The 115343-nt window shown below is 40.1% G+C and carries 104 protein-coding genes, 3 pseudogenes, 2 riboswitches and 2 other annotated features (1 of these 111 running past the window's edge); of the genes and pseudogenes, 69 read left to right on the top strand and 38 right to left on the bottom strand.

Annotated features, from left to right (window positions below; all coding sequences use genetic code 11):
- Positions 1-49: 49 nt before the first annotated feature.
- Entirely contained in the window at positions 50-607 is a 558-nt protein-coding gene (locus tag ACO1D1_RS10705) for a helix-turn-helix domain-containing protein (protein ID WP_423335922.1), read from the top strand.
- Positions 508-1434, top strand: coding sequence for an IS3 family transposase (locus ACO1D1_RS10710; RefSeq protein ID WP_423336007.1), 927 nt, complete (start codon positions 508-510; stop codon positions 1432-1434). Before ACO1D1_RS10705 ends, ACO1D1_RS10710 begins: the two co-directional genes overlap by 100 nt.
- Positions 1435-1515: 81 nt before the next feature.
- Here the strand turns inward: ACO1D1_RS10710 and ACO1D1_RS10715 are convergent, their stop codons facing one another.
- Positions 1516-2961, bottom strand: coding sequence for a DEAD/DEAH box helicase (locus ACO1D1_RS10715; RefSeq protein ID WP_423335923.1), 1446 nt, complete (start codon positions 2959-2961; stop codon positions 1516-1518).
- Positions 2962-3093: 132 nt separating this feature from the next.
- Positions 3094-3279: a hypothetical protein gene (locus ACO1D1_RS10720; protein WP_149868598.1), complete on the bottom strand. Its 186-nt coding sequence runs from the start codon at positions 3277-3279 to the stop codon at positions 3094-3096.
- 116 nt (positions 3280-3395) lie between these two features.
- Here ACO1D1_RS10720 and ACO1D1_RS10725 point away from each other — a divergent pair, with 116 nt between their 5' ends.
- Positions 3396-4214, top strand: a complete 819-nt coding sequence (locus tag ACO1D1_RS10725; RefSeq protein WP_423335924.1) for a VOC family protein — start codon at positions 3396-3398, stop codon at positions 4212-4214.
- Between the two features lie 51 nt (positions 4215-4265).
- On the opposite strand, the gene ACO1D1_RS10730 is transcribed toward ACO1D1_RS10725, so the two are convergent.
- The 4 genes from ACO1D1_RS10730 to ACO1D1_RS10745 form a co-directional block, all read right to left on the bottom strand.
- Positions 4266-5474 (bottom strand): MFS transporter, encoded by a 1209-nt coding sequence (locus tag ACO1D1_RS10730; protein ID WP_423335925.1) that lies wholly within the window; start codon positions 5472-5474, stop codon positions 4266-4268.
- A gap of 12 nt (positions 5475-5486) precedes the next feature.
- The gene (locus ACO1D1_RS10735; RefSeq protein WP_423336008.1) at positions 5487-5906 is read right to left on the bottom strand and encodes a MarR family winged helix-turn-helix transcriptional regulator; all 420 of its coding nucleotides are present in this window, start codon (positions 5904-5906) and stop codon (positions 5487-5489) included.
- A 382-nt stretch (positions 5907-6288) separates the two neighbouring features.
- Positions 6289-6879 (bottom strand): guanylate kinase, encoded by a 591-nt coding sequence (locus ACO1D1_RS10740; RefSeq protein ID WP_423335926.1) that lies wholly within the window; start codon positions 6877-6879, stop codon positions 6289-6291.
- 160 nt (positions 6880-7039) lie between these two features.
- Complete coding sequence (locus tag ACO1D1_RS10745; RefSeq protein WP_423335927.1) at positions 7040-9544, bottom strand: NEW3 domain-containing protein; 2505 nt, start codon at positions 9542-9544, stop codon at positions 7040-7042.
- A 344-nt stretch (positions 9545-9888) separates the two neighbouring features.
- Between ACO1D1_RS10745 and ACO1D1_RS10750 the strand changes: the two genes are divergently transcribed.
- The 6 genes from ACO1D1_RS10750 to ACO1D1_RS10775 all read left to right on the top strand — a co-directional run bounded on the left by ACO1D1_RS10750 (position 9889) and on the right by ACO1D1_RS10775 (position 17962).
- Positions 9889-11085, top strand: coding sequence for an ROK family transcriptional regulator (locus tag ACO1D1_RS10750; RefSeq protein WP_423335928.1), 1197 nt, complete (start codon positions 9889-9891; stop codon positions 11083-11085).
- A 15-nt stretch (positions 11086-11100) separates the two neighbouring features.
- Positions 11101-12204, top strand: coding sequence for an extracellular solute-binding protein (locus ACO1D1_RS10755; RefSeq protein WP_149868605.1), 1104 nt, complete (start codon positions 11101-11103; stop codon positions 12202-12204).
- Between the two features lie 13 nt (positions 12205-12217).
- Positions 12218-13321 carry an ABC transporter ATP-binding protein gene (locus ACO1D1_RS10760; RefSeq protein ID WP_423335929.1) on the top strand — a complete coding sequence of 368 codons (1104 nt, stop codon included), beginning with the start codon at positions 12218-12220 and terminating at the stop codon, positions 13319-13321.
- Positions 13318-15009 carry an ABC transporter permease gene (locus ACO1D1_RS10765; RefSeq protein ID WP_149868607.1) on the top strand — a complete coding sequence of 564 codons (1692 nt, stop codon included), beginning with the start codon at positions 13318-13320 and terminating at the stop codon, positions 15007-15009. Before ACO1D1_RS10760 ends, ACO1D1_RS10765 begins: the two co-directional genes overlap by 4 nt.
- Before the next feature lie 73 nt (positions 15010-15082).
- Positions 15083-16573 carry an argininosuccinate lyase gene (gene argH / locus ACO1D1_RS10770; RefSeq protein ID WP_423336009.1) on the top strand — a complete coding sequence of 497 codons (1491 nt, stop codon included), beginning with the start codon at positions 15083-15085 and terminating at the stop codon, positions 16571-16573.
- A 423-nt stretch (positions 16574-16996) separates the two neighbouring features.
- Positions 16997-17962, top strand: coding sequence for a quinone oxidoreductase family protein (locus ACO1D1_RS10775; protein WP_423335930.1), 966 nt, complete (start codon positions 16997-16999; stop codon positions 17960-17962).
- 65 nt (positions 17963-18027) lie between these two features.
- Here ACO1D1_RS10775 and ACO1D1_RS10780 read toward each other — a convergent pair whose 3' ends face one another.
- Together ACO1D1_RS10780 and ACO1D1_RS10785 are read right to left on the bottom strand one after the other, a co-directional pair.
- A complete protein-coding gene (locus ACO1D1_RS10780; protein ID WP_223820881.1) occupies positions 18028-18309 on the bottom strand; it encodes a YggT family protein in 282 nt (93 codons plus the stop codon).
- A 124-nt stretch (positions 18310-18433) separates the two neighbouring features.
- Entirely contained in the window at positions 18434-18880 is a 447-nt protein-coding gene (locus ACO1D1_RS10785) for an Rrf2 family transcriptional regulator (protein WP_423335931.1), read from the bottom strand.
- Positions 18881-19106: 226 nt separating this feature from the next.
- On the opposite strand from ACO1D1_RS10785, the gene ACO1D1_RS10790 reads away from it, so the two are divergent.
- Positions 19107-19748 (top strand): NAD(P)-dependent oxidoreductase, encoded by a 642-nt coding sequence (locus ACO1D1_RS10790; RefSeq protein WP_423335932.1) that lies wholly within the window; start codon positions 19107-19109, stop codon positions 19746-19748.
- A 227-nt stretch (positions 19749-19975) separates the two neighbouring features.
- On the opposite strand, the gene ACO1D1_RS10795 is transcribed toward ACO1D1_RS10790, so the two are convergent.
- Positions 19976-21058, bottom strand: coding sequence for a branched-chain amino acid aminotransferase (locus ACO1D1_RS10795; RefSeq protein WP_423335933.1), 1083 nt, complete (start codon positions 21056-21058; stop codon positions 19976-19978).
- A gap of 201 nt (positions 21059-21259) precedes the next feature.
- On the bottom strand, positions 21260-23296 hold the full coding sequence (locus ACO1D1_RS10800; RefSeq protein ID WP_423335934.1) for a Na+/H+ antiporter: 2037 nt from the start codon (positions 23294-23296) through the stop codon (positions 21260-21262).
- A 253-nt stretch (positions 23297-23549) separates the two neighbouring features.
- On the opposite strand from ACO1D1_RS10800, the gene ACO1D1_RS10805 reads away from it, so the two are divergent.
- Entirely contained in the window at positions 23550-24011 is a 462-nt protein-coding gene (locus ACO1D1_RS10805) for a DinB family protein (protein WP_423336010.1), read from the top strand.
- 156 nt (positions 24012-24167) lie between these two features.
- Here the strand turns inward: ACO1D1_RS10805 and ACO1D1_RS10810 are convergent, their stop codons facing one another.
- Positions 24168-25097 carry an SDR family oxidoreductase gene (locus ACO1D1_RS10810; RefSeq protein WP_423335935.1) on the bottom strand — a complete coding sequence of 310 codons (930 nt, stop codon included), beginning with the start codon at positions 25095-25097 and terminating at the stop codon, positions 24168-24170.
- A 402-nt stretch (positions 25098-25499) separates the two neighbouring features.
- Positions 25500-25722: a binding site (T-box leader), on the top strand.
- A 59-nt stretch (positions 25723-25781) separates the two neighbouring features.
- Here ACO1D1_RS10810 and ACO1D1_RS10815 point away from each other — a divergent pair.
- The gene (locus tag ACO1D1_RS10815; protein WP_423336011.1) at positions 25782-27122 is read left to right on the top strand and encodes a sodium-dependent transporter; all 1341 of its coding nucleotides are present in this window, start codon (positions 25782-25784) and stop codon (positions 27120-27122) included.
- Positions 27123-27231: 109 nt separating this feature from the next.
- Here ACO1D1_RS10815 and ACO1D1_RS10820 read toward each other — a convergent pair whose 3' ends face one another.
- A complete protein-coding gene (locus ACO1D1_RS10820; protein ID WP_423335936.1) occupies positions 27232-28023 on the bottom strand; it encodes a GNAT family N-acetyltransferase in 792 nt (263 codons plus the stop codon).
- 230 nt (positions 28024-28253) lie between these two features.
- Between ACO1D1_RS10820 and ACO1D1_RS10825 the strand changes: the two genes are divergently transcribed.
- The 4 genes from ACO1D1_RS10825 (at position 28254) to ACO1D1_RS10840 (ending at position 31052) form a co-directional block, all read left to right on the top strand.
- Entirely contained in the window at positions 28254-28988 is a 735-nt protein-coding gene (locus ACO1D1_RS10825) for an SDR family NAD(P)-dependent oxidoreductase (protein WP_149868615.1), read from the top strand.
- 96 nt (positions 28989-29084) lie between these two features.
- Complete coding sequence (locus ACO1D1_RS10830; protein WP_149868616.1) at positions 29085-29495, top strand: MarR family winged helix-turn-helix transcriptional regulator; 411 nt, start codon at positions 29085-29087, stop codon at positions 29493-29495.
- 183 nt (positions 29496-29678) lie between these two features.
- Positions 29679-30602: a cation diffusion facilitator family transporter gene (locus tag ACO1D1_RS10835; RefSeq protein WP_423335937.1), complete on the top strand. Its 924-nt coding sequence runs from the start codon at positions 29679-29681 to the stop codon at positions 30600-30602.
- Between the two features lie 60 nt (positions 30603-30662).
- Positions 30663-31052 (top strand): hypothetical protein, encoded by a 390-nt coding sequence (locus ACO1D1_RS10840; protein WP_423335938.1) that lies wholly within the window; start codon positions 30663-30665, stop codon positions 31050-31052.
- A 41-nt stretch (positions 31053-31093) separates the two neighbouring features.
- Here the strand turns inward: ACO1D1_RS10840 and ACO1D1_RS10845 are convergent, their stop codons facing one another.
- Together ACO1D1_RS10845 and nhaC are read right to left on the bottom strand one after the other, a co-directional pair.
- Positions 31094-31960, bottom strand: a complete 867-nt coding sequence (locus ACO1D1_RS10845) for an MBL fold metallo-hydrolase (protein ID WP_423335939.1) — start codon at positions 31958-31960, stop codon at positions 31094-31096.
- On the bottom strand, positions 31957-33378 hold the full coding sequence (nhaC, locus tag ACO1D1_RS10850) for a Na+/H+ antiporter NhaC (RefSeq protein ID WP_423335940.1): 1422 nt from the start codon (positions 33376-33378) through the stop codon (positions 31957-31959). The genes ACO1D1_RS10845 and nhaC overlap by 4 nt, the downstream gene beginning before the upstream one ends.
- Positions 33379-33431: 53 nt before the next feature.
- Positions 33432-33625, bottom strand: a binding site (T-box leader).
- 175 nt (positions 33626-33800) lie between these two features.
- A riboswitch (SAM riboswitch) is annotated at positions 33801-33898 on the top strand.
- Positions 33899-34059: 161 nt separating this feature from the next.
- On the opposite strand from nhaC, the gene ACO1D1_RS10855 reads away from it, so the two are divergent.
- The 5 genes from ACO1D1_RS10855 to ACO1D1_RS10875 all read left to right on the top strand — a co-directional run bounded on the left by ACO1D1_RS10855 (position 34060) and on the right by ACO1D1_RS10875 (position 42644).
- Positions 34060-34824, top strand: coding sequence for an SDR family NAD(P)-dependent oxidoreductase (locus tag ACO1D1_RS10855; RefSeq protein ID WP_423335941.1), 765 nt, complete (start codon positions 34060-34062; stop codon positions 34822-34824).
- 132 nt (positions 34825-34956) lie between these two features.
- A complete protein-coding gene (locus ACO1D1_RS10860) occupies positions 34957-36306 on the top strand; it encodes a Na+/H+ antiporter NhaC family protein (RefSeq protein ID WP_423335942.1) in 1350 nt (449 codons plus the stop codon).
- Between the two features lie 64 nt (positions 36307-36370).
- Positions 36371-36841 (top strand): S-ribosylhomocysteine lyase, encoded by a 471-nt coding sequence (locus ACO1D1_RS10865; protein ID WP_149868623.1) that lies wholly within the window; start codon positions 36371-36373, stop codon positions 36839-36841.
- A gap of 374 nt (positions 36842-37215) precedes the next feature.
- Entirely contained in the window at positions 37216-41892 is a 4677-nt protein-coding gene (locus ACO1D1_RS10870; protein WP_423335943.1) for a beta-N-acetylglucosaminidase domain-containing protein, read from the top strand.
- Between the two features lie 113 nt (positions 41893-42005).
- Complete coding sequence (locus ACO1D1_RS10875; RefSeq protein ID WP_423335944.1) at positions 42006-42644, top strand: hypothetical protein; 639 nt, start codon at positions 42006-42008, stop codon at positions 42642-42644.
- A gap of 119 nt (positions 42645-42763) precedes the next feature.
- On the opposite strand, the gene ACO1D1_RS10880 is transcribed toward ACO1D1_RS10875, so the two are convergent.
- The 3 genes from ACO1D1_RS10880 to ACO1D1_RS10890 form a co-directional block, all read right to left on the bottom strand.
- Entirely contained in the window at positions 42764-43702 is a 939-nt protein-coding gene (locus tag ACO1D1_RS10880; RefSeq protein ID WP_423335945.1) for an SDR family NAD(P)-dependent oxidoreductase, read from the bottom strand.
- 557 nt (positions 43703-44259) lie between these two features.
- Positions 44260-45675, bottom strand: coding sequence for a LysM peptidoglycan-binding domain-containing protein (locus ACO1D1_RS10885; protein ID WP_149868627.1), 1416 nt, complete (start codon positions 45673-45675; stop codon positions 44260-44262).
- A 158-nt stretch (positions 45676-45833) separates the two neighbouring features.
- The gene (locus ACO1D1_RS10890; RefSeq protein ID WP_149868628.1) at positions 45834-46466 is read right to left on the bottom strand and encodes a histidine phosphatase family protein; all 633 of its coding nucleotides are present in this window, start codon (positions 46464-46466) and stop codon (positions 45834-45836) included.
- Positions 46467-46756: 290 nt separating this feature from the next.
- Between ACO1D1_RS10890 and pruA the strand changes: the two genes are divergently transcribed.
- From pruA to ACO1D1_RS10945, 11 genes are all read left to right on the top strand, one after another.
- The gene (gene pruA / locus ACO1D1_RS10895) at positions 46757-48301 is read left to right on the top strand and encodes an L-glutamate gamma-semialdehyde dehydrogenase (protein ID WP_423335946.1); all 1545 of its coding nucleotides are present in this window, start codon (positions 46757-46759) and stop codon (positions 48299-48301) included.
- Between the two features lie 75 nt (positions 48302-48376).
- Entirely contained in the window at positions 48377-49579 is a 1203-nt protein-coding gene (locus ACO1D1_RS10900; RefSeq protein WP_411675473.1) for an ornithine--oxo-acid transaminase, read from the top strand.
- Between the two features lie 61 nt (positions 49580-49640).
- Complete coding sequence (locus tag ACO1D1_RS10905; protein ID WP_423336012.1) at positions 49641-50906, top strand: Glu/Leu/Phe/Val family dehydrogenase; 1266 nt, start codon at positions 49641-49643, stop codon at positions 50904-50906.
- A gap of 117 nt (positions 50907-51023) precedes the next feature.
- Entirely contained in the window at positions 51024-51278 is a 255-nt protein-coding gene (locus ACO1D1_RS10910; protein ID WP_423335947.1) for a biotin/lipoyl-binding protein, read from the top strand.
- 140 nt (positions 51279-51418) lie between these two features.
- On the top strand, positions 51419-52783 hold the full coding sequence (locus ACO1D1_RS10915; protein ID WP_423335948.1) for a sigma-54 interaction domain-containing protein: 1365 nt from the start codon (positions 51419-51421) through the stop codon (positions 52781-52783).
- Between the two features lie 361 nt (positions 52784-53144).
- Positions 53145-54476: a branched-chain amino acid transport system II carrier protein gene (gene brnQ / locus ACO1D1_RS10920; protein WP_423335949.1), complete on the top strand. Its 1332-nt coding sequence runs from the start codon at positions 53145-53147 to the stop codon at positions 54474-54476.
- A gap of 51 nt (positions 54477-54527) precedes the next feature.
- Complete coding sequence (locus tag ACO1D1_RS10925; RefSeq protein ID WP_149868634.1) at positions 54528-56159, top strand: amidohydrolase; 1632 nt, start codon at positions 54528-54530, stop codon at positions 56157-56159.
- A gap of 885 nt (positions 56160-57044) precedes the next feature.
- Positions 57045-57776 carry a hypothetical protein gene (locus tag ACO1D1_RS10930; protein ID WP_423335950.1) on the top strand — a complete coding sequence of 244 codons (732 nt, stop codon included), beginning with the start codon at positions 57045-57047 and terminating at the stop codon, positions 57774-57776.
- A gap of 380 nt (positions 57777-58156) precedes the next feature.
- Positions 58157-58612, top strand: a complete 456-nt coding sequence (locus ACO1D1_RS10935; RefSeq protein WP_423335951.1) for an NUDIX hydrolase — start codon at positions 58157-58159, stop codon at positions 58610-58612.
- Positions 58613-58631: 19 nt separating this feature from the next.
- Positions 58632-59873 (top strand): beta-ketoacyl-ACP synthase II, encoded by a 1242-nt coding sequence (gene fabF, locus ACO1D1_RS10940; protein ID WP_423335952.1) that lies wholly within the window; start codon positions 58632-58634, stop codon positions 59871-59873.
- 72 nt (positions 59874-59945) lie between these two features.
- Positions 59946-60023: riboswitch (ZMP/ZTP riboswitch) on the top strand.
- 101 nt (positions 60024-60124) lie between these two features.
- A complete protein-coding gene (locus ACO1D1_RS10945) occupies positions 60125-61324 on the top strand; it encodes a phosphoglycerate dehydrogenase (RefSeq protein WP_423335953.1) in 1200 nt (399 codons plus the stop codon).
- Between the two features lie 47 nt (positions 61325-61371).
- On the opposite strand, the gene ACO1D1_RS10950 is transcribed toward ACO1D1_RS10945, so the two are convergent.
- The 4 genes from ACO1D1_RS10950 to ACO1D1_RS10965 form a co-directional block, all read right to left on the bottom strand.
- A complete protein-coding gene (locus ACO1D1_RS10950) occupies positions 61372-61959 on the bottom strand; it encodes a 5' nucleotidase, NT5C type (protein ID WP_423335954.1) in 588 nt (195 codons plus the stop codon).
- A gap of 92 nt (positions 61960-62051) precedes the next feature.
- Positions 62052-63140, bottom strand: coding sequence for a bifunctional diaminohydroxyphosphoribosylaminopyrimidine deaminase/5-amino-6-(5-phosphoribosylamino)uracil reductase RibD (gene ribD, locus ACO1D1_RS10955; RefSeq protein ID WP_423335955.1), 1089 nt, complete (start codon positions 63138-63140; stop codon positions 62052-62054).
- Between the two features lie 81 nt (positions 63141-63221).
- Positions 63222-63953, bottom strand: a complete 732-nt coding sequence (locus ACO1D1_RS10960; protein ID WP_423335956.1) for a GTP cyclohydrolase II — start codon at positions 63951-63953, stop codon at positions 63222-63224.
- A gap of 50 nt (positions 63954-64003) precedes the next feature.
- Entirely contained in the window at positions 64004-65104 is a 1101-nt protein-coding gene (locus ACO1D1_RS10965; protein ID WP_423335957.1) for an FAD-dependent monooxygenase, read from the bottom strand.
- Positions 65105-65296: 192 nt separating this feature from the next.
- On the opposite strand from ACO1D1_RS10965, the gene ACO1D1_RS10970 reads away from it, so the two are divergent.
- Together ACO1D1_RS10970 and ACO1D1_RS10975 are read left to right on the top strand one after the other, a co-directional pair.
- Entirely contained in the window at positions 65297-65620 is a 324-nt protein-coding gene (locus tag ACO1D1_RS10970) for a winged helix-turn-helix transcriptional regulator (RefSeq protein WP_423335958.1), read from the top strand.
- A 49-nt stretch (positions 65621-65669) separates the two neighbouring features.
- The gene (locus ACO1D1_RS10975) at positions 65670-66116 is read left to right on the top strand and encodes a YaiI/YqxD family protein (protein ID WP_149868645.1); all 447 of its coding nucleotides are present in this window, start codon (positions 65670-65672) and stop codon (positions 66114-66116) included.
- Positions 66117-66227: 111 nt separating this feature from the next.
- On the opposite strand, the gene ACO1D1_RS10980 is transcribed toward ACO1D1_RS10975, so the two are convergent.
- The 5 genes from ACO1D1_RS10980 to ACO1D1_RS11000 form a co-directional block, all read right to left on the bottom strand.
- Entirely contained in the window at positions 66228-66404 is a 177-nt protein-coding gene (locus tag ACO1D1_RS10980; protein ID WP_190284806.1) for an SE1832 family protein, read from the bottom strand.
- A gap of 16 nt (positions 66405-66420) precedes the next feature.
- Positions 66421-67869 carry a L,D-transpeptidase family protein gene (locus ACO1D1_RS10985; RefSeq protein ID WP_423335959.1) on the bottom strand — a complete coding sequence of 483 codons (1449 nt, stop codon included), beginning with the start codon at positions 67867-67869 and terminating at the stop codon, positions 66421-66423.
- A 355-nt stretch (positions 67870-68224) separates the two neighbouring features.
- Positions 68225-68476, bottom strand: a complete 252-nt coding sequence (locus ACO1D1_RS10990; protein WP_423335960.1) for a DUF2535 family protein — start codon at positions 68474-68476, stop codon at positions 68225-68227.
- A gap of 161 nt (positions 68477-68637) precedes the next feature.
- Positions 68638-69765 (bottom strand): carboxynorspermidine decarboxylase, encoded by a 1128-nt coding sequence (gene nspC, locus ACO1D1_RS10995; RefSeq protein WP_423335961.1) that lies wholly within the window; start codon positions 69763-69765, stop codon positions 68638-68640.
- Between the two features lies 1 nt (position 69766).
- The gene (locus ACO1D1_RS11000) at positions 69767-71005 is read right to left on the bottom strand and encodes a saccharopine dehydrogenase family protein (RefSeq protein WP_423335962.1); all 1239 of its coding nucleotides are present in this window, start codon (positions 71003-71005) and stop codon (positions 69767-69769) included.
- A gap of 732 nt (positions 71006-71737) precedes the next feature.
- On the opposite strand from ACO1D1_RS11000, the gene ACO1D1_RS11005 reads away from it, so the two are divergent.
- Positions 71738-72079 carry a zinc ribbon domain-containing protein YjdM gene (locus ACO1D1_RS11005; RefSeq protein ID WP_149868650.1) on the top strand — a complete coding sequence of 114 codons (342 nt, stop codon included), beginning with the start codon at positions 71738-71740 and terminating at the stop codon, positions 72077-72079.
- A 380-nt stretch (positions 72080-72459) separates the two neighbouring features.
- On the opposite strand, the gene ACO1D1_RS11010 is transcribed toward ACO1D1_RS11005, so the two are convergent.
- Positions 72460-72900 (bottom strand): YtoQ family protein, encoded by a 441-nt coding sequence (locus ACO1D1_RS11010; RefSeq protein ID WP_423336013.1) that lies wholly within the window; start codon positions 72898-72900, stop codon positions 72460-72462.
- 208 nt (positions 72901-73108) lie between these two features.
- Between ACO1D1_RS11010 and ACO1D1_RS11015 the strand changes: the two genes are divergently transcribed.
- From ACO1D1_RS11015 to ACO1D1_RS11035, 5 genes are all read left to right on the top strand, one after another.
- The gene (locus ACO1D1_RS11015) at positions 73109-73537 is read left to right on the top strand and encodes a DUF1801 domain-containing protein (protein ID WP_423335963.1); all 429 of its coding nucleotides are present in this window, start codon (positions 73109-73111) and stop codon (positions 73535-73537) included.
- A 394-nt stretch (positions 73538-73931) separates the two neighbouring features.
- Entirely contained in the window at positions 73932-74666 is a 735-nt protein-coding gene (locus ACO1D1_RS11020) for a CAP domain-containing protein (protein ID WP_423335964.1), read from the top strand.
- Between the two features lie 134 nt (positions 74667-74800).
- Positions 74801-75796: a zinc-dependent alcohol dehydrogenase family protein gene (locus tag ACO1D1_RS11025; protein WP_423335965.1), complete on the top strand. Its 996-nt coding sequence runs from the start codon at positions 74801-74803 to the stop codon at positions 75794-75796.
- A 161-nt stretch (positions 75797-75957) separates the two neighbouring features.
- Positions 75958-76095, top strand: a complete 138-nt coding sequence (locus ACO1D1_RS11030) for a hypothetical protein (RefSeq protein ID WP_423335966.1) — start codon at positions 75958-75960, stop codon at positions 76093-76095.
- Positions 76076-76858 carry an ABC transporter substrate-binding protein gene (locus ACO1D1_RS11035; RefSeq protein ID WP_423335967.1) on the top strand — a complete coding sequence of 261 codons (783 nt, stop codon included), beginning with the start codon at positions 76076-76078 and terminating at the stop codon, positions 76856-76858. Before ACO1D1_RS11030 ends, ACO1D1_RS11035 begins: the two co-directional genes overlap by 20 nt.
- 71 nt (positions 76859-76929) lie before the next feature.
- Here the strand turns inward: ACO1D1_RS11035 and ACO1D1_RS11040 are convergent, their stop codons facing one another.
- A complete protein-coding gene (locus ACO1D1_RS11040) occupies positions 76930-77499 on the bottom strand; it encodes a TetR/AcrR family transcriptional regulator (RefSeq protein WP_423335968.1) in 570 nt (189 codons plus the stop codon).
- Between the two features lie 208 nt (positions 77500-77707).
- Here ACO1D1_RS11040 and ACO1D1_RS11045 point away from each other — a divergent pair, with 208 nt between their 5' ends.
- From ACO1D1_RS11045 to ACO1D1_RS11120, 16 genes are all read left to right on the top strand, one after another.
- Entirely contained in the window at positions 77708-78616 is a 909-nt protein-coding gene (locus ACO1D1_RS11045; RefSeq protein ID WP_423336014.1) for a DsbA family protein, read from the top strand.
- A gap of 195 nt (positions 78617-78811) precedes the next feature.
- Positions 78812-79636: a M55 family metallopeptidase gene (locus ACO1D1_RS11050; RefSeq protein ID WP_423335969.1), complete on the top strand. Its 825-nt coding sequence runs from the start codon at positions 78812-78814 to the stop codon at positions 79634-79636.
- Between the two features lie 13 nt (positions 79637-79649).
- Entirely contained in the window at positions 79650-80582 is a 933-nt protein-coding gene (locus ACO1D1_RS11055) for an ABC transporter permease (protein WP_149868658.1), read from the top strand.
- Positions 80582-81535, top strand: a complete 954-nt coding sequence (locus tag ACO1D1_RS11060; RefSeq protein ID WP_423335970.1) for an ABC transporter permease — start codon at positions 80582-80584, stop codon at positions 81533-81535. Before ACO1D1_RS11055 ends, ACO1D1_RS11060 begins: the two co-directional genes overlap by 1 nt.
- 4 nt (positions 81536-81539) lie before the next feature.
- Positions 81540-82538: an ABC transporter ATP-binding protein gene (locus tag ACO1D1_RS11065; protein ID WP_423335971.1), complete on the top strand. Its 999-nt coding sequence runs from the start codon at positions 81540-81542 to the stop codon at positions 82536-82538.
- A gap of 25 nt (positions 82539-82563) precedes the next feature.
- Positions 82564-84198 carry a peptide ABC transporter substrate-binding protein gene (locus ACO1D1_RS11070; protein WP_423335972.1) on the top strand — a complete coding sequence of 545 codons (1635 nt, stop codon included), beginning with the start codon at positions 82564-82566 and terminating at the stop codon, positions 84196-84198.
- 303 nt (positions 84199-84501) lie between these two features.
- Positions 84502-85425, top strand: a complete 924-nt coding sequence (locus tag ACO1D1_RS11075) for a S66 peptidase family protein (RefSeq protein WP_423335973.1) — start codon at positions 84502-84504, stop codon at positions 85423-85425.
- A 14-nt stretch (positions 85426-85439) separates the two neighbouring features.
- Entirely contained in the window at positions 85440-86540 is a 1101-nt protein-coding gene (locus ACO1D1_RS11080) for a dipeptide epimerase (protein WP_423335974.1), read from the top strand.
- Positions 86533-87432, top strand: a complete 900-nt coding sequence (locus ACO1D1_RS11085) for an NlpC/P60 family protein (protein ID WP_423335975.1) — start codon at positions 86533-86535, stop codon at positions 87430-87432. The genes ACO1D1_RS11080 and ACO1D1_RS11085 overlap by 8 nt, the downstream gene beginning before the upstream one ends.
- Positions 87433-87447: 15 nt before the next feature.
- Complete coding sequence (locus ACO1D1_RS11090; RefSeq protein WP_423335976.1) at positions 87448-88452, top strand: ABC transporter ATP-binding protein; 1005 nt, start codon at positions 87448-87450, stop codon at positions 88450-88452.
- Between the two features lie 3 nt (positions 88453-88455).
- Positions 88456-89232, top strand: coding sequence for a serine hydrolase (locus tag ACO1D1_RS11095; RefSeq protein ID WP_423335977.1), 777 nt, complete (start codon positions 88456-88458; stop codon positions 89230-89232).
- Between the two features lie 551 nt (positions 89233-89783).
- Positions 89784-90632 carry a lysophospholipase gene (locus tag ACO1D1_RS11100; RefSeq protein WP_423335978.1) on the top strand — a complete coding sequence of 283 codons (849 nt, stop codon included), beginning with the start codon at positions 89784-89786 and terminating at the stop codon, positions 90630-90632.
- 227 nt (positions 90633-90859) lie between these two features.
- Positions 90860-91231, top strand: coding sequence for a DUF2089 domain-containing protein (locus ACO1D1_RS11105; protein WP_423335979.1), 372 nt, complete (start codon positions 90860-90862; stop codon positions 91229-91231).
- A complete protein-coding gene (locus tag ACO1D1_RS11110; RefSeq protein WP_423335980.1) occupies positions 91232-91621 on the top strand; it encodes an SHOCT-like domain-containing protein in 390 nt (129 codons plus the stop codon). It begins immediately after the preceding gene.
- Between the two features lie 3 nt (positions 91622-91624).
- A complete protein-coding gene (locus ACO1D1_RS11115; protein WP_423335981.1) occupies positions 91625-91894 on the top strand; it encodes a hypothetical protein in 270 nt (89 codons plus the stop codon).
- 123 nt (positions 91895-92017) lie between these two features.
- Positions 92018-92209 carry a hypothetical protein gene (locus ACO1D1_RS11120; RefSeq protein ID WP_149868671.1) on the top strand — a complete coding sequence of 64 codons (192 nt, stop codon included), beginning with the start codon at positions 92018-92020 and terminating at the stop codon, positions 92207-92209.
- A gap of 72 nt (positions 92210-92281) precedes the next feature.
- Here ACO1D1_RS11120 and ACO1D1_RS11125 read toward each other — a convergent pair whose 3' ends face one another.
- The 3 genes from ACO1D1_RS11125 to ACO1D1_RS11135 form a co-directional block, all read right to left on the bottom strand.
- Entirely contained in the window at positions 92282-92734 is a 453-nt protein-coding gene (locus ACO1D1_RS11125) for a staygreen family protein (RefSeq protein WP_423335982.1), read from the bottom strand.
- A gap of 67 nt (positions 92735-92801) precedes the next feature.
- On the bottom strand, positions 92802-93530 hold the full coding sequence (locus ACO1D1_RS11130) for an ABC transporter ATP-binding protein (RefSeq protein WP_423335983.1): 729 nt from the start codon (positions 93528-93530) through the stop codon (positions 92802-92804).
- Positions 93531-93533: 3 nt separating this feature from the next.
- Entirely contained in the window at positions 93534-94601 is a 1068-nt protein-coding gene (locus ACO1D1_RS11135) for an ABC transporter permease (protein ID WP_423336015.1), read from the bottom strand.
- A gap of 249 nt (positions 94602-94850) precedes the next feature.
- On the opposite strand from ACO1D1_RS11135, the gene ACO1D1_RS11140 reads away from it, so the two are divergent.
- Positions 94851-95753 (top strand): MerR family transcriptional regulator, encoded by a 903-nt coding sequence (locus tag ACO1D1_RS11140; protein WP_423335984.1) that lies wholly within the window; start codon positions 94851-94853, stop codon positions 95751-95753.
- A 122-nt stretch (positions 95754-95875) separates the two neighbouring features.
- On the opposite strand, the gene ACO1D1_RS11145 is transcribed toward ACO1D1_RS11140, so the two are convergent.
- Positions 95876-97102, bottom strand: a complete 1227-nt coding sequence (locus ACO1D1_RS11145) for an MFS transporter (RefSeq protein ID WP_423335985.1) — start codon at positions 97100-97102, stop codon at positions 95876-95878.
- A gap of 81 nt (positions 97103-97183) precedes the next feature.
- On the opposite strand from ACO1D1_RS11145, the pseudogene yeiL reads away from it, so the two are divergent.
- Positions 97184-97856, top strand: a pseudogene (yeiL, locus tag ACO1D1_RS11150) (transcriptional regulator YeiL).
- Positions 97857-97951: 95 nt separating this feature from the next.
- Positions 97952-99229, top strand: a complete 1278-nt coding sequence (locus tag ACO1D1_RS11155) for an MFS transporter (RefSeq protein ID WP_423335986.1) — start codon at positions 97952-97954, stop codon at positions 99227-99229.
- A 69-nt stretch (positions 99230-99298) separates the two neighbouring features.
- Here ACO1D1_RS11155 and ACO1D1_RS11160 read toward each other — a convergent pair whose 3' ends face one another.
- Positions 99299-100084 carry a nucleotidyltransferase domain-containing protein gene (locus tag ACO1D1_RS11160; RefSeq protein ID WP_423335987.1) on the bottom strand — a complete coding sequence of 262 codons (786 nt, stop codon included), beginning with the start codon at positions 100082-100084 and terminating at the stop codon, positions 99299-99301.
- 443 nt (positions 100085-100527) lie between these two features.
- Between ACO1D1_RS11160 and ACO1D1_RS11165 the strand changes: the two genes are divergently transcribed.
- Positions 100528-101034: a PTS sugar transporter subunit IIA gene (locus ACO1D1_RS11165; protein WP_423335988.1), complete on the top strand. Its 507-nt coding sequence runs from the start codon at positions 100528-100530 to the stop codon at positions 101032-101034.
- Between the two features lie 307 nt (positions 101035-101341).
- Here ACO1D1_RS11165 and ACO1D1_RS11170 read toward each other — a convergent pair whose 3' ends face one another.
- Both ACO1D1_RS11170 and ACO1D1_RS11175 read right to left on the bottom strand, forming a co-directional pair.
- Complete coding sequence (locus tag ACO1D1_RS11170) at positions 101342-101902, bottom strand: hypothetical protein (RefSeq protein WP_423335989.1); 561 nt, start codon at positions 101900-101902, stop codon at positions 101342-101344.
- An 86-nt stretch (positions 101903-101988) separates the two neighbouring features.
- Positions 101989-102180, bottom strand: a complete 192-nt coding sequence (locus ACO1D1_RS11175) for a hypothetical protein (RefSeq protein WP_423335990.1) — start codon at positions 102178-102180, stop codon at positions 101989-101991.
- Between the two features lie 723 nt (positions 102181-102903).
- On the opposite strand from ACO1D1_RS11175, the gene ACO1D1_RS11180 reads away from it, so the two are divergent.
- Positions 102904-103386: a nucleoside deaminase gene (locus tag ACO1D1_RS11180; RefSeq protein WP_423335991.1), complete on the top strand. Its 483-nt coding sequence runs from the start codon at positions 102904-102906 to the stop codon at positions 103384-103386.
- A gap of 431 nt (positions 103387-103817) precedes the next feature.
- On the opposite strand, the gene ACO1D1_RS11185 is transcribed toward ACO1D1_RS11180, so the two are convergent.
- From ACO1D1_RS11185 to ACO1D1_RS11195, 3 genes and pseudogenes are all read right to left on the bottom strand, one after another.
- A complete protein-coding gene (locus ACO1D1_RS11185) occupies positions 103818-104066 on the bottom strand; it encodes a DUF2164 domain-containing protein (protein WP_423335992.1) in 249 nt (82 codons plus the stop codon).
- Positions 104067-104370: 304 nt separating this feature from the next.
- A complete protein-coding gene (locus ACO1D1_RS11190) occupies positions 104371-106713 on the bottom strand; it encodes a glycerophosphodiester phosphodiesterase family protein (RefSeq protein WP_423335993.1) in 2343 nt (780 codons plus the stop codon).
- 373 nt (positions 106714-107086) lie between these two features.
- A pseudogene (locus tag ACO1D1_RS11195) lies at positions 107087-107618 on the bottom strand (IS3 family transposase); the annotation flags it as partial.
- Between the two features lie 152 nt (positions 107619-107770).
- Here ACO1D1_RS11195 and ACO1D1_RS11200 point away from each other — a divergent pair.
- The 8 genes and pseudogenes from ACO1D1_RS11200 to ACO1D1_RS11235 all read left to right on the top strand — a co-directional run.
- A complete protein-coding gene (locus tag ACO1D1_RS11200; protein ID WP_423335994.1) occupies positions 107771-108295 on the top strand; it encodes a type 1 glutamine amidotransferase domain-containing protein in 525 nt (174 codons plus the stop codon).
- 184 nt (positions 108296-108479) lie between these two features.
- Positions 108480-109019, top strand: a complete 540-nt coding sequence (locus tag ACO1D1_RS11205) for a CueP family metal-binding protein (RefSeq protein WP_423335995.1) — start codon at positions 108480-108482, stop codon at positions 109017-109019.
- Positions 109020-109369: 350 nt separating this feature from the next.
- Complete coding sequence (locus ACO1D1_RS11210; protein ID WP_423335996.1) at positions 109370-109867, top strand: DoxX family membrane protein; 498 nt, start codon at positions 109370-109372, stop codon at positions 109865-109867.
- A gap of 343 nt (positions 109868-110210) precedes the next feature.
- Positions 110211-111062 (top strand): lysostaphin resistance A-like protein, encoded by an 852-nt coding sequence (locus tag ACO1D1_RS11215; RefSeq protein ID WP_423335997.1) that lies wholly within the window; start codon positions 110211-110213, stop codon positions 111060-111062.
- Positions 111063-111091: 29 nt separating this feature from the next.
- Positions 111092-111445, top strand: a pseudogene (locus ACO1D1_RS11220) (Crp/Fnr family transcriptional regulator); the annotation flags it as partial.
- Positions 111446-112199: 754 nt separating this feature from the next.
- A complete protein-coding gene (locus ACO1D1_RS11225) occupies positions 112200-113504 on the top strand; it encodes a DUF2399 domain-containing protein (RefSeq protein ID WP_423335998.1) in 1305 nt (434 codons plus the stop codon).
- A complete protein-coding gene (locus tag ACO1D1_RS11230; RefSeq protein ID WP_223820884.1) occupies positions 113480-114904 on the top strand; it encodes a hypothetical protein in 1425 nt (474 codons plus the stop codon). Before ACO1D1_RS11225 ends, ACO1D1_RS11230 begins: the two co-directional genes overlap by 25 nt.
- A protein-coding gene (locus ACO1D1_RS11235; protein ID WP_149872584.1) for a hypothetical protein crosses the window boundary here: on the top strand, positions 114888-115343 show its 5' portion. It continues 225 nt past the right edge of the window; 456 of the gene's 681 nt are visible here — the first part of the coding sequence; the start codon lies at positions 114888-114890; the stop codon falls past the right edge of the window. The genes ACO1D1_RS11230 and ACO1D1_RS11235 overlap by 17 nt, the downstream gene beginning before the upstream one ends.

The raw sequence follows: 115343 nt of genomic DNA on the forward strand, positions 1-115343 counted from the left end.
GGTGCACCCCGAAAGTTAGAGTGAAATCTAACCTTTGGGGTGTTTCTTTATGACAAAATATGGTGGGAAATTCAAGTTAATGTTAGTAAGAGAGTATAAAGAGGGTAAATTGGGATACAACCCTTTAGCTGAAAAATATGGTATGAAAAGCAGCGCTCAACTTAAGAGATGGGTTAAAATTTACGAGAAATTCGGGGCTGAAGGGTTAATGAGGAAGAAGCATAAGGAAACTTATTCTGTTCAATTCAAGCTTGATGTATTAAGCTTTATGAAGAGAACAGGTTCTTCTGAAGTACAAACAGCCCTCCAATTTGGGTTAACTAACCCTCCTTTGATAGGTTCATGGAAGAAAGCTTTTCATGAGGGGGGTGTTGAAGGCCTGAATAAAATTAAAGGACGGCCTTCTATGTCTGATAAAGCAAAGAACAAAAAGAGCACGGAACCAAAAGAAATGACCTATGAACAAAAGTTGGAAAGAGAAAACGAACTCCTACGTTTAGAGGTAGAATACTTAAAAAAGTTACGAGCTTTTCAGATGGATCCGAAGGGCTATCTCGAAAAGCACAAGCAGCGTTATCATTCGAACTCAAAGAAACCTTCAAACTAAAAGATGTTATAAAAATAGTTGGTATTCCAGAATCCTCCTACCATTATCATATTAAAAACATGAAGAAGGAGAATCCAGACCAGGGTTTGGAGGATATTATACAATCCATTTTCGAAGAGCATAACGGAAATTATGGTTATCGTCGTATTCGTTTAGAATTGAAAAATCGTGGAATTAAAGCGAATCATAAGAAGGTTCAACGCATCATGAATAAGCGTGGGCTCAAGGGAGATAAGTTCAGATTAAGATCACGGAGGTACAGCTCTTACAAAGGATCGACGGGAACTGTTGCCAAGAACCATATCAATCGCCGCTTTCATACAAATGTGTGTCATCAAAAATTAACGACAGATATTACGGAATTCAAGTGTTCAGACAGTGTAAAACTATATCTAAGTCCAATTATGGATATGTTTAATGGGGAAATACTATCGTACGGGATTAGTATGCGCCCAACCTTAGAATTAGCCTTCAAACCTCTCAAGGAGGCTCTAGAAATTGTAAAAGATTCAAAGTTTAGAACAACTGTACATTCTGATCAAGGGTGGCATTATCAACATAAAAAATGGGTAAAAACACTCCAAGAAAACAAGGTGTTCCAGAGTATGTCGCGAAAAGGCAATTGTTTAGATAATTCTCCCATGGAGAACTTTTTCGGATTACTGAAACAAGAAATGTATTATGGGGAAGCACTATGCTCTTTTGAGGAATTAAAAAAGAGAATTGAAGAATATATCAATTATTATAATACCAAGCGCATAAAGCAAAAATTGGCAGGCATGAGTCCGGTTCAATACCGTATTCATACCAGCCAATTAGCTGCTTAATATAAAACTCTAACTTTTCGGGGTCACATCATAATTGCATTGGGTGTCAGGCACCTTTTCTACCAGGGCGCTTGCGCTTTTCTATTTTATTGCTATGCTGACTTTTAGTCGCTTTCCTTTGATTGTGGCCTTCTCCATGGCTTGTAGCACTAATGAGCCCTTTCCATTTAGAATATCCACATAGGATAAATGGTCTTGGATCGTAATAATGCCGATATCCTCAGCTGTTACTCCCGGAATTTTCGCGATGGTCCCAACAAAATCGACCGCACGAATCTTCTTCTTTTTGCCGCCGCTGAAATGGAGTTTCATGATATCTTGGTTGATGCGGGCCGTTTTATTATTTCTGACTACTCGGCGGCCGCTGACTTTTTCTTCGAAAGCAGCTTTTCCTGCAGCAACTTCCTGTGATTTTGGGGCCTCTACTGAAGGAATCTCAAAGCCAATATATCTTTCAATTGCTTTAACAAATTTTTCTTCATAAGGTGTAGCAAACGTAATGGCCTTTCCTTTATTTCCAGCTCGTCCGGTTCGGCCTGTGCGGTGGACATAGCTTTCTTTTTCCATCGGTACGTCATAGTTAATCACAAGTGTCACGTTATCAATGTCAATCCCCCGTGCAGCAACATCGGTGGCCACCAAGTATCGGAAATTCCCCATTTTGAATCCGTCCATCACGGCAAACCGATCTTGTTGTTCTAACCCTCCATGAAGTCTTTCACATGAATAGTTGGATGCGTCCAATTCAGCGTATACCGTTTCAACGTGTTCTTTCGTCTTGCAAAAAATTAGACAGCTGTCAGGGTTTTCAACGATAGTAACATCTTTAAGCACAGAAAGCTTCTCTTCATCTTTTACATCGATTAATCGATGTTCAATTGTATCCGTAGTAATCCCAGTTGCTTCAATCTCAATATGAAAGGGCTCTTTCATATACTTATAGCAGAGACTTTCAACATCTTTCGGCAATGTAGCGGAAAAGACCATAGTGACTCTGTTGGATGGAAGTTCTTTTATGATTGATTCTACTTCATCGATAAAACCCATATTCAGCATTTCATCCGCTTCGTCGATTACAAGATACTGAACCTGACCTAAATCTAGCGTTCCTCTATCGATATGGTCAATGACACGCCCTGGTGTCCCCACGACTACATGGGTTTTTTGCTTCAGTTCTTCCTTTTGCTTCGAAAAAGGTTCTTTCCCATAAACGGCCATTGCTTTAATTCGTTTAAACCTGCCAATATTCGTCATATCCTCGCGTACTTGAACCGCAAGCTCCCTAGTAGGAGTGAGAATTAAGGCCTGTGGCTTTTTTTCTTCCCATTCTATCATTTCGCATATAGGAATCCCAAAGGCTGCTGTCTTGCCGCTCCCAGTTTGGGATTTTACAATAAGATCGTTCTTTTTCAACGCTGAAGGGATCACTTCCCGTTGAACCTCTGTAGGCGCTTCGTATTTTAACACCGAAAGCGCTCTTGTGATTTCATTGCTTAAAGGGTATTCTCCAAAACTTCTTTCACTCATGTAGGAACCTCATTTTTTTTATATTATTATTCGACTTATCTATAGGATTTCTCTTAAAGAAATATCATATGCAAAAGCGGAGTAGGATTCATTATACAGGAAATCCGTATCAATATGTGAAAGCAACCAGAACTATAGCCTCACAATTTGTTTTTCCTTTTCAACTTCTATGGCTGAAACAATATAGGCAAACCCATTCATAAAAAAGTACATAACATTGGATTGAATCCGTTCACTTTCGCCTAGATAAGTATTTATAATAATGATGACAGAATACAAAATAACAAAAAATAATGCGATTTTATTAAAAACGGCCATTGAAGAACAACCCCTTTGTATAGAATGCTTATTGTAATCATATTTACTTCAAGCCGGTCTTATGCAAATTGTCCGGAAATCTTCATGCAGTCGATAGTAAAGAAAGGAGTCTTAACATGTCATTTTCCTTTGATCATTTGGTCTTTTTTTCTAAAAACCCTGACGAGGCCATTCCTCTTTTAAAGCAAAGAGGAATCCACGCTTTCAATGGCGGTCGTCATGAATTTTGGGGTACATACAATACCCTGTCCTATTTTGATTTAAGTTATATTGAATTTTTAGGAATTGAAAATTTACTGGTGGCGGAAAAACAGGAAAAGAACCGTCTGGTTACGCATATTGTGGAGCAACTTGAAGGGCAGAAGCAGGAGGGGCCTGCTAGGATTGCCATTCGTACAGATCATATAGATGAGCTGGCTGTAAAGCTTAAAGAAGCAGGATTTACCGTTTATGGCCCGCTTCCCGGTGAACGGATGCGAGCGGATGGACAAGTGATAAAATGGTCGCTGCTTTTCCCGGAGGCTGCGGAGAACGAGCTGGAACTGCCATTTTTCATTCAATGGGAAAAATCAGACGAAGAGAGACTCTTAGAATTTGAGGAACTGGGATTGGTCGGGTCACATCCCGCGGGAAATCTGCAGTTTGAGAGTGTCTGCTTTGTTGTTCATAACTTGGAGCAAACTTTATCCACATGGGGAAGATTATTGGATCTTAAACAGGGAGAAGAATTTGTAGATGCCTCGATTAATGCGAGGTGCAGGAAACTAGAATTGGCTGGAACGAAGCTGTTGTTTTGTACACCACTTGGCGAGGGAATTGCCGCAACGGTGTTACAAGAAAAAGGGGAAACCCCTTTCTTAGTAAACCTGACCGGGAAAGGGCAAAGCAAAATTTTTGAAATGATGAATGGATTTTGGAGATTCAATCAGTTTTAGAAGGAAAAATGGCGAACCAGTGAAAAAAACTGTTCGTCATTTTTCAAATAGTTAAACCGCATTTGAAGGATTGATTTTCGCTTTTGCAGTATGTTCCTTCTTACCATGTAAAAAGTAGTAGAGCACGGAAGATACCAGTGCAACAAGGCCGAGAATGACATATAGTTTACTGTAGCCCGTTACTGGGATAATGAATCCAAGTAAATAGGGTCCAAAACCAAGTCCTGCGTCAAGGAAAATAAAAAAGGTTGAAGTGGCTAATCCCATAAGATGCGGAGGTGTTAATTTAACCGCAACGGCCTGGGTACTGGACTGGATATTACCAAATCCAAGGCCAATTAGGGCGCCGGCAATAAGCAATGTAATGCCTGTGTCTACCGAACTTAGTATTATCATACCGGCTGCTAAGATAATAAGGGCCGGATACATAACATAGTTGGCACCTTTCACATCCATCAAGCGGCCTGTGAATGGGCGTGAAAGTAAAACGGCAATTGAATACACAAGGAAGAAAAAGCTAGCAGTGCCAACTAGATTAATTTCAATTGCATAGAAATTAATATAAGAGAGAACACTTGAATAACAAAAGGCGATTACAAGAGTGACAATGGCAATTGGCAGTGCCTTTGGCTCAATAAAGTGTGAAAGCTTGAAGCCCTTATTTTCAGTTGCTTGTACCTTTCCATCTAATACTGGCACATATACAAAAATCGAGGTTATAAAGCTGATAACGCCTAAGGCAACTGAGAAAATAAAAATTGATTGGAAATCCGCATGTTGAGTCATATAAAGGCCGATGAACGGACCAATTGCGGTAGAAAGTGCGGCACTCATGCTAAAGTAGCCGATTCCTTCGGCTTTTCGGGTTGCCGGAATAATTTGGGCTGCGATGGTTCCCGTGGCTGTCCCAACCATTCCGGCTGCAATACCGTGCAATAATCGGGTAATAAGCAGAACACTAATATTTATATTTAATAAATATAATAGGGTTGTTAAAATAAAAAACACTAGACCAATGTATAACGTTTTCTTGCGGCCAAGCGACTCTATAAAGCGTCCGGTAAAAAGCCTTCCGATTAATGACCCGATGATAAAGATTCCTGTAACAAGTCCAGCCTGGCTTGTAGAAGCATGGAATTGATCAACAGCATACTTGCCAATAATCACGATTAATAAATAAAAGATGATAGTTACTAAAAAGTTAATCGTGGATACGATGATAAAATCCTTTGTCCATAATTTAGGTCTGAATTGATTCATTTTCATATCCCCTTATCTTGTCATGTTCTTCTGTATTTTTCCCATAATCCGGATGGCTTCGTTTTGTTCATCCTCCGAGACTCCTTTAAGAATTTCCTGTTCGAATTGGTCAATTGTCACACGGACATCTTTATACACATGCCTTCCCATTTCTGAAAGCTGCATTCTTTTTTCACGTTTGTCTTTTCCAGGAACATGCTCTACATATCCTAGCTCTTCCAAGCGATTAATCGTTCTGGTAACGGTCGGTTTCTCGACATTCATATAATGGGATAGCTCCACAAGCGTAGCCGTTCCGATATTTGCTAAGTAGTACATAATGGTCCACTGTGCCCTGTATAGCTGATGTTCAGCGAGATGGATATTCAGCCTATTTTCAAAGGGCCTGTAGAGCATCAATAATTGGTGAAAGAATTTTTGTGAAGACTTAATTGCAAACACCTCTTTTTTCAAAAATAGTTACCGTTGGTAATAGTTAGCTAAGGTAACTAATATAATATAACATATTTGAACATCATATGTCCATTACATGATGAAAAAGGCTCAAACACTAATAAGCTAAAAAAACAATCGTTTAAATAAAAAGTACGAAAAAAGGCGAACAGTGATTGCCACTGTCCGCCTATACTTATTATAAAAGTATAAATTTCAACTTTGAGAATTGTCTAGCTCCAGCGCCCTAGCGGCAAATGTCCTTCGCTCTCCGCCCTACGATAAGTCAACATCGAATCGCCTCAGGCTCTTCGTGTTTCCTTTATCTCAGTTGGAGCGCTCCAGGCCATACGCCGCTGACCAGGGCGCTTTCGCTTTTCTCTCAATAATCCGTTACTGTAAGGTCTCTGTCTAAAAAGGTTTCGATTAATTCGCTGACTTGGTATGCGACCTGCGGAGAATCAAAGTTTTCAAACGCATGTTCACAGCTGTTTTTATAGCCCATGATTTCATCGTAATGGGACAAATGGCGCTCAATTACCGCATCATCATCTTGCCGGTCTTTCTGCCTTTGAATAACTGTGTCCCGATTGGCATAAACGAAAATACGGACAACTCCATCCCCATACATTGTTTTTAGCTTTTCGGTTCCTTCGGGATTGAGAGTCAGATAAACGTAATCATGGTTTTGGAAGGCTTCAACGATGTCCTGCTCACGAATGCCATAATGAATGCCGTCAATTTCGACGCTTTCAAGAAACTCCTGATTTGCTTGCAGTTGCTTGAAGGCTTCTTCCGTAACAAAGTGGTAATCTTCACCATCTTTTTCATAATGCCGGGGGGAACGAGTAGTGTAAGAGAGTACGGTTTCCATATCAAACGCGGTAGCAACCATTTTCGCTATCGTTTTTCTTCCAGAGCCATAGGGACCTGTGTAAACGAAGATTTTTTCTTTCCCTTTGATTTGATACATAGGGGGCCTCCTTTTAGTTTTTTATACCCCTTTTATCTGCGGAGACGTTGACTGGAAGTGAAGGGGATCTATTATCATTATATCAAAACAACATCCTAATAATCTATTATTAGAAAGAAAACAGTCCCTGCGGTAAAAATCGAGGGACTGTCTGTTTCAATTAGTTACTGGCACCATAGCTAATTAGGTTTGTGAAAATGCGGTAGCCGCCTGGAACTTGACCTTGGATTTGACGATAGAAAACAAGGTTTGTATATAGGTACGTTCCTTGGCCGTATTTAGCCATGAGGATCCCGCCATCGAATGGGTCTTCACCTGGGTCATTCATTCTTACAAATGTTTCGTAATGGTTATCCCAATCCATTGGATAGTATAATCCTCTTTCTTGGATCCAATGATCCCAATCACTATCGGTAATCTTATTCGGATAGTTGAAAAGAGGGGAGTCAGGCTGCAATACCGTTACTTTTGCGTTCTCATCTGTAACCCGCCATTTGATGGATGGATTTCCAATTGTTAATGGATACGGAGCTGTCGTATCTTTGTTCCAGCCATCACCCGGCTTATGGTATTGAACGACTAAGTGCCCGCCATTATAAACATATTCTTTAAGACGTTCGTTATTGGCGATTAAGTCAGCCCGTGAAAGGTAGGCACGAATTCCAACAACAATGCTATCGTATTGACTTAAATCAGCTGTTTTCAAATCAGCCTCCGTCAGTTTTGTTACATTTAGTCCAGCGTTATTGAGATAGTCTGCGACTTTATCAAATCCACTTTCCACATAACCAATTTTTAGACTATCATTGTTTAAAAGTTCAAAGGCCACACCATTCACCTGTGCAGGATACTCGTAATAGAAAGTACCAATATGGTCATAATTGATGGTTTGAACAGTTGAATTAAAGGTTTTGCCATTAACCGCGGCTTCCGCAGCAATTTTAAAATCACCCGCTTTAATATCCTTCGGTGGTGCTAAGGTAAAGTCGATAGACTTTTCTTCCAATTGGCTGCTGAATGTCACCTCTGCATTACTTGGGGAGACCTTCCAGCCCTCCGGAGCCTTTAAAGCAACAGATGATTGAGCCGCACCGTCACGGTAGTTTTTCACCTTTACCGTAACAGGGATGGCTTCCTGAATATCTGCCGTATTCACGACAATATCTTCAGGGGATAAGGTAAGACCAACATCCGGAAGAACAGCGATTGTACCGTTTAGATCTTTGATTTGGCTTGTTTTTGTTCCAGTGGATTCATAGGTGACAGCTGCTTGAATGGCCGGTGTTTTGTAGGCATGGTAATACTCGGCATCCTCCGGAACGACTACTTGATAGGAAATTTGTTTAGATTCTCCCGGTGCCAAATGAGTTGTTTTATTCTTTGAGGTAATATTCCAGCCTTCTGGAACCAATAAATCAGCACTGACATTGTGCAGTTTTTGTTTTCCGTTATTTTTAAGGGTTACAGTTACATTTGTTGTTTGCCCTTTTGTCAGGATGTTGAATTCCGAAGAGGCGCTGACATCCAGTTGTGAAGCTGTAAAGCTTGCTGTTTGCAGCTGTTCTTCTTTTATGGAAAGTTTATGAAGCAAATCATTTTTTAACGCTGCGGAAAGCTTGGATTGCTTTGTTTTGTTCTGTAAGTTGCGCACTTCTTTTAATGTGCTCTGTGACTGCTCAAATACCTGCTCCTTGCTTGGATAGGCAGAAACAATCGAGTCTAATTTGCCTTGAAGCTTTGTAAAGTGAACTTTTAGATCATTTTCAGTTTTCGGAAGCTGCTGTGACCACTCCTTAAAATTGTAAGGAACACCAGCGAAAAGTTCGGCATTGTCTCCAACAGTGCTATAAAGTAATTCTAGATTGATCTGTCTCGGTGCGACAGGGATGTTATTGCCCATTCCCTGGCTTTTATGCATAAAGCGGGACTGCTCGCCTAACTGTGGATAAGACATTTGGTAAATGGGATCAAACATCCCAATTTCAATAGACGTTTCTGTCTGTTCCTTTGATTCTGCAGGTAAATACAGTTTTTTCACCTGCCAGACAGATAAGCCCTCTTTTAACTGTTCAGGGAAAATAGCTGGGTCTGCTGCATCTTTAAAGGCGCGTTCAGACAGGATCTCCATTGCACGGTGATGACCGTGCTGGGAATCTACATTTCGAAATGAAGGCATAACAATATCCGGCTGATACGTACGGATAAAGCGGATAAGCCGTTCGTATGTTAAGTCCTCGCCCCATTGTGCTAATGTATCTTCAGGGCTTTTGGAAAAACCAAAATCATAGATGGCATCAGATGTGGTTTCACTAAGATGGAAGGCTTTAACGCCAGTAATCTTAGCCGCTTCAATCATTTCTCTCGAGCGGATGATGCCCAAACCATTTCCTAATTCATCACCAATTTCATTTTGACCGCCTTCCCCGCGGTTACCGATTAGACTTGATGTTTTAACACCGAGCCCCCTGGATAAATAGGCAAGAAAATCACTTCGTTCATCATCAGGATGTGCACCGGTATTTAGAAACGTAACCGTCGTTTCTAGAGGTTTGACAGCATTCCAGAGATCAACATCGGGCTCCTGTGCCTTTGCAGCATTTCCGCTAAATGGCAGCAGTGAAACAACTAATAAAGTGGAAAGTAATCCAAGAAAGAACTTTTTCACCTTTGTAACCCCTTTCAATTTTTAGTATAAATTCTAACTTACACCCTCCTTTTGACAATAGTTGTTAATAGGTTAGTTAAATTACTTAACTAACGGGAGAAATCTCCTACACTTAATAATTAACACCTGGAGCGAGAAAAGTAAATACTCTCCATATTCAGAAAATTAAAACAGTTATTTAGTCCTATAGGCAATGGCAGTGTAGTTATATTAGACTAGAAGTAGATAATGTGCTAAAAGTCGAATTATTAAAAAAATATGTTGTAAACGGTTTCTTTTTGGGTTATATTTTAGTTAATTATTAAAACTAACTAACTCAACAAAATGATTAAGGCCGTGATGCAATGAGTACCAACGAGAACAAAGTTCAAAACAAAAAAAGAATATTGCAATGTATTTTGGAACATGCCCCAATCTCAAGGTCAGAAATTGCTGGGAAAATGAAAATTAGTAAACCGACTGTTTCATTCTTAGTCGATGAACTGATCCAGGAAAAGTGGGTGTTTGAAAAAGGAATTGGCGAATCCACCTCACAAGGAGGCAGAAGACCGATTCATTTGTATTTTAATGAAAAAGCAGCTTATATCATCGGTACAGATATCGGTGGTACAAAAGTAAAAATCATCATCAGCGATTTAAATGGAAATATCGTCGCTGCAAGCAGTTTTCAAACGGAGCAGTACGTACACACTGGTTTATTGAAGAAAGTGGGAAAAGAAATTAGTGTGATGATCCAAAAGAATGACATTGATCCGCAAAAGATTTTGGGAATGGGCGCAGGAGTTCCTGGAATAACAGAAACGACCGGAATCGTCGTCGAAGCGCCAAGCTTAAATTGGATCCGGTACCCTTTCATCAAAGAAGCTGCACGATATTTGTCCTTTCCAATTTATGTGGATAACGATGTCAATGTGGCTGCGCTTGGAGAGCAATGGCTTGGGAATGCCAAACACAAGGAAAATGTATTGTTCATTGCTATTGGCACTGGCATTGGGAGTGGAATTATTATTCATAATCAGCTCTATCGAGGATCCTCCAATGCCGCGGGTGAAATGGGGTATATGGTAACGGATAAAAACGATATGAAAAATGAATTTCAGCCAATTTTTCACCGCTACGGTTTTTTAGAGAGTGTCGCGGGCGGGAAAGCGATTGGTGACAAACTCACAAGAGTAGTACAGCAGCATCCTGACCATCCCTTATACGATCAAGCTAAATCAGGAGAACTGACAGGTGAAATAGCGTTTGTACTGGCAAAAAAAGGAGACAAAATTGCCCTTAAAGTAATAGATGAGGCGATTGAGCATATAGCCTATGGAATTATTAATGCCGCTAGTTTATTAAATCCTGAGGTTATTATTTTGGGAGGTGGTGTGTTAAAGTCATCTGAATTCATCTTACCTAAACTGCGTGAAATTGTGGATCACTATCTTCCTAGTTCAGTAGAATTGAAAGTTTCACAGTTAGGAGAGAATGCAGGTGTATTGGGAGCCGTTTCATTATTTTTACGGGAACATGAAAGCATCATTAACTTTTCTTAAAGAGGGGGACTTTTTGTGAAAAATAAGAAAAAAGTATCGATTATTACCGCATTAACGTTATCCGCATCCCTATTGCTTGCCGCTTGTGGCGGGGATGCTGAAAAAACTTCTAACACACCTTCAAAGAAACCGGCCGACAAGAAAGACGAAGCAAAACTTGAAGAGAAAATTGTCGTTTATTCACCACACGGAAAAGACATCCTTTCTAAATTCGAACAACAATTTGAAGCGAAATACAATGTAGATGTTGAATGGCTCGACATGGGTTCACAAGAGGTGCTTGACCGGATTCGCTCTGAAAAAAATAATCCGCAGGCAGATGTTTGGTGGGGGGCACCTTCCGTAAACTTTGACCAAGCAAAGGACGAGGGCCTTTTAGCACCGTATAAGCCATCCTATGCAGATAGTTTGGACGCAGGCTTCCACGATGCTGACTGGAATTGGTCCGGAACAAGTCAAACACCTGAAGTCATCATGTATAACAGCAAAGAGGTTAAAAAGGAAGATGCGCCTAAGGATTGGGATGAATTATTGGATGCGAAATGGAAGGATAAAATCATTATCCGATACCCGCTGGCATCTGGAACAATGAGAACCATCTTCTCCGCGATGATTTACCGTGATTTCAAAGACTCTAATGATCCAGCAAAAGGGTATGATTGGTTGAAAAAGCTGGACGCAAATACAAAGGAATATTCTGCTAACCCTGAAATGATGTACAACAAAGTCGCTAAAGGCGAAGGCGTCATCTCTGTCTGGGCCATGCCGGATGTGGTTATGTTGAAGGAAAACAAGAATTATCCATTTGAATTTATTGTTCCAAAAAGCGGAACGCCAGTCTTGACTGAAGGAATTGCTGTTGTAAAGGATGCGCCGCATCCAAAAGCTGCCGAAGCATTCTATGAATTTGTCAACACACCTGAAGCCGCTAAATTGTTGGCAGAGGAATTTTACCGAATCCCAACTAGAACAGACGTGAAAGACCTTCCTGCGTGGATTACCGAAACGGAAATTAAAAAGATGGATATCGACTGGAAAGTCTTCCAAAAAGAAAGCGACGGCTGGATGAAGTATTGGGATGAAAACATCAAGAGTGGTGCAAAAGAAATCAAACAATAGGAAGTGTTAGGTAATGGCGTCGATAAAAATTGATCATGTCCAAAAAGCGTTTGGAAAAGTAATCGCAGTTGATCATTTAGACTTGGAAATCAAGGATGGAGAGTTCTTTACTTTCCTCGGTCCGAGCGGTTGTGGGAAAACGACGACCCTCAGGATGATTGCCGGCTTTTACTATCCGACAAAAGGCATTATTCGTTTTGGCGATAAAGATATGACGCGTGTACCTCCTGAAAAAAGAAATACGGGCATGGTTTTTCAAAACTATGCCCTTTTTCCTCATATGACGGTGTTTGAAAATGTAGCTTTTGGTTTAAGAGTAAGAAAAATCTCTGCAAATGAACTGAAAACACGGGTACAGGACGTACTGCGTAAAGTAAGGCTCGAGAAATATTCCGATCGTCAAGTGAGTCAGTTAAGTGGAGGACAGCAGCAGCGTGTCGCCCTTGCAAGGGCATTGGTAATTGAACCTGAAATTCTTCTCCTTGATGAGCCGCTCAGCAATCTGGATGCCAAGCTCCGGGATGAAATGAGAAGCGAAATCTTAAGACTGCAAAAAGAGTATAAAATCACGACTATTTATGTCACCCATGACCAGGCAGAGGCTTTATCGATGAGTGATCGAATTGCTGTTTTTAATTTCGGGGTATGCCACCAAGTGGGGACACCTTCTGAAATTTATAATCAGCCGGCAAATGATTTTGTGGCCAGTTTTATCGGTGAAATCAACCTTTTACCAGTTAAAATTGACCGGGTAGAGCAAGATCATGTAGTAGTATCAGCCCAAGTTGGCTCTGGGTCAAAACAATTGGCTGTACATAATCATCCGTATAATGTAAATCCAGATACGAAAGGTGACCTGTCCTTATCGATTCGACCAGAGGCGATTAAGATTGTTGAACAGCAGACAGAGGGAACCAATATACTAAAAGGAATAATTGAGAAAGTGGAGTTTTTTGGTTCAGTCATCAACCTGAGTGTGAATGTAGACGGCCTCCTTCTGCAAGTGAATCTATTAAACAATCGGTCTCATCAACTTACATCTGGAGCGGATGTGTGGGTCCAATTGCCGAAGGATCAAATCCGGGTGATTCCGGTCATCAGCGGTGATGCCTCATGATAAAAAATCGTGATACCAGGTTTACTATACTGTTGCTGATTCCGGTTCTCTTAGTATTAGTTGCCTATGTTCTCTATCCCTCATTACGGACATTTTTCGAGAGTTTACAAACAAAAAGCGGCCTATCGTTTGCCAACTATCAGGACTTTTTTAGCCAGGAATCAAAAACCAATCTCGAAGCGTTGTGGAATTCCGTTTATATTTCCATATTAAGTGTGCTTGTGAGTGCGCTGATTGGTATTCCGCTTGCCTTTATTTTTAATCGGTATGATTTTCCGGGAAGAGGATTTTTCTCTTCAGCTGCCATCATGCCAATTGTCCTCCCATCATTGGTCGGTGTCATGGCCTTTATGTTTTTGTATGGGGAAACAGGCTTAATTCCCAACGCGATCAAGGATTTATTCGGCCTGGAGAAAGTGCCCTTTAAAATTGGCGGGGTGTCGGGGATTTTAATTGTCCACGCTTATACGATGTATGTCTATTTCTACATGACTGTCTCGTCAGCGATAAACAAAATCGACCCGAGTCTGGAAGAAGCGGCTTTTAATTTAGGTGCCAGCCGTTTTAACGTGTTTTGGAAGGTGACGTTTCCATTATTGACTCCTGCGATTGTTGCGGCCTCATTGCTCGTATTTATGATTTCCATGGCATCGTTTAGTGCGCCGTTCTTATTAGCGGGAGGGTATCGTGTCCTAAGTCTGCAAATCTATTTTTCAAAATTAAATGGGGATATGGAGGTTGCTGCCACACAATCTGTCATTCTATCCATTGTTTCGATTGCCTTCTTATTATTTATGCGCTGGTATCAAAACAGGAAGGATTACCGAATGGCCTCAAAAGGGATTGGTGCCCATCGCAGTGAGGTGAAAAATCCGGTAATGAAATGGATCATGGTTTTGATCGGCATCATTGGCGTGATCATCTTGCTGCTGCCGCACTTCACAATCCTGCTCCTTTCGTTAGTACCGGACGGAACCTGGACGTGGCAAACCTATCCATCGGTGTTTAATTTTGAAAACTACCGATTATTGCTGCAGGATCCAAACATCTTTAAACCACTAAAAAACAGTTTAATTCTAGCGTTTATTGCGACTGCTGGAAACCTGGTGTTTGGTGTATTGACATCCTATCTTCTTGTAAAACGGAAATTTATCGGCAAGAATTTTGTCGATGTATTGGTGATGATTCCATGGGCGCTGCCTGCAACTGTTATCGGGATGAATCTAATCTTTGCTTTTAATGAGCCAAATATTTTTTCATTCGGGAACATTCTCGTCGGTACGTTCTGGATTTTGCCGCTCGCCTATTTTGTGCGTCACATTCCATTAGTTGTGAGGTCAACCAACGCGGTACTCGAGCAATTGGATGATTCCATCGAGGAAGCTTCTCGAAATCTCGGGGCACGCTGGTTTTATACCTTTAGGAGGGTCATTCTTCCGATTATTATGCCGGGTGTCCTCTCGGGAACCTTACTGGCGTTCGTTGAGTCTGTCGGAGAATTCCCAACATCCGTATTGTTGTACACGATTTCCAATCGACCGATCTCGATTGAAATCATGAACCAGCTCAGGATGTTTAACATGGGTCAGGCTGCCGCCTACGGAATGATTCAGATTGCTTTAATTGCGCTTGTTCTGTTTATTTCAAATAAGTTTTTCGGGGTCAAAGCCGAACAATCATTGTCTTAAAATATAACCTCAATCGGTGGCGATGTTTTTCTTCCGCCGCCGATTGTTAGTTAAATCAATCGGAGATGAAAAGATGAGTAAGCTAGAGGAATTTATTAAAACGGAAGGAACGGCTTTTCCAGGCAAAACCTATGTGGAAGAGCTGTTAATGCCGGTATTTAATGATCAGCGCGATTTCCTATTTCATGTCATGTTTGATATTCACCGTGCCCATGTCATCATGCTTGAAGAACAAAACATTATTAAAACCGATGAAGCAAGAGAGATGTTAAAGGGCATTAATAAAGTGGCCAAAACCGATATTAGTCAAATATCGTATCAGCCACAGTTTGAAGATTTATTTTTCATGATGGAGGCCAAAATCGGCGAAGAAATTGGTGCGGAACTAGCGGGGAAAATTCATATTGGCCGGAGCCGGAACGATATGGGTGTGGCCATGTACCGCTTGGTTCTAAGAGAGCATCTGTTGAAATTGCTGCAAAGTGCTTATTGTTTAAGCGATGCCTTGCTCGAGCAGGCGGACCAGCATACCGAAACGTATATTACCGGTTATACCCATACCCAGCCGGCACAACCTACGACGCTGGGACATTATTTACTGGCGATTTATGATGTCTTGCAGCGGGACATTAAACGTTTATGGTCAGCATATGAAACGGTCAACCAGTCATCACTTGGTGCGGCGGCCTTGACCACTACAGGTTTCCCAATTTGCCGTACACGGACGTGTGAGCTGTTAGGTTTTGATAAAATTGTTGAAAATTCCTATGATTCGATTGGCGGAGCGGATTACTTATTGGAAACATCGTCTGCCTTGATGACCTGCATGGTGAACACTGGAAGATGGATTCAGGACTTCTTGCAGCATGTGACAAGAGAGTTTGGTTCCTTTTATGTCGCCGACCCTTATGTCCAGGTCAGTAGTATCATGCCGCAGAAGCGCAATCCGGTATCGATTGAGCATTCTCGCTCGATTGCCAGCAGTGCTTATGGCGATGCTCTGGCCGCGATGAATATGATTCATAATACGCCATTTGGCGATATTGTCGATACGGAGGATGATTTGCAGCCACACTTATATCGCGCCTTTACCAATGCCAATCGCGTCATGAAATTAATGTATGCCGTGATTACCACTCTAAAGGTCAACGCCGAGCATACGAAGAAAATGGCGCATAAATCAAGCATAACGATAACCGAATTGGCTGATACGCTGGCAAGGGATTATAACATTTCTTTTAGAAAAGCACATTCCGTTGCAAGCTTTATTTCGAAAAAAACAATCAGTGCCCGGAAAGAATTATATGAGTGGAAGATTGACGAAATTAACGAAATGATAAGCGGCTTCGTTGATGTCGCATTGACAGAACAGGAATGGAAAAAAATCATTTCGCCGGAATACTTCGTAGAAATCAGGAGCATCCAAGGAGGCCCGAGTCCAAAAGAAGTCGTTCGGATGATCGGCGAGAGAAAGCAGAAGCTGGGCATTCAGACGAAAGATTATGAAGAACTTGTTGAAAAATTAACAGCTTTGCGGAATAGATTAGTAGGGTATACTATTTGATTTTCCTAAATAGTCATTTCATATAAAAGCTCAACCCCGATGTAGTGAAGAAGGCTACGTAGGGGTTTTGAGCTTTTTTAAACTTAAATCCCGATGTAGAAGAAGGCTACGTAGGGGTTTTGAGCTTTTTTAAACTTAAACCCCGATGTAGAAGAGGTCTACGTAGGGGTTTTAAGATTTTTAAAACTTAAACCCCGATGTAGAAGAGGTCTACGTAGGGGTTTTGAGATTTTTTAAACTCACCCCCCGATGTAGAAGAAGGCTACGTAGTGGTTTCAAGAAATTTTAAGCTCAAACCCCAATTTAGAAACGGTCTACGACGCACTTTCCCCCAATTACGACCTATTTTGTATTTGCATTTCCTATCACAATCGTATTTAATTTAACCATATTAAAAAATTCATTTAAGATGGGGTCATATTTATGAAAGCACTTGTGTTTAATACATTTGGCGGGCCGGAAGTACTGAAATATCAGGATATTGCCGATCCAGTAATTGGACCGGATGAAATATTGGTAAGAATGAAAGCAATTGGCTTGAATTTTGCTGATATTTATAGAAGAAAAGGAAACTATCATCTTACAGGCAAGCCGCCTTATATCTTAGGATATGAAGGAGCCGGAATGGTTGAAGAGATAGGAGTAAATGTCCAAGGGATAAGTGTTGGAGACCGGATGGCCTTTGCCGATGTACCATTTGCAAATGCTGAATTGGTCGCCGTTCCAATGGAAAAAGCTATTCCTGTTCCCGATACCATCTCATTTGCTGAAGCTGCATCTGTCTTGCTGCAAGGTCTAACGGCGCATTATTTAACGCAGGATAGTTATACAGTGAAAAAGGACGATAGGGTGTTGGTCCACGCAGCAGCCGGCGGTGTCGGGCAGCTCCTCGTTCAAATGGTTAAACTGTTAGGCGGCAGGGTAATCGGATTAACTTCCTCAACGGAAAAGGCGGCCGCCGCGAAGAAAGCCGGTGCCGATCTCGTTTTTCTGTACAAGGATAATTGGAAGGAAGAAGTACTCGAGGAAACCGACGGCATAGGTGTAGATGTGGTATACGAATCAGTTGGCTCCACGCTGCAAGACAGTTTTGCGGCTACATGTATCGGAGGAACAGTTGTATTCTTTGGAATGTCAGGAGGGGATCCGGCTCCTGTTGACCCAAGAATGTTAATGGATACGTCTAAAACGTTGACAGGGGGGGATTTATGGAATGTACTCACTTCTCATAAAGAGCGGGTGAGGCGTTCCGCTGAGTTATTTCGTTGGATGGAAGAGGGCAAAGTAAAAATATCCGAGCCGACAGTTTTTGCCTTAAGAGATGGTCAGGAAGCACATCGTTTGCTAGAAAGCCGTAAGAGTACAGGGAAAATTCTATTAGTCCCTTAAAAATGAAATAATGATACCAATAAAAGTAATGGCGAACCGTGACTGGCACGGTTCGCCATTGCTTCTTATACCCCAATCACATTCAATGATTGGCGGAGACCTTCAAGCGCGAAACTACTTAAAAATCGATACGCAAATAATGCGATGATTGGCGAAAAGTCAATGGGCCCTAGTGGCGGGATGAATTTCCTAAATAATTTCAAATAAGGTTCGACTAGCTTGTACACCCATTCACCAACTGTTGATGTTTGAAATCTTGGAAACCAGGAGCCAAAAATGGAGATTAAAATCAACCAATAATAAGCCTCAAATGCATATTGTCCAATCTGAAAAATGGTAGAACCCAATTAAATCACCTGTCTATTATCATTTTTTAATATTTTGCCAAACAAACATATATAACATATACGAATATGTCCTAATAAGGTTTCAACAATAACATAATTTTATGTGAAAAAGAATACAAATGCTTTAACAATCTGCTTTGCTTTGGTTTTCTTTTTTTAAAATGTCCTTTACAACTTCCTCAATGGTTACACTCCCAAGTGATTTTTCCATGGCAAGCTGTGCTTCGGAAAAGAGCGGGCTAATGGTATCTTGAATGTTTCTCCCAACCAGACAGGCTGGATTCGGTTTATCGTGCAAGCCAAATAACTCTTTTTCTTGAACAACGTTAACAGCTTTATAAACATCAAGTAATGTAATTTCTGATAAGTCCCTCGCTAGTTCAGCCCCGGCAATCCCAGGGCGGACGCTGACCAAACCGGCATTTTTCAGCATCCCCATGATCTTTCTAATCACAACAGGGTTTGTATTGACACTTTTGGCAATGTATTCTGAGGAACTCACGCCACCCTTATTAATCTCCAATAGCGAAAGTATATGAATTCCGACGGAAAACCGGCTGCTGATGGACAATGAATTCACCTTCCTTCATTTAAAATTCCTAACATTATTATAAGTATAAACGATGGATAATAAATAAGTACATCCAAGTATAGATCCTGGCCGAAATTGTTAAATTAACATTGTTAAAAAAATTCCACAGCAAGATTATTGACAAAGATATCAGTTGTAACTTATATTATTACATGTAATCAAAATGGTTACAACATAAAAAGTTGTCATATATGGAGGGGTTAATTTGAAAATTGCAGTTATAGGTGCTAGCGGGAAAGCTGGAAATCTTATTCTTAAAGAAGCGGTTGATAGAGGTCACGAAGTTACAGCGATTGTACGAAGTTCGGCAAAGCTTCAAAATCAACAAGCTGCGGTACTGGAGAAAGACGTATTTGACTTAAAAGCAGAAGATGTGAAAGCTTTCGATGTGGTCGTCAATGCGTTTGGTGCGGCACCTGGCCAAGAACATTTACATGTGGATGCCGGCAGAGTGCTGATCGAGGCGATGAAAGGGGCACCACAAACGAGATTAATTGTTGTTGGCGGGGCTGGCAGTTTGTTTGCCGATGAAGCTAAAACGATTCGTGTCATGGAAACTCCTGATTTTCCGGCGGAATATTATCCAACTGCATCAAATCAAGGGAAAAATCTTGAGGACCTACAAAAAACGACTGATATTCAATGGACTTTTATTAGCCCGGCTGCATTCTTTAATCCTGAAGGCAAAAGAACGGGTGCCTATCAAACGGGTAAGGATCATATTATGGTCAATGCCCAAGGTCAAAGCTATGTGAGCTATGCCGACTTTGCTATCGCTGTCATTGATGAAATTGAAAATCCACAGCATATTAATGAACGATTTACACTTGTTTCGGAAGCTGAATAATAAGAAAAGCGGAAGCGCCCTGGTCAGCGGCGTATGGCCTGGAGCGCTCCAACTGAGATAAAGGAAACACGAAGAGCCGGAGGCGAATCGATGTTGACTTATCGTAGGGCGGAGAGCGAAGGACACTAGCCGTTAGGGCGCTGGAGCTAGACATTTCTCAAAGTCGAAACTAATAAATTCTAATATAAAATGAAAAAAGATCCAGTTTTCACTGGATCTTTTCCATATTAAACCCCAACCGGAGCTACTTTAACGAGCCAATTAAATGGATCTTCTTTTTTACCAAGCTGTATCGCGGTCATTTCATCATAGATACGTTGTGACAACTGGCCGATTTGATTATCATTGATGGTAATGGAACGATCCTTCAAGGTTAATTCGCCAACTGGTGAAATAACGGCGGCTGTTCCTGCACCGAAAACTTCTTCCAATTCGCCACGCTCGTGTGCGGCAAAAACCTCTTCGATTGAAATTTTCACTTCACGTACAGGGATATTCCAATATTTTAGAAGTTGAATAACCGAATCACGTGTTACTCCCGGTAAAATGCTGCCATTTAAACGCGGTGTGACGACTTCGCCATTCATTTTGAAGAAAATATTCATACTTCCGACTTCTTCGACATACTTATTCTCTTTTGCATCCAGCCATAGAATTTGAGCATAGCCACCCGCATCTGCCTTTTCTTGTGCTTTCATGCTGGCAGCATAATTGCCGGCGGTCTTCACATGACCGACTCCGCCAATGACTGCTCGAACGAATTGCTCTTCAACATAGATTTTAACCGGGCTTAATTGGTCACCATAATAGGCACCGGACGGCGAAAGAATGATAAGCAATTTATATTGACTGGCAGGGCGGACACCTAAATAAGGCTCCGTTGAGAAAATAAACGGGCGAATATAAAGAGATGTTCCTTCCCCTTCAGGAATCCAATCTTTTTCTGTGAAAATTAATTGTTTCAAGGCACCTAATAAAAATTCCTCATCGATTGGTGGAATGCACATTCTTTCACAGGAGTCATTGAAGCGTTTCATGTTTTTTTCGGGACGGAACAGCTGAATTGTACCATCAGCTCCCTTATAAGCCTTTAATCCTTCAAAAATGGCTTGTCCATAGTGAAAAACCATTGCGGATGGTTCAATAGTTAACGGTGCATAAGGAACAATTCGTGGGTCATGCCAGCCGATATCGCCATGGTAATCCATTTCAAACATGTAATCGCTGAAATATTTTCCAAAACCAAGTGAAGCTGTATCGGGCTTTTCCTTTAAGTATTCTCTTTGAATAAAAGCAATTTCTTGATTCATGATTACACCCCATATTATTTTCTATTTTTATTCTTAAGATTACGCTTTATTTTGTGAAAACTCAAGTTAAAATGGTGAAGTTTTTGAAATATTCATTATTTTGGTATAGGTAAATATAGTAATCATATCCAAAGGGGTGAAAAATAGGAACTGTACCCAAAAAGCCGATTCTTCGACATAGAAGAATCGGCCAAAAATCATTCAATGTGCATGGACGCTCTTTTCTTCCATCCAATACGCTTCCCTGATATTAATCTGTTTACGAATTTTTCGGATGATATCAATTGTGACTTCACCCTCTTCGTACAGGTTCTGAATTTCATCCCGTTCTGCTTGAAAAGCTTTCGCACGCAGTTCTCTTTGGATTTCGATATACTGACTAGAATCGGAGCCTTTTTTTGCAAGCTTAAATTTCATTATCATTTCATTGTATTCGCCCATAATGACCAGATAGAGATGTTCATTTTCAAGTGTCATATGTTCCTTTAAAAAATGGATAGCAGCCCTGGCCATATTGACTTTAAGCTTTATGAGCTTTTTCGCCTTTTCATGGCGATTGTTAAGCCTTTCTTGATTTTTCGGCACAAATGACTGAACAAGCTTGTGTACACCTCTTTTTATTAACGACCAAAAGAACAATCTCCTATATTGCATCCGGTTTGTTACAGCAAGCCTCATCCGGTGAATATGTTCTTCAGTTAAATAAATGGTTTCCCGGTCTACCTTTTCCGCTTTTTTCAATTTTTCAACGTATTCGGCTTCCGCATCAAGTGCCTTCATGCGGATTTCCGTTTCAGCTAACTTCAATTGCTCCGTGTTTTCATTCCCTGCATTGATCAGGCGATTTCGGATTTGATTATATGTCGTAATAACGGACACTGCCGCCTCATGATTGTCATCATTCATTAATTCTCGGATGGAACGGATGGCCGCATCAATAGTTTGGAACAAAGCAGATCGTTCCATTTCCTTTCTTAGTTCTTCCGTGTTTTCTTTTTCCGTCCTTGCAAGAATTGGCAAGAAGATGCTCGCGGCAACCAGCGTAACCAAAATAACACCCGCTGCAATAAAAATAATCAACGCGCGGTCTGGAAATGGGCTTCCATCCGCTAGTACATACGGAATTGTAAAGGCACCGGCCAGGGTAACAGCCCCTCTGACACCGGAAATCGTAATGATGCCAACGTCTTTTATCGAAAGATTTGTCAGCTGTTTAATAAGCGGCAATCCCAAGAGCCAAGCACCGCAAATCCATAAGAAGCGAAGAAGCAATAAGGCAGCCGTAATGATGAGAATATACTTGCTTACTTCCCAATTATTAAACAGCGGATTTTTAAAAATCTCATTCATAACACTTGGGATTTGCAACCCTAACAGGACAAAGACCAATCCGTTTAAAATGTAAATGAGGACCGTCCATGTACTTTGGGACACCACCTGCAGCTGCATTGCAGGCGATTGATCACGATCCCGGTAAATCGTATGAACGATACCCGCTGCGACTACTGATAGAATACCGGAAAGGTGAAAATGCTCAATAATGTAAAAAATCACAAAAGGCGTGAGGAGTTGGATGAGCATGTGGATCATAACGTCCTCCATGCCCAGCCGGCGAATAAACATTTTTAAGCGAATAATAAGGACGGCGAGGGCCGCACCTCCGGCTAAGCCGCCAATGGCAATGACAAGGAAGCTCCAGCTTGCCTCTGCAAACGAAAAGACCCCGGTCACAGTTGCGGCGACCGCAAATTTAAACGCCACTAAACCGGAGGCATCGTTCATCAGACCTTCCCCTTCAAGCAAGTGCATAATTGGTTTCGGAATCTTCACCCTGCTTGAGATGGCACCTACTGCGACAACATCTGTTGGAGAAAGAATGGCTGCTAACGCAAATGCAGCCGGCAAAGGGATTGTCGGTATAAGCCAATAGATCAAGTATCCGATGGCAAATACAGTGACAAACACAAGCCCAAGTGCAAGTAATAAAATCGGTTTTCGCAGTTTCCATAATGCCTGCCGTGAAACATGTTTGCCATCATGAAATAATAAGGGGGCAATGAACAGAACGAAGAACAATTCCGGTTCCATCGGGATATGAATGCCTAGCGGAAGCGAAGCCAGCAAAACTCCGAGTGCGATTTGAATAAGCGGCACCGGTATGTATGGTAAAAAATGATTGATGAAACTGGACAATCCGATAATGCTGAGAAGTAATAATATCAGCAAAAAAAATTCCATGGCGTGTCTCCTCTCATATGTATATTGTGTATTCGCTGTATTTTTTTACACCCTATTAAGGGTATTTTCCTTTATTATAATATCAAAACTTTTGCCTGAATTCGTGGAAGGGATTTTTCATGGGAGAAAAGAATACATAGGATAGATTGATTTTATTAAAACAGGGGTGGAAAGTTTGACTGCAGAAAATCAAACACTATATGTAATTGATCAAAAGGATAATCTGGGTTTGGAATTTAGCAAGCTAGTGTCGATGATGAATTATGTGCGGGTGACGACGGTAGAGGAAGTAAAGGATTTAACGGTCGAGGAGTTAGACTTTTTATATGATGGGGATGCCAATTCAGTTGGTATGCTGCTAGCTCATATGGCAGCTGTCGAAAAAGCATATCAGATCGAAACGTTCGAGAATCGGGATTTTACGGAGGAAAAACTTGAGCGGTTAACCCCTGGATTGGAATTAGGCAGCGCTGGTCGGAAACAGTTTAAAGGAAATTCAATCGAGTTTTATCTTCGGGAGTTATCGGCAGTCAGGAACACGACCATTGAGAAATTCAAAACACTCCCCGACGAGTGGTTATTTGAACAAACGCCGTTCTGGTGGAATCGACCGGCAAACAATTACTTCAAATGGTTTCACGTGTTTGAGGATGAGCTAAGCCATAGAGGCCAAATCCGAATTATCAAGAAGATGATGAATAAGAAGAAAAAGTGAGCTTTCCAAGAGAAAGCCCGTGTACCTTTGGAAGTAGAAGCGAGTATGTATAAAACCAATTAATCAAAAATGAAAAGAGCCGCTATTACCATCCAATTTGTTAGTAGCGGCTTAATAATTTTATAAAATAGGCCGTGTCGCTTTCTCAAGCCGTTATTAAGATGTCATCACTTGACCGCCGTTCACATGAAGTGTTTGTCCGGTCACAAAACGAGAATCATCGGAGGCAAGATAAACAAAGGTTGGAGCGACTTCAAAGGGCTGACCTTGACGTTTCATTGGATTGTCTGCCAATGCTACCTGATCGCTAGAGAAACTTGCAGGAATTAAAGGAGTCCAAATACGGCCTGGTGCAATGGCATTTACTCTGATCCCTTTGTCAATCAAGTTGTGTGCTAATGCACGGGTGAAGCTAACGTTTGCTCCTTTTGTTGCCGAGTAATCCATCAATTGGTCATTTCCATAATAGGCCACAACGGATGCCGTATTAATGATGGAGCTGCCTGCTTTTAAGTAGGGAAGGGCTGCGCGAGTTGTGTAAAAATGTGAATATATGTTAATTTTAAATGTCTCATCGAACTGTTCATCCGTAATATCAAGCAGGCTTAATTGCTGGAACTGGATGCCGACATGGTTGCAAAGCACATTAAGTTTACCAAAGGTTTGGACGGTTTTTTCGACAATCTCAACACATTGCTCCTTTTGCCTCAGATCACCAGGTAATAATAAACAGCGCTGACCGATTTCTTCAATTCTTGTCTTTGTTCGATTGGCATCCTCGTGTTCATCTAAATAGGCAATGGCCACATCGGCCCCTTCTTTCGCAAAGGCAATCGCCGCAGCCGCGCCCATTCCACTATCACCGCCAGTAATAAGCGCAACTTTTCCGGATAATTTTCCGCTTCCTTTATAATTCGGGTTCTCAATAATCGGTCTTGGTACCATTAATTTTTCCACACCGGGCTGACGAAGCTGCCTTTGCTCCGGAACTGTAATCGGAATGTCTTCATAACGAGTGATCTTTCCGTAATGGGGGTACATTGGATAATTTTGATTAGCCGGCTTCTCATGCTGATCGTGTGCCATGAATATCCTCCTAGAAAAAGCATTTTCCAGTTACATTATGTTATCTGGGCGGACCGGGTGCTTGTTGGAGTGGAAAAAAGTATGATTGGTACGGGCTCAATAAGGTTCAATGTGGAATATTGTGAAGGGTAGAAGGGAATGCGTCAAGGAGGTTACTGCTTTGCATTACTATCAATTCAGTCGAGAAGTCATGCTTTTGTTAGAGGATCATTCGGATGAAAAAGTAGAGCTAGTATACAATAATAATCCTTATGCTTTTAAAATGCCTAAAATAGGGCCGAGACCGCCTTATTACTATAATCCAAGATATGAGCAGTATTATCCTGTGATCTAGAATGAATCCCAAAATTTTAGTATACATTTAAACGTTTTTAGGTTATTCTAATAATTACAAAATTATATTAGTATACGATGATAGGTTTTAAGTAGTCTTTTTATCCCTGTTTTAGAGAGCTAGTGGCCGGTGAGAACTAGTACCAAATAGAAAGATGAATTTCGTTCTTGGAGTATCTTTTTCGACCTTTGGAAGGAAAAGACGGGTTGTCCACGTTATCGACATTAAAGCTGGAGAATTGGATAACCGTATTCTCAATTAGGGTGGTACCGCGATATAGTCGTCCCTACGTATACACGTAGGACGGCTTTTTTTATTTTTTATAAGTTCGAATGAAAAGAGGGTTTGTTTTGAAAAATGCAGAACAGTGGTCATCGAAGATTGGTTTTATTTTAGCTGCAGGCGGATCTGCCATTGGGCTTGGAGCGATATGGAAGTTTCCCTACATTGCGGGAGTAAGTGGGGGAGGGGCATTCTTTTTTATCTTTATTCTATTTACCTTATTTTTGGGTCTGCCTTTGCTTATAGCTGAATTTGTGATAGGGCGCAAAACCCAGAAAAACGCCATTGAGGCTTATAAAGAACTAGCCCCCGATGGGAAATGGCATTGGATTGGCTACTTAGGAATTGTCACCTGTTTTATTTTGCTCTCATTTTATAGTGTCATTGGCGGCTGGATTATCAGTTACATATGGAAGGCTGTTTCAGGTCAGCTGAATGGATTGGATCAAGCAGGGTATGCACAGTTATTCGGTGAAACCATTTCTGATCCTTCTATTAGCGTTGGTGTGCAATTAATCTTCATGCTTCTCACCATCGTCGTTGTGGCAAAAGGGGTTCAAAAGGGAATTGAAAAAGCAAGTCAAATTATGATGCCGGTTTTATTTATTCTTTTTATCATCCTAATCGTTCGGTCTTTGTCACTTGAGGGGGCAATGGAAGGTGTTACTTTCTTATTTAAGCCGGATTTTCATAAAGTAACGGCGGAAACGATTCTTTTTGCTTTAGGACAATCCTTTTTCGCCTTAAGTGTCGGTGTTTCGGTAATGGTGACGTATAGCTCCTATTTATCAAAGAAGGAAAGTTTAGTTCGCTCCGCCTTTTCGATTGTAGGTTTAAATATCTTTATTATTATTTTGTCGGGTCTTGCGATTTTTCCTGCGGTGTTTTCATTTGGGTTAAAGCCTGATGCCGGTCCGGTATTATTATTTAATGTGCTGCCAAATGTATTTAATCAAATGGCCTTTGGCATGGTCTTTTTCGTCGCCTTCTTAGTTTTATTCTTATTTGCGGCTTTGACCTCTGCCTTTTCCATGCTTGAAATCATTGTTTCTGTGATTGCTAAGGGAGATGTCAACAAAAGAGCAAAATGGTCATGGATCATCGGAATTGCGATTTTCCTTTTTGGCACCCCATCCGCGCTATCCTATGGTGTCTTAAGTGATGTTCTAGTGTTTGGCAAGACGATTTTTGATGCCGCGGATTATTTAGTAAGCAATGTCTTAATGCCGATTGGGGCATTATTAATCTCGATATTCGTTCCGCTGAAAATAAAAAAATCAGCACTCTACGAAGAACTAGCATTAGGAGGAGGACTGCCACTAGCACTATTCCGCGCCTGGTTTGTTCTCATTCGCTACGTCGCACCAATTGCGATTTTATTTGTTTGCTACCATGTCATTAGGGGATAAGGGGTCAGATAAGGTGTCAGGCACCAATACCAATACGGAGGTAGTAGAAATGGTGCCTGACACCCTTTCTACTGCCGATGTATTAGTAAGGGTGTCAGGCACCATTTTTTTATCCGCGGTACATTGTCCATTTTCCAATATCTTTGAAGCCAAGTTTCTTGTAAATACGGCCGGCTTCTGGATTGTCGTAAAAAAGACAAAGTTTTTTCCCTTCGTCTAAAATATCCTGAAATAATCTTTGCATAATAGCAGTTGCAATGCCCTGACGGCGGTATTCCTTACGGGTGCAAACACCGACAATCATGGCCGACAGGGAATTTTCGGCAGTTGTGGAAACACAGGAAGTGATGACATTATTATCTTCCGTATAATAGGTTCTAGATGTATTTGATTCCATCGCTTGCACTAATATCTCCCGCGCATCACTACTAATATGAAATTCTTCAATCGATCCGCGAAGCTCAATAATTTGATCTACATCCTTAATTGTCGCCTTATTAATTGCGATGGACTGATTCTCGGTACTAAGGTATTCATCCGTAAGGCATTCCGCAAAGAAGGTTACTTGCTTCTTACCAAGGTGTAGGTCATCAAAAACTTCGAATTGTTCTACGATGTCAGACTTCCCAGATAATAGAATCGGCTGATTGTACTGTTTCATAATCGTAACAAAGCCCTCGGTATCGAATTCTCCCTTAGCATATGGAATAAAAGATTGATGAAACCTTAGAATTACAGCTTTAATCATATTCTCTTCATCAAACTCTGCCCAAATCTCCTGGAATTCCGAAGAATATCCGAAGACCTCTAGATCCCCAATAATAAATAGATTAATAGAAGGTTCCTCACTTAAAAAAGTGATAACCTGCTGGTGATCTTGCTCTGTCAGCTTTCTAATCACGTCACATTCCTCCTCGTTTTTTATTAGAATATACACACAATTTTAAAACATCAAGTCTTTTTTGAGGAGTACAACAAATGGGAAAATTTCCACTGCGGCTGCTATTCTTGACATGTTCAAGGATAGGTATTATTATTTGTTTAGACGTCTAAATACTTTTTGCATAGTGTAAATAGAACAAATTCAGAAATTCTTCATTTAAATAGAAACGAATAGAGGAGCTGATTGTAATGGGAAGATTATTAAATAAAGTGGCGATTGTTACCGGCGGTGCGTCTGGAATTGGAGAAAACATGGTAGACCTTTTTAGTAAAGAAGGTGCTATTGTGATAGCAGCTGATATTAATGAAGCTGCACTTGAAAGAGCCAGTCAGAAGGAAAATGTCTATGGAATGAAATTGAATGTGGCTTCCGAAGAGGATTGGGAGCAAATGTTAAAGGAAATTAAAGACCGTTTTGGAAGAATTGATATTCTCGTTAACAATGCCGGCATTTCTTCTGAAAAACCAGTAGAAGAGATCCATATTGATGATTGGCAAAAAATGTTGACAATCAATGGATTCGGACCATTTCTTGGGATGAAGCATGTCGTTCCATATATGAAGGAACAACAAAAGGGCTCGATTGTAAATATCTCCTCTTATACGGCACAAATCGGGATGGGCTTTAACCATTATTCAGCATCCAAAGGGGCAGTTCGTGCGATTTCTAAAGCAGCGGCAACGCAATATGGCCGTTTCGGTATCCGCGTCAATACGCTATTCCCGGGAACGATTGAAACCCCAATGACGAAAAATCTAGAGTCTTCGAAAGAAATTATGAAACATTTAGTTGCGATGACACCGTTACAACGACTTGGCAAACCAGAGGATGTTGCGAATGCTGCCCTTTTCTTAGCAAGTGATGAATCCTCCTATATCGCTGGCGCTGAATTGGTTATTGATGGCGGCTATTCCGCTCAATAATTCAAACTGCAGCCCCTTTTTTAAAGGTCCCTTTTCAAAAAAGGGGCCTTTCCTATATAGTTAGAAGAGTAAAATTTTTTTGAAAGCAGGGATATCGTGGAAAATCCATCTATCTTTGAACTCATCCATATGATGGATAAGGTAAACAATCGCTTGATTATCGAGTGGAATAAAATGTTCAATGAAAATATTGGCATCTCGCATATATTAGTTTTGTCGCATTTGAAGAATCATGGGAAAAGCAGGCCATCAGATATTGCGAAAGCACTCGGCCTAGCCCCGCCCTCGATTACACATCTCAGTGAAAAATTAATTCAAAAAGAGCTCGCTGTGCGCGTGACAGATGAAGGAGATAAAAGAATTCTTTATTTAGAGATCAGAGATGAAGGGCTCCGCATCTTAACGAAAGCACAAGAAGAAGGGAAAATGCTGCGGAAGCAGCTGTTTGAAAAATTAACAGCCGAAGAACAACAACAGCTCTTAGGAATCTATTCAAAACTAATTTAGAATAAAAACCGCTTTTCTTTAAGGCTGTCTAGTATACATTGGTATTAATTTCCAATAATCTTTCCGCCATGAAACATTATTATCTCTAGTCTACTTTTATAAAACGATGCAATAAGGTTGCTCTAGACCCACCCATATTTGGATTGCTATCATATGGATGTACTTTGGTGGGAGGCTTTAAGGATGGAGACAGAAAAATATCAAAATCTTAAATTAGGTGAACGCGGAGCAATCATTAGCATAATTGCTTACATATGTTTATCGATCTTAAAACTGGCAATTGGATATATCAGTAACTCCGCTGCTTTGAAAGCAGATGGTCTTAACAATACAACCGACATCATTGCTTCATTAGCTGTATTTATCGGATTGAAGCTTTCACAAAGACCGCCAGACGCCGATCATGGGTATGGTCATTGGAAAAGTGAAACGATTGCTTCGCTGGTGGCTTCTTTTATCATGTTAGCAGTTGGTATAGAAGTGTTGACCGAAGCGCTGACTTCCATGTTTCAGGGAGGAAAAGAGTCTCCAGATATGATTGCTGCTTATGTAGGGCTTTTTTCAGCAATCGTCATGTATGTTGTTTACCGATACAATAAAAAGTTGGCAGCAAAAATTAATAGTAAATCCGTGATGGCTGCGGCTAAAGATAATATTTCTGATGCGTGGGTCAGTATTGGAACAGCTGCCGGTATATTTGGCTCTCAATTACATATGCCCTGGATGGACACCGTAACGGCCATGATTGTAGGGCTCTTAATCTGTAAGACAGCTTTGGATATCTTTAAGGAAGCGTCTCATGATCTTTCCGACGGATTTGATGAAAATAAGATTCAGCTTTACCAAGAGGTTATTACCAAGGTCGACGGAGTGGAAGGAATAAAAGAAATTAAGGGGAGAAACTATGGCAACAATGAAGTCATCGACGTAGTTATCCTCGTTCATTCTACTTTAGATATTCGCGAAGCTCATGACATTGCTACACATGTTGAAAAAGTGATGATGAAGGATTACGGAGTCTACGATGTTCATGTCCATGTGGAACCAAATTTGAATGACAAAAAAGACGCAACTTTAGGCTTATCGGAAAAGACTGCTCAAGATTAATTGAAACTAAATCGGTTTTTATTCGTATACCTAGGACAAAGATAGTAAGGAGAGTGTGTAATGTTCCTAGCAGAACTTCACCAGGAGGAGAGAGAAGCATTTCTTGAACTGGCTGCTCTGATTGCCAATATTGATGGAAACTTATCTGTATTTGAAAATTCTATCCTAAACAAATATAAAAAGGAAATGGACCTTGAAGATTATAAAATAACAGGTTTGGCGATGGAGGATATTCTTAAGAATTTCAAAACAGAACGATCGAAAAATATCGTCTTAACTGAACTCTTTCAATTAATTTATTCAGATGGAGTTTTTACTGAAAAAGAAAGCGAAACTGTCCAGTTGATCAAGGCGCACTTCGGATTTGATTCAAGCGAATTTGCAAGTTTCAAGGATTGGATTTTAAAAATTAAGGAATTATCGGTTCCTGAGGAACGAAGTCAAAATTAACAAAACAATCAGCCGGTGCAGCCCGCTGATTGTTTTTTTGATTATAACCTAAATTCCATTTCCTCCTCTGCAATATGAAATCCTTTTGCTTTAATCTCTTGACGAATGGACTGCTCCGAATCAATCGCCGGATTGGAATGATTTAAATGGGTGAAATATATCTCGGTTTTTTCCGCTAATTCTTGCAGCTGTTCCATTGTTTCGACCATGAGCGGGTGAGGGATTTCGCGATAATCTCGGCCAATATGCTCAAGGTCTTTCGATGAATGGAAGGTCCCATCAAGCAAACAGATGTCCGCTTCCTCACATACGGCATGAATGTCGTGTTTCCATTCGTGCCAGCGATCAATATCCGGAACATAGAGGACCTTTTTATTCGGACCCTTAATCCAAAAAGCAAATGTTTCGGAAAATTCATTTCGATGCGGCACATCAACAGGTGTAACCGTGACAAGGGGAGAAACCTGAATGTCCTGCCCGTCCTGGATTTCTTGAACGGTGATATTCCCCAGCTTGGTTAATTGGCTCCATGGAGCTTGTTCTTCTAATAAATGTTTCATTTTTGTGCCCGCCAGCACCGGTATTCCGCTAGCACCGATGGCTTCCCGGCCTAAAAATAGTAAGCCGGGGTAATGACCCAAATGGGCATGTGTTAAAAAGATGCCATCCATCAGCTTCCCTTGCAGGTTGTACTTCATTTGCAGCCTAGCCAATTGTTCTTTCAAATCAGGTGTTGCATCAATCAAATGCCACGTCTCTGCGTCTGGCTCGATAATTGCCAATGACGCGGCGAGGCGCCTAAACTGCGGATTGCTAATGGCCTGTGTACAATTTTTACAAAAACAATTTGGGTGGGGCAGGCCGGCATCTTGAGCCGTTCCTAATACACTTAAAATGACCTCACTCATATTGCAACACTTCCTTTGTCATCCTTATTATTGGTTTCATGACTATAGTTCTTTTTTGTAATCGTCCAGCCGGTAAAACCGAATAATATATTCATGAGCGGGACAAGGAAGGCAAAGAAAGCAAATGGAATAAATTCACCAGGGCTGACACCGAGGATTCCTGCAGCAAATACGGCAGGTACGCCCCACGGGACGAGGTTAATTCCAACGGTACCAGCTGCTTCCACACATCGAGAAAGGTTTTTCGTATCAATACCCATCTCCTTATAGTTTTTCACAAACGTTCTTGCAGGTAAAATTATCGCTAAAAATTGCGCCCCGCTGGCAAATGCTACAACAAAGGTAGAAAGGATAGTGGAGCTGATTAAGGTTCCAGCCGAATGAACTTTGGACATCATCTTTTTCGTTAACACTTCGAAGGAGCCAGTCTCCTCTAGAATGCCCCCAAGAGCAGTTGCAAGGATTAACAATCCAATCGTCCCGAGCATGGACATAAGTCCGCCGCGATTTAACAGGGAATCTAACGCTTTAACGCCAGACTCTACGTGGAATCCGTTTGTCATGACTTGAATAATGGAAGTTACGGCTGCTCCCTGGACAAAAATGGCTAGTAAGCCGCCTAAAATACTGACTCCCATTAAGGCAGGGATGGCCGGTGTGCGTTTAATCATTAAAATAATCGTTAATACAGGCATCAATAATAATAACTGATGGATGACGAAAACATCGTCTAAACCTGTTTTCATCGTATCGATCACATTCGTATCGGCGCCGCCATTCGTTGCAGTGGTCTGGCTGACGAACCAATATAAAATAATTGAAATAACAAATGCCGGGATCGTATCCCAAAGCATGTGCTTCACATGGCTGAATAAATCGGTTTCGGCCATCGCTGGTGCAATGTTGGTAGTGTCAGATAGTGGTGACAATTTATCCCCAAAATAGGCTCCAGAAATCACCGCTCCTGCAACAAGCCCCGGAGAAAAGCCAAGTCCTTCACCGATCGCCATAAAAGCAAGTCCAATGGTCGCAATCGAAGTAAACGAGCTTCCTAATGTGATAGAGATAATGCCGGTTACGAGTGCCACAATCGGCACAAACAGGGATGGTTCAATAATAGAAAGTCCATAGTAAATCATGGTCGGGATCACCCCGCTCGCAATCCATGTTCCGACAATGATTCCGATAATCAGTAAGATAAAAACGGCGGGTAAGGCACGCGCCACGCCCTTCACCATCATCTCTTGGACTTCATCCCAGCTCCAGCCGGCAGCAATGGAAACAACTGCGGCGGCAATAACACCGATCATTAACGGAATATGCATTCCCGCTTTCCAAATAAAAATCGATAAGGCAGCAGCGCCAATCAATGCAATGATAGGGATAAGCGACATCCCAATTGAAAGTTCCTTTTTCATTTACACCTTCTCCTTTAATTATATTTTTGAAATAAAAAAAGCCCCCATCCCAAAAAAGGGACGGAGACTCTCCGCGGTACCACCCTAGTTAGCAGATTCATATTCTGCTCGCTTGATTAGATAACGGCCGAAACCGGAAATCAGCTCCCTATCTGTAATTCACCATACCCTTTGCCTGTTTTGCAGCCACCAACAGGTTTCTGATTTCAAAATGGTATCAGCTACTTTAATAGTTCAACGCTTTTATGCTTTTATGCAGTTAAGTGATTATAGGAATATATTATTCGAAACGGGGATTATAAGTCAATCTATTTTTATTAGAGGTTCGTTATAACAACTATTCTAAATATTTCACAAACAAACCTTGACATTGGCAAATTATAGCTGTAGAGTAAGAATAGTTTTTAAACTTAATAGTTAATTTCTTATCCAGAGAGGTGGAGGGACTGGCCCTTTGATACCTCAGCAGCAGACATTTGTACTGTGCTAATTCCAGAAGCGTACGGCTTGAAGATAAGAAGAGCAATTAGCCCTGTGATGCCAAAACCTCTTCTTATTAGTAGAAGAGGTTTTTTATCGTTGATCATTAAGCGGCAATTAGGATCAGTTGTATTTTTTACTGCAACAATTAATCCAACTAAGTGTATGGGATTACTAAATGATTAAGGAGGAGTTACAACGATGTATTGTATGGATTTATCAGGAAAAGTAGCCATTGTAACCGGAGGGGCGCAGGGAATTGGCAAAGCGATTGTGGAGGGACTTTTAGAATGCGAGGCGAAAGTAGCTGTCATTGACAGGGAAGTTAGTTCTGAACACTCGAATGATCGGATATTGTATCTTCAGACAGATGTTTCAAAAAGCGAACAAGTCGATGAAATGGTTCTTAAGGTGATTGAGTACTTTGGCCGATTAGATATTTTGGTTAACAATGCCGGAATTTCCTCAATGGATTACGCCGTTGACATTAAAGAAACTGATTGGGATCGCGTAATGGACGTGAATGCCAAAGGGGTCTACCTATGCAGTCAAGCAGTGGCACGTTTTTTAAAAAAACAAGGACAAGGCGGGAAAATCATTAATATTTCTTCTCAAGCAGGGAAAAATGGCTATCGCCTGATGGGAAGTTATGTTGCCTCCAAACATGCTGTTCTAGGGTTTACTAAAGTAATGGCAATCGAATTAGCGAAAGATCAAATCAATGTCAATGCTGTTTGTCCCGGGATTGTTGAGACGGATATGAAAAGAAATGAAAGAGTCATTGGCGGTGAATTAAGAGGAGTAGATGCAGATGCCATTAAAGAGGAGGATTTTTCCCAGGTTCCACTGGGCAGAACCGCAACCCCGCAAGATATTGCCAATGTGGTCGTCTTTTTAGCATCCAAATACTCAGATTATATGACAGGTCAAGGCATCAACGTAACGGGCGGCATGACGATGAACTGATACATATTTTTAAGAGAGTGCAGCGATTATCGATTCGCTGATAAAACGTCTAAATTCGCCGATAAAATTAAATATTCGCCGATAAATCACATAAATTCGCTGATATAACTACTAAAAGGGGTGGAGGAATACATGTCTACTAAAAAAGAGAAGCAAGGAAGTCTCCTTGCCCTATTACCATTGTTGATTTTTGTACTGCTTTTTATTGGCACAGGAATCATCACAAAGGATTTTTCCAAAATGCCATTGAGTGTGGCGATTATTATTGCGGGAGCCATCGCTCTAATGATGAACAGAAAGGAAAGTCTGACTAAAAAGATTGATATTTTTTGTAAAGGTGCCGGGCACCCCAATATTATACTAATGTGTATCATCTTTATTTTAGCAGGTGCATTCGCTGGAGTGGCAAAAGGAATGGGAGCAGTTGAATCCACGGTTAATCTTGGATTGTCACTATTACCAGAGAATTTGTTAATGGTCGGGCTTTTCATTATTGGCTGTTTCATTTCAACCTCCATGGGAACATCAATGGGAACCGTTGTTGCATTGGCGCCCATTGGGATTGGGATTGCTGAACAAACGGGCATTCCGATGGCATTAGCCATGGCGACTGTGATTGGCGGTGCGATGTTTGGCGATAACCTCTCGATGATTTCGGATACGACCATCGCAGCTGTAAGAACGCAGAATACGAATATGAAAGATAAATTTAAAACTAACTTTTTCATTGTGTTGCCAGGGGCGATTCTAACCGCAATTATTCTTGGCGTCATCACTGCAGGCAATCAGGCAAGCGTTGGCGGCGATCACCCATATGAAATGATTAAAGTTCTTCCATATCTCGCTGTTTTAGTGACAGCACTATTGGGAGTAAATGTTTTAATCGTGTTAATAGGTGGAACGATATTTGCCGGAATTATTGGAATCGCATACGGGTCATACAGCTTTACTGAATTTTTACAGGCCGTGGCACAAGGTGTGATTAGTATGGAAGACTTAGCGATCGTTGCTTTAATGATCGGCGGGGTTGTTGAAATCATTAAACATAATGGGGGAATTGATTACCTCCTGCATTTTATTTCAAGCAGGATTAAATCGAAAAAAGGAGCAGAGTTTGGAATCGCCGGATTGGTAAGTGCAGCTGACATTGCAACTGCGAATAATACGATTTCCATTGTCATGGCAGGACCATTAGCGAAAGAAATTGCAGATGAATATGAGATTGATCCGCGAAAATCGGCAAGTTTGCTCGATATTTTTTCTAGCTGCTGGCAAGGGATTGTTCCTTATGGCGGTCAATTCCTTGTTGCTGCGGGATTAGCTTCGATTTCACCTGTCAGCATTATGCCTTATTCCTTTTATCCAGTCTTGCTAGGGATTTGTGGCGTGATTGCCATCCTTATCGGTTATCCAAAATATCGCAAGCCAATGAATGCAGCTGGGACAAATAACGTGTCTTCCTTAGAAAAAAAGACTTCTTGAGTATATTTTTCAAGATGGGGTTGAAACCAAATTTAATAATGTAAAAGTATAGGAGTGTTATCTTATGGTAAAGCAATTGAACGTGGAAAGTTTTAATTTAGATCATACAAAAGTAAAAGCACCGTTTGTACGCTTAGCAGGGGTTAAAAATGGACAAAACGGGGATGTCATTCACAAATACGACCTTCGTTTTAAGCAGCCAAACAAAGAGCATATGGAAATGCCGGCAGTTCATTCGCTTGAACACTTAATGGCTGAAAATATTCGTAATTATTCTGCTCATGTGGTAGATGTAAGTCCAATGGGCTGCCAAACAGGTTTTTACTTAACGGTCATTAATCATGATAACTATGATGAAATTTTGGATGTGCTAGAAAAAACATTAAATGATGTACTGGCAGCTGAAGAAGTTCCTGCTTGCAATGAAGTGCAATGCGGGTGGGCGGCAAGCCATAGCCTTGAAGGGGCAAAAGAGCTGGCAAGAGAAATGCTTGCGAAGCGGAATGACTGGAACGAGGTTTTTGGAGAAGAATAAAGGAAAGGAAAATGGAAGGCGTCAAGCCTTCTATTTTTTCTAGGCGCAACACCTATTGTATTCAGGATTTATATGTCCTTTAAAAAACTGAAAAATGTGAAAGTTAATTGACTTACTATTGTAAACGTTTTATAATCTGGTTATATATTGGGTTTCATGCGACTGGTTCATACTGGGCATGGAAAGCAAAGCTTAGGAATTCTCGGAGAATTTCTTGGTTTTGTTTTCCGTGCCCTTTTGCTTTTCATAAAGCTTCTAATCCTTAAAAAAATAAACTTCTCATTTTTAGGGGGTGATAAAACTTATATTGCACAGGTTTTAGGTTGGTATTAGTGGTAAAGAACTATATTCATTAAAGAAAGTAGGGGGAGTTTTTGAAAAAAGGTTTTTTGTTAAATCTAACTATCATTTTTGCTGTATTATTTAGTGGCATAAGTGGATTTATAGCACCAGTTCAAGCTGCTTCAGAAACAGTGAAATATCAAATTTATCCCAATCCTCACGAAATTCACTATCAAGGTGGACAATTTGATATAAGTAATACGATTAATATTGTATTTGAATCAAATATTGATTCTTATACAAAAAAAAGAGTAGAAGAAATAGTTGCGAGTAAAAATATAAAATTTACAGTATCGAATGAAATCGTTGCAGATAAAACGAATTTTTTAGTTGGTGTCTATCAGTCAAAAGAATATGTAGATCAGTATTTCGAAACACACCAATTAAATGATGCAGCAATTTTTGAAAAGCTAGATGCGAATATTGTTTCTGTCGATAATAATGTTATTGCTGTACTGGGAAAAGATGTCGATTCTGCTTTTTATGGTGTAACAACTGTAAAACATATTTTCAAACAGATGAAAGATCGTACCATTCAAGCATTAACCATTAAAGATTATGCGGATGTTAAAGGCAGAGGGTTCATTGAAGGGTATTATGGAGAACCATGGTCAAATGAAGATCGCGCCGAATTAATGACCTTTGGCGGAGAATTCAAAATGAATTCTTATATCTATGCTCCTAAAGATGATCCAAAACATAATGGCAAATGGAGAGAATTATATACAACAGAAGAACTTGAGAAAATTAGCAAACTGGCTGAAGCGGGTAATGCTAGTAAAACTAGATTCGTATATACACTTCATCCATTTATGAATAATGCTATTCGTTTTAATACCGAAGAAAATTATCAAGCAGACTTAAATGTGATTAAAGCGAAGTTTACCCAATTACTTGATGCAGGAGTTCGGAAATTTGGTATTCTGGCTGATGATGCAGGAGTTCCTCCACAAGGGGCACAAACCTATGTGAGATTGATGAACGACTTGACCAATTGGTTAGTTGAGCAACAAACAAAGTATCCTGGTTTGGTAACAGATATGATTTTCTGTCCAAATGATTATATGGGAAATGGCAGTAGTGCACAAATCCAATCGTTAAAACAATTACCGAAGTCTGTTAGTATTATTCAAACAGGTGGTAAGGTTTGGGGAGAGGTTTCAAATAACTTTACTCAGACATTTACGAATAATGCTGGAAGAGGACCCTACTTATGGATTAACTGGCCTTGTACGGATAACTCTAAAAAACACTTAATCATGGGTGGAAATGAAACATTCCTGCAGCCTAATGTTAATCCTGCAAATATAGAAGGTATTGTGTTAAATCCAATGCAACAATCAGAAGCAAGTAAATCAGCTATTTTTGCTAATGCCGATTATGCTTGGAATATTTGGGATAATGTTGATCAAGCAAAGAAAAACTGGAATGACTCATTTGCTTACATGGATCACCTAAACATTAATGAAACTCCTGCTTCCAATGCTCTAAGAGAGTTGTCCAAGCATATGATCAATCAAAATATGGATACCCGTGTAGCTAAATTAGAAGAATCAGTGGAATTGGCTCCAAAGTTAAATGAGTTTAAAGCCGCCTTAGGTAAAGGAAAAATTACGGATAAAGCACAAGCGTTAATTGCAGAATTCGAAGTTATTCGTGAAGCTGCGGAAACTTATAAAGCTAACCCTGGTAATGAAAGAACAAGAGATCAGATTATTTATTGGTTAGATAGTGCTGTGGATACGGCGAATGCAGCTATTTTCTTGTTAAATGCTGAAATTGCTCATGAACAAGGCAATGCGTCTGCTGTATGGGAAAACTACAGTCAAGGTCAAGCTTCTTTCGATGCTTCAAAGAATCATCCTTTCCGATATATTGACCATTATGAATATGCTGAAGTAGGCGTACAGCATATCGTTCCATTTATCAAAACAATACTAAATGATGTATCGATTAAGGTTCAATCGATTGTAAATCCTGATAGCAATTCAGCTAGAATTATTACTAATCGGACAGATACTCCTACTGGTAGCTTGGAGAATCTGTTAGATAACAAATTGGGTACCGAAGTGATCTTTAAAAATCCTAACTCCATTTCAATAGGTACGTATATTGGAGTAATTTACGAAAAACCTCTTACTCTTAATACAGTGCGCTTTGAATTAGGACAAGCTGGCAATGCCAATGATACCTTTACAGAAAGTAAGGCTCAATACACTGTTGATGGAGAAAATTGGATTGATATCGAAGATGCTCTATATGGTCATGTCAGCAAAGTAGTGTTAGAGAATTTAAATCTAAAAGCAAGAGGTATTCGTTTAATCGCAACGAAGGATCGTACAAATACATGGTTGGGTATTAAAGATATCGTTGTTAACGAGACCGCAGTAGAAAATGAAACACCACAATATCAGTTGATGGTTCCTGCACACTTTAAAGTGTATCAAGGAAGCGCAGAAAATTTATTTGATGGGAATGACAATACTCATATCTGGTATAACCCTTCAGGAACGATTAAAGATACGTCTGTTGCTGGAGATTATATTGGGGTAGATTTACAAAAGGTCACTGATATAGGTAGGGTTTACTTTGCTGTAGGTAGGGATACTGGTGACAAGTGGACAGAGTATCAGTTAGAATATTCAAATGATAATGTGAATTATACATTAGTCAAGAAATATACAGGTAAGGCTTCAGGCATGGATAAGGTTGAGGAAGACTTAACAGGTATTAAAGCAAGATATGTCCGTCTGAAAAACCTTAAAAATGTCAACGTTTGGATCAAGTTTAGTGAAATTCGTGTTGATGTAGCAAAAACGTCTACCGAATATACGTATACAAATAACGACAATTATAAAAATATTGCAGCCCAGCATACATTAGAAAGTACAAGCTTAGCTGAGACGACAAATATTACACTGAAACCAAAAGAATACGTGGGTGTAAAATTAGAGCGCATCAAAGAACTAGATAGTGTAACGGTAAATACAACAAGTGATAAATTAACCTTACAGGCCTCTGTGAATAAGGTAGAATGGAAAACTCCTAATGAGGGAACCATTGCCCGCTATGTAAGATTACTTAACAACACGGATGAGAATATCACATTCGACCTGAATAAATTTAGCGTTTCATCTAAGGAAATCTATGGCCCAAGTTTTGTCGGAACAGATATGGGGATTTCTTCTTCCTATGGCAGTACTGATTCAAGAAATGCGGGCACACTGCTAGCTCCTTTTGATAAAAAGTTTGACACGAAAGCTATTTTTACGGATTATCAGAGAAAAGGACAGTCGATCACTTATTCAGTTGGTGAGCCTAGAATTTTTAATAGCTTACGTGTTTATAACGAAGAAAATAACATTAACTATATCCGAGACGCCAAAGTCCAATTGTCGATGGACAATGAAAATTGGACAGATGTTATTACTTTAGGCGATGGTGTGGACAATCTTGCAGGTGGTAAAGCTGATTACGCAGATATGATTGCAGATGGCTACACACATGATTCTGCTAACCCGGGAAACTATTATTATGGTAATGATAATATAGGCGGCATTAAGGCTAAATATATTAGAATCCTCTTTACAGCAAACTATTTAACAAGATTTGCTCATATTAATGAATTCGTCATTAATGGCGGCGAATATGTTAAAACGGAGAACAATCCAACCTATATTGCAGATCCAATTGAGGAAGAAGGGTTTAGTCCTAAACGTTTATTAGACGGTGATTTGACAACAGCATTTAGACCAAATATGACTGGTAAAACAAATGGGTCATTAACGTACCGTCTTTCTGAAAAAACAGATGTAGCATTGATTACAATTGTGCAAGGTGCAAATGCCATTTCAAAAGCTGCAGTAAGCGCCAGGGTTGGTAAAGATGAATGGGTTGAGCTAGGGGTCCTGAATAAAAGTTTAAATACATTCTATAATCCAACCTATGATCATATTTTTGAAATTAAATTAACCTGGGGAAATGTTCAACCAGTTATTTATGAGTTGAATACTTCAACTAATAAAGATTTGTTACCTAATCGTTCCGTTTTAAAAGGATTATTATCAGAAGAGCTGGATGAATCTCTGTTTACAAAGGAGTCCTATAGTATCTATAAAACAGCTTATGAAAAGGCAAAGGAAGTGTACAACAACACCCAAGCTACTCAATCTGAATTAGATACTGCAAGTAAGGATCTCAGTGCTGCTAAAACTAAACTTATCCTTTCAATCGATCTTGGAAATGAACATTCTGCAAAAATATCATTAACAAAAGAACAAGCACAGCTTTCGAAGGATAATGGAATTCCTTTAAATGTTATGAATGATGAGGTCAATCTATTAATCCCATCTTCCATTGTCTCTGAGGAAAGTTTTGAGTTGATCATAGACCGTTTGAAAGATATTAACAAAGCGAAAAGCCCAACTTACGACTTTACAATTTTAATTGACGGTAAGGAAATTCAGCAATTTGAAGAATCCATTATGTTAACATTTACTCTTGATAACAGAAAAGTAAAAGATACAAAAAATTTGAAGGTATTTTATTTTAATGAACAAGTAAAAGAATGGGAACTGATACCTGGCGCTGTTTACAGTGAACGAAAGGTTTCAGTGGAAACCAACCAATTTGGCACTCTCACTGTATTAGAGGCTGCCGGGGATAAAGCAGAACCAGGTACCCAAGTACCTAAAAAGAAAAAGGATTAGTTGCATAAACATATATAATTAAACTATTCCTGTTACCATGTGAGAAGCAGTGTGATTTCATCTAATAAGTTGTACAATAGGAAAGATAGGAATACTACTTCTAGGAGAGACGAATGGATACGAAAGAACAATCATTATTGAACTATTATTATAGTAAGTTGGTGGATCATAGGTTTGATGAGAAGGATATCTATCCGTTTTTACAATTAATCCGTAATCGGAGCAAAGAGATTCGTTGTATTAATGAGGTTACAGATTTTATTGTGCAGCGTGAACAGTATACAGGATTTATCACAGACTACCTATTTGAGACGAGAAAAAAGTTTGAGAACCTCGGAAAGACGAAAACAGCTCTAAGAATAGAAGATGTTTTTTCCTTCAAGGAATTGAAAAGCGGCATCAACAAAGCATTAGAGGAATGGCAGTTAGCAGGGCTGACAAATGAGCAGCTGAATGATTTTGTCACCTGCCTAATTTCCATTCTGCAGCAAATTCCCATCATGGATGAGGAGAGGGAAGTCGGGAAGCTCTTTTTTGCCATCTCTAATAAACAAATTATCTTGATGGCAGAAATAGAAGTTTATCAAAATATGTTTAAGAAGACCAATGCTGTCTTTCCTGTTCTAACTGCTAATAATAGTTATCTAGATTTGAAAAAGCAGGACCGATATGATACGCCTTATCTATTTGCAGACAAGGTGATTGAAATCATAAGTCACGAAGGGAAGCTGGAGATAGTCATTCCGACATAAACGTGCATTCAATAAGCGTTTTTTTCTAGATTACGAGGTCGGTGTTACCATTCTTTCCGCCGACCTCACAATCTATACTACTTCAGACATTTCCTCTGCTTTGCAATGAAAAATGCAAACTACTCTTCGGTGAGCGTGGTGCTCAAGCTCCATATTTGTTCAATATTTTGAGGATTTGTGGCGTAGCTGGGATAGCTGCTTGAACCGAATATATTCTTTAATTGGGTAAAACCCTTTTCGGTTGTTGATGGTTGAACAATTTCTCTCTTATGATTGATCAGTTGACCGGTAACATTCTTAAATTCATCTGAGGTGCAAATGTGAAAGTAGGTATCGGCCATACCTGATGGTAAAGGATTAGTGAGATTTTGTGCCCATGCAAACACCTTCCAAAAGGAATGCATTTTTTTAATCGTCTCTTTTGATAGTTTTACGCGGTTAATTTGAAGGGCATTGACTTTAATCCCCATGCTTTTAAATTCTTCTGCCATTTTGAAGGTTAACATCAATAGCGCCATTTTGGAGTCTCCATACATCTTATACGTGCTATAAGGCCGAGTGCCGCGCATTTCTCCTTGCAAATTATCAAACTCGATTTTTCTTTTAGGGTCGAAGAAATTTTTGATGTTTGTTGTACAAGCATTGAGCACTCTTGGATCTTGTGATTTTGCCAGGTGATCAGCCAATAAACGAGTCATCAAAAAAGGACCGAATGTATTCGTGGCGAAAGATAATTCGATATGCTCGGGGCTAAGTTTGTACTCCTTTTCACCATGGTTTAAGTAGGCGGCATTATTGATCAGAATGTCCAAGCACGGATATTTTGCATTAAAAGCTGCGCAAAATGTACGAATTGAAGCAAAAGAAGAAACATCAAGCTCCATAAGATCTACATTGATATTTTTTGTCGTTTCAATGATTTCTTGTTGTACGGCTTCACTAATCCTCATATTGCGGCAAGCCATGATCACACGATATCCTTCGGTCGCAAATTTTAATGCTGCTGCTTTCCCAATTCCCGAATTTGCCCCTGTTATGATGACGATTTTGTCTTTCATCTCGAACCTCCTTTTTTTTACCCATATATAGTCTTTTTTGAGCTAGACTTAGGTGCCAGTTTGTCCTCTTTACGATGATATCCTTTGATATATATCACATGTTATATCCATTATTATACATGAATGTTTTTAATTAAAGGCTCTTTTCTTAGGAATTGTTCCTTCTTGGATTCGCTCATTGTAGGGCAAAATTCGCTCATTAAACATCGAAATTCGCCCATTGAAACTGGAAATTCGCTCATTGTATACCATAATTCGCCCATAGACTGGTTAGGTCGTCAAATAAATGATGAAATGTAATGGTTGAAGTGTAAATTTATATCGAAAACAAAACATTTATGAGTTTAAATTTGAATAATAACAATAATGTTTACGAAAACAGCCTGATTAAATGTTCAGTCTCCCATGGACGATCTGCTTTAACATATGAAACGAAGTTCAGGATTAGAAGGCTTTACAGTTGAAGAGATCGCGGACGTTTTGCTGAAAATGAAGGTATTTCAAATTTAAAAAACACACTCTCAAACCAGATGTGAGATCGAGTGTGTTTCTAACTTTTACCGTGCTGATTTTTTTATCGTAAAATTGTCATTCAACAAAGCCCAGTTTTGCGGATAGGGATAACCTAGTGCCCAGTAACTGACACCACGGAGATTATATTGTTTGACCATGTCGAACTTAGCTTGAGCACTCCTGGCATCTTCAAACCATACTTCATGTCCCCGGCCTTGTTCATCTACATAGCGGAAAAATGGTGACTGCGCTGTTGTATCATATTGAATGGAAGCCCCGTATTTAACGGCTCTCCTTATTGCTTCTTGAGGGCTAAATGTCTCAGCTTCTTGGCCCTTAACATGCGGAAGCAGCCAATCGCGGGCATAAATTTGGAAGCCTAAAAAGATCTTTTCTGCCGGCATCACCGAGAGGGCATACTCCACCACTTTTCGCATTTGGTTAATAGGGGAGATGGCTTGCGGAGGTCCCAGCCGGTATCCCCATTCATACGTCATCAGTACGACAAAATCGGCAATTCTTCCGTGTGCCTCATAATCGTGCGCTTCATACAACAGACCGGCTTGGGTTGCACTCGCCTTTGGTGCAAGTGCAGTTGATACTAAATATCCTTTAGGATGGAGACGGTCAACAGCCAATTGCAGGAATAGATTATAATTCTCGCGATCAGCCGGTAATACATTTTCGAAATCAATGTTTAACGCTTTATAGCCTTTGGCATCCATCACTTGAATCGCGTTCGTTATGACCTTTTCTCTTAAACTTGGATTAGACAACACAATATGTGCTAAGTTTGACCCAGCTTGTGTGGAAGTAAAGTTGGTGATCGATAGCATGGGGACAATATTTTTCGAAATGGCTGCATCCACCATCACTTTATCATTCATCGGTTGCAGCGAACCATCTTCCATAATCATATAGGCAAATGGGCTAAAATAAGTAAGGAGCTGACCAATTTCATTCAGAGTTTCGACAGTTGCTTCGTTCGATTGATACGTATAAGCATTTACCTCGATCGTTGGTTTCGCTCGTGGAATAACTAAGCGCATTCCAGGGTAAATCAAGTTTGGATTTTCAATTTGATTTTCACGTATAAGGGCCTGAACAGTAGTACCATACCGTCTCGCGATTTGCGCTAATGTTTCCCCGGACTGGACAACATGTGTTATGGGTGGAATAAATAACTTGGTGCCTGGATATAAAACATTCGGGTTTGTAAGTTGGTTCGCCTGGACAATCGACTGAATCGTCATGCCATATTGCTGAGCAATAGACCATAAAGTATCCCCATATTTAACGGTGTGTGAGGTCCCTGGTTTAGGAATAACCAGGGACTGTCCAACCAATAATTTATTTGGGTCGGGCAGCCCATTTAATTGAGCAATGGAATTCATATTCACAGCATACCGGTTCGCAATCTGCCAAAGTGTCTCACCAGCACTAACCACATGAATAATCATTTGAACACCCCCTAGGCAGTTTCATTACTGCATCATATTCAGGAGGCTAGGGGACGGTTCCGATAGGATTATTGGCTTTGCACGCCCCTCCTAAGTGAAAATCCATTAAAAAGCGCCTGTCCTATAATTGATGTAATTATAGGGACAGGCGCTGTTCGCTAGTTATTTACAAATCTCTCTCTAAAAGAGGTATCTGCCAAACGCTCAACTTGGAAATCGCCGCCCATGTAGCTGACAATGGAAACGCTGCAATTATCAGGGTGCAGATAATTGTTCGATTTCATTAATTGCATTAAGTAGTTACCGATCGTTATTCCATGTGAGAATACGAGAATATTTCCGCCTTCTCTTTCATGATTTTTAATTATCTCTTCAATTGCTTCATTTGTCCTCAAATAAAGCTGAACATAGGATTCACCTTCAGGCGCAGATAAATGTAAATCTTTAAGACTAAATAAGGTTTCTAGGATATTTCCATATTGTTTGGAGATATCAGTGAATAATAGGGATTCTAGGACACCGAAGTTCATTTCTTTAAGCCGTTCATCGATTGATAGGGGGATTTGCCTATTACTGATTGCATGATTTGCAGTATCTACTACTCTCTGACTCTCACTGGCATATGCCGCTTCGAATTCAATATCCGCCAAACCTCTTCCTACAGCTTTGGCCTGTGCAATACCCCTTTCTGTAAGGGGGGAATCACAAAATCCTTGCATCCTTCTTTCTACATTAAAATGAGTTTCCCCATGCCGGACAAAATATAGCGATACTTTTTTTGGTACAGTCAACTTTTAACACCTGCTTTTTTAAGATTCTATAGTAGATTTTACCACACAATGGTGTGAGAAAAGGAAACATAAGAATGCACGCCGGTTTTATTCTTTTTCTAATATTATATGAAACGATTTAAACATTAATAAGTTATTAATGCAAAAATCCTTTGCGTATTTTTATGAATAAAACTTTTTGCGCAAAATTATTTTGCACCGATTGTATACGAACCTTGTAAACAAAGCAGCGGAAAGTTGGCACGATAATTGCATTAAAAATAAGTGACCAATAATCAAGGAGGTTTAACATGAAACCGTACACCCATGAACCATTTACTAATTTTGCAGATGAGAAAGAAAGCCGAGCATTTCAAGAGGCTTTAACCTATGTACAATCCCAATTAGGAAAGGATTACCCAGTCGTTATTGGCGGGGAACCGATTACAACGGATAAAAAAATCATCTCTATTAATCCAGCAAATAAAGACGAAGTCATCGGCCGGGTTTCAATGGCAGACCAAGAATTAGCGGAACAAGCGATGCAGTCAGCCTTAACAACCTTTGAATCTTGGAAAAAGTGGAAGCCGGAACACCGCGCGAATATCATTTTTCGCGCTGCTGCAATCATGAGACGCCGTAAACATGAATTTTCTGCGTACCTTGTGAAGGAAGCAGGAAAGCCATGGAGGGAAGCCGATGCCGACACAGCAGAGGCAATCGATTTCCTTGAGTATTACGGAAGACAAATGCTGCGGATTAAAGAAGGCTTCCCGGTAAACAGCCGTGATGGCGAGTTTAACCAATTCCATTACATTCCACTTGGAGTCGGCATTATTATTTCACCGTTTAACTTCCCATTAGCGATAATGGCTGGAACAACGGTTGCGGCGATTGTTTCCGGGAACACAGTCCTTTTGAAACCTGCCAACTCCACACCTGTCGTTGCAGCCAAATTCGTAGAGCTAATGACTGAAGCGGGACTGCCTCAAGGGGTGCTTAACTTTGTACCTGGAAGCGGTGCAGAAATTGGTGATTACCTAGTGGACCATCCAAAAACACGTTTCGTATCCTTTACAGGTTCCCGTGAGGTTGGCTGCCGCATTAATGAACGTGCAGCAAAGGTTCACCCGGGGCAAATTTGGATTAAGCGAGTTATTGCAGAAATGGGCGGTAAGGATACGGTCGTAGTCGACAGCAATGCTGATTTAGAATTAGCTGCAGCAAGCATTGTCTATTCTGCATTCGGTTTTTCAGGGCAAAAGTGTTCTGCGGGCTCTCGTGCGGTAGTTCATCAAGATGTGTACGACGAAGTGCTTGAAAAAGCGGTTGCCTTAACGAAAACACTGACTATTGGAAACCCGGAAGATCTTGAAAACTACATGGGACCTGTTATTGATGACAAGTCATTTAAGAAAATCATGAATTATATTGAAGTTGGCAAGCAAGAAGGCAAATTGATGACTGGCGGTGAAGGCGATGATACGAAGGGCTACTTCATCCAGCCAACGATTTTCGCTGACCTAGATGAAAAATCACGCCTGATGCAGGAGGAAATTTTCGGACCGGTCGTGGCATTCTGTAAAGCACGTGATTTTGACCATATGATGGAGATTGCCAATAATACCGATTATGGTTTAACTGGTGCGCTTATTTCTAATAATCGTGAACATATTGAACGGGCACGGGAAGAATTCCATGTCGGAAACCTGTATTTTAACCGCGTCTGCACCGGTGCGATTGTCGGTTATCAGCCATTCGGCGGCTTTAATATGTCAGGAACAGACTCTAAAGCAGGCGGCCCTGATTATTTACTGCTTCATATGCAAGCAAAAACAACATCTGAAACTTTATAATAATTTATTTGCCCGAAAGGGGACTTCTTCCTGAAGCTCCCACTTTCAGGATAAACAATGAAGGGAGCAAACATAGTGACTAAGACAACAGCAAAGACAACTGAAATTATTGAACAGACAGAAAAATTTGGTGCGAATAACTATCATCCGCTGCCAATCGTTATTTCAAAAGCAGAGGGAGTATGGGTAGAAAGTCCAGAAGGGAATCGCTACATGGATATGCTTAGTGCCTATTCAGCCGTTAACCAAGGGCACCGTCATCCAAAAATCATTCAAGCCTTAAAGGATCAAGCCGATAAAGTAACACTTACTTCTAGGGCCTTCCATAACGACCAGCTTGGTCTATGGTATGAAAAGGTTTGTCAATTAACAAATAAAAACATGGCTCTCCCGATGAATACAGGGGCAGAGGCTGTCGAAACCGCCCTTAAGGCTGCGCGCCGCTGGGGATATGATGTGAAGGGGATTGGTGAAAACCAAGCAGAAATTATTGCCTGTATCGGCAACTTCCATGGCCGGACAATGGGAGCTGTCTCCTTATCGTCTGATCCGGAATATAAGCGCGGCTTTGGTCCGATGCTGCCCGGAATCAATTTAATCCCTTACGGTGACATTGAGGCGTTAAAAGCAGCGATTACACCAAATACCGCTGCGTTTTTAATCGAGCCTATCCAAGGAGAAGCGGGGATCATTATTCCACCGGCAGGATTTATTAAAGCAGCCTTTGATTTATGTAAAGAAAACAATGTCCTGTTCATAGCTGATGAAATTCAAGCAGGACTAGCGCGTACGGGTAAAATGTTCGCTTATGAGTGGGAAGGAATCAATCCTGATATGCTGATTTTAGGAAAAGCCCTCGGCGGCGGCGTGTTCCCGATTTCATGCGTAGTGGCGAATGCCGATATTTTAGGCGTATTCAACCCTGGCTCACATGGATCGACGTTTGGCGGAAATCCACTTGCTTGTGCCGTTTCTATTGCAGCACTTGAAGTAATTGAAGAAGAAAAACTAGCTGAACGCTCGCTTGAATTAGGAAACTACTTCCTTGAACAATTAAAAGCTATCGACAATCCTATCATTAAAGAAATTAGGGGCAGAGGCTTGTTTATTGGTGTTGAGCTAACAGAGGAAGCTAGGGTCTATTGTGAGCAGTTAAAGGATAAAGGGTTATTATGCAAAGAAACACATGAAACTGTCATTCGCTTTGCACCGCCGCTCATTATTACAAAAGAAGAAATCGATTGGGCTATTGAGAAAATTAAAGAGGTTTTAGCTTAAAAATACACTATTATTCTATGAGGTGTCTTACATGACTGCGACGACGTCTATATCAAAGGAAATGACAAAGGATCAACAAGCGGAACAAGAGTCATTAAATCTATTTTACTCGACCCAATCAGTCATACAACAAGCGCTAACAAAATTGGGCTATAAAAATGAAATGTTTGAATTATTGAAAGAACCAATCAGAATGTTAACAGTCCGTATACCGGTCAGAATGGATGACGGGTCAGTGGAAATTTTTACTGGATATCGCTCTCAGCATAATGATGCCGTCGGCCCGACAAAAGGGGGCGTTCGCTTCCATCCTGAGGTGGATGAAGAAGAAGTAAAGGCATTATCGATTTGGATGAGTTTAAAGTGCGGCATTACGAACCTTCCTTATGGCGGAGGAAAAGGCGGGATCATTTGTGATCCGCGGCAGATGTCTTTCCGAGAGCTTGAAAGATTAAGCCGTGGGTATGTTCGGGCTATTAGCCAGATTGTCGGACCATCGAAAGACATCCCAGCGCCGGATGTGTATACAAACTCACAAATCATGGCATGGATGATGGATGAATACAGCCGTCTGCGCGAATTTGATTCACCTGGATTTATTACTGGGAAACCAATTGTTTTAGGCGGATCCCACGGTCGTGAAACGGCAACTGCCCGCGGTGTAACGATTTGTATTGATGAGGCTGTGAAGAAAAAAGGAATTGAGCTGAAAGACGCCCGCGTTGTGATTCAAGGCTTCGGAAATGCAGGGAGCTATCTTGCCAAATTCTTGCATGATGCCGGGGCAAAAGTAATTGCTGTTTCAGATGTATATGGAGCTGTTCATGACCCGAACGGGCTTGATATTGACTACCTATTAGATAGAAGGGATAGCTTCGGCACATTCTCCCAACTATTTAAAGATACGATTACTAACCAAGAACTACTTGAATTAGACTGTGATATTCTTGTTCCAGCGGCTATTTCAAACCAAATCACTGCCAAAAATGCAGCGAATATTAAAGCTTCCATTTTAGTCGAGGCTGCAAATGGACCTACAACACTTGAGGCGACAAAAATTTTAACAGAGCGTGGAGTTCTCCTTGTGCCAGATATTCTTGCGAGTGCCGGCGGAGTTACCGTTTCTTATTTCGAATGGGTCCAAAATAATCAAGGCTATTATTGGACCGAGGAAGAAGTAAATGAAAAGCTGGCGAAGGTAATGGTTGACTCATTCGAAGCTATTTATCACACCGCACGTACACATCAGGTTGATATGCGGCTGGCAGCTTATATGGTTGGAATTAAGAAAGTAGCAGAAGCATCCCAATTTAGAGGCTGGGTCTAATTTTGAATTTAAATTAGTACAGTAAAATAGCCTGAATTGAAGGAAATCCCCTACCTGAAAAGGCGGAAAAATTGGTATTCTCCCAATAACTTTAAATTAAAAAAGGAGTGAAAGTACTTGTTAGTTAAAGAGGAAGATATTTATAGTCCTTATTCTGGTACCGTAGAGCAGGTTTTTACGAAGGAAAGTAACCATGTATACGAATGGGAGAAACTATTTTTAATTAAAACTCATAATGGTAGGATTGAAGAGATTTCGATTGGAGTAAGCGGGTATATTACCTCCTTAAAAGTTAAAGAGGGGCAAAAGGTTCATACAAAGACCGTATTAGCAACCATCCAGGATGATTTATTAATAACAGGCTCGGATTAAAAAACAGATACCTTAAAAACTCTTTCCGGAATTCGGAAAGAGTTTTTGGTTTTATATGTAAGGATTATATTGAACTTTTTGAATTGGTTTTGCTATATAATATAATAGGCTCGATGTTGTTCGGATTGGAGGGCAAAAGGTTGAATCTAGAAAATTTCAAGCATTTATCAGATTTTGATGATATTTTAATTACTGACGAAAAGGGAATGATTCTCTTTTATGATCTTGCCGATTTAAAGGTTCTTAGTGAAATGGGTGTCAGGCCGGAAGAATTTATGGGAAAGCATATCACCTCATTTTATAAAAACTTAACCAACCAAAATAGCACCATTATGAACGTTTTGAAAAATGGGAAGGCAATTTGTAACGTAAAACAAGAGCTAGTCACTAAAAATGGGAATCTGCTTGTTTCAGTTAATTCAACCTATCCAATCGAAGAAAACGATAAAATTATCGGGGCGATTGAATTCTCGAAACATTTTTACACGAAAGAAGATATTCACTCTCTCAATAATTTTGCCTGTCATAAAGTTTTTCGAAAAAACAATACGATCTATACTATTGATAATATCATTACAGTCAATGCAAATATGGAGACAGTAAAAAATAGAATTAGAAAAATCGCGAAGACGGACTCGACTGTATTAATTTTTGGCCAAACGGGTACGGGGAAAGAAATGGTTGCACAGTCGATTCACAATGAAAGCGACCGATTTGGCGGGCCATTTATTTCACTGAACTGTGGTGCCATTCCGCCCAACCTATTGGAAAGTACTTTATTTGGAACGGTAAAGGGCAGTTTCACCGGTGCTGTAGATATGCCGGGGTTATTCGAGCAGGCTGATGGCGGAACATTGTTTTTAGACGAGATCAATTCTTTAGATTATTATCTGCAGGTCAAACTCTTAAAAGCCATTGAGGAAAAAATGATTAGAAGAATAGGCGGTAATAAAAATATTACCGTGAACATCAGGGTAATTTCCGCAACAAATGAAGATCCTGATACGTTAGTGGCTGAGAAAAAACTGCGTGAAGATCTCTATTATCGCTTAGGGGTTGTCCAAATCGATTTACCGCGCTTAAATGAACGCAAAGAAGATATTGCCGTACTGCTCAAAAACTTTATTGACTTTTATAATACTCACATGGATTTGTTTATCAAAGGTGTCGAGCCGGAGGTATTGGAGTGTTTTAAAAAATACCACTGGCCGGGGAATATCAGGGAGCTTAAGAATGCGGTAGAAACAGCTTATAATAATGCTTTGACGGATATGATCACCATTGAAGATATACCGAAGCGAATCAGGGAATATCAGGGGACCACAAAGATGGTACAAAGGGAAACCAAGATTCAATCATTAAAGGATGCAGTTGAAAACTATGAGAAAGAGATCATTGCCAAAGAATTAAAGCGAACAAATGGAAAATTAACTGAAGCAGCTAAAGGGCTGGGGATTTCTAAACAGTTATTAAGATACAAATTGGATAAATATCAGCTAAGTTAACATTCAGCCTTTAATCAGTGGATTTCTATCAGATTTCCACTGTTTTTTTGTGTATGGGGTAAAATTTTTTTTACAATTTTAAAAAAATTATTTTACAACTCACCAATTTACCGTATGTGATTTGCTTACCCTTACTGAATATTTAGTGAAATCGGAATTCTTTATATCCTATAAATGGGGAATTTAAAAGTATTATCAGGGCTATTATATGGAATTTGAAGAAAAATACGTAAAGTTGGCACGAATATTGCAACTATAAAAAATAACAAGGGGTGAACAAGTCCATGTTAATATTGTCGAGGTATTAGAGTGGTCTAGTAAGTGTAAAAAAATGTAAACGATTTCAAGAAAAAGAGGTGTAATGATGCAATCGAATAAACTTGTACAAAATACCGTTATAATTGGTTTTGCTTTATTTGCAGTATTTTTTGGTGCCGGCAACTTAATTTTCCCTCCAACAATCGGTCTTGCTTCAGGGACAAATTGGCTTCAGGCATTAATTGGTTTTTGTATTACTGGAATCGCGCTTCCTTTATTAGCTGTAATCGCCATCATAAACGTTGGCGGTAAATTTGAAGATTTAACTAAACCAATCAGCCCTTGGTTTTATAAAGTTTTTAATCTATTACTAATGGTTGGAATTGGGATGTTTGTTACGATTCCGCGAATGGCAGCAACTACCCATGAATTAGGGGTTAAAACCTTTTTCCCACAAGTGCCTTCTATAGTTACAATTTTAGTATTCTTCGCCATAACCTTTTATTTTGCTATGGATAGGTCCAACGTCATTGATAAAATTGGCAAGATTCTTACCCCTCTTCTAGTCGTTATTCTAACATTTATTGTGATTAAAGGGATTTTCGATCCGATTGGTTCACCGATTGCAACAGAGTTAAAAAACCCATTTTCCAATGCCTTTATTAATGCGTATCAGACGGGGGATGTGATCACCGGAATTTTTTGTGCCCCTATCATTATCGCAGCTATTATAGGCCACGGTTATAAAGGTGCCGCGATGAAAAAGGTAGCTATTTCTGCAACCGTGATTGCCGGGTTTGGGTTATTGGTGGTTTACGGCGGTTTATTATACCTTGGAGCCGCAGGCAGCGGATTATACCCAAAGGATATTGAAAGCACGGCGCTCGTATCCGAATTGATTAATCGGTTATTAGGAAACTCTGGTGCAATTTTATTAGCGATTACGATTGCGTTAGCCTGTTTAACATCGGCAATCGGTGTAACGGCTGTCATTGGCGATTTTTTAAATGACCTAACAAATAATAAAATAAGCTACCGCTATGGTACGCTAATTGTTTGTCTTGTCGGCGCAGCAATGGGAACACTTGGTGTTGAAAAAATTATCAATTATGCGATGCCGATCTTCCTTGCGCTTTATCCCGTAGCTATTGTTTTAGTATTCTTAGGATTATTCCATAAAGCCCTTCCGAACCCGGGAGCCTATCGCGGTGCTATCCTATTAACCTTTATTGTCAGTTTGTTCGAAACAATGGGAGCGTTAGGTGTCAACATTCAAGGGATTTTAAACCTGATTTCCATGCTCCCTTTTAGCTCAAACGGTTTTTCATGGCTGGTACCGGCAATTGTTGGTGGAATATTTGGTACCGTAATCTATAAACTTGCATTCAAAAAGCAAGAACAAGTGTCATTCATTGAACCAGAGGAAAAAGCATAATTGTTTGTTGATCAGATTAGACGGAAATTTTCTTAACGAGGAGATAACATCATGAATAAAACAATTTTTATAAATGGACGGATCTTTACATCTAATTTTGAGCAGCCCTATGCCAGTGCAATGGTCGTAAACGATGGCCGAATCGAGTGGGTTGGAGAACAACCGGAGATTGCAGAAATGGAAGGGGAACGTGTCGATCTTCAAGGCCGCCGCGTTCTTCCTGGATTTATTGATGCGCATTTGCACCCCCTTTATCTAGCAAATGCCACAAAGCAAATTGCCTGCACGGCACCGTTAGTTCATTCCATTGAAGAGCTGCTTGAGGAAATTCGCAAACAGCGGGCGCAGCAAACGCCTGAGGAGTGGGTAGAAGGCTGGGGATATGATGAGGGCAAATTATCAGAAGGCCGTGCCCCTAATCGCTGGGACCTTGACCAAGCATGTGCAGATGCTCCTGTAGTGGTTACTCGCACATGTGCCCATATCATTTCCGTTAATAGCAAGGCGTTGGAGATTGCCGCTATTACAAAGGATACGCCAAACCCGCCGGGCGGGCAGATTGATCGGGATGAAAGCGGGGAACCTACGGGCATTTTTCGTGAAAGTGCCAGACATTTAGTGTTAAATAAGATGCCGCAAGTTTCACTTGAGGATAATGCTGCGATTCTTGCAGAATTAAGCCCGAATCTTCTCGCGCATGGAATCACGGCGATTACAGATCTTATGGGGCTGCACAAGCCAATTGATTACGTAGAAATGTATAACGAGGCTCGTGATAAGGGATTGAAGCAGCGGACCGTCCTCTACTATATATGGGAAGAGTTACAGGGGCAGTCACTATTAACGAAGGAAAGAACCGACAGGGAACAGCCTGTTCATATTGGCGGTATTAAGCTATTTTCAGACGGCAGTGTGTCAGGAAGAACGGCATGGGTTAATCCTCCATTCTTAGGCGGCGATGAAAACTACGGTATCGCTACCACCTCCAAGGAGGAGTTGTTAGCCGCTGCAGAGGCGGCAGAACAGCACGGTGTTCAATTAGTTGTTCACGCCATGGGGGAACAGGCGATTGATTTAATTGTTGATACCTTTTACGGCAGAAAAATGTGGCTGACAGATGGGCCATCTGTTCGAATCGAGCATGCCGCGATGCCGACAAGTCAGGCAATCGAGCGGGCCGCAGAAACCGGAATTGCCTTTGTAACGCAGCCGATCTTCCTGTTTGCTGAAATCGAAAGCTACCTCAATAATTTAGGTACTGAACGGACAAAACAAACGTATCCAGTTAAAACCTTCCTTGATGCAGGGATAAAGGTAGCCTTTTCGTCCGACGCACCGGCAACAGCATGGGCCGATCCGGTAGATCCGTTTGTGGCGATTAAATCAGCTGTGACTAGGATTGCCTATGATGGAACGGACACAGGTCAGGAACAGCGCATCGATGCGGCAACGGCCATAGAACTTTACACCAGAGGCGCGCAGGAAGTGACTCGCATTCCGGGAGTCGGACAGCTGAAGCCAGGATTTCATGCGGACTTTATTGTGTTAAACGAGGATATTTTACAGGTGAGTTCGGAAGATATTGATCAGGTGCATGTGCTAGAAACCTATATGTCTGGAAAGATCGTGTTCAAAAAGGAGCATTCGTCGAGTAACAAGACCGCATCCACAATTTTAATATAGAGTATAAGTGACAGGAAATAGATTACTAGCCGCTTTCTTTTTAACTTTCTTCCTTGGAGTAAGTCGCTATTGGGGGGGGGGAGTGCGACGTAGTCGGGTTCTACATCGGGGTTTGGGCTTAAAAATTCACGAAACCACTACGTAGACAGCTCCTACATCTGGATTTCGGCTAAAAAATTCGCGTAACCCCTACGTAGACCTCTTCTACATCGGGATTTGAGCTTAAAAATTTGCCAAACACCTACGTCGACAGGTTCTACTTCGACGTTCGTACCTAAAATTCACTCAAACATAGAAGTAGACGGGTTCTACTTCGACGTTCGTACCTAAAATTCACTCAAACATAGAAGTAGACGGGTTCTACTTCTACGTTCGTACCAAAATTCACTCAAACATCGAAGTAGAAGGGTTCTACTTCGACGTTCGTACCCAAAATTTACTCAAACATCCCAGTAGACGAGTTCTATTTCGACGTTCGTACCTAAAATTCACTTAAACATCCAAGTAGACGGGTTCTACTTCGATGTTAAGGCCCAAAATCCACGGAAACCTCTATGTAACCATGCACCCACTATGTCGCAATCGGCTCATTTAACGACCAAATAATAAACGATAAAAAAGCGAATTCCTTTTATCAAGGAAGTCGCTTTTTTGCACTTTCCCGATTGCTAATGAAATGGTTTCAAGCGAAGTAATTAGAGTGAAAGAAAAACCATTTGAATGAAACTTAAATAAATGTACATACGTATGAAAGGATGGTATGTACATTTGGTACATTTGGAAAAATCTATTAACTGGTTTGATTTGGGCAATTTTTAGAAAACGTATAGCTTCTTGATCATTCCAATTTAATTAAAATCTAAGAACTAAAGCGGAGGCACTTACATGATTCAATATATTATTGACGGGTCACAAAAAGGTTTAATGGTCGGAGCAGGAATAGTAGAAATTAATAGTTATGGTTTCTTTAAGCCCTACAGCTTCTCAAATTATCACATTGCTGCCAGTGGATTATTATCTGAAATATTTGCTGTAGAGTGTAGTATTAAATTAATTCAAAAATATGACGAAAAAATAACTACAAGTATTCGTATGTTTACTGATAATGATATGGTAGTTAAATTATTTAATAAGGATATAGAAAATGGAAAGCTTTCGTCGGATGCTTATATTGCAAGTATTCAAGCTCAAATTCATATATTAAATAAATTGTGTGATTTTAGTATTCGGCGTGCCCAAAGCGAACATGAACATTTGTGCAAAATTGCCCATAAATTAAGCAGAGAATATTTATCTGATGTCCATAATAAAATCTTTTTGCCGGATGTAAAAGGTAGCCTTTCAGCAGCTGAAAAAGAAAATATAGAGATTAAGAAAAAAATTAATCTGGACATAAAACGTGTGAATAATACGTGGGCACTTTTAGCTAACGGAAGTGTGGTTGAAGAAAATACCAAGTTTTTAAAACTCATTGAGAATTTCATTTCTAAATATAAGACGAATCATGAGAAAACCACGGTGATCGACTTATCAGATAATATAAAAAAGATGCTAAAAGCGGTGAAAGGGAATGAAAAGGTGAATAGTATCCTGGACACTATAAATAAAGTAAGTTGAATAGTCATGCCTGCCCCCGCTGCATTAACGCTTTTCTACACGAGAAGGGGCAGGTACCTTTATTTAGAAATAATTATTCATCTTCCGTGTAGGCTTCCACAGTCGTGTCTCGGCACTCCCAGCATTCCGTCCGGTTCCGTTCCATGATCGATAATTCTTTTCCACAAGAAATGCAATTATCCATAAAAGATTCCCCTTTCAAGTGAAAATGTTTTATAAATATATGTGTATATATATACATTTATGCTAAAGAATGAGAAAATGTCATTTAAATTGGCCATTTATCTTTGTGATTTATAAGGTTAAAGGAGGGGAACCCGGGTAATTCCCGAATACATATAGAGAGCTGTTTAAAAAATGGAGATTTTTTGGAGGAGCAAATGGGCTATATTGAAGATTTACGGGAAATCATTGGAACCCGGCCAATTATTTTAGCAGGCGCAATGGTGGGTGTAATCGATGCCCATGGAAGAATATTATTACAGAAACGGCCCGAGGGGATCTGGGGGCTTCCAGGCGGCCTGTTAGAATTAGGTGAATCCGCAGAGGAAGCCGCAAGAAGGGAAGTTTTTGAAGAAACAGGGGTTGAAATTGGCCAGCTGCAGCTAGTCAATGTTTTCTCAGGCAAGCAGTATTTTAGAAAACTGGCAAATGGGGATGAATTCTATCCAGTGACCATTGCCTATATCTCAAAGGATATTAAAAATAGCACCATACAGATTGATGGGGAAGAAACGCTCGATGCAGGGTTCTTTGATATCGGGGAATTACCGGAGCAAACCAGTCCGTTAGTCAGGACAATGCTTCAACAATTTGCGGATTTTCTAAAAAAATAACAAACAGGAGAGAGCTTTTATGGGAAAACGAGTGGTGATTACGGGCATTGGAGCAGTTACGCCATTAGGCAATAATGCTCATACAACATGGGAAAACATTAAAAACGGGGTGTCAGGTATTGGCCCGGGCACTATTTTTGACACAGACAAAGTGGATATTAAAATAGCTGCAGAGGTAAAGGGATTTGTACCGGGAGAGTTCATGGATAAAAAAGAAGCGAGAAGAATGGGACGTTACAGCCAATTTGCGGTGGCCGCAACTAAAATGGCTATAGAAGATGCCGGGATTCATATTGGCAAGGATGTTCAACCTGAACGTGTCGGGGTATGGATTGGGTCGGGAATTGGCGGATTAGCTGAGTTTGAGGAACAGCACCGAAGATTTATTGAAAAAGGTCAAAGAAGGGTCAATCCGTTTACGATTCCTATGTTTATTCCGGACATGGCAGCAGGACAGGTTTCCATCGAAATAGGGGCGAAAGGAATCAACAATTGTTCGGTGACGGCATGTGCCTCTGGAGCCAATTCCATTGGTGATGCGTTAAGGGTTATTCAAAAAGGGGACGCAGACATGATGATTGCCGGTGGAACAGAAGCAACGATCACCGAGATGACCATCGCTGGATTTTCCAATATGACCGCTCTGTCAAAAAATCCAGATCCGAGCACAGCCAGCCGGCCATTCGATAAGAATCGGGATGGATTTGTGATCGGTGAAGGCGCGGGAATTGTTATATTGGAGGAGCTGGAACATGCCTTAGCTAGAGGAGCTAGAATTTATGGCGAGCTGATTGGGTATGGAGCTACAGGTGATGCCCATCATATTACAACACCGGCACCAGAGGGAGAAGGTGCCCAGCGTGCGATGAAATTGGCATTAGCCGATGCCGGAATCACCCCTGAACAAGTGGACTATATAAACGCACATGGTACATCTACCCATTATAATGATTTGTACGAAACGTTGGCGATCAAAGAGGTTTTCAAAGAACATGCCTATCAATTATCTGTCAGTTCGACAAAATCGATGACAGGGCATATGCTCGGGGCAACCGGTGCACTTGAGGCGATTATCTCGATTTTAGCTATTAAGGAAGGCGTAATCCCGCCAACCATTAATTACGAAACGCCAGATGAAGAACTTGATTTAGATTATGTACCGAATGAAGCAAGGAAGAAGGATATACAGGTCGTTTTATCCAATTCATTAGGATTCGGCGGCCATAATGTTACATTGGTTTTTAAAAAGTTTTTAATATAAAACCAAACGCCAACAAAATTTAAATTTTAACTTGAAACATATCAGAAAATTTGATAAAGTAAAACAAATGAAAAGGCTGTGTGTGACTGGCGAACGCGGATAACCGTGAGGGAGCACATAGTATCGGAGCCGTTCGCCTGGGCAGAGGTAAGGGATGTAAATCCCTTACCTCTTTCTGCTTTTTTGGAGGGAAATATTCATTTTTTAATAGGAATTTGAAAATAAACTTTTACAAAAAAGGGGTATATAGGATGAGCACACTCGTTTCAGAAAAAGTAAAAACAATTAAAACGTTAAATAATATTGCAGAAAGCGGGCTAAAGGTATTAAATCAGGATCAATTTTCGGTCGACAATAACAGCGAGAATCCCGATGCCATTGTGGTTCGCAGTTTTAATATGCATACATTTGAATTCGGAAACAATTTAAAAGCAATCGCACGGGCAGGTGCTGGTGTCAATAATATTCCTGTCGACCAATGCACCGAGCAAGGAATTGTTGTTTTTAATACGCCCGGGGCAAATGCAAACGCAGTAAAAGAGATGGTCCTAACGTCATTAATGGCTTTATCCCGTAACCTTTTTGCAGGCGTGGCATGGACAAAGACGTTAGACGGTGAGGGCGAACAAGTATCAAAGCTAGTTGAAGCGGGAAAAAAGAAATTTGTTGGGAAAGAAATTAAAGGGAAAACCCTTGGTGTAATCGGATTAGGGGCGATCGGAGCACTTGTAGCAAACGATGCGCTCGATTTGGATATGGATGTCATCGGGTTTGATCCATTTATCTCTGTTGATACAGCCTGGAACTTATCCCGTAATGTACAGCGGGCGATGTCGCTTGAGCAATTGTTTGCTGAGTCTGACTATATTACGGTCCACGTTCCATTAACGAATGACACAAAGGGAATGTTTAATAAAAATACATTTAGCATCATGAAGCCGGGCGTTTATATTTTGAACTTCTCACGCGGGGAGCTAGTGAACGAAATCGATATGGCGGTTGCACTTGAAGATGGAATCGTAGGGAAGTATATGACGGATTTTCCGAATGAAAATGTACTAAAAATGAAAAATACAATCTGCACTCCGCATCTCGGGGCCTCAACTACAGAATCAGAGGAAAACTGTGCGATTATGGCGGCTCGTCAGGTCAAGGAATTTTTGGGAACAGGAAACATCAAAAACTCAGTGAATTTTCCCAATGTTTCCCTTCCCTATACAGGAAAGCAGCGCGTTGCCGCTTTCCACCAAAACGTACCAAACATGGTTGGTCAGATCACTTCGACTGTATCAAGCTACCATTTAAACATCGCTGACATGGTGAACAGAAGCCGTGGGGAATATGCCTATACGATGATTGATATTGACGATAAAATAAACGGTGACATTATTCCCGGTCTAGTGGAAAAAATCGGCCAAATCGACGGCATCGTAACAGCTCGGATAATTTAAAGAAGCAAGGGAAAGTTCCCTTGCTTCTTTGTTTAACCCACTAGGAGTCAGATGCCTTTACTCGACAAACTTTTAGTGGTACCAGCCACCGTCCATTCCGTCCAATCTTTTACCCGTGGCATGTTTACGTGCCGGTTATATGATTGGTCCTTTAGATAGACCTTTATTGGCTGCTCGGATAAAGTATCCAAAATATCCGGCTTGTCGTCAAAGTAATAATCCAAATCTAATTCCTTAATAATGTTCACTTTTTCGTGATCCTTCATCCCGCAGAAGAATCGTTCATCATAAACTGGAAACCCTTGTTCAACTAACCATTTCTTCGTGCGCTCCCCATGCTCCTGATTCCTTGCCGTGATATAAAAAATTTCATGGCCCAGCTTATCAAGCTCCTGCAGCAGTTCGACTGCTCCTGGAAAAGCAGGACAATCGTTGTAATAAATATCCTCTAAGGTACTGTTCCACATCTGTTTGCCTTCTTCAGCTGTCATCCCGAATGGCTCATGAATCTCGACTGTTTTTAATGCTTGAAAAATGTCGAGACCTAGCTCCTGGTCTAGTTTTTGATTATAAAGATGAAAGGCATACTCTCTTAAATTAATCAGTGTATCATCAATATCGAAACCAAATCTCATCTAAACACCTCTTTCAGAAAAAAATGGACAGCGCCTAAGCTAAGCGCCCTCCATTTTGAAAATTGTCTAGCTCCAGGCGTCTTCCGCTTTTCTTAGTAAATTGGATACCCAATAAATTTATAGTCTTTTCCAATTGGTGTGACGGTTAGGTTGGCTAGTTCAACCGCATCACTCATGTTTTCAATCCCTGTACCCTCTAAAAAAGTTAGGGCATTCTTTCCACCGACTAATTTAGGAGCGATATAGAGAACCACTTTATCTACTAAATGATTTTCTAATAGGGAGGCACTAATGGTTCCGCCGCCTTCAATTAAAACCGAAGAAACAAGCTTTTCTCCAAGGATATTCATAACATCAGATGCATGAACCGTATTTAAGCCGCTCGTTACAAAAATGGAAATCCCGTTATCCTCTAAGATTTTCCGTTTATCTTTGTCATAATTTTCACTAGTGAAAATCCAAGTTTCTGCCTTTTTATCGGTAACCACCTTAGATTCTAATGGAATTCTTAGTGTAGAGTCCAAAATCACGCGGATTGGGTTCCGCCCATTCGGTATTCTCGAAGTCAGTTCAGGATCATCATGAATAACCGTATTCACCCCGACCAGAATCGCCATATTCTCACTTCGCAGCTGATGGACATCCTGCCTCGCCTCAGCAGACGTAATCCACTTGCTGCTGGCTGTATGGGTCGCGATTTTGCCATCTAGAGTGGTTGCTGCTTTTAAGGTGACAAATGGTCTTTTCTCCACAATAAATTTATTGAAAACTTCATTCATCCGGCTTGATTCTTCTTCACAAACCCCGATTGTGACTTCTATTCCAGCGTCTTTGAGGATTTTTACCCCGTTTCCTGCTACGACTGGGTTCGGATCCAGTGTCGCGATAACTACTTTTTTAATTCCGGCCTCTACCAGTGCAACGGCACATGGACCTGTTCTGCCATGGTGGGAACAAGGCTCAAGCGTCACATAAGCAGTTCCGCCATTGGCGTGGTCTCCTGCCATACGAAGGGCATGGATTTCAGCATGTGGTTCTCCAGCTTTTAAATGGGCCCCAACCCCGACGATTCGGTTGTCGTTCACAATCACAGCCCCAACAAGCGGATTCGGATCCGTCTGACCTTTCATGGCTTGGGCATTTTTCAATGCCAGCTGCATATAAAATTCATCATTCATCATAGCGCTATAATCCTCCTGCTATACTAGATGGAGCTTTGCATCATCTAATTTATCATCCCAGCTTTTCTTTTGAAAAAACAGCTACGCCATATGACCTGATTTTCTTACTTTTGTCTGTAAGTATTTCTCGTTGTACTCGGAGATATCCCCCCATAATGGAGTCCGCCCGGAGACCGGCGCACCTGCTGCTTTCAACGCTTTTAGTTTTTTTGGATTGTTGGTAATCAGTGTGACAGGCTTTGATCGTAATGCTTTAAGAACCTCGATTGCTTCGTCGTAGTTACGGCTGTCATCAGCAAAACCAAGTCCCTCATTCGCCTCAACTGTATCGTATCCATTTTCTTGAAGAATATAGGCCATTGCCTTGCTAAACAAGCCAATTCCTCTGCCTTCATGATTGGCTAAATAAAATAATGCACCTGTCCCGTGCTCGGCAATCATTTTCATGGATTGTTTAAGCTGAAACCCGCAATCACAGCGTTTGCTTCCAAAGATATCCCCAGTATGACAGATGGAGTGCATACGAATCAATGCATCCTCTCCAAATTCAAAATCCCCATAAACGAGGACACTTGATTGTTGGAGGTCTGCTAGATTTGCAGACGATAATTGATCAATTACTTGTTGGAAATCCTCGGTTACATTTTCGCTCTTCAACCAGCTATACCACTTAAATTCAACTGTTTTACCGTATAAATTGACTGGCAGCTTGATTGGTCCAACAAGGTAAATGGCTTCTTCGCCTTTTTTGATTAACTTTATTTTATCCTCTAATAAAGAGAGAACATCTGATTTTAATTGAACTTGTGCCATAATTCATTCCTCCAAAGGGATATTTTTATAGTGGTTCCTTACCGTTTTAATTAAGAGAGAACTGGAATCGTAAAATTTTTCTGATAAGTTTCTTCTTTTACCATCTGCTGTTTCTGTAATTTCTCTGTGTGATCCCGACGAACAAGTTCTAATTTTCTTAATTGGGCAGTACTCACATCTTGTTTGTCTAGTGCCTCGATAATGACATCTGCCAGAATATCTGCATCTAAAAGAGCACAATTGATGCCAAAGGCACCTGTTGGACTCATTGTATGGGCTGCATCTCCGAAAATGACGACTCCATCCTTTGCCCATGCCGGACATTGACAGCTTTGCACTTTTAATAAAATAAAATCATTCCAAGATTGGATGTGCTGACGAACGGTTTCCGTTAACTCTGGAAAAGCCGTAATCACTTGCTCAATAAACGGTGCAAAGGATTGCTTTTTCAATGTTGGAAAGGAATCTTCTTCAATATTCCAGCCTATCTGTATGAATCCGCCCGCCTGGGTAAATAAAGCAAGCTGCTTACCGTCGACCAATGTATTTTTAATGGTTGGCTCCCAATCTTTCGGGCTTGGAATTTTCGCCCACAGCAAGTCATAGCCATGTTTTATGGTCGTGAAGGGCATCTCGGCAAGCTTTCTGACCGTTGAAAAACGGCCATCTGCACCAACAACAATCTTGCATCTGATGATCACTTCTTCATCGCCCTTTAAAGCTTTTAGACCATTAACACGGCCATTTTTAGTGAATAAAAGCTCAGTTACTTTTGTCCCCATCATAAGATTGTAATCCTTATAGGGTTTAGATTGCTGAATCAGCACATTTAATAAATTCCTTTGCGGGACATGGATACCGACATGCTGTTCACCATCAGCCGGTGTGATCGTCTTTATTACGTTTCCGTGATGCCAATATTCAACTCGTTCCATTAATAGCATCCCGGCTTGTTTTACTTGATCAATCAAATTATATTTTTTTAAAACGTGTTCTCCGTCCTGATTGAGATGTTCACCGCGAAATTCTTTGTCAATTCCCGCGTGACGTTCGAGAACAATCGTTGATATACCATTTTTCGCAAGCAAATATCCTAGTAATGCGCCGCCTGGACCGGCACCAACAATACAAACATCTGCTTCAAGATTCATGTTTTAGGACCACCTTGTTGGATCTCGTGATATCCGAGAATGTCTTTTGACTAGTAATAATGAAATTTATAGTTACTTACTTTATGTAACTAATTATATTTTTAAAACTTACTTGTGTCAAACTATTTTATTGTGTATTGTAATTATATTGGTATTTGTAATATGATAATATATTATTAGGAGGGGAGAACCATGAATCAACCTGAAATTTGTCCTCGATTCGAAAAAGCGATGGTGATGTTGAGCCAACGCTGGACAGGTCTTGTCATTTATCAGCTGCTTACAGGGGCGAAACGCTTCTGTACTTTAGAATCTTCAATAGGAATAAGTGGAAGGGTTCTTTCGGAGCGGCTAAAAGATTTAGAAAATCAAGGAATCGTTAAACGCGAGGTATTCCCGGAAACACCAGTACGTATTGAATATTCCTTAACAGAAAAAGGGCTGGCCTTAAAGCCAATCATAAAAGAAATAGAAAATTGGTCTCAAATCTGGCTGCCAGTGGACGCAGATCAATAATGGGGGCAAGGGGACAGTCCCCTTGCTTCTTTTTATAGGAGTGAATAAGATGAAAATTTATGTTGATGCAGATGCGTGTCCAGTAAAAGATATTATTATCTCTGAAGGTACGAATGCGGGAATTCCTGTAGTCCTTGTAACAAGCTTTTCACATTTTTCTAATGCGGAACAACCATCAGGAGTGGAAACCATTTATGTTGATTCTGGGGCAGATGCGGCGGATTATCGGATTATGAAGTTAGCCAAAAAAGAAGACATAATTGTGACGCAGGATTATGGTCTGGCGTCGCTCGGCTTAGCAAAAGGGTGTTTAGTCCTCCATCATAAAGGATTTACTTATACAAATGAAAACATTGATCAATTATTACAAACACGTTATTTAAGTGCAATGGCTCGAAAAAGCGGAAAGCGTACAAAGGGGCCAAAACCTTTTACAACAGAGGATAGGGATCAATTTAGAGAGCTTTTTCAAAGAGCCATTTCTCGTTCCGAATAACCACAGGGCTTATGGGGGAAAATAAAAGCTTTTCAATCAAAAAAAGGTGCCTGCCCTCCAGTCAGTTAAAGCGTTAACGCAATGGGGTCAGGCACCTTTTTAAGGTAACAATTATTTTTTTCTTAATGTTTCATTAAGCATATGGAGTTCAGTCTCGATGTCTGCTAACTGTTTTTCTAAGGGAGATAGATTCCCTTTTACATTTTCTAATTTTTCTAAGTCATTCTGTAAGCGTACATATTCAAATTTTAATTCACGGATTTTATATTCAATTTCTTTTTTCTCCATTACTTTCTCCTTGTCGTTAGTAAATGACAACCGGGTCGTAAGTGCTGAGGTTATCATATACGCTTTTCATCAAACTAGGAGGCGTGTTGACGCAGCCGCCTGAACCTGCTGTTAAATAAGCAGTACTTGACCAATTTGTCCTCCAGCTGGCATCGTGGAACCCTTGGCCGCTGTTTGTAAACGGAGCCCAGTAATTTACCTTAACGGCATAATCGCCTTTACCTACTGCAGTGCCCTTAAGTGTGTACTGTTGGCGTTTATAGAGGATATACCACACTCCTGGTGTTGTATCTTCACCGGTGCTATGTTTGCCGGTCACTACATGCGTTGTAAGTGCCAATTTTCCATCTTTGTAAATCCAAATACGCTGTTCGGCAATGGATACTTCGGCATATGTGTCGCCAATGCCATTATTCGTTGTTGTTTCATAACCGATGCCTTCATTACTCCAGCCATTGCCGTAAATATTTGATGCAGGAATCGATTTTTCCCCTTTTTCAAAAGCCTCTTGAATCCGCGTTGTTTCTTTGTCAGCATCAATTGCCCAGCCATAGCCTTTTCCTTTTACTGTTATGACCGAGCCTGAGTGGGTTTTAAATGCAAAATCTTTATTTAATGTGGATTGAGAACGATTAATTTCATCCATCTTGTTCTTAATATCACTCTCAGTGATGGTAATCTTCATGTCTTTAGACACAGAGGCATTTTTAATTAATTCACTGGCATCTAATGAATAAACTTGATCCTGAACCTTATATTCAATCGTTTGTTGAAGGAGTTCACTCAGCTTTTTCTCTTCATTTTTCACAATTGAACTGTTTTCTTTGACGGGTTGAATGTAGACAGGCTTCAAATGAATGTTACTTTTAAAATCCTGCTTGTCGTAATCCTGCAATAGACTAGTGACATCATATTGTTCTCCATTCATACTTTTAGTGATAACAATCTTGCCCTGTTCCAGCTTCGCCTCAGCGTCTTGGGGAGCTTGTAAATGTTTATTCATGGATAAGAGCTTTTCTTTTACAAGCTTTTTCATCGTTTTGCTTCGATATTGATCCGCCTTTTCGGGTATCAGCAAATAATTTTTACCCTTTGAGGAAGGAAAAAATGTCCACTGGCTTTTTTGTGATTTTTTAACCTCATGCAAATCTTTATCAGTAAATCCCATCTTTGTGTCTTTTTCATCTAAAATGAGCTGTTGTCCGATATAGACTCTGTTTTGTAATTCAGCTGTTTTTAATTTTTTTATTGCCTGCTCAGCAGTCAGCCCGCCAATATTTGTATCATTAATCGTAATCTGCGAATTGAAGCGGGTTGCCTGATAATAACTAATTCCTCCAATTAGAAGCGCAATAATAATGATGATACCCGTCGAGAAAAGCTTCCAGTTTTTAAACCGTTTGGTAGATTTTACACGCCGTCTTTTATCAACTTCCCCAGCTGATTCAATTGCCTTGTTGTTCATAAACCTTCCCTCCGCCTACCTAATTACCTATTGTAAGACTGTCTACCGACTAATCTAGTGTTTTGGTAACAAAACCCTCGATTAGTTTACCTTATAATGCTTAAATAATCACTATTATTTTACTAGACTGTATGGCACAGATATTACCATTATTTGAATTAAGTTTGAGATGATAGGATTAATATATTCCTAGTTTACCATCTTCAGTAAAGATTTGGAAATGAAACTACTTTCCTATATTAGGTGGTTAATTTGACCTGAAAATATGGGGAGAATTCACAAATATGGCGGGATTCAGGCATCATTTTCGAGGATTAAAATAGGTGCCTGACTCCCAGTGTTTTGGTGAAGGTGATTAAGCTCTATTTTCAATCTCCTGAGCACTAAATAAATCCTTGAAATCAGACCCGTTCATTTTTCGTTTTAAATAATCACGAAAGGAATAGCAGCTTTTTTCTTGTGGATGAGTGTAAATGTATGAAACAAAGATTTGCAGCCGAACTTGAATCATAAAATAATAACGATTATTTATGGCTAATACAGGGATGTCGATTACTTTAATTTTTTGTCCAACAACATTTTTGAACTCTAGACTTTTACATAACAAAATATCATCTTCTTTTTCCGTTTTCTTTATAGTATAAACTATTTTTTATTAAAATTTATCTAAATATTAAGTGTTCAAAAATAATTCAGACTCTTTATCTTAAAGCGAGGGGACAGGCCAAGTGTTTCAGTTGAAACACTTGGCCTGTCCCCATGTCATACTCAAGCAAGTCTCATCTTAAAATCTTGATAGCCAAATTGGTGAACAATCCGGCAATCTCCATCTTTAGCTTGTATAGCGATGGCTGGTAATGGCATGCCGTTGAAAGTCGTGTTTTTGACCATCGTATAGATCGCCATATCACCAAAAACTAAACGGTCGCCGCTCTTTAATGGCTGATCGAAAGAATAATCTCCGATGACGTCGCCTGTAAGACAGGTTTGCCCGCCAAGTCGATAGGTGAATGGTTTCTCGCCTGCTTCACCTGATCCAAGAAGTGGAGGACGATAAGGCATTTCCAGCACATCTGGCATATGGCAGGTGGCAGATGTATCAAGAATTGCAATATCCATTCCGTTTTGATGTAAATCAAGTACGGATGTAATGAGATAACCTGCATTAAGGGCGATTGCTTCTCCAGGCTCAAGATAAACTTCTAAATTATATTTCTCCTGCATTCTCTTAATACAAGCTTCTAATCTCGGAATATCGTAATCTTCCCTTGTGATGTGGTGACCGCCGCCGAAATTGATCCATTCCATTTGTGGCAGCCATTCTCCAAACCTTTCTTCAACCGCATTAAGTGTGGTTTCCAAGTCATCAGAGTTTTGCTGACAGAGTGTGTGGAAATGCAAACCTGAAACACCTTCAAGCAATTCGGGACGGAAATGCTCACGGGTTACACCGAATCGAGAACCTGGTGAACACGGGTCATAAATCGCATGGCCAATTTGTGTTGAGCATTCAGGATTGATGCGCAGGCCAACTTTCCTGCCGGCTTTAAGAGCTTTAGCTTTAAATTTTTCTAGCTGTGAAAAAGAATTAAAGATAATATGATCGCAAATCGAGATAATTTCATCGATTTCATCTTCACGGTAGGCAGGGGCAAAGACGTGATTCTCTTTGCCCATTTCTTCGTAACCTAGACGTGCCTCAAATAATCCACTTGCGGTAGTACCACTTAAATATTTTCCAATGAGGGGATACATTGTTGTCATAGAAAATGCCTTTTGTGCCAAAACAATCTTAGCTCCTGTACGCTGCATAACACCGTTAAGGATTTTTAGATTTCTTTCGACGAGACTTTCATCGACGACATAACATGGTGTTGGTAATTCTTCAAACCGCATTTTATTTAATTAGCTCCGCTTCTTTTTTTTGAGCAGGTTCATCGTCAACAAGAACTGGATTAAAATCTTCTACCCATGGCAGTCCCCATTTGTTTAACTCTTCCATGAATGGATCTGGATCAAATTCTTCAATATTGTATACGCCAGCTTTGTTCCATTTACCGGTCATGATCATCGCTGCACCGATCATGGCAGGTACACCTGTTGTATAAGAAACGGCTTGAGAGCCAACTTCCTTATAGCACTCTTGGTGGTCACATACATTGTATACATAATAGGTTTTTTCTTTTCCGTCCTTTTTCCCTCTGAAAATACAGCCGATGTTTGTTTTGCCAACTGTACGAGGTCCTAGCGTTGCCGGATCTGGTAATACTGCCTTCAAGAATTGAAGCGGGATGATTTGTTTTCCTTCGAATTCAATTGGTTCAATGGAAGTCATTCCTACATTTTCAAGGGCCTTAAGGTGAGTAAGATAGCTTTGGCCAAAAGTCATGAAGAAACGAATACGCTTAATCCCAGGGATATTTTGCGCAAGAGACTCAAGTTCTTCGTGGTATAGCAAGTACATATCTTTCTGACCAACTTCAGCAAAGTTATACTCACGCTTGATTTCCATTGGCTCCGTTTCAATCCATTCGCCGTTTTCCCAATAACGACCGTTGGCAGAAACTTCACGAATATTGATTTCAGGGTTGAAATTTGTGGCGAACGGATAGCCATGGTCGCCGCCATTACAGTCAAGGATGTCAATATATTCGATTTCATCAAAATAATGTTTTAACGCATAAGCAGAGAATACGCCAGTTACACCCGGGTCAAAGCCGCTGCCTAGAAGAGCAGTAATGCCGGCTTTTTCAAAACGCTCACGGTATTCCCATTGCCATTTGTATTCAAATTTAGCTGTATCTTCTGGCTCATAGTTTGCGGTATCCATATAGTGTGTTTTTGTTGCAAGACAAGCATCCATGATGGTTAGGTCTTGGTACGGTAACGCTAAATTCATCACAATATCAGGTTTTACTTCATTGATCAATGCGATTAACTCATCTACATTATCTGCATCCACTTGTGCAGTTGTAATTTTTGTTTTGCCGCCATCAAGTTTGGCTTTTAAATCATCACATTTTGATTTTGTCCGGCTTGCAATGCAGATTTCTTCAAATACCTCACTGTTTTGAACGCATTTGTGGACGGCAACGGATGCCACGCCGCCAGCACCAATAATAAGAGCTTTCCCCATGTTTTTGATCTCCTGACTTAATAGATTTTTTTAAAAAATTGCACAACAACAAAAAAAGCAAGTGTAAAACGCAAACCTGCGCACAACACTTGCTTTAGATATAATCATCAATATTAAAAAGAAGGTATATACATGACAAAAGCCCTAAGTATACATCTATCATAAAAGTCCTGGGACATTATGGCAGAAAGCTCTTTAATATTCAAAATATATCATTATAGGATCAGAGTCTATATAGCAAATAATTACTTTTACCACTCTTATTGACCGTTTCACAAGTTGTGTGCATTTGCACTGGTTGTAAAGTAACCAACTTATAAAATTTGAGCTTTTAACTCAATCAATAGGGCAACTATAGTTGCCAATCGGCATTTGACCCGGCTGTCCGTATGGCCTTAACTTCCTAAAATGAAGTGGTCAAAATTATCTGCTTGGAAAGACTCAATAATTTGAATAGTAGCTTTCCAATTAAAAAGAACTTTTTCATATTATCAGTATATTGCATAAATAGCAAGAGGAAAATCAATTTTTTTTTTTGGAAAATCTTGTGCGCGACTTTTTTTCGAATAGGCGTCTTTCTTAAGGTGTTAATCCGGTTTCTAGGAGGGCTTGTCGATAGAAGGAGAGTATGCCAATATAGATGGATAGTATGATCTCCCTATGAAATTTTCAGTTCACGATCGATATTCTTATATTTGGAAATTTACAGGGATGAATGGAGGAAATGAGAATATGTCAAGTTTACCAAACTGTCCAAAATGTAATTCAGAATACACGTATGAGGATCAAAGCCTTTTTGTTTGCCCGGAATGTGCTCATGAGTGGGCTTTAAACTCAGAAACGGAAAATAATGAAGACCAAAAGATAGTCAAAGATGCAAATGGAAATGTTTTAACTGATGGGGATTCTGTAACAGTCATCAAGGACCTGAAAGTAAAGGGAAGTTCATCCGTCTTAAAAGTAGGCACAAAGGTGAAAAATATACGTTTAGTTGATGGGGACCATGATATTGATTGTAAAATTGATGGCTTTGGAGCAATGAAATTAAAATCTGAATTTGTTAAAAAGGTTTAAATAACAGTCGTAATAAAAAGAACTGACATCTAAAAAAAGGTGCCTGATCCCAGATAAGTGAATGGGGGTCAGGCATTTTAAAATTTACAGGTAATGTGGCCTGTATAAATTAATCCTTTAGAATGGGTATTGCATGATTTATTAACCTCATAACACTTCAATGAGCGGATTTAGGCGTCTTATGGGCGAATAATGCCATTCAATGGGCGAATATCGATGTACAATGGGCGGATATTGCCATTTAATGAGCGAATCCAAAAATGCGACTTCTTTTTTGAAATAGCCGAAGGAATTCACAAGCAAAAATCTAGAGGAGATTTTGCTTGTGAATTTTCATATGGTTTATCTATGGTTGCCTGACCCCGATTGTGTCAAAATCATTATTCAAAAATATAACTTATAACATCCAAGGCTTGATCAACGGTTTCCACAGTTACATTCGCTTTATTGGAAAGTTCTTTTAAAGGATGTATTAATGATTCAGGTCTAATGATTATGGTAGGTTTGTTCATTGCTATAGCTGTGCTGGCATCCATGGCTGTATTCCATTGCTTATACTTTTCACCAAATAGGGCAATGACTATATCTGATTTCTGCATTAACACCTGTGTTCTGAAATTGTTAATATCAGAGGCAGCATCATCCTTATAGAAATTTCCGGGCTGCGGACCGAGAATTTCTTCGCCGATATTATCTGATCGTTCATGGTTTGTTTGAGGTGCGACAAATACCAAGGGGAGACTTTTTTCTTTTGCCTTTTTCTTTACGTCTTCTCTCCAAGTATCATGAATCTGCCCAGCTAAATACACAGTTAATTCCAACATGACCCCTCCAAAATTCGTTTTTCTAACCCTATACTATAAAATTTTGTAAGATTTTCAAAGGATTAGGATTCCTGCAAGGGTTAAACAAATGCAACTCATTGGCAAATGAAACCTTTTTCCATTTTTTAACGTAGAAAAGATACAAGCAAAAATAGAAGGATTTTCGTGTTTTCGGAGATAAATGAAAAAAAGGAGTGTGCAAATCATGTACGAATTAAAAACAAAAGAGACGGAGAATAGTGTCATTGAATTTATTGAAAAGGTTGATAGTCTAAAAAAACGTGAAGATGCCTATAAATTATTAGATATCTTTACGGAAACGACGGGTTATCCAGCAAAGATGTGGGGTCCCAGTATCATTGGATTCGGTTCCTATCATTATAAATATGAGTCAGGGCATGAAGGGGATGCACCGCTAGTTGGTTTCTCACCTCGTAAAGCAAAAATCAGTTTATATTTTGCGCCTGGAGAAACGAAACGGGAAGAATTGCTGGAAGAGTTTGGGAAACATACAACAGGAAAAGCATGTGTCTACATTAATAAAGTAGCAGATATTGATGTTGATGTGTTAAGGGCATTAATTAAGGAGTCCGTCACGTTTTTGAAAGAAATGTATCCGGAACAGGGGAAATGATCAAGTCCGTGCCTGCCTAGAGGTGCAAGTGACAAACAACGCTCAGAGCATTCTGAGCGTTATTTATATTCTTTTTTAAAACAAATTTAGCTGTAATTTACGATATTCAGCTGAAATATTTGTTATAAAAATCCCCGCTGATCAGAACTGTCAATCCCTTTATTTACTATAATTACTGGGAGAAGTTCATGAAAATGGAAAACCGATTGGATTAGGGATAATTTAAGTAGAATCCATAAATTGTTGATAGAGTCGGCATACCAATAGAACAGAATTATTTATAATTAGTTGCTGATCTGCTAGCTGTTAAATCCTTCCTTAAATATGACAAAAATCATATGGTACGATGAATGTGAATTTGAAAGGAATTTTTCCAAAACAGGAGGATGGGAATATGATAAAGAAGAAATTAATTCTAACAATTGCGGCCGCTTCGGCATTGGTGATGGCTAATCCTGTGATCAATAAGGCAGCTGCTGCAACGACTAGCCCACAGGTGCAAGAAAAAGTATATGTGTACCAAGGCAGTGATATGAATGAACTTAATAGTATCATAGAAAAATATCTTGCTAGTTTTGGATTTTTCAATAACGCAGTAAAGCAGCCAACTCAAACACAGAAGAATCAAACAGGGACAACTCAGCAGCCAACTAAGACTGTAGAGGCTAAACTGGTACAGCAGCAGCCAGCTCAGACTGCCGAGGCTAAACCAGTGCAGCAACAGCCGGCAACTTCACAACCTGCAAGTACTTTAAGTGCATATGAACAAAAGGTTGTTGACCTTACAAATCAAGAACGTGCTAAAAACGGTTTACCTGCCCTTAAAGTGGATTTGACGCTAAGCAAAATGGCTCATGAAAAATCTCGTGATATGTCTGCCAATGGCTATTTCAGCCACACAAGCCCAACATATGGTTCCCCGTTTGATATGATGAAGAAATACGGGATTACCTATCGTTCAGCAGGTGAAAACATTGCTATGGGACAAAGAACACCGGAGGAAGTTGTGAAGGCTTGGATGAATAGTGAAGGGCACCGCAAGAACATTCTAAGTCCAAACTACAACTATATTGGAGTAGGTTACGTTTCACAAGGAAACTATTGGACACAGGAGTTTATAGGGAAATAAAGCAAAAAAACTTGAGGAGCGTGATTCTCAAGTTTTTTTGTACGTTGCGTGATTACTAAAGATGTTTGAAAATTCATATTGTTTCTAAAAGTATAAGTGCCTAGTGTAAAATGAGGAGAGGAGGGTGATAACGAATGAAAGCACAAGTGATTAAAAAATTTGGAGATCCATCTGTTTTTGAAATGGCTGAGGTTCCTAAGCCTGAAGCCATTCCTGGGCATGTTGTCATTCAAGTAAAAGCAACAAGTGTCAATCCAATTGATACAAAGATTCGGTCTGGAGCGGTTGCAGCAATTGCACCAGAATTTCCAGCGGTATTACACGGTGATGTAGCTGGAGTCATTGTAGAGGTGGGAGAAGGAGTATCAGAGTTCAAGGTTGGTGATGAAGTTTTTGGCTGTGCTGGTGGTGTAAAGGGAACAGGTGGGGCCCTGGCTGAATATATGCTTGCGGACGTGCAGCTTCTAGCTGCGAAACCAAGAAATGTAACGATGGCACAAGCGGCGGCGTTTCCTCTCGTAATTATTACCGCATGGGAGGCACTTTATAATCGGGCAAATGTTCAAAACGGGCAAACAGTACTTATTCATGGAGCCGCAGGCGGAGTAGGTCATGTGGCCATTCAACTGGCAAAGTTAGCTGGTGCAAAAGTATTTACAACGGCTTCATCTGACGAAAAATTAAGTATGGGAAAGCGTTTAGGCGCAGATGTGTCCATTAATTATCGGGAACAGTCAGTCGAGCAGTACGTAAAGGAATATACAGATGGAAAAGGGTTTGACATTGTGTTCGATACGGTTGGCGGCGAAAACCTTGATCGATCTTTTCAGGCTGCGGCCACTTACGGAACAGTCCTATCAATTGCCGCACGCTCCACGCATGATTTGTCACCTCTCCATGCTAAGGCACTGACCTTACATATTACCTTTATGATTTTAAAAATCATGAATAAGGAAAAAAGACAGGAATACGGGAATATTTTACGAGAAGTAACGAAGCTTGTAGAGGAAGGGAAACTTCAGCCGTTAGTAGATGATAGTGTTTTTAGTTTTAATCAAGTAAATGAGGCACATTCTTTATTGGAATCTCATAAGGCAATTGGAAAAATTGTATTAACAAATGAATGGTAAATAAAGTGGATAGAAGAAAAGAAATGGTCGCCAATAAAGGCTATAAGCGACCGAAACTATGATAAAAGAGAGGGACCGGTCGCCAATAAAGGCTATAAGCGACTGAAACTATGAAAAAAGAGAGGGGACGGTCGCCAATAGGGTTATAGGAGCCCGAAACTATGAAAAAAGATGAGGACCGGTCGCCAATAAGTGCATCGGTCAGTAAGATCAATGTTCCACGTAAGAAAATAGTAAACAATAAAGTGACAATTAAAGCTGCCATAAGGGAGGAATTCGATGACACATTCAATAACTGATCATCTTGGTAGACGGGTGAATATTCCGGCTGTGCCCAAGCGGATTATTTCCATTTGTCCAGCAATTACGGAGACACTCTTTGCCTTAGGTATGGAGAATGAAATAGTTGGCCGGACAAAATATTGCATTTTTCCTAAAGGGATAGTTGACGAAGTATTAGTTGTCGGCGGTACAAAAGAAGTAAACGTGGAAACAATTCGTAATTTACAAGCGGATCTTATTTTAGCCGAAAAAGAAGAAAACACTGAAGAAATTGTGCTTGCACTTGAAAAAATTGCCCCAGTTTTTGTTTTGGAAGTACAAAAGATTGAAGAATCCTACCGGCTGATCGAAACGCTGGGGTTATTAACAAATAGACAACAGGCAGCTAGCCGCCTCATCACATCCTGCAAAGCATCCTTCCCTGTTCGTGCAGACAAGCAGAATCTAAACGCCGCCTATGTTATTTGGCGAAAACCATATATGGTAGTGGGAGGGACGACATACATTAATGATGTCTTGCACACACTTGGTTTCCAAAACCCCTTTGAAACGGGAGAATCCAGGTATCCAACGGTTACAAAAGAGGAACTTGCAGCTGCAAAACTCGATGTGCTTCTGCTGGCTTCCGAACCATTTCCCTTTCAAGAAAAACATATAGCGGAATTTCAATCGTTTCTACCAAATACAAAAATCGTTTTAGTGGATGGCGAGATGTTTTGGAACGGAGCGAAAATGCTGGAAGCAGGGCCTTACTTAGAAAAATTAAAAAAAGAATTATGACTCAAGAGGACGGACGGTTCTTATGGTCCTCACTTCAAAAACCATAAGAGCCGCCCAAGCGGCCTTCCCTGCTAGTTTTTAGAACCAAAATCAATCCCAGAAATGATATAAGGAATGGCTGATTTGATAAATTCCTCCGGTGGTATCTTTTTACTATTTCTTCTCCATTCTACAGAAGCCCCGTATATTCCCCAACTTAATATGACAGCAGTAATCTTTAGAGCTTCGTCCTCTTCCGTGTTATTTTGTTTTAACAACATTTTGTAAAAAATGATTTCGAGCTGTTCCCTAATAATACGGGCAATGGTATCTTCGTAACCTCTATGGCAGCGATTGGACAATGACTTTTGAAAATTTGTGATAGCAGTGAAGATCCTAACGAAAGCTTCTTCATTAAGTTCGTCATTCTGGTAGAAATCATAATTCAAATTAACTAACAATACCTCTGATAATACCTTCTCTAATAAATCATATATATCTTCAAAATGATAATAAAATGTGGCACGATTAATCATCGCCTCAGTTGTAATATCCTTAACGGTAATATCCTTAAATTCCTTATTCCCTGAAAGTTCAATGAAAGAATCCATAATTAATTTGCGAGTACGCAGAACTCGTGGGTCCGTCTTTGATTGAGTCATTTTGTAATCACCCCTACTTTTTAAACACTTTCTTAAATGTGTCGTATAAACAACATATCCACAGAACTATCGGTGTTGATAATTTTCATTATGACTTAAGATTTAATTGTGAAGCAAATAATATCAATTGTGTTTTTGAAAAGGAAAGCGTAGATACGTTTTGTAAAACAATTAAAGGGGGAAAAATGAATTGAAAAACAATAATAATATGATGTGTGATTTAGAAACAGGTGTCTGCGGAGTAGCTGGAGATGAGGAAATGGAAGTTATTGATTTTAATCAACCCAAAAAATCAATTAATCTTTATTATGTGACGGATCCAATTTGTTCGCATTGCTGGGCAATCGAACCGGTGCTTCGTCGTTTTGTAGAGCAGTATGGAGACTATTTTAACTTTCATCCGGTAATGGGTGGTTTGCTGGAAAAATGGCATGATGGACCAATCGATCCTGCAAACGGAATTTATAAACCAGCTGACGTTGCTGGTCATTGGAGAGAGGTGGGAGAATATTCAAGAATGCCAATTGATGGGTCGTTAATGATTGATAATCCTGTTCAATCCTCCTACCCACCCTCTCGTGTATTTAAGATAATTCAAAAAAATCACAATGAGAAAACAGCATTTGACTATTTGCGCCGTGCAAGAGAAGCGCTTTTCGCCTTCAATCAAAACATTTCAGATAAATCCGTTATGATTGAAATCGTAAATAAACTGGGTCTTGATGGAGAAGCCATTGTTAATGAAGCGGAGCAGCCAATCGGACAACAATTATTGAATGAAGATTTTGCTCTTGCCAGAAGCTTAGGTGTCAGAGGATTTCCAAGCATTATCATGATCAATGAGGAAAATAAAGGCGTAAAAATCGTTGGCGGGCGTCCGTTTGAATCCTATGTTGACGGATTAAAACAAGTTCTAAATCTGGAAGAACTTAAGCCAAAACAACCATCCCTTTCTAGCTTGCTGGAAAGAGAGAAACTTTTATTTTCTAAAGAAATTGAAGTCATGTACGATGTGGAACAATCAGATGTTACCTCGTTTATTGAAAAAGAGCTTCTACCAGATCGTTATCAAGTGAAGGAAATTCTAGGAGAACTCTATTTTACAACTACTAAATAAAGGAGAATGTAAAATAAATAATAAAACCCTGACTTTGGAACTACAGAAAAAAGGCAGGAGGATTCAATTGTGAATCTTCCTGCTTTTTTTGCGCATTTTCGGGACTTTTATACCATTTTTTGAGAGGTTTGTAAAATAGAAGGAAGTAATTTATAATAATAAGAAAATTATAAATTGATAGAAAGGGGTTTGGGGATGAAATTATATATGTCGGTTGACATGGAAGGAATTACAGGGATGGTTGACCACACTCAAGTTGATTCCGGTAAGCATAATTATGAACGAAGCCGTATTATTATGACGGATGAAGCGAATCATGTCATAACAGCAGCCTTTGAATCAGGGTGTAATGAGGTAGTAGTAAATGATAGCCATTCTAAAATGAACAATCTATTAATTGAGAGGCTTCACCCTGAGACACAATTAATTACCGGTGATGTGAAACCGTTTTCAATGGTACAAGGATTAGATGCATCATTTCATGGAGCGGCATTTGTTGGCTACCATGCTCGAGCAGCCCTAAAAGGGGTCATGTCACATTCAATGATCTTTGGCGTTCGCAATATGTATATTAATGATGTAGCGGTGGGCGAACTTGGATTTAACGCCTATGTCGCAGGATATTACGATGTACCGCTGCTGATGGTTGCGGGTGATGACCGTGCTGCACTTGAGGCAGAACAGTTGATTCCGGGTGTGACAACGGCAATTGTTAAAGAATCCATCTCAAGGTCCGCAGTCAAATCGTTGACACCCACTAAAGCTGGGCAGCTTCTCCGTGAAAAAACAGCTATTGCGCTAAAAAATAGAGATAAAGTGAGACCGCTTACACCGCCGGACCGCCCACTTCTATCAATTGAATTTACCAACTATGGAGAAGCGGAATGGGCTCATTTAATGCCCGGCACAGAAATTGTCCCAGAAACAACCATTGTTCGTTTTCAAGCAAAAGACATTTTGGAAGCCTATCAAGCAATGCTCGTAATGACGGAAATGGCGATGAGAACTACATTCTGTTAGGAAGTGGACAAGCATGAATTCATATTTCATTAAACGTTTTGCAGCGATGATTATCACGTTATGGCTCATCATTACAGCAACATTTTTCTTAATGCATTCGGTACCAGGTTCACCATTTAATGAGGAAAGAACAACCAATGAAGCAGTCCAGAAGAACCTCGAAGCCTATTACCAACTGGATAAACCGCTCATCGTCCAATATGGAAATTACTTAGCGGCACTTGTGAAATTAGACCTTGGCCCGTCCATTAAAAAATCATCACAGACCGTTAACGACATGCTGGGCAGAGGATTTCCGGTATCATTTGAACTTGGCTTTTATACACTTTTAGTTGCAATATTTTCAGGTATATTACTCGGAGTGCTTGCTGCCCTTCGACATAATGGAATTCTCGACTATGTGGCGATGAGTATTGCTGTAATCGGAATTTCGATACCGAACTTTGTTATGGCAACTTTTTTGATTGAGGAATTGGCGGTCAGATTTCCAATATTTCCTGTCGCTACATGGTCTAGCCCGAAACATATGGTATTGCCGATTTTGGCATTGGCAACAGGACCAATGGCAATTATCGCCCGCTTAACTCGCACATCGATGCTGGAAGTATTAACGCAAGATTACATAAAAACGGCAAAAGCAAAGGGATTGTCCCCAGTTAAAATCGTGTTCAAGCATGCCTTAAGAAATGCGCTATTGCCGGTTGTTACTGTTTTGGGTTCATTAGCGGCAAGTATCTTAACAGGGACATTTGTTATTGAAAAAATATTCGCGATCCCTGGGATGGGAAAATACTTTGTTGATAGTATCAATACGCGGGATTATCCCGTCATTATGGGAACAACAGTCTTTTATAGTGCCATTTTAATTCTTATGCTGTTAATCGTCGATCTCGCATACGGTGTATTGGATCCAAGAATAAAACTGCATAAAAAGGAGGCGAAATAATGGAACTACGAAAACATGAAAACAGAAATATTTCGCCAGATGTTCCAGATGAATGGTTTGTTCCTAAAGCACGAAATCAAATAGCTGCAGAAGCAGTCATAAGGCCAAGCTTGTCGTACTGGAAGGATTCTTGGCTCAGGCTATTAAAAAATAAATTAGCGATGGCTGGCTTAGTTTTCTTAGCCTTACTCACTTTATTGGCCATTTTCGGACCGATGATCTCGCCACATTCCGTGGAAAAACAATCGTTAACACTGCAGAATTTGCCTCCATCAAGCAAATATTGGTTTGGGACGGATGATTTAGGGCGAGACGTGTTTACGAGAACATGTTATGGTGCGCGAATATCATTATTTGTTGGATTAATGGCTGCCCTCATTGACTTTATAATTGGTGTTGTTTATGGCGGTTTTTCCGGTTACAAAGGCGGCCGGACCGATAACTTGATGATGAGATTTGTGGAAATCCTATATGGCCTTCCGTATTTATTAGTTGTCATTTTAGTTATGGTCGTGATTGGACCAGGATTAACCACTATCATTCTAGCATTGTCCATAACCGGCTGGGTCGGGATGGCAAGGATTGTGCGCGGGCAAGTCTTGCAAATTAAAAACTATGAATTTGTTCTGGCATCGAAAACGTTTGGAACAAAAACGGCACGAATTATCCGGAAAAATCTGCTGCCAAATACAATGGGTCCTATAATTGTCCAGATGACGCTAACGATCCCGTCTGCTATTTTTGCGGAAGCATTTTTGAGCTTCATCGGTCTGGGAATTCAAGCTCCGCATGCAAGCTGGGGGGTAATGGCTAATGATGGCTTATCTACTATTCTATCAGGATACTGGTGGCGTTTGTTCTTTCCAACATTGTTCATTTCCTTAACAATGTTCGCGTTTAATGTTTTAGGTGATGGATTGCAGGATGCCCTTGATCCGAAGCTTAGGAGGTAACATCATGGAGAAAATTCTACAAGTGAAGGATTTATACGTATCCTTTTCAACCTATGGCGGTGAAGTAAATGCGGTTCGCGGTGTCAGTTTTGACTTACATAAAGGTGAAACATTAGCGATTGTTGGGGAATCTGGCTGTGGGAAAAGTGTAACTTCACAAAGTATTATGAGGCTTATTCCCACTCCACCCGGAAGAATAACGGGCGGAGAAGTCCTTTTCCAAGGAATGGATTTAATGAAGTTAAAAGAACCGGAACTACGGAAACTTCGCGGTGCCAATATTTCGATGATTTTTCAAGATCCAATGACCGCTTTAAATCCAACGATGACGATTGGTGAGCAAATCATGGAAGGAATTATCCAGCATGAAAAGGTCACAAGGGGCAAGGCAAAAGAAGCAGCTATTGAAATGCTTACACTTGTGGGTATTCCAAGTCCTGAACAACGGTTAAAACAATACCCTCATCAGTTTAGCGGTGGTATGCGGCAGCGAATAGTCATTGCCATGGCGCTTGTGTGCCAGCCGGATGTATTAATTGCCGATGAACCGACAACCGCGCTTGATGTTACCATCCAAGCACAAATTTTAGAGTTATTTAGAGATATCCAAAAGAAAACAGGGGTATCCATCATTCTTATCACCCATGATTTGGGTGTAGTAGCACAGGTTGCGGACCGAGTTGCCGTTATGTATGCGGGAAAAATCGTTGAATTAGGGACAAGGCGGGAAATTTTTTATCAACCTCAGCATCCATATACGAAGGGATTACTTCAGTCCGTGCCGCGCCTGGACATGGAAAAGGAGGAACTTGTTCCGATCCCTGGAACACCGCCGGACTTATTTTCCCCGCCGGTTGGATGTGCCTTTTCAGCACGCTGTCCATATGTGATGGAAGTTTGTGATAAAGCCTACCCATTTAAAACCCATCTAAGCAGCAACCACCAAGTGGATTGCTGGCTGCAGGATGAACGAGCTAAAAAACTGGTTTCAACATTTGTTTAAATAAAAAAAAACGAGGGGGAGAATCATGAAAAAGTTAATGACATTGTTGATCACTTCTTTGCTTGTATTTGCATTAGCAGCTTGTACAGCAAACAAGGATGCAGGAAGTGAACCGAAAAAAGACGATGGAAAAGGAAAGTCTAAGGAAAAGGTAGAAAAAGTCCTATACCTTAATAACAGCCAAGAGCCAACCTCTTGGGATCCGGCCATTGGATTCGATGCCGTTTCTTGGAATTCTTTGAACAACATTATGGAAGGTCTGACCCGTTTGGATCAGAACCATGAACCAAAAGCTGCAACAGCTGAAAAATGGGATGTATCAGAGGATGGTAAAACCTATACCTTCCATATTCGTGATAATGCGAAATGGTCTAATGGTGATGATCTGACTGCGGGTGATTTTGTATTTGCCTGGAAACGTCTTTTAGATCCAAAAACAGGATCTTCTGCTGCATTCTTGGGTTATTTTATCGAAGGTGGAGAAGCATTTAACACGGAACAAGGGACTGCTGAAGATGTGAAGGTAAAAGCTGTCGATGAAAAGACGTTCGAAGTAACATTGACGAGCCCACAAGCATATTTCTTAAGCGTCATTGCCAATCCTGCCTTTTTCCCAATTAATGAAAAAGTTGCAACGGCCAATCCAAATTGGTTTGCTGAAGCAAGCTCATTCGTGGGTAATGGTCCTTTCAATTTAACTGAGTGGAACCATGATAGTGATTTCACTTTTACAAAAAATGAAAAATATTGGGATGCGAAAAATGTAAAATTGGATAAGGTGCATTGGGCGATGGTTGATGACCCAAATACAGAATATCAAATGTATAAAACTGGAGAGTTAGATACGTCTGATGTTCCTGCCGAACTTGCAGACCAGTTGTTTAAAGAAGGCGACGTGAAGGTTGAAGATCAAGCGGGTGAATATTTCTACCGCTTTAATCTTACAAAAGAACCTTTCCAAAACGAGAATATCCGCAAGGCATTCGCGATGGCCGTTAACCAAAAACAAATGGTTGAACTTGTAACAAAAAATCAGGAAAAGCCTGCCTATGGCTTTGTCTCTTACGGATTTAAGGACCCTGCAGGTAAGGACTTCCGCAAAACAAGTGGTGACCTTATTAAAACTGATGTAGAGAAAGCAAAAGAACTTTTGAAAAAGGGTATGGAAGAGGAGAAATACACGCAACTTCCGGAAGTAACTCTTACTTACAGCACAAGCGATGCACATAAGAAAATCGCTGAAGCCTTACAGCAAATGTTTAAAGAGAATTTAGGTGTCGATGTAAAGCTTGCCAATATGGAAAGCAGCGTATTTGCTACCGATCAAAAAGCATTAAAATTCCAGTTATCACGCAGCTCATTCCTTGCTGACTATGCAGACCCAATCAACTTCTTAGAAAACTTTATTACGGGATCTCCAATGAACCGCACTGGGTGGAGCAATGCTGAATTTGATAAATTAATTAAAGATGCAAAAAATGAAAAGGATGAAAAGAAACGCTTCGATATGATGTATCAAGCTGAAAAGATTTTATTCGATGCCGCACCAATCATTCCAATTCACTTCTATAATCAAGTATATTTACAAAATAAGGATGTAACAGGCATCGTTCGTCATCCAGTTGGATATTTAGAATTAAAATGGGCAGATAAGAAATAAGAACGGATTGCAGCGTTTCTTTATTCTTAGGCTCTGTTAAACGTGGCTGTTGATTTCCGCTACATCCGCTTCGCTTTCCGCGGGGCGGGCGGTGAGCCTCCTCGGCGCTAAAGCGCCTGTGGGGTCTCACCTGTCCCGCTGCTCCCGCAGGAGTCTCGCGGCTTTCGCTCCAATCAACAGTGGTAAAAAATCAACAATAAACTATAACAGAACCTATTTTTAAATAAGAGGGATGTTCGACTGAACATCCCTTTTACCCTAGAAACGTAGACTTATAGTTGTGCGAAAAGGGGGGGTTTTTAAATGAATGCAGTAAAGCCAAATCGGCTTAAAAAGGGTGATACCGTTGGGGTCATTGCCCCGGCAAGCCCGCCGAACCGGGAAAATCTAGAGCGTGGCATAGATTTTTTGAAGGATTTAGGACTAAAAGTTAAGGTTGGCAGCCATGTTTCCCGAATAAATGGTTATTTAGCCGGGTCCGATCAAGAAAGACTTGGAGATTTCCATGACATGTTCAGCGATCCAGAGGTTAAAGGCATCATTTGTGCCTGCGGCGGTTTTGGAACAGGAAGAATGGCCGGGCAAATTGACTACGAACTGATTAAAAAGAATCCCAAAATTTTTTGGGGCTACAGTGATATTACTTTTTTACATACGGCCATTCGGCAGCAATCGGACCTAGTCACCTTTCATGGACCGATGCTGGCTTCAGATATGGGGAAAGTGGATACACACCCATTATCAAAAGAAAGATTTTTGCAATTATTTGAACCTGCCCCTTTTGTCTATACGGAACAAATCTCTCCGTTGGAAGTTTTAGTAGAGGGTGAAGCAAAGGGAGAAATTGTGGGAGGAAATTTGTCGCTTCTAGTCAGTACGCTCGGAACCGCGTATGAAATAGATACGAAGGGGAAGCTGCTGCTAATCGAAGATGTGAATGAAGAGCCTCGGTCTGTTGACCGGATGCTCAATCAGCTTTATTTGGCTGGAAAGTTAAAGGATACTTGCGGCATTCTGATTGGAGACTTTTGTGATTGCACACCAAAAAGGAATCTTTCCTTCACGCTTGAGGAGGTCTTCACTCATTATGTTCAACTTGCACAAAAGCCGGCGATAAAGGGATTCATGATTGGTCATTGTAACCCTCATATTTCTATTCCATTAGGTGTGCAAGCCTACATGAATACGTATGAAAAAAAATTAATTGTCGATAGCGGCATCTTGTAAAGGATGGTTTATATATGATTATAGAGCAAATTGAAACATTCCGAGTCGCTGTTCCCTTGCATAAGCCGTTTAAAACGGCTCTCCGAACCGTGACGACAGCTGAGTCCATTTTTGTGAAAATTACCTGCGATAATGGAATCGTTGGCTGGGGTGAAGCACCTCCTACTATTGTCATTACAGGAGACAGCCTCTCGAGTATAGAATCTTCCATCCACAATACGATCAAGCCATTTTTACATAAAAAAAACCTGTTTCAATATGAGGTGATTTTTCAGGGATTAAAGACACTTATGGTCGGAAATCCGAGTCCAAAAGCTGCTGTGGATATGGCTATTTATGATTGTTTATCCCAATTTTGTAATCTGCCGCTCTATCAATTTCTCGGCGGACATAAAAAGGAAATGGAAACAGACTTTACCGTTAGCGTGAATGGGCCTGAGGAAATGGGCGAGGATGCAGTTTCCTATATCCAAAAAGGATTTAATGTCCTTAAGGTCAAGGTAGGGAAGGATGATATTGCAGCCGATATGGAGCGAATCAAGGAGATTAGAAGACGGGTAGGGAAGGATATTAAAATCCGCCTGGATGCGAATCAGGGCTGGACAGCGAAGGATGCCATCCGCGCCATCCGTAAAATGGAGGACCATGATTTACGAATTGAACTTGTGGAGCAGCCTGTCAAAGCAGACGATATTGATGGGTTGAAGCAGGTAACGGATGCAGTGGATACGCTGATTATGGCCGATGAAAGTGTGTTTACACCGAAACAAGCCTTTCAAGTTTTAAAAACAAGGAGTGCCGATTTAATTAATATTAAGCTGATGAAGGCGGGCGGCATTTATCAAGCTCAGATCATCAACCATCTTGCTGAAACATGCGGTGTTGAGTGTATGGTTGGCAGTATGATTGAAACCCGACTTGGTATTACAGCAGCGGCTCACTTTGCTGCAAGCAAGCAAAATATTACTCGTTTTGACTTTGATGCACCGTTAATGCTGGCAAAGGAAATCGTTGAAGGCGGAGTCCAATATAATAGTAGATTAATAACAATGCCGGAGGCACCGGGCCTTGGAATTAAGTCGATTGACATTAAAGGGGGAGTTTTAATTGGTTAAATGGATTGTAAATGTGCCGGTAGCAACTGTCTGGACGTCTGTTGATTCACCACGAGAAATTGACTATGCTGCGGTAACGAACCCCGTTTTGATTGATACGTGGTTAGATGGATTAACGTATGAAACCCGGCTGGGATTGTGCGATCAAAACCTTGTTCAAACGCAGCTATTATATGGAGAAGAAGTGATGATTACCGAGGAAAAGGAGGATTGGGCACATGTAATTATTCCTAGTCAGTCAACATCCAAGGAGACCCGAGGCTATCCAGGCTGGGTTCCGAAAACTCAGTTAGTGGAAGTGGCCGATGGCTGGAATATAACGGATGTCCCTGTCGCGATTGTGACTAGCCGAAAGGCAAAGTTGGTGAAAGAGAATCATCAATCGAGTTTAGAGCTCTCCTATTTAACAACCTTGCCTTTTTTATATGAAGAGGAAGGGAAGAGTTTCGTTAAAACCCCTGATGGGACGGGTGTGCTGGATGCAACGGATGTTGTTATCACTGATTCTCCAGCAAGAGGAGATGGTCAGGCAATCGTATCCGCTGGTGAGAGGTTTCTTCATTTACCCTATTTGTGGGGCGGGATGAGCAGTTATGGCTATGATTGCTCCGGATTCAGCTACTCGATGTGTAAGGCAAATGGGTATGTGATTCCCCGAGATGCCCATGATCAAGCAGCTGCAGGCAAAAAAATCGAAATAGAAGCGATCGAACCAGGTGATTTATTATTTTTCGCCTATGAAGAAGGAAAAGGGAGGATCCACCATGTTGGCATTTATTATGGAGATGGAAAATTACTGCACTCCCCAAATACTGGCAAAACAATAGAAATTATTCCTTTAGAAGGTACGATTTATGAGCAAGAACTATGTGCAGCAAGACGCTATTGGTGAGATGGAGGAATAACCATGGAGAAATTATTACAGGTAAACAATCTCAAAAAGCATTTTAACTTAGGTAAAGATCAAGTGTTAAAAGCTGTAGATGGTGTGAGCTTTCACATTAATAAAGGTGAGACCTTCGGAATTGTCGGAGAGTCAGGGTGCGGAAAGTCCACGGCGGGAAGAACCATTATCGGGCTTTATGATGTAACCGATGGTGAGGTGGTCTTTAAAGGGAAAGATATCCACAAATTAACATCGAAAGAGCGATTTGCTTTTCATAGACAAATGCAAATGATCTTTCAAGATCCATATGCGTCGTTAAATCCAAGGTCAACGGTAAGTGAAATCATTTCTGAGCCGATGGAGGTTCACGGCTTATATCCGAATAAGAAAGAACGATTGAATCGTGTCTATCAATTATTAGAGGATGTCGGTTTAAATCGCGAACATGCCAATCGCTATCCACATGAATTCAGCGGCGGACAGCGGCAGAGGATTGGAATCGCCCGGGCTCTTTCCCTCGACCCTGATTTTATTATCGCAGATGAGCCGATTTCTGCCTTAGATGTGTCCGTACAGGCCCAGGTCGTTAATTTGCTGACAAAATTGCAGAAGGAAAAAGGATTAACCTATCTATTTATCGCCCATGATCTTTCGATGGTAAAGCAAATTAGTGACCGGATTGGTGTCATGTATTTGGGACAACTAGTGGAATTGACGACAAGCAGTGAGCTATACAAAAAGCCGCTGCACCCATATACACAGGCATTGCTCTCAGCCATTCCTATTCCTGACCCAGACATTGAGGACAAGCGTGAACGGATCATTTTAAAGGGGGAACTGCCAAGCCCGATTAATCCTCCAAGCGGATGTGTATTTAGAACCCGCTGTCCAATGGCTATGGAGGTTTGTGCCAAGGAGAAGCCTGTCTGGCAGGAATACGAGGAGAGCCATTACATTGCCTGTCATTTATATGATAAAAATAAAACCGGTGATCATGATTATTCCCAGGTCGCTGCCGCGAGGTAACCGATGGATAGATTAATGGAGAAAATCGAAGAAGAACTCCGCGGCCTCAGCGGCCGGGCTGGCGTGGCGATCGAAATGGAAGGCAAATGCATTGATATAAATAGCAAGGAAGTGTTTCAATCTGCAAGTCTCATTAAGGTTCCTATTTTAATAGAAGGACTTCGGCAGAGTGACAGAGGTACACTAAACGTTAATCAATTAGTATCGATTACAAGTCCTGTTGGCGGATCCGGGGTTTTACAGGTATTATCCCGTGATGCACGACTGACACTGAAGGATCTCATGACCTTAATGATCACGGTCTCAGATAATACTGCCACCAATATCCTAATCGATGAATTAGGAATGGAAGCCATTAATCGCTCCATGGTAAAAATGGGACTGCAACATACCTTGCTTAATCGGAAAATGATGGACTTTGTGGCCATGGAGCAGGGGCGTGATAACTATACAAGTCCAGTGGATATACTGACATGTTTGAAAGTTATCAAAGAAGGATCCTATTTAACAGAAGAAAGCCGAGAGGAAGCCTTACGAATGATGAAGTATCAGCAATTTCAAGATAGACTTCCAGGTATGATGGACTTAGACAGGGTCATAGCAGCCAATAAAACAGGCAGTCTTCCTCACGTCGTACATGATTGTGCGATAATAACCTATAAGGGGAAAACGGCCTATGCGGCGGTCTTATTGGACCGCCTTGACGATGAGTTTACGGGGAACCAGATAATAAGTAGAATAGGTAAGCATATCTATGATTATTTGTTATTCGGAATTTGAGCGAACCATTAAAAGAAATCGGGTGAATATAAACAATAAAGAGCATTTCAGTGCGGAGGAATGCTCTTTATTTTTGTCTGAAATAAGAAATGAAAACCATAAAGCACTTCTGACTCGTTACATTGACCGTGAAGTGAAAAAGAAAGCGTAGACGGTAAATGAAAGCCCATTACATTAACCGTGAAGCAAAAAAGAGAGTGCCGAGGGTAAATGAAAGCCCGTTACATTGACCGAGGTTCAAAAAAGAAAGCGTAGACGGTAAATGAAAGTCCGTTACATTGGCCCTGAAGCGAAAAAAAGAGCCCCACCGGTAAATGAAAGCCCGTTACATTGACCGTGAAGCGAAAAAAAGAGCCCCGCCGGTAAATGAAAGCCTTTTACATTAAGAGAAAGGCATTTGCAAGGTGCCCAACAAAAATGTCAAAGATCATCCAAAGTGATACGTTACTTTGCTTATGATTTATACTAAAATGAACTTAAAAAGCTTACTAAAAAGGTTTTTGCAACGACAAATACATGTTTTAGGTGGTAGCATCTGGAGGATTTTTAGAATGATAACAGAAGGGACATTTAATGGTGTCGGTGGAATAGAGCTTTACTTTCGTGTGATCGAACCATTAACAGCTCCAAAAGCGGCGGTTATTCTAGTTCATGGTCATGGAGATCACAGCGGGGGAATGCAGAATATTATTGAAAGCTTGGTTAATAAAGATTATATTGTGTATGCCTTTGATTTACGCGGGCATGGGAAAAGCACAGGTAAAAGGGGATACATTCAGTCGTGGGATGAATTTAGCGGAGATTTACATGAGTTCCGCAAGCTTGTTTCCCTCAATCAGCCTGGATTGCCCTTGTATATTGTGGGACATAGTATTGGCGGTCTGATTACCCTTGAATATGCTTTAGAACACAGTCCAGGTATTTCTGGGATAATCGCGATTTCTCCCGCCATCTCTTATAAAGTAACACGCTTTGAGCAGTTAGGGATCAACTTAATGGGTAAGGTGAAACCCGACTATCGTATAAAAAAGCCCGGCAGGATTCGATTATTAAAGAAAAAATCGGCGATACGTGTGAAATACGAATCCGACCGTTTACGTCATAATATCGTGACCCCTGGTTTAGGCAGCAGTTTAATCCAAACAATTACACGGGTAGTAAATAAAGCGTCATCGATTACCCTTCCTATCTTATTACAATACGGCCAGGATGATAAAATTACTCCCCCATCAAAGCTGCGCCTTTTTTTTATTCTGATGGCCTCAAAGGATAAACAGATGATTGAATACCCATCGGCTCGGCACCGTCCATTTGATGAGGATGGAGGAGAACAATTTTTAGGAGATTTGGTTGGCTGGTTAGATAAACAGCAAAAGGTAATTAACAGGGAGTTTAGTTAAAATGGATTGTTGCTTCCCTTAACGCGTTAAAACATTGATACCAGCCATTCAGGAACAGACTCCGATTCAGGGTCTGCTTTTTTTGTTCATCTAAAATTACTGGTTATTTAAAGTTAAAATTAAATAAATTAATTTTTTTATAATTTTTTATAAAATATTTTAATTATCTATTTTAATTATTTAATCATTGTTGTATGATTAAGTTAAATAAAGGAAGGGAGAAAAAGATGGCCTATCCATTAATTACTGACTGTCCAGTTTGCAGCAAACAATTGAAAGTTACAAAGCTACAGTGCAAGCATTGCCATACGATCGTGGAAAACGAGTTTGAATTATCAAAGCTAGCAGCCCTTGGTCAAGACCAACTGCATTTTATTGAAATTTTTCTAAAATGCCGTGGAAATATCAAAGAGGTGGAGAAAGAATTGGGGATTTCCTACCCGACTGTACGAGGAAAATTAGATGATATTATTTCTGCTCTAGGCTATTCCACGCAAAAGAAAACGGAAGTGGATAAGAAAAAGGTAGTTGCAATGTTGGAAAAGGGAGAAATCACAGCAGAAGAAGCCATTCATTTATTAAAAGAGGGGGAATTATAAATGAAAGAGGAAATTTCAAGAGTGTTGACCATGGTCGAGGAGGGCAAAATCGATAAGGAAAAAGCAACGGAATTAATCAATGTCCTGCAGGGTAAAGAGCAGCAACAGCCAGTTCAATTAACAAAAGAAATCCCCTATGGCAGCAAAATGCTGAAAATTCGAGTTACCTCCGAAAAAGGGGATAATGTCAATGTGAATTTGCCGATTAATCTTATTAAAGCTGTTTTAAAGGTTGGAACGAGTATCGCAGAAAAAATTCCAGAGGCTGAAAAATATGTGAAGGATATTAATGTAGATCTTTTAATCACAGCAATTGAAAATGAATTGGACGGTCAAATTGTTGATGTGACTTCAGCTAATGGTGATAAAGTTTTTGTGGTAATTGAATAGTTTATGCTAAAAGTCAGGGTAAAAGTGAAAGATAAAAAATTCTCCGTACCAGTTCCTTATTCTTTATTAAATATGTTCAGTTTTATTCTTACTTCAAAAAGAGTAAATCGCTTGATTAATAACGCGATCGAAAAGAATGGCAGTAAATTTACCTTCCCGCAAATAGACAGAAATGACTTGAAGCCCCTGCTGCAAAGCCTATCTAAGCACAAGGGTATCGTATTAGTGGATACTAAATTAGGGGATGGCACCGAAGTTGAAGTAAGATTATGAGGCATTATTCCCAAGTTGGATAATGCTTTTTTTAATGGAAAATGCCACGTGAAATTTATATAAATAAAAATATTCATGCTATACTTGGGGAACGAATTGTGGTTCTGAAAGGAGTAAATTAGTTTGAAGTATATAAAATCGCAGATGCAACAGCTAATCAAGGATAATAAAGACTTGCATACACGCCTAAAAGAGTTGAAGGTAGAACATGGTCTTGAAAAAAACAATGCCCTCAAGGCTTTGTATCATTCAGAAGTTGCTGACGGAGGAAAATACCAGTCAGCTTACCAAGCGCTTGACCAACCCAGAAAGTAATAGCGCTATATTTCCATGGGCAGGGTTCCTCCGCATACTTGTGAACCAGAAATGGGACCTTTACATTATGATTTATATGGTAATACTTTGGAAATCCCCCCAATTTTCCTGCCTTGCAAATTGTGGATAAGCGGACATGAAGTGAATGAAGATGGGAGCTTGATCTAAATAGGGGTATGTGTTGAATAAAATCCTATCACCGTATCTAATAGCCGTTAAAGCAAGTGGTAATTCACGTCTAAATATTTCATTGCGTTTTGCCGAAACAGAAGGGGTATATTCTCCTTGATCGACGTATAAATAAACACAAAAACACAATGAACTTCCATATTGTTTCCATTCACCCAAAACTTCATCTCTCATAGGGTTAATTTTATCCCAGGCATACTTATTTCCGATGTTTAAAAATAGTTTCCCAGTCACATCAGAGTGAGTTAGTGTGTAACGCCTTGGAATAAGGGGCTCCGTAGCAGTTGCACCGTCCATGTATTCCACCGATAGTTTTTCAGGATAAAAAGTGCTCAAGTCATCACCTCCCATCAGTTTTTTATCATTATGCTGATGGGAGTTTATTTATTCGTACATACAAGTGTTAAACGAGATGATTAATTTTCTCCTCGAATGGGATATTTGATCGCTTAGCATGGTTCTCTATTGACGCAGAAAGGACACCATCCGTCATTTTGTAAACTTTGTCACAATAGCCCACAAGCCGAATATCATGAGTCACCACAATGGTCGTTGTTTTTTTCTGCTTCGTTACTTTTTTTAATAGCTCCATAACCTCATAGGCACGGTCTGAGTCAAGGGAGGCTGTAGGTTCATCAGCCAAAATAATCGAAGGATTGCTGTACAGTGCTTTAGCGATGGCTGCACGCTGCCGTTCCCCGCCGGATAAATCGGAGGGATATTTCATGAGTAAGTCAGCAATTCCCAAGTCCTCGTATAGTTGATTTCGCTCCAATGTCGACATATTTCCCTTTTTCACTTTGTCTAATAGTTTCAATTGGTTGGCCACGGAGAGAAAGGGAACTAGGTTAGACGCTTGTAATACAAATCCAATTTCCTTGAGTCGGATTTGTGAACGGGCTTTTTCATTCAAAGAGGTTAGGTTTTGCCCATTGATTACTACGTCCCCTGAGGTTGGGGATAATAATCCACCGACAATCGTGAGAAAGGTACTTTTTCCAGATCCCGACGGGCCAATGATTGCTATCAATTCTCCTCGGTCGGCAAGAAAGTCGGTTTCCTTTAAGGCTTCGACTTGCGTATGACCGCTTCCAAAACTCTTCTTTACTTGATGTAACTCCAATACTGCCATGGTTTATCCTCCTATCGCTTTCAGTGGGTCAATTCGAACAATCGTCAAGACGGAGAAAACGGCACCTGCAGTTGCAACAACCATTAGGATTAATCCATAGAACACCATCAAGGTTAGATCAAATGAAACCGGAACAGCTGCCGGTAAAAAAGCTCCTGAAACAAGTGTAAAGGCAAATCCTAGCGCCGTCCCGATAAACGCTAAAATAAAGGTTTGTGCCACAACAGACCAAGATAAATACGAGCTGGAAATACCTTGAGCTTTCATCACCCCGAACATACTTATCTTCTGGACGGTCAACACATATAAGAAAATCGCTACAATGATGGATGAAATACCAAAGAGGAAGTAAATCATGAAATTTAAGGTAAGTTTTTGTTCCGTATAGCCAGGTAAACTTTGAATGAATGACTCAATCTCAATGGAGTCCAGCTCATCATTTTGACTCAATTTTGAAATAGAGCCATCGCGAACAACAATTCCATTAATTTGATTTTTTTTCTGATCCGCTGCTTCACCAAATTTGACTTGGTGGAAGGTTGCAAGATTAGCATACAGAACAGGTGCAGCATTAAACCTGGCATGGTCTGTAAATCCAACAATAGTTAACTGTTGATCACTGGAGGACAAGGATAGTGTATCGCCTAATTTGAATCCTTTGTCTTTGAGTGAATTATCAGCAATCACTTCATTTGCTTTTTCAAAAGCCCTTCCTTCCGTCACATTAGGCATCAGAAATTCCTCGTTGTTAATACCAAAGAGTGATATATTTTGCTTGTTGTTCCCGTTGCTGGCAATCGCGTTTAGCTGACCGATTACTGCCGTTTTCTTCGCTTGAATGTCGTTTAGCTGATTGACCGACATTGATGATTGGTACAAGCTTTTATCTGATTCTGCGGTAAGGATAATAGCTGACGCGTTCCATTTATCAACCGCTTCCCTATTCAGACTAGCAAGACCAGTTGCAAGGCCAGAGAGAAAAAATACAAGATAGGAAACCAGCATTAAAATCCCTGTAATCAAGGTAAAACGAAGTTTATTTTTTTTAATTTCCTGCCAGGCTAAAAACACCATGTCACTCCCTTTCAATGGATAATATTTAATCCTATTATTAATTAAGATAACTTGATTTGTCAAATGTTTGTATAATAAAATATTAAAAAGATTATACAGATGTTCAGGTATTTTTCTCTTTTTAGTAAGGATAGTGTAGATCTGTCTCTTTGTATAACGTTATCGCGACACATTGTACAAGGTATAGATATTCGTTATACTAAATATGCCTAAGGGGAATCGGATAAGTGTAAGGGGATGAAATGGATGATTCAATCCGATGAACATGGATTATTTACGATTCAGCAAGTTGCAGATATGACCGGATTATCGAAACAAGTGATTAGAAAATGGGAAGAACGGTATGGCATAATACAACCGAAGCGATTGGAGAATGGCTACAGAATATATAGTCAACAGGATGTCAAAACGCTTTTAAAAGTAAAATTACTTTCCGAACAAGGCCACTCGCTTAAACAAGCTGCCCTTCTTGTTAAGGAGGCTGATGAAGATCCCGAAATACCAATGCCAAAGGGGAAATTACCTAATTATGAGCAGTGGAATGAGTATGTCTTTCAGCTTTTTGAAAAGGGCAGACACTGTGATGAGATCGAATTAAATATTATCTTAAGACAGGCGTATCATCATATTGGGCTAGAGCGTTTCTTATCCGATATTGTGGTGCCATTTTTAAAAGAAGTAGGGAGAAAGTGGGAGAATCACGAGTGGGATGAATATCAGGAATCTGTATCGAGCCTGGTTGTACGGGATTTCTTGGTTCAAATTCGGCGGAATTACCAATATCGGGAAAATGCACCATTCGTTCTCGGAGCATGCCTTCCAAATGAACATCATGAAGTACCACTGCATCTGATCCTATTGCGTTTCATGATGAAAGGATGGAAAACCCAGTTAATTGGAGCTTCCCCTGCCCCAGGGGCGATTGAATCATTGGTATGCAAATTAAAACCTGATGTTGTTCTGTTGTCCGCTACAACCGCGATACCATTTGAAACCGATCCTCAATTGCTAAGGAGATTGGATCAGTTTGCTGAAAAGCAAGATGACATAGCCTTTTACCTTGGCGGCCAAGGGGCAGTTACCTATCCGCCTGAATATAAACCACGGGCCATTCGTGTGACAAATTCGATTGAGGACATTTTTAAGTAAAGCACTTAATGGTAACGAAGATGTTAATTTTAAAAAAAACACCTATCCATCTGCTTAATTCTATTTTAACCTTATCATAAATAAAACAAAGCCAGTTCAATTTCATTCGAACTGGCTTTGTTTTATTCAGCTTTAAGGGCACTGTGTTCATGGATCACTCGATCACAAGAATCTTCCCTATGATTATTGGGATCAGGCACCTTTGCAGCCAATTTCCGATAGAAAATGGCAAGCAGCATCGATGGGATGGTACAAATGATCATGCCGATAAAGGAGTATCTTGGCTCGATTTCATATAAATATCCACCTAAGAACGTAAACACTGCTGTGCTCCAGCTGAGTGCCAGTGCTGAATACATCCCTTGTGCATTGGGAATCTGTGCTTGTGGAATATGCTTGGTTAAGTATTTCATAAAGGCATAATGTCCCATCGCAAATGAGAAGGCATGCAAGGTTTGAGCAATACAGAACACGATAATATTGGGAAAGATAAATATGAGAATCCATCTTACTGTTGATCCAAATGCTGCAAGTACAAGTAAGGAGCCTACAGAAAATTTCTGAAATGATCGATCAGCGATTAGGAAGAAAATAATTTCTGCGAGCACAGCTATGTTAAGAATCATGCCAATTAAATATTTTGGTGCATGGATTTCTTGTAGAAAAATATAGCCATAGCTGTAATAAGATGCGTGTGCTGCTTGCAATAAAATCACAATAATCAGCACGAGGCCGAAATGTTTGATGTGAAATAATTGAAGCATCCCGCCATTTTTCAATTTAGCGGCTGATGGTTTTTCCATTAAAGCAAGAGGGGCTGGCAAGACACTAAAAGCAAAGAATACTACTGTGCCAAGTAATAATGCCCATAGGATTACTTTATCTCCAAGTGTTCCGGTAAAGACTGTTAACAGTATCCCGGATACGACAAAGCCAATGGATCCCCACGAGCGGCTCTTCCCGTAATCTCTTAATTGTTTATGCTGTACAAGAACGCCTGCTGCGCTATCCAATGCCGGCATTAAGCTCGGATAAAAGAAATGCAACAGTAAATTAACAACTAATAAGCTCGTATAGGAGTTCGCTGGAATACTGCATAGAAGAGATAATAACGTGCCGATGGCCATCCCGTTTAATAAGGTCCTGCTGCTAAATTTCCCTGATAAATATGGAAAGACAAATAATGTAGAAAGGCCGCGAACCACCAGCCCCATACTCATAATCATACTAGCTTGTGAAACCGTCATTCCTTTTGTATGAATCATCCACCCTGTCCAATATGGCAGAAAAACACCCCAGGTGATAAAAAAGGTAAAAAATTGTCTGTTCATCCATCGTTGTGAATTCATTCGATCGTCCTCCAATGATTGCATCATATCATGGAGAAACGTACAATAATAGGAGATATCTCATATTCTTGGAGGAGATTAATGGAAATTTACAAAGGTGAGAAAAGGCAGCGCTATATAGAGCAATATTCGATTGCCCATCTATTCTCTTTTCCGATTGAAGAGTTTTTAGAAGTACATGAATATAAACGGGATGAATGGATCATTCAAGAGAATATGCGTCCGAATTTCTTATTTTATGTGATTGAAGGAAAAGCAAAAATTTATGTAACCCATCAAAATGGGAAGGTCAGCTTAATTAATTTTATCAAGGGAAGAAGAGTTTATCGGGGAAATGGAATTATTAAATCCCATCTATTATACAAAAGGGATTCAAGCTTCAACCAAAACCGTTTGCTTTGCGATTCCTTATCATCGCTGTCGTGGCAAAATGCTTGAAGACGCTGTCTTTCTCCGTGAACTTGCGAAGTTCTTAAGTGTAAAATCGACACATATGGCGGCAAAATATACCCAAAGTCTCTCGTTCCCGCTAGAAAATCGGCTTGCCGAGTTTATTTTGCAAACAGCAGATGGCGAGGTTTATAAGGAAAAACATGTCACCGTTTGTGATTTCTTAGGAGTTTCCTACCGCCACTTATTATATGTGCTTGCACAATTCTGCGATAAAGGCTATTTGCAAAAGGAAGGACGTCACTATCACATCATACAGTCCAACGAATTAAATATCCTTGCCAGGGTATTGATGAATGAATGATGCCAAAGGGAGCAGTGACTCCCTTTCTTTTTTTGTTTCTACTGTTAGCGAAAGCCCATATATATAAGAGTAAAAGCTAACAGGAGTAGAAATCAGTGGACAAACAAAATAGCAGGTTCAGATGGGTTGTCTTTGCGTCGGTGTTGTTTACTTATTTATTAATGGCGAGCCAGCGAACCGCTCCGGGATTGATTACAGACGAGGTGATGAAGGAGTTCCATGTAACCGCCTCAACGATTGGGCTGCTGACGAGCATCCAATTTTTTGTCTATACGGGTTTGCAAATTCCGATGGGCATGCTGGCCGATCGCTTTGGTCCTAATGTATTCCTCATCGCAGGGGCGCTCCTTACAGGTTTAGGTACCATCATATATAGTGTGGGCACGCATGAATATGTCCTGTTTTTGGCCAGAATACTGACAGGAACGGGGGATGCAACGATCTGGGTCAATATGGTGTTAATTTTAAGCCAATGGTTTAAGGTAAAGGAATTTGTCCAGTTGATTGGCCTGGCGGCAATGACAGGAAGTCTTGGTTTCCTTCTGGCGACTGTTCCTTTCTCCTTATGGATCGACTTCCTTGGCTGGAGGGCAGCGTTTTTCTCTGCAGGACTGGTCCTGTGTCTATGTGGAATCCTTCTTTATGTAGTCCTTTGGAAAAAGCCAAAGCAGCTCTTTCCTGCCGAGGCATTCATTGTAAAAAAAGAGGGAAAACAGGATAACACGTTTGATTTACTGCGAAGAATCTTCTCAAGCCGGCAGGCATGGGCTTTATTCCTTTGTCACTTTGGGATTGTCGGAACTTACGTAGGATTTATCGGTTCATGGGCAGTGCCTTATGGGATGAATTTGTATGGAATGACACGTTCAGCCGCGAGTCAGCTCATTTTGCTTGGTCTGATTGGAGCGCTGATCGGAGCACCACTGGCCAGTTGGATTTCAAGCCGGTTAGATCGGATTAAACAACCTTACGTGATCGTGCACATCATTCTTTGCATGAGCTGGTCAACCTTTCTCTTTTTTAAAGGGAATCCGCCATTCTTCTTGCTGACGATACTTTTCTTTGTGATTGGCCTAGCATATGGAGCCAATGCCTTAACGTTTGCAGCCGTTCGGAAGTCTTTTCCCATCGTCGAATCGGGCCTTGCTTCTGGGTTTGCGAATACGGGCGGGTTTCTAAGCGCCGTCTTGCTGCCAAGTATTTTCGGAACGGTATTGGATCATTTTCAACCTGCTTCCGGCAGTCTTAGTCAGGCATACTCCTACGGTTTCATTACCCCAGTGATCTTCTCGGTGATTGGCTTGACGGGGGTGATGATGATGAAGGAGAAACGTCAGAGTGCGGAGCGGAAAAAAGATGCCCCATCCGTCTAAGACAAGTGTTGCCCCCAACTTAATGGGGGGCAGGCACCCTCTTCATGTGGAGTCTCCCTGAACTTAACCTTACTTCCATACCTCTTCTAGGGTATCCCTGAATAGTAAATCTAGTTGCGGTGTAAAGTTGGGTAAATCATTCTTTAGTGTGTTAGCATACTTTCGAAGGCGTTCGATTTCCTCATGGAGAAATTGATTGATTACTTGGATTTTAGGCTCTTTATCCAGTTCTTCTCCTGCCAATTTTCTTTTTAATAGTGTATTTATTTCATCCTTTAGTGAACCCTCTGGAATTAAATGATTCACTAATGTTGAAAATTCTAATGGGGGAAACTCATGATATTTCTCAATCCATCCTGCCGCTAAAACGGGCCTAAGTACGTAAAAATATTTTTTTATCTTCACTTCTTCCCCTTGTAAATATTCTCTGAAATTATTGGTTGCCATATTAAGATAGTGATGTAAACAGGAGTTGGGAGCGAAAATGCTTGTGCTTAGCGCCTGCAACTGCTCAATCGTTGAATAAGCTTGATAGTAGACGATTCCTGAACGAAGCCATTCCAATAATGGGGGATTGGACTTTCGAAATAATCGCAACGCTTTCGTCAATTCCCAGCCTGTAATATCAAGTAAGTTATTGATCGGTAATTCAATAACATCCCGTTTTGAACCAATACCGATGGGATCAATGGCTAGATAGGCTTCCTTTTTGTGCACATAAATAAATCGGACATCATAATCACTATCTTTTGATGGAAACTGCCACGCCCTGCTCCCCGATTCACAAGCAAAAAGAATTTTAACGTGAAAGTCTTCTTCAATTTTTTTTAAGGATGTTAAAATGGTCTCTCTCAATTTTGAAATCTCTCCTTTTACCTTAAGTATACTACTGTACAACTGCTCTTTTGCACTCTTTTTCATATACCCCAATCCATTAGTGTCCCAAAACTCAACGATTTCTTATCCAGTCGCTAGTTCTTATAGGACCTCCTTCTTTATTAAAAGTATCAATTTATGACTACATGATAGCACCTCCATAAAAATTTAGTGGTTCAAAAATAGAACGATTTCATGGATTGGGCAATCTGGCTCTAGCCGCAATCGTAGCAATTATTGGTATTGTTGTATCCTTTGTATCATGTAAAATTATACTTTCAAAACAGAATCAACGAAGAACATGATTCCAAAAACAGAAGCGACAAAAAGTGCAATAAATTGATTTTTTCATAAATGGAACCTTATGATAGAAAAGTACAACCATTACTCCTGTGGATCATGTCTGTAGGGGTATTTTTATAATGAAGGGCCAAGTACACAAAATGGATGGCTCTACTGGTAAGATAAAGGGAAATTTTAATGTAAAGGAAATGATCATGATGTTTAAAAAGTTATTTGGCAAAAAAGAAGAGGTAGAAAAAACAATTGAATTAAAGGCATATGCAACAGGTAAAATAGTGAAACTAGAAGATGTTCCAGACCCTGTCTTTGCACAACTGATGATGGGGGACGGTATTGCCATCGAACCCGCTGAAGGGAAAATTGTTTCACCGGTTAATGGAGAAGTGATACAGGTCTTTCCTACCAAACATGCGATTGGGATTAAGGCGGTGAATGGCGCCGAAATCTTACTGCACATCGGACTGGAAACGGTCTCTATGAATGGTGAAGGATTTACTACACATGTGATGGAAGGGGACAAAGTGAAAGCGGGCGACATGCTTGTGACTGTTGATTTAGAATTAGTGAAGCAAAAAGCAAAAGATATTGTCACCCCGCTTATTATTACGAATGCTGACTCGAATTGAAAGTGTAGAAAAACCGCTGGCAGCAGGAACTGTAACTGCCGCGGAAGAAACCATCTTAACGGTAACAGCTAAATAGCTGATAGGGACCTGATCCCACTCAATTAAAAATTTAACTCAGTGATACATAAGAGCCTTATTCTATAATTTTATTAGAATAAGGCTCTTATGTACGAAAAGCTACTATTAAAGTGCAATGGATATAGATCGATGAAAAGAGTTAGGAGGAAGTTCTCCTAACTCTTTTCTGTATCAGCAAGGATTTTGCAAGGCATGATTGCTAGGAAATATGTCCTCTCAATAACTTAGTCTAAATTGTGCCAAAAGCCTTAGAAACCGATGGTTCCCTAGAATCGAAATAGCCTAAGAAAAAGAAACCTTCTTCAGCACAAACCCATGTAATACTTTTTGCTTTGATATCAACAAAACCTCTATCCTTTGGTCCTGAAAGAGTAAGTTGAAATAAACGGAGCATCTCATCTTTTGTATTACTTCTTTTAAAATATAGAACCTCACTGGAATTGGTCGTAAAAGGCGCGGCATTTAAAACTAATGTATCCATTCTTTTTGGTTTTATATCAGAAGAGAAAATTTCTCCCCCTAACAAACCTAGTTGACCATCAGGGGTTAGCAAAGTAGCCATTAAACCTGTCACAGGTAAAAAATGAAATGATAAGGCGTGTTCATAAGACCAATCTATAGGTTTTTTCAATGTAATGTTATTAAATTGAAATGACTTTGTTGTTTCTTCAAAAAAAGGGAGCTTAGAAGTATCAATTTGAGTCTTTGTATCTACTCCAAACTTTTCACCAAACTGCATGTCTATAATTTTTTTGTCTTTATTTGCAGGTTCATTTTGTTTAAAGCCCAATTTCTTAGGCTAAATGCTGAGAAATTGGGCTTTTTGTACAGAGTAAGTAGCTCGCTGTAGCAATTATGATAAAGAACTAGAATTAATTAATAATTTTTTTTCTTTAGGTTTTTATAAATAGCAGCAATAACTAAACCGACTAACCAGCCTAAAATAGCTGAAACCAAAACTATCTTTATTATTTCACTAAAACTAGGTGGTTCCTTTTGCAAGGAATAGCCTATAGCAATAAAGAGTATCCATGGCAATAAATTCCACAACCAAAAATTTTTTTTCAAACTACCTCTCCTTTATAAAATACTTTAGTTTCTTTTATCATAGTCCGATATATTCTTGTTGTAATGTACTCAATTCCCCCAGATGATCCTCGATAACCGGACTCCATGCACAGGCTGTTTCCTTAATATTTTTAAACTCAAAATTACTTTTTACTAAATTTTAACATATCATATTCTAAGCAGTCACTCTTTAAATGAAGATGGACAACCTTACTTATCTACTGTTAACGGTGAAGATATTCCATACAATGAGATAGAGAAAAAAAGCTATGAACCAATAATTCCTATAAAGGATATTCCTTATATCACTAAAAGAGGCTTTGCTAAATTTATATTTGAAGAAAATGAACTGGTATATGAAATAATTGAGTTTTTCTATAAATATCTGGGCCCTAAAAACATGAAGGTAAATATAAACAAAGGGAATATAATAGTTGAAGTTAAACCAATATTAATTCCAGAGATTCCATCTGAAGAAATTTTTGAAGAGATATACGGGTCATTAAATCAGGGAGATGTGAACAAGCGTTTAGGACGGGATTTATATAGATAGCGACTTAGAACTGTTAACTGTGGCAGCTCCTTCAATATTAAAACAAAAGATTAAAGAAGATGCAGATTCTAAGAAAATGAATATTGAAGATCTAGTAATTGAGATTCTGAACAAGCATTATAATCTTTAGAGACACGGATAAATAAAAAAGGGCGAGGAGGATTTAAAATATGATAAGTGATACAGATTTGAAGCACTTGCGACGTTGTGTTGAATTAGCAAAAATTGCTCTGGAGAAAGGTGACGAGCCATTTGGTTCAGTACTTGTTTCAGCTGATGGAGAGGTGTTTTTTGAAGATCATAACCACGTGGCAGGCGGTGACCATACCCGTCACCCGGAAATTGCTATAGCGCGATGGGCAGCAAATAATATGGTACCAGAAGAAAGAAGCAAGGCGACAGTATATACGTCTGGGGAACATTGCCCTATGTGCGCTGCGGCTCACGGTTGGGTTGGTTTAGGTCGGATCGTTTATGCAAGTTCATCTGAACAGCTGGTACAATGGTTAGTTGAATTTGGCGTTGCTCCATCGCGTGTTCGGAATCTGTCCATTCAAGATGTTATTAGTGATACCATAGTAGATGGCCCTGTTCCTGAACTTGCGGAGGAAGTTCGTCAACTCCATCATCAGTTTTTCGCAAGGAGACATTAAACATTATACGATTTCGAAATTTAGACCTGTCATAAGGTTATAAATAAGATAATAAAACCTACAGTAGTACTAGATACATTAATATCTATCGTTAATCACATTTTTTTGTGTTTATTAGATTCCGTTCTGGAGTGCGCTTTTTGGGGTTTTAAAATAATTTAATTTTTACAGAAAAGATAGGTGGTAATTTTGGCGGTAAAATACAGGAAATATTAGATAAGCGGGATTGTGGATGTAGAAATCAAGTTAGGGATTTAATAGGTAACAATTTGAAGTGTTCGTTTAACAGCTGAATGTGATTACCCAAACGACAACTATTTTAAACTAACAGCAGGAAAGTTGTAGAAGAAGTTGATTATTAACTTCGCAGTTGACCCAAATTGCGAAATAAAAAAAGTATAGAGTGAATCTAATTGATCCACTCTTAGAATTTACTTGTTTTTTATGGGGCGTTCGAGAGTAAGTATTTCATCTTCAAGTGAAGAAAATTGCTGTTCAACAACGTTTTTAGCATCTTGGACGGCCACGTTATAAAAATGAGGAGCAAGTGATTCCTTTACAAAATCTAATACCCTTTCTGCAGCAAATTCAGTTATCTCTTCATCCCTTTCTTGAGAAAAGAAATATTGAATGTCGGAGATCATTAATTGCTGTTGCTCTTTTGAAAGCTTTATAAACATAAATAACACTCCTTAATCATGATATGACTGTAACTATACATTGGTAATTATCAAAATTAAAGGCTTTATTATGATAAAAAATTATGTACACGAGGAGATTAAGTTAGTTCGCCCTTCGAGCCAAAGACACATTTAAACCATATTGCGAAATAAGAAAAACCAAATTTTAAATAAAAAGGCAACCAAAAGGTACCTTAGGATAATGCATTAAAGAGAAAAAAGAAGCGTAAAAAATACACTACAAAGTTATTTGGTGCATAAAAAAATGCACCTCCAATGGAATGAGGCGCATTTTTTTAACTTATCACTCTGACACAGTTACTTCAATCGGCTCAGACACTAGATGCCATTCTTTGCCAAGCATTTTGAATGTATGCATCGCAAACACATTCACTTTTCCAGGCTCAATTGCATGAATAGTATTACCCTCGATTTTCACCTTCGTTTCTCCGCTGTTCACAAAGAGCGTCGTCGGAGTATTTTCCGTTTTGGCTTCACGATAGTTCACAAATGATTTCACCTGAATCGCTGCCGACTTTCCGACCTTCAGGTTGACCTTTTTGTTCGGAAGTTCCAAACGAATCGGGGCATCTGTCAACCACTGGATATAGTCCGTGATCGGTCCGACGACACCAGCCTCCAAGGCTTGTCCAAACGGATCCTCGTTTCTAAACGTCCAATGCATATTCAGGAATCCGCGCTGGCGCATGTATTGGATGAACTCCGGATTCAAACTACCATAGTCTGCGTTTAGTGTTGCGTTCATACTAGCGCCATACTGCATCATTTGCTGAGCTTTTTTCAACCTGGCGTCAATCGTTGATGGAACAACTGCAGAGTAGAGATAACCAGTCCCCACTTCAGGGTTGATACTGTGAGTGTTTCGGATATGATTGGCATTAAAGCTTTGAATCACGACGTTATCAGCCATTCCGGATTGCTCGATTTCCTCCATCACCTGCTTCTCGATGCCATCAGCCTTTAACTCGACAAGGAGGACCACATCTTTGTCCTTAAACTCATCTAGATACTCTTTAAAAGTAGGTACCTTCTCCCCTTGAAATTCTGGCTTAAACTTGATGCCGGCATCCAGGGCACGAATCTGCTCAAGTGTTAAATCCTTTACTTTCCCTTTTCCGTTCGTTGTCCGGTCCACGGTATAGTCATGCATAATGACGAGCTGGCCATCCTTCGTCCGTTGAACGTCCGTCTCGATCATATCCGCTCCTAATTCATATGCCTTCCGATAAGAAGCCATTGTATTTTCAGGAGCAATGGAAGGTACGCCGCGATGCGCAGCAACCACAGGACGCTGCACAAGAGTATTCTCTGGATACTGCCCCAAGGCTTCAAAGGAAGCAGAAGGGTTCTCTGTCACAATGCCGTCCACTCCAAGATGGATCATCGTATGGGCAGATTGGACATCCCCGGCACCGATTCCCCAAACTGAAATGGCGCGGCTATGCAAATAATGAACGTGATAAGGGCTAAGAATTTTTTTCGGAATGACCGCCACCATCGCATCGCTATGATGAATGTTACGCGCGAAAGCAGCTATATCATGCTTATTGAAAGATGACTTATCGTAAAGAAGGGCACCACGGGCTGTTTTAATATAACCCCTCATTTCTTTAATGATCGCGGGATTGCTGGATAAAATCTGAAAATCCTGTGTCTGTGTTTCTTTCAGGATATTCGCGAGACCTTCAATATCCGCATGTTCTTCCACTTGAATAACCGGAATGAATTTTCCTTTTATGTTAACGAGAGCTTTTTCAATAGGTGCCCCGTCAACAGTCCATTGCCCCTGCTCGTTCCGCTTGGCCTGCAAGAGTACGGAAGATGCCCCTTCCTGCGCACCAGTTTTGGAAATAATCGTAGGTGGATTTACGATATTCGTTTTCACTTCTTTCGGCAAAAATGCGTTCGTATTCGCTAATGGCGGAAGTGCGTTTGAGTAGGTATTGACCATTACATTATCGAATTGAACCGTTGTACCATTCGCTTGGAAGCCAACATCTCCATTCGTCCATTTCCCGGCCTGATCTGTATCCACCATAAGCTGACCATCGATAAATTGCTGCACACGGTTTCCGCTTGCAATCACTTTAATATGATAAGTCTTATTGAGGGCCATATTTTCTGGATAAAAATTCGTTTCCGGTACAACCCACTGATTGCTTTCATTCCGTATGGCGAACTCCAGTCCGTTCATCGCTGTCGTGCCTTTACGCATAGCGAATTGATAATACGGATATGTATTCGGCTGGACACGATACATTAACGAAGCCCATCGGGTGTCTTCCACGGCACTTTGAAACGTCATATCCGCTTCAAAAACGTAATTCCCTGTTTGGTTTCCTAAAGGAATCACTACTCTGGCAGGAGTGCCGGAGGATGGTGACGTTAATACCAGCTTCCCGTCTACTACCTTGGCATCCCCCTGCACCAACTTCCAGCCAGCAGGCAGCTTACCGTTAGCGATTTGATCGAAATTCTCCTGAGTAAGAGCTTGCTCCGCGGCTTGAACCTTTGTTGAACCATTCACTGGTGCGATCCACATACTGCCGAAAATACTTGCTGATACTAAAAACGCTGTAAACTTTTTTGATTTCCCCCATGGCACCATTGTCTGTCTCCTTTTCATTTAGTTAAAAAATTGTGACTGATTTGTATGTATTTTCCTTTACATTGAAATAGTACTAAATGAAGTTTTAGGTGGGATTAAGATTCTTTGAAGATATTGTTAAAAATTCTAGGACTTTTACACTGAGGACTTTTCTACTAATCTTTGCATACTATCTCAAAATAGTAGTATGTAACATGTGGAAGAGCCGAGGGCAATTTTTAAACGTCATGATTAAGTAGATTGGAAGGAAAAAGACAGCGGGTAAAATCTTTACATGAATGTTGGAAAAAACGTGAGCTTGGATATGTAATGGATAAAATAAGAAAGAAATTTGGCTCAACTTCTCTGAACTGCCCCCCGTCAAGTAGACAGTGGAAATATAAAAAACAATCTAAGCGGCTTTAGCCCTGTATTCCATAGGACTAAGGCCGTTTAATCGTTTTTGGTATCGGTCATAATTATAAAAATGTATGTACTCGTCTATCGCGGCAGAAAGTTCTTCAAACGTCGAATACTTCTCTAGGTAATACTTTTCACTTTTCAGTGTTCCCCAAAAAGATTCCATTGGCCCATTGTCGATACCTCTTCCGACTCGAGACATACTTTGAGTTATCTCTGCTTTGTCTATCCTCCGTTTATATCCATAATGAGTGTACTGGAACCCCCGGTCGCTATGAATGAGTGGACGAGTTCCATTCAAAAGGACTGTTGCCTGATCAAGTGTTTTAAACACAAGTTTTTTATTGTTTGAATGTCCTAAAACATAGCTGATGAGATCCATCATATAAATCCCGAATCGCACTCAAATATGCCTTTTTAGCCTCGCCATACTTGAGCTCAGTGACATCCGTAACCCATTTCTCATTTGGTTTATCGGCTTTGAATTCACGGTTTAGCACATTTTCTGCGACGTGCTGAGGGGTTATGATATATATTATAATTAAGATGGAGTGTTGTAGTATCCTCCTAGGAGAGAAACTTTCCCTCCTTTTAAATGTTGAAATAATTAATAAGTCAAGGAACAAGTATGATCAGCATTATTGAATGCTAATGAATTCAGAAGGGAATAGATGATATGAAATTACAAGGAAAGAAAGTTATCAGCCTGCTGCATCATGATTTTGAAGACTTAGAGCTATGGTATCCGATTTACAGACTTCGCGAAGAAGGTGCCGTCGTCCATCTTGCTGGAGAAGAGGCCGGCAAAGAATATACGGGGAAATATGGAGTGCCTGCTCACTCGGATTACGCTTATGGTGATATTAAAGTTGATGATTATGATGCAATATTAGTACCTGGGGGATGGGCTCCGGATAAAATCCGCCGATTTCCAGAAGTGCTTTCTTTAATACAGGAAATGGATGCAAGTGAAAAGGTAATTGGCCAAATTTGTCATGCTGGCTGGGTACTCATTTCTGCAAAGATTCTTAATGGAAAAAAAGTAACAAGTACACCGGGGATACGGGATGATATGGAAAATGCAGGAGCAATTTGGAATGACGAGCCTGTAGTCACAGATGGTCACCTCGTATCAAGCCGCCGTCCGCCGGATCTTCCTGATTATATGAGAGAATATATCCGTGTCTTGGAACAAAAATAGAAGAGTTATTAAATGACTAGTGTACCTGACCCCAAATGCGGTTAAGCTTTAATACGCCGGGAGTCAGGTATTACTATTTTGAAAAGGAATTAAATATAATGAAGACTTTGTGACGTTAATAGGGTGGGGGGGTTTAGTATGATATAATAGTTTATATCATGAGACAAGGAGGGAATACCGTTAAATGAAATTTAAAACAGTTGCGTTTACTTTTTTATTGGCTGCCGTTATGTTAGCCGGTTGTAGTGGAAAAAGTACGGATGAAGGAAGTTCATTAAAAGAAAATGCAGCAAGTGACATTAAGGAAATGGTTCACGACTATAGCACAGGTAGCATTAAAGCCAAGAATGCCTCCATTACTTCACAGCAACTACTAGTGACTGATAGTAAAGGAAAAGAGTCGGCATATGACTTGCCTAATGATGAATTTTTTGTGTCTATTGCTCCTTACGTCGAACAAACTCATCCTTGAACGAATCATAGCTTGACAGGTTGTCAAGGTGAACTGGCGAATAAAGAGTTTCAAGTCTACATCGAAGATACAGACGGCAATGTGGTGCTGGATGAAAAAGTTCAGACCCAAGCTAATGGATTTATCGATTTCTGGCTGCCACGTGATAAAACATATCAGATAAAGTTTGGGTATGATGGAAAAAAGGCAGAATCAAAGATAGCCACTTTTGAAGGTGATCCTACTTGCATTACAACGATGCAGCTTAATTAGTGGATTACTTAGTTAATTTGAGCCATAAATATGAACCAAAAAGGTCAGTCCATGTGCGGAAACTGACCTCTTTTTAACCGATTTTTGAAATTTCCTTTATCTCCTGACTCAAACCTGCTGTTCACTTTTTATTCATATTTCCAACTTTAATATGTTAATAATCTGTGAAAGTCGTTGCCATTTGAATCCAAATTGCGTATATTTAAAGTGTAGAGAAGATAGTGAAAACAATCACAAACTTCACTACAAAAACCAGCTGGCTTAGCAGCCCCTTAACGAAAGGGGACACAAAAATTTTTTTCAATAAACTTGTGAAATGTTTCACAAGAAAATAATAGGAGATGATTGTGATGAGATGGTTCAAAACCCCTCTAGCAGCAGGTGTGTGGACAGTTTTACGAATATGGCTTGGCTTACAATGGGTTGAGGCAGGTTTTCATAAAATAACAGGCGGATTTGATGCTGCCGGATTCTTAAAAGGTGCGTTAGCAAATGCAACAGGTGATCATCCAGCAGTACAAGGATGGTATGCAGAGTTCTTACAACAATTCGCCATGCCAAACGTTCATATCTTCAACGTACTAATCCCTTGGGGAGAATTACTTGTTGGTATTGGTTTAATCGTCGGTCTAGCAACAATTCCAGCTTTAATCGCCGGAGCCTTCATGAACTTAAACTTTATGTTAGCAGGTACAACAAGCACTAATCCAATCCTTTATACAGCAGCAATGATTCTCTTATTCGCAGGTGCCGGTGCTTACTACTTTGGACTTGACCGATTTGCAGTCCCATTTATTAAAGAGTATTTTAAAAAAGGTAATAAAAAGCTTACCGAAATTACCCGATAGCAGTAAGGAGTTCTAATACTGTATACCTCTCTTAGAACTCACTCTAAAGATAATATCCCCTTTTAAGATTTAAGAAGCAGGGTTCCCCCTGCTTCTTCTATTTGTATGGTTTTTACCTCAAATGTGCTCTCCATTCGTTCGGTACACTGGCTTAATTTTTGATTGAATCTATCTAAATCTTATTCAAGAAATCCAGTCATCGTGATGAATCCGGGAGCAGTTATTTAATAAAGTATATTGATGATGTGTTCACAGATTTTTAGATCAGGAAAAGCTTCCAAACTGACATATAAAAGAAATAGTTGGAATATTAATTACAAACTTGAAAAGAGGAGCTAGGCGTATGCATTGGGGAAAAATAGTAATGCATAGTTTCATCTTGGTTTTCTTGTTTTTGGGAGTAGTTATTTTAGTGAATCCGCTGACGGATGGGATTGATCATGGTACGGTTCGACTGATTGTAAAAGAACTTATACGGATAGGGATTACTGTTGGATTGTTTTGGTTGTATGCGAGACTGTTCTTTAAAAAAACGAGTGCACATTTTAGGATTCATAAACAATTCAAATTAGGGAAGCTATGGGTTATGGTTGGGTTAGCCATGCCTCTTACAGTGATTGCATTTTATGTAGTAACACAATCCATTGATTTTGAAAGGCAAGACCAACTTTCTCTTAGTACAGTGCTAACAATTATCATTGGATCATTGATTACGGCCTGCTCTGCTGGTGTGACTGAAGAGATTGTGTTCCGCGGCTATTTATTTAAGTTAATCGAAGACAAATGGAATGCTGCCACTGCTGTTTTTGTAACTTCCATCTTATTTGGTGTACTTCATTTACTCACGGTTAGTGGCTTTCAGCTAATTGATTTAGGCTTGATTCTTTTAGCAGGTACGTTAGTCGGCATGATTTTTTCGCTAATCGTCTATAAGACTGGGACTGTATGGAATGCTGTCGTGGTGCATATTATATGGAACTTTTTCCTTAACTCCAATATAGTACAATTTGTTTCGGAAGCTGGCGAAGATCATTCCTCGCTAGTTTTGTTCAAGTTTGAATGGGACAATGTTTGGATAACTGGCGGTACTTTTGGTATTGAAGCTTCTATTCCCGCTGTTGGACTGTATGTCTTAACTATAGTCTGGCTGGTCTTTCACAAGCCTGAATCCATAGAAAATTCTATAACGTATTAAGAAGCATATCAAATTTTTATTAGGAACATGCAACAGGCGAACATCCAGCAGTACAAGGATGGAATGCTGAGTTCTTACAACAATTCGCCATGCCAATCGTTCATATCTTCAACGTACTAATCCCTTGGGGAGAATTACTTGTTGGTATTGGTTTAATCGTCGGTCTAGCAACAATTCCAGCTTTAATCGCCGGAGCCTTCATGAACTTAAACTTTATGTTAGCAGGTACAACAAGCACTAATCCAATCCTTTATACAGCAGCAATGATTCTCTTATTCGCAGGAGCCGGTGCTTACTAAGTTGGACTTGACCGATTTGCAGTTCCATTTATCAAAGGTTATTTCAACAAAGGTCATGTAAAACCTGCAGAAATTACCCGATAGCTGTTATAAATTTAAATAACGTAACTTAATAACCATGGAAAATCAGGCAATCGTTCAGACTGCCTGATTTTTTATTTATTCTTATTAGGATCTTTTTAGGATTATCAGCTGAGACGATCGTGTACGAAGTATGGATTCCAATTAGGGGTATTGGATGCATTTGTGATGAAAAACTTGAGTGAAATGAATCCAATAGTGGGTATTGGATTCATTTTGGATGAAAAACTTGAGTGAAATGAATCCAATAGGGGGTATTGGATGCATTTTGGATAAAAATCTTGAGTGAAATGAATCCAATAGGGGGGATTGGATTCATTTTGGATAAAAAATTTAAGTGAAATGAATCCAATAGGGGGTATTGGATGCATTTTGGATAAAAATCTTAAGTGAAATGAATCCAACAGTGGGTATTGGATGCAATTTGGATAAAAATCTTGAGTGAAATGAATCCAACAGTGGGTATTGGATGCAATTTGGATAAAAATCTTGAGTGAAATGAATCCAACAGTGGGTATTGGATGCAATTTGGATAAAAATCTTGAGTGAAATGAATCCAATAGAGAGCATTGGATTCATTTTTGATGAAATTCCTGAGCATACTGAATCCAATAAGTAGTCGCACACGGTATTTTATTGGTTTCACCACTAATACCGCCCGCCTTTGCCCCCACAAGAAATTTCCTAATGATACCTCAAACTTTTACCCAATTAGTTTGTTAAAATAATATTATAAAAGGATAGTTGAGGTATCGATATGTTAGAAGAGTCATTTCATCACTATATTAAAGATTTTATTCTTAAAAGCGGCGAGGAGCTGGAGTGGGGTCAACCCAATTACGATAACTTTTTACTAGAAGCAAAGATTATCAAACGTTCAGAGCGAACTTATCGTATTCTCGGGCTTTTAACATTATCTATCCAACCCGATAAAGTAATAGAAACGGCAAACGATCATAAATTAGATACTTTAAAATTTACCCCCCGGAAAAAAGTAAATTTAGATGATGACGATCGTCAGACATTTAGATGGCTGGAGGATGGGTGGATTTTGAAGGAAGTTCGGTTTGAGAAAGATGAGAAAACAGTCCGTTCTTCCCATTATCGGATGGGGTTTCGATTGTACCAATATGAACAATTAAAGCTTCAACAAAAGACGGATCAAATTCGTCAGGAATTTCTGCAGCTTAAGAACCAAATTCTAGCAACTCAAGATTGTGAAAAACTTTCAGATAAAAAAGAGCTTGGATTACAAAATATAGTGAACAAAGTGAATCAGCTTAACGAGAATGAATTAAGCTCATCGGACTTTTTTCCACAAAAGTGGCATTTGGGCAGCAGGTTAAAGTATCTACACTTTGTCAATGCCTTTAGTCAATTATGTCTTCACAAGAAGGAATTTGATTGGAAAGAAATCGGTGCAGCCTATTTTCAAAAAATTGGTGGGTCAAAGGAATTTGATTCCTACAAACAAGAGTTTATTGACCATTTAGAAGAGTGGGCCAATGTTCCGGCAGTTGAGTTAGGCTTAACAAGCCTCGGTCAAATTACGCCAGTTTTTTTCGCTGGACAGTTGAGCGGGAGATACGCTGCCTATGATTGGGGGCCCGTTCATGCCTTAACGAATTTATCGATAGCAAATGAAGCGTACCGAACAAAAGCAACGACGCTTTGGCTGGTTGAAAATCGCGCGATCCTTACGCGAATGGCTGCTGCTGAGCATTTCCTAAAGGAAACCAATTCTCTCATCATTTGTGTTGATGGGCATGTCCGTTCCGCTCACAAAAATGCCATTGTACAACTCCTCGATAATAGCGATATTAAACAAGTGCTGATATGGTGTGACTACGATCGGGATGGCCTGCAAATCTCAAAAGAAATCCACGCAACAGTCTATAAACACAAGAATCTTACGATAAAGTTCATTTTGCCGGAGCAGCAAGTGATCTGTGACTGGTTCCAATTTGAACAATGTTTAATAAACTTTTTAGAAAATAACAGAATGGAGCAGGAACAAATGATGGGAGGTGTAGATCATTGGAAAAAGTGGATACAGGATTAATCTCTATATTTCAAACAACGGGATCGGCACCGGAAATGATGCAGTCGATGAAAGATATTTCGTCATTAGCAGGAGTTCTAAGTGATTTAGGGGCTCAAAACTTCTTTCAAACACCAGGAGAGATTTTACGATTTCTAAGGCTCATTCAACTTTTAAATGAAGAGGCACTTGGCCTTGATGATCCGATTGAAAATGAAGAAACCGTCTATTATCGTTATCGAAATCGTTACGATGACACAGAACCCCCTTCAAAAAAAAGGGTTGAACAAATCATTAATGTATTAGTAAAAAATAATTGGATTTCGAAACAAACGAGAAAAATCAAAATGCGGGATGTCGGAAAGCGGATGATGGATGCACTTATCCGCCTTGCCAACGATTCACTTGCTTATTATATGAATGATGATATCGGCCGATCATTATTTCAAGCAAGGCGTGATGCAGAAATTAGCGAGGCATACGATGACAATGGAATTTCTGGAGGAAACAAAATTGCCAGCATGATTCGAAATGTGGAAAATGCGATTGCCCTTTTAAGAGAACGCGAGTTAGAGATGCTCGCGGACCGCAATGCACTGCCGCAACTTGAGCTGATTCATCAATTAATGAAGGAATTAGAGGTAAAGTTAGAGGAGCGGTTAAGACAATTCCAAACAGTTGAAGACAGTTTAGTACTTACTGATTTGATGCAAAGGGGGACGGCTGTTCTCGCTGAAGGGACGAACCTTAGTTTAGGAATGATCAATAAGTATGTGAAGTTCACAAATATGCAAAAAACACCGTTAACATCGACAATTCAACCTGAGAAAGTCCGCGCCTTCATTTCAAAAATGTTTGATCCCCCGCTCGATTCCGATATTCCTAATGCCCATCAGTTATTAAGCTTTATGGAGCAAAATCAATATGAGGATGAGGCGATTGACGGGTTGTGGATCCCGGTTAAGTTCGCTTCACCATTAGCTTCAACTGCCATTGAAGAGGCGATCTGGTATTTAGAGACATATGAACCAGTGGTTGATCCAATCGTTGATGAAGAGGAAGCGGTAGAATATTCAACAGAGGAATTGTCAGAGGATGAGCTGGAGAATTTAATGGGCGAATCAAACTGGCTACTGACAAAGAACATGATTGATACAACAGCTATTGAAGCTTTTTTTGAAAAACAGGAGGAAGCACCGCTCGAGCAGGTGATTATTGAAGCCACCACCGATCAGTGGAGTGACGCCATAAATGCTTTGACAGCCATTTCGGCGTTAGTTAGTAATAAAAAGGTAACAGTGGAAACTGGAGAACAAGAACGCAAGATTTACGATAAAAAATGGGAGTGGATGAGGGATGGAGATGGATCAGACATTATTAAACGGAGAAACTCTGTCAAAAGAGATGAAAAATCCGAATGATTCCGCAGATATAAATGTAAATCCATTAAACGTCATGCAGTCAATTAGAGGGATTTTAACTCAAGAAGAGGAGTTAACATTTATGAATATTCTCTTCTCTTCATCGGCTTCGATTCGATCCGGAAATTTTGGTTTACCCCGTAAAGAAGTTGAAAAGCAGCTTGGCCTATCAGCTGATGACACCAGGTTTTTCTCTTTTATTACAAGGGTCAATCAAGCAATCAGCCGTTATTTTCAATTAATTTATGATAAAAAACGCGACCAAGTAGTAGCACTGATGAGGGTACCAGCTCAATCCGCACGCAACACCTTATCAAAAGAAAGTTTGGCGATTTTACTGTATATGTTTTACCAGCAAGAGGTATTGCAGCATGAATTTACACTATTTGACCAATTATTAGAGGCACTCGGGCACGAAACGAAAAAAGCAAACCAAAGA

The sequence above is a fragment of the Neobacillus sp. 19 genome, assembly GCF_049463095.1.
Taxonomy (GTDB): Bacteria; Bacillota; Bacilli; order Bacillales; family Cytobacillaceae; genus Neobacillus.

Coding starts and splice junctions, on each gene's coding strand:
- ACO1D1_RS10705 (WP_423335922.1), top strand. CDS start 50: ATGACAAAATATGGTGGGAAATTCAAGTTAATGTTAGTAAGAGAGTAT.
- ACO1D1_RS10715 (WP_423335923.1), bottom strand. CDS start 2,961: ATGAGTGAAAGAAGTTTTGGAGAATACCCTTTAAGCAATGAAATCACA.
- ACO1D1_RS10720 (WP_149868598.1), bottom strand. CDS start 3,279: ATGGCCGTTTTTAATAAAATCGCATTATTTTTTGTTATTTTGTATTCT.
- ACO1D1_RS10725 (WP_423335924.1), top strand. CDS start 3,396: ATGTCATTTTCCTTTGATCATTTGGTCTTTTTTTCTAAAAACCCTGAC.
- ACO1D1_RS10730 (WP_423335925.1), bottom strand. CDS start 5,474: ATGAATCAATTCAGACCTAAATTATGGACAAAGGATTTTATCATCGTA.
- ACO1D1_RS10740 (WP_423335926.1), bottom strand. CDS start 6,879: ATGTATCAAATCAAAGGGAAAGAAAAAATCTTCGTTTACACAGGTCCC.
- ACO1D1_RS10750 (WP_423335928.1), top strand. CDS start 9,889: ATGAGTACCAACGAGAACAAAGTTCAAAACAAAAAAAGAATATTGCAA.
- ACO1D1_RS10760 (WP_423335929.1), top strand. CDS start 12,218: ATGGCGTCGATAAAAATTGATCATGTCCAAAAAGCGTTTGGAAAAGTA.
- ACO1D1_RS10765 (WP_149868607.1), top strand. CDS start 13,318: ATGATAAAAAATCGTGATACCAGGTTTACTATACTGTTGCTGATTCCG.
- argH (WP_423336009.1), top strand. CDS start 15,083: ATGAGTAAGCTAGAGGAATTTATTAAAACGGAAGGAACGGCTTTTCCA.
- ACO1D1_RS10775 (WP_423335930.1), top strand. CDS start 16,997: ATGAAAGCACTTGTGTTTAATACATTTGGCGGGCCGGAAGTACTGAAA.
- ACO1D1_RS10795 (WP_423335933.1), bottom strand. CDS start 21,058: ATGAATCAAGAAATTGCTTTTATTCAAAGAGAATACTTAAAGGAAAAG.
- ACO1D1_RS10800 (WP_423335934.1), bottom strand. CDS start 23,296: ATGGAATTTTTTTTGCTGATATTATTACTTCTCAGCATTATCGGATTG.
- ACO1D1_RS10805 (WP_423336010.1), top strand. CDS start 23,550: ATGATGAATTATGTGCGGGTGACGACGGTAGAGGAAGTAAAGGATTTA.
- ACO1D1_RS10810 (WP_423335935.1), bottom strand. CDS start 25,097: ATGGCACACGATCAGCATGAGAAGCCGGCTAATCAAAATTATCCAATG.
- ACO1D1_RS10825 (WP_149868615.1), top strand. CDS start 28,254: ATGGGAAGATTATTAAATAAAGTGGCGATTGTTACCGGCGGTGCGTCT.
- ACO1D1_RS10835 (WP_423335937.1), top strand. CDS start 29,679: ATGGAGACAGAAAAATATCAAAATCTTAAATTAGGTGAACGCGGAGCA.
- ACO1D1_RS10840 (WP_423335938.1), top strand. CDS start 30,663: ATGTTCCTAGCAGAACTTCACCAGGAGGAGAGAGAAGCATTTCTTGAA.
- ACO1D1_RS10845 (WP_423335939.1), bottom strand. CDS start 31,960: ATGAGTGAGGTCATTTTAAGTGTATTAGGAACGGCTCAAGATGCCGGC.
- nhaC (WP_423335940.1), bottom strand. CDS start 33,378: ATGAAAAAGGAACTTTCAATTGGGATGTCGCTTATCCCTATCATTGCA.
- ACO1D1_RS10855 (WP_423335941.1), top strand. CDS start 34,060: ATGTATTGTATGGATTTATCAGGAAAAGTAGCCATTGTAACCGGAGGG.
- ACO1D1_RS10860 (WP_423335942.1), top strand. CDS start 34,957: ATGTCTACTAAAAAAGAGAAGCAAGGAAGTCTCCTTGCCCTATTACCA.
- ACO1D1_RS10865 (WP_149868623.1), top strand. CDS start 36,371: ATGGTAAAGCAATTGAACGTGGAAAGTTTTAATTTAGATCATACAAAA.
- ACO1D1_RS10875 (WP_423335944.1), top strand. CDS start 42,006: ATGGATACGAAAGAACAATCATTATTGAACTATTATTATAGTAAGTTG.
- ACO1D1_RS10880 (WP_423335945.1), bottom strand. CDS start 43,702: ATGAAAGACAAAATCGTCATCATAACAGGGGCAAATTCGGGAATTGGG.
- ACO1D1_RS10885 (WP_149868627.1), bottom strand. CDS start 45,675: ATGATTATTCATGTGGTTAGTGCTGGTGAGACACTTTGGCAGATTGCG.
- pruA (WP_423335946.1), top strand. CDS start 46,757: ATGAAACCGTACACCCATGAACCATTTACTAATTTTGCAGATGAGAAA.
- ACO1D1_RS10905 (WP_423336012.1), top strand. CDS start 49,641: ATGACAAAGGATCAACAAGCGGAACAAGAGTCATTAAATCTATTTTAC.
- brnQ (WP_423335949.1), top strand. CDS start 53,145: ATGATGCAATCGAATAAACTTGTACAAAATACCGTTATAATTGGTTTT.
- ACO1D1_RS10925 (WP_149868634.1), top strand. CDS start 54,528: ATGAATAAAACAATTTTTATAAATGGACGGATCTTTACATCTAATTTT.
- ACO1D1_RS10930 (WP_423335950.1), top strand. CDS start 57,045: ATGATTCAATATATTATTGACGGGTCACAAAAAGGTTTAATGGTCGGA.
- ACO1D1_RS10935 (WP_423335951.1), top strand. CDS start 58,157: ATGGGCTATATTGAAGATTTACGGGAAATCATTGGAACCCGGCCAATT.
- fabF (WP_423335952.1), top strand. CDS start 58,632: ATGGGAAAACGAGTGGTGATTACGGGCATTGGAGCAGTTACGCCATTA.
- ACO1D1_RS10945 (WP_423335953.1), top strand. CDS start 60,125: ATGAGCACACTCGTTTCAGAAAAAGTAAAAACAATTAAAACGTTAAAT.
- ACO1D1_RS10950 (WP_423335954.1), bottom strand. CDS start 61,959: ATGAGATTTGGTTTCGATATTGATGATACACTGATTAATTTAAGAGAG.
- ribD (WP_423335955.1), bottom strand. CDS start 63,140: ATGATGAATGATGAATTTTATATGCAGCTGGCATTGAAAAATGCCCAA.
- ACO1D1_RS10960 (WP_423335956.1), bottom strand. CDS start 63,953: ATGGCACAAGTTCAATTAAAATCAGATGTTCTCTCTTTATTAGAGGAT.
- ACO1D1_RS10965 (WP_423335957.1), bottom strand. CDS start 65,104: ATGAATCTTGAAGCAGATGTTTGTATTGTTGGTGCCGGTCCAGGCGGC.
- ACO1D1_RS10970 (WP_423335958.1), top strand. CDS start 65,297: ATGAATCAACCTGAAATTTGTCCTCGATTCGAAAAAGCGATGGTGATG.
- ACO1D1_RS10975 (WP_149868645.1), top strand. CDS start 65,670: ATGAAAATTTATGTTGATGCAGATGCGTGTCCAGTAAAAGATATTATT.
- ACO1D1_RS10980 (WP_190284806.1), bottom strand. CDS start 66,404: ATGGAGAAAAAAGAAATTGAATATAAAATCCGTGAATTAAAATTTGAA.
- ACO1D1_RS10985 (WP_423335959.1), bottom strand. CDS start 67,869: ATGAACAACAAGGCAATTGAATCAGCTGGGGAAGTTGATAAAAGACGG.
- nspC (WP_423335961.1), bottom strand. CDS start 69,765: ATGCGGTTTGAAGAATTACCAACACCATGTTATGTCGTCGATGAAAGT.
- ACO1D1_RS11000 (WP_423335962.1), bottom strand. CDS start 71,005: ATGGGGAAAGCTCTTATTATTGGTGCTGGCGGCGTGGCATCCGTTGCC.
- ACO1D1_RS11005 (WP_149868650.1), top strand. CDS start 71,738: ATGTCAAGTTTACCAAACTGTCCAAAATGTAATTCAGAATACACGTAT.
- ACO1D1_RS11015 (WP_423335963.1), top strand. CDS start 73,109: ATGTACGAATTAAAAACAAAAGAGACGGAGAATAGTGTCATTGAATTT.
- ACO1D1_RS11020 (WP_423335964.1), top strand. CDS start 73,932: ATGATAAAGAAGAAATTAATTCTAACAATTGCGGCCGCTTCGGCATTG.
- ACO1D1_RS11025 (WP_423335965.1), top strand. CDS start 74,801: ATGAAAGCACAAGTGATTAAAAAATTTGGAGATCCATCTGTTTTTGAA.
- ACO1D1_RS11030 (WP_423335966.1), top strand. CDS start 75,958: ATGAAAAAAGATGAGGACCGGTCGCCAATAAGTGCATCGGTCAGTAAG.
- ACO1D1_RS11035 (WP_423335967.1), top strand. CDS start 76,076: ATGACACATTCAATAACTGATCATCTTGGTAGACGGGTGAATATTCCG.
- ACO1D1_RS11040 (WP_423335968.1), bottom strand. CDS start 77,499: ATGACTCAATCAAAGACGGACCCACGAGTTCTGCGTACTCGCAAATTA.
- ACO1D1_RS11045 (WP_423336014.1), top strand. CDS start 77,708: ATGATGTGTGATTTAGAAACAGGTGTCTGCGGAGTAGCTGGAGATGAG.
- ACO1D1_RS11050 (WP_423335969.1), top strand. CDS start 78,812: ATGAAATTATATATGTCGGTTGACATGGAAGGAATTACAGGGATGGTT.
- ACO1D1_RS11055 (WP_149868658.1), top strand. CDS start 79,650: ATGAATTCATATTTCATTAAACGTTTTGCAGCGATGATTATCACGTTA.
- ACO1D1_RS11060 (WP_423335970.1), top strand. CDS start 80,582: ATGGAACTACGAAAACATGAAAACAGAAATATTTCGCCAGATGTTCCA.
- ACO1D1_RS11065 (WP_423335971.1), top strand. CDS start 81,540: ATGGAGAAAATTCTACAAGTGAAGGATTTATACGTATCCTTTTCAACC.
- ACO1D1_RS11070 (WP_423335972.1), top strand. CDS start 82,564: ATGAAAAAGTTAATGACATTGTTGATCACTTCTTTGCTTGTATTTGCA.
- ACO1D1_RS11075 (WP_423335973.1), top strand. CDS start 84,502: ATGAATGCAGTAAAGCCAAATCGGCTTAAAAAGGGTGATACCGTTGGG.
- ACO1D1_RS11080 (WP_423335974.1), top strand. CDS start 85,440: ATGATTATAGAGCAAATTGAAACATTCCGAGTCGCTGTTCCCTTGCAT.
- ACO1D1_RS11090 (WP_423335976.1), top strand. CDS start 87,448: ATGGAGAAATTATTACAGGTAAACAATCTCAAAAAGCATTTTAACTTA.
- ACO1D1_RS11095 (WP_423335977.1), top strand. CDS start 88,456: ATGGATAGATTAATGGAGAAAATCGAAGAAGAACTCCGCGGCCTCAGC.
- ACO1D1_RS11100 (WP_423335978.1), top strand. CDS start 89,784: ATGATAACAGAAGGGACATTTAATGGTGTCGGTGGAATAGAGCTTTAC.
- ACO1D1_RS11105 (WP_423335979.1), top strand. CDS start 90,860: ATGGCCTATCCATTAATTACTGACTGTCCAGTTTGCAGCAAACAATTG.
- ACO1D1_RS11110 (WP_423335980.1), top strand. CDS start 91,232: ATGAAAGAGGAAATTTCAAGAGTGTTGACCATGGTCGAGGAGGGCAAA.
- ACO1D1_RS11115 (WP_423335981.1), top strand. CDS start 91,625: ATGCTAAAAGTCAGGGTAAAAGTGAAAGATAAAAAATTCTCCGTACCA.
- ACO1D1_RS11130 (WP_423335983.1), bottom strand. CDS start 93,530: ATGGCAGTATTGGAGTTACATCAAGTAAAGAAGAGTTTTGGAAGCGGT.
- ACO1D1_RS11140 (WP_423335984.1), top strand. CDS start 94,851: ATGATTCAATCCGATGAACATGGATTATTTACGATTCAGCAAGTTGCA.
- ACO1D1_RS11145 (WP_423335985.1), bottom strand. CDS start 97,102: ATGAATTCACAACGATGGATGAACAGACAATTTTTTACCTTTTTTATC.
- ACO1D1_RS11165 (WP_423335988.1), top strand. CDS start 100,528: ATGAAGGGCCAAGTACACAAAATGGATGGCTCTACTGGTAAGATAAAG.
- ACO1D1_RS11180 (WP_423335991.1), top strand. CDS start 102,904: ATGATAAGTGATACAGATTTGAAGCACTTGCGACGTTGTGTTGAATTA.
- ACO1D1_RS11185 (WP_423335992.1), bottom strand. CDS start 104,066: ATGTTTATAAAGCTTTCAAAAGAGCAACAGCAATTAATGATCTCCGAC.
- ACO1D1_RS11190 (WP_423335993.1), bottom strand. CDS start 106,713: ATGAAAAGGAGACAGACAATGGTGCCATGGGGGAAATCAAAAAAGTTT.
- ACO1D1_RS11200 (WP_423335994.1), top strand. CDS start 107,771: ATGAAATTACAAGGAAAGAAAGTTATCAGCCTGCTGCATCATGATTTT.
- ACO1D1_RS11210 (WP_423335996.1), top strand. CDS start 109,370: ATGAGATGGTTCAAAACCCCTCTAGCAGCAGGTGTGTGGACAGTTTTA.
- ACO1D1_RS11215 (WP_423335997.1), top strand. CDS start 110,211: ATGCATTGGGGAAAAATAGTAATGCATAGTTTCATCTTGGTTTTCTTG.
- ACO1D1_RS11225 (WP_423335998.1), top strand. CDS start 112,200: ATGTTAGAAGAGTCATTTCATCACTATATTAAAGATTTTATTCTTAAA.